At 60.5% G+C, this 112,032-nt stretch carries 104 protein-coding genes, 1 other RNA gene and 2 pseudogenes (2 of these 107 running past the window's edge); 35 read left to right on the forward strand and 72 right to left on the reverse strand.

What is annotated here, in order from left to right:
- From ACF6ZU_RS11100 to ACF6ZU_RS11135, 8 genes are all read right to left on the reverse strand, one after another.
- A protein-coding gene (locus ACF6ZU_RS11100) for a hypothetical protein (protein WP_392892321.1) crosses the window boundary here: on the reverse strand, positions 1-50 show its start. The gene continues 310 nt to the left of window position 1, outside the view; 50 of the gene's 360 nt are visible here — the first part of the coding sequence; the start codon lies at positions 48-50; the stop codon falls past the left edge of the window.
- Positions 51-356: 306 nt separating this feature from the next.
- Entirely contained in the window at positions 357-917 is a 561-nt protein-coding gene (locus ACF6ZU_RS11105; RefSeq protein WP_392892323.1) for a phosphonate degradation HD-domain oxygenase, read from the reverse strand.
- Complete coding sequence (locus tag ACF6ZU_RS11110) at positions 917-2,050, reverse strand: TIGR03364 family FAD-dependent oxidoreductase (protein WP_392892325.1); 1,134 nt, start codon at positions 2,048-2,050, stop codon at positions 917-919. The genes ACF6ZU_RS11105 and ACF6ZU_RS11110 overlap by 1 nt, the downstream gene beginning before the upstream one ends.
- 144 nt (positions 2,051-2,194) lie before the next feature.
- The gene (locus ACF6ZU_RS11115; RefSeq protein WP_392892326.1) at positions 2,195-3,220 is read right to left on the reverse strand and encodes a putative 2-aminoethylphosphonate ABC transporter substrate-binding protein; all 1,026 of its coding nucleotides are present in this window, start codon (positions 3,218-3,220) and stop codon (positions 2,195-2,197) included.
- 40 nt (positions 3,221-3,260) lie between these two features.
- Positions 3,261-4,985, reverse strand: coding sequence for a putative 2-aminoethylphosphonate ABC transporter permease subunit (locus ACF6ZU_RS11120; protein ID WP_392892327.1), 1,725 nt, complete (start codon positions 4,983-4,985; stop codon positions 3,261-3,263).
- The gene (locus ACF6ZU_RS11125; protein WP_392892328.1) at positions 4,985-6,061 is read right to left on the reverse strand and encodes a putative 2-aminoethylphosphonate ABC transporter ATP-binding protein; all 1,077 of its coding nucleotides are present in this window, start codon (positions 6,059-6,061) and stop codon (positions 4,985-4,987) included. The genes ACF6ZU_RS11120 and ACF6ZU_RS11125 overlap by 1 nt, the downstream gene beginning before the upstream one ends.
- A gap of 229 nt (positions 6,062-6,290) precedes the next feature.
- Positions 6,291-7,154 (reverse strand): LysR family transcriptional regulator, encoded by an 864-nt coding sequence (locus ACF6ZU_RS11130; protein WP_033060537.1) that lies wholly within the window; start codon positions 7,152-7,154, stop codon positions 6,291-6,293.
- Positions 7,155-7,170: 16 nt separating this feature from the next.
- Positions 7,171-9,426: a heavy metal translocating P-type ATPase gene (locus ACF6ZU_RS11135; protein WP_392892329.1), complete on the reverse strand. Its 2,256-nt coding sequence runs from the start codon at positions 9,424-9,426 to the stop codon at positions 7,171-7,173.
- 84 nt (positions 9,427-9,510) lie between these two features.
- Between ACF6ZU_RS11135 and cadR the strand changes: the two genes are divergently transcribed.
- Positions 9,511-9,960, forward strand: coding sequence for a Cd(II)/Pb(II)-responsive transcriptional regulator (gene cadR / locus ACF6ZU_RS11140; protein ID WP_008040770.1), 450 nt, complete (start codon positions 9,511-9,513; stop codon positions 9,958-9,960).
- Between the two features lie 126 nt (positions 9,961-10,086).
- Here cadR and ACF6ZU_RS11145 read toward each other — a convergent pair whose 3' ends face one another.
- The 3 genes from ACF6ZU_RS11145 to ACF6ZU_RS11155 form a co-directional block, all read right to left on the reverse strand.
- Positions 10,087-11,058, reverse strand: a complete 972-nt coding sequence (locus tag ACF6ZU_RS11145) for a thymidylate synthase (RefSeq protein WP_392892330.1) — start codon at positions 11,056-11,058, stop codon at positions 10,087-10,089.
- A 49-nt stretch (positions 11,059-11,107) separates the two neighbouring features.
- The gene (gene lgt / locus ACF6ZU_RS11150; RefSeq protein WP_392892331.1) at positions 11,108-11,920 is read right to left on the reverse strand and encodes a prolipoprotein diacylglyceryl transferase; all 813 of its coding nucleotides are present in this window, start codon (positions 11,918-11,920) and stop codon (positions 11,108-11,110) included.
- Between the two features lie 83 nt (positions 11,921-12,003).
- Positions 12,004-12,786, reverse strand: coding sequence for a sulfite exporter TauE/SafE family protein (locus tag ACF6ZU_RS11155; protein WP_392892334.1), 783 nt, complete (start codon positions 12,784-12,786; stop codon positions 12,004-12,006).
- 121 nt (positions 12,787-12,907) lie between these two features.
- Between ACF6ZU_RS11155 and ACF6ZU_RS11160 the strand changes: the two genes are divergently transcribed.
- Positions 12,908-13,654: an NRDE family protein gene (locus tag ACF6ZU_RS11160; RefSeq protein ID WP_392892336.1), complete on the forward strand. Its 747-nt coding sequence runs from the start codon at positions 12,908-12,910 to the stop codon at positions 13,652-13,654.
- A 131-nt stretch (positions 13,655-13,785) separates the two neighbouring features.
- Here the strand turns inward: ACF6ZU_RS11160 and ptsP are convergent, their stop codons facing one another.
- Positions 13,786-16,065: a phosphoenolpyruvate--protein phosphotransferase gene (gene ptsP / locus ACF6ZU_RS11165; RefSeq protein ID WP_392892338.1), complete on the reverse strand. Its 2,280-nt coding sequence runs from the start codon at positions 16,063-16,065 to the stop codon at positions 13,786-13,788.
- A 22-nt stretch (positions 16,066-16,087) separates the two neighbouring features.
- Positions 16,088-16,567: an RNA pyrophosphohydrolase gene (locus ACF6ZU_RS11170; RefSeq protein ID WP_007897732.1), complete on the reverse strand. Its 480-nt coding sequence runs from the start codon at positions 16,565-16,567 to the stop codon at positions 16,088-16,090.
- Between the two features lie 143 nt (positions 16,568-16,710).
- Between ACF6ZU_RS11170 and ACF6ZU_RS11175 the strand changes: the two genes are divergently transcribed.
- Positions 16,711-17,367, forward strand: a complete 657-nt coding sequence (locus ACF6ZU_RS11175; protein WP_392892341.1) for an HAD family hydrolase — start codon at positions 16,711-16,713, stop codon at positions 17,365-17,367.
- Positions 17,368-17,460: 93 nt separating this feature from the next.
- Here the strand turns inward: ACF6ZU_RS11175 and ACF6ZU_RS11180 are convergent, their stop codons facing one another.
- Both ACF6ZU_RS11180 and ilvA read right to left on the reverse strand, forming a co-directional pair.
- Positions 17,461-17,886 carry a DUF2269 domain-containing protein gene (locus tag ACF6ZU_RS11180; protein WP_392892344.1) on the reverse strand — a complete coding sequence of 142 codons (426 nt, stop codon included), beginning with the start codon at positions 17,884-17,886 and terminating at the stop codon, positions 17,461-17,463.
- Positions 17,887-17,925: 39 nt separating this feature from the next.
- Positions 17,926-19,440: a threonine ammonia-lyase, biosynthetic gene (gene ilvA / locus ACF6ZU_RS11185; RefSeq protein WP_392892346.1), complete on the reverse strand. Its 1,515-nt coding sequence runs from the start codon at positions 19,438-19,440 to the stop codon at positions 17,926-17,928.
- A gap of 300 nt (positions 19,441-19,740) precedes the next feature.
- On the opposite strand from ilvA, the gene rpiA reads away from it, so the two are divergent.
- Complete coding sequence (rpiA, locus tag ACF6ZU_RS11190) at positions 19,741-20,415, forward strand: ribose-5-phosphate isomerase RpiA (protein ID WP_017341330.1); 675 nt, start codon at positions 19,741-19,743, stop codon at positions 20,413-20,415.
- A 121-nt stretch (positions 20,416-20,536) separates the two neighbouring features.
- Here rpiA and ACF6ZU_RS11195 read toward each other — a convergent pair whose 3' ends face one another.
- The 4 genes from ACF6ZU_RS11195 to ACF6ZU_RS11210 all read right to left on the reverse strand — a co-directional run bounded on the left by ACF6ZU_RS11195 (position 20,537) and on the right by ACF6ZU_RS11210 (position 24,863).
- Positions 20,537-21,454 carry an SdiA-regulated domain-containing protein gene (locus tag ACF6ZU_RS11195; RefSeq protein ID WP_392892349.1) on the reverse strand — a complete coding sequence of 306 codons (918 nt, stop codon included), beginning with the start codon at positions 21,452-21,454 and terminating at the stop codon, positions 20,537-20,539.
- Between the two features lie 116 nt (positions 21,455-21,570).
- The gene (locus ACF6ZU_RS11200; RefSeq protein WP_392892351.1) at positions 21,571-22,500 is read right to left on the reverse strand and encodes an SdiA-regulated domain-containing protein; all 930 of its coding nucleotides are present in this window, start codon (positions 22,498-22,500) and stop codon (positions 21,571-21,573) included.
- 265 nt (positions 22,501-22,765) lie between these two features.
- Positions 22,766-23,431: a fumarylacetoacetate hydrolase family protein gene (locus ACF6ZU_RS11205; RefSeq protein ID WP_008026071.1), complete on the reverse strand. Its 666-nt coding sequence runs from the start codon at positions 23,429-23,431 to the stop codon at positions 22,766-22,768.
- Positions 23,432-23,468: 37 nt separating this feature from the next.
- Positions 23,469-24,863, reverse strand: a complete 1,395-nt coding sequence (locus ACF6ZU_RS11210) for an FAD-binding oxidoreductase (protein ID WP_392892353.1) — start codon at positions 24,861-24,863, stop codon at positions 23,469-23,471.
- A 206-nt stretch (positions 24,864-25,069) separates the two neighbouring features.
- On the opposite strand from ACF6ZU_RS11210, the gene serA reads away from it, so the two are divergent.
- The gene (serA, locus tag ACF6ZU_RS11215; protein ID WP_392892355.1) at positions 25,070-26,299 is read left to right on the forward strand and encodes a phosphoglycerate dehydrogenase; all 1,230 of its coding nucleotides are present in this window, start codon (positions 25,070-25,072) and stop codon (positions 26,297-26,299) included.
- Between the two features lie 254 nt (positions 26,300-26,553).
- Here the strand turns inward: serA and ACF6ZU_RS11220 are convergent, their stop codons facing one another.
- The 3 genes from ACF6ZU_RS11220 to ACF6ZU_RS11230 form a co-directional block, all read right to left on the reverse strand.
- Positions 26,554-26,826 (reverse strand): hypothetical protein, encoded by a 273-nt coding sequence (locus ACF6ZU_RS11220; protein ID WP_392892357.1) that lies wholly within the window; start codon positions 26,824-26,826, stop codon positions 26,554-26,556.
- Complete coding sequence (locus tag ACF6ZU_RS11225; RefSeq protein WP_392892359.1) at positions 26,826-28,598, reverse strand: S-type pyocin domain-containing protein; 1,773 nt, start codon at positions 28,596-28,598, stop codon at positions 26,826-26,828. Before ACF6ZU_RS11225 ends, ACF6ZU_RS11220 begins: the two co-directional genes overlap by 1 nt.
- A gap of 273 nt (positions 28,599-28,871) precedes the next feature.
- The gene (locus ACF6ZU_RS11230) at positions 28,872-29,297 is read right to left on the reverse strand and encodes a DUF4399 domain-containing protein (protein WP_392892361.1); all 426 of its coding nucleotides are present in this window, start codon (positions 29,295-29,297) and stop codon (positions 28,872-28,874) included.
- Positions 29,298-29,433: 136 nt separating this feature from the next.
- Here ACF6ZU_RS11230 and ACF6ZU_RS11235 point away from each other — a divergent pair, with 136 nt between their 5' ends.
- A complete protein-coding gene (locus ACF6ZU_RS11235; RefSeq protein ID WP_392892363.1) occupies positions 29,434-30,021 on the forward strand; it encodes a transporter substrate-binding domain-containing protein in 588 nt (195 codons plus the stop codon).
- A gap of 140 nt (positions 30,022-30,161) precedes the next feature.
- Here the strand turns inward: ACF6ZU_RS11235 and ACF6ZU_RS11240 are convergent, their stop codons facing one another.
- Together ACF6ZU_RS11240 and ACF6ZU_RS11245 are read right to left on the reverse strand one after the other, a co-directional pair.
- Positions 30,162-30,641, reverse strand: coding sequence for a DUF523 domain-containing protein (locus ACF6ZU_RS11240; RefSeq protein WP_392892365.1), 480 nt, complete (start codon positions 30,639-30,641; stop codon positions 30,162-30,164).
- A 2-nt stretch (positions 30,642-30,643) separates the two neighbouring features.
- Positions 30,644-31,276, reverse strand: coding sequence for a 2OG-Fe(II) oxygenase (locus ACF6ZU_RS11245; protein ID WP_392892367.1), 633 nt, complete (start codon positions 31,274-31,276; stop codon positions 30,644-30,646).
- A 108-nt stretch (positions 31,277-31,384) separates the two neighbouring features.
- On the opposite strand from ACF6ZU_RS11245, the gene ACF6ZU_RS11250 reads away from it, so the two are divergent.
- The gene (locus ACF6ZU_RS11250) at positions 31,385-32,137 is read left to right on the forward strand and encodes a DUF2059 domain-containing protein (RefSeq protein WP_392892369.1); all 753 of its coding nucleotides are present in this window, start codon (positions 31,385-31,387) and stop codon (positions 32,135-32,137) included.
- A 120-nt stretch (positions 32,138-32,257) separates the two neighbouring features.
- On the opposite strand, the gene ACF6ZU_RS11255 is transcribed toward ACF6ZU_RS11250, so the two are convergent.
- Positions 32,258-33,205, reverse strand: a complete 948-nt coding sequence (locus ACF6ZU_RS11255) for an alpha/beta hydrolase (protein WP_392892371.1) — start codon at positions 33,203-33,205, stop codon at positions 32,258-32,260.
- A gap of 97 nt (positions 33,206-33,302) precedes the next feature.
- Between ACF6ZU_RS11255 and ACF6ZU_RS11260 the strand changes: the two genes are divergently transcribed.
- Both ACF6ZU_RS11260 and ACF6ZU_RS11265 read left to right on the forward strand, forming a co-directional pair.
- Positions 33,303-33,884 carry a DUF6436 domain-containing protein gene (locus ACF6ZU_RS11260; protein ID WP_392892373.1) on the forward strand — a complete coding sequence of 194 codons (582 nt, stop codon included), beginning with the start codon at positions 33,303-33,305 and terminating at the stop codon, positions 33,882-33,884.
- A gap of 114 nt (positions 33,885-33,998) precedes the next feature.
- Complete coding sequence (locus tag ACF6ZU_RS11265; protein ID WP_392892375.1) at positions 33,999-36,410, forward strand: penicillin acylase family protein; 2,412 nt, start codon at positions 33,999-34,001, stop codon at positions 36,408-36,410.
- A 146-nt stretch (positions 36,411-36,556) separates the two neighbouring features.
- Here ACF6ZU_RS11265 and ACF6ZU_RS11270 read toward each other — a convergent pair whose 3' ends face one another.
- Entirely contained in the window at positions 36,557-37,522 is a 966-nt protein-coding gene (locus ACF6ZU_RS11270; RefSeq protein WP_392892377.1) for a GlxA family transcriptional regulator, read from the reverse strand.
- A gap of 313 nt (positions 37,523-37,835) precedes the next feature.
- On the opposite strand from ACF6ZU_RS11270, the gene ACF6ZU_RS11275 reads away from it, so the two are divergent.
- Positions 37,836-38,477: an HD domain-containing protein gene (locus ACF6ZU_RS11275; RefSeq protein ID WP_392892379.1), complete on the forward strand. Its 642-nt coding sequence runs from the start codon at positions 37,836-37,838 to the stop codon at positions 38,475-38,477.
- 144 nt (positions 38,478-38,621) lie between these two features.
- On the opposite strand, the gene ACF6ZU_RS11280 is transcribed toward ACF6ZU_RS11275, so the two are convergent.
- From ACF6ZU_RS11280 to ACF6ZU_RS11315, 8 genes and pseudogenes are all read right to left on the reverse strand, one after another.
- Positions 38,622-39,515, reverse strand: a complete 894-nt coding sequence (locus ACF6ZU_RS11280; RefSeq protein ID WP_010466694.1) for an ABC transporter permease subunit — start codon at positions 39,513-39,515, stop codon at positions 38,622-38,624.
- Entirely contained in the window at positions 39,512-40,393 is an 882-nt protein-coding gene (locus tag ACF6ZU_RS11285; RefSeq protein ID WP_392893779.1) for an ABC transporter permease subunit, read from the reverse strand. The genes ACF6ZU_RS11280 and ACF6ZU_RS11285 overlap by 4 nt, the downstream gene beginning before the upstream one ends.
- 35 nt (positions 40,394-40,428) lie before the next feature.
- Positions 40,429-41,571, reverse strand: coding sequence for an ABC transporter ATP-binding protein (locus tag ACF6ZU_RS11290; RefSeq protein ID WP_392892381.1), 1,143 nt, complete (start codon positions 41,569-41,571; stop codon positions 40,429-40,431).
- A gap of 73 nt (positions 41,572-41,644) precedes the next feature.
- Positions 41,645-42,742, reverse strand: coding sequence for a polyamine ABC transporter substrate-binding protein (locus ACF6ZU_RS11295; RefSeq protein ID WP_392892383.1), 1,098 nt, complete (start codon positions 42,740-42,742; stop codon positions 41,645-41,647).
- Between the two features lie 245 nt (positions 42,743-42,987).
- A complete protein-coding gene (locus tag ACF6ZU_RS11300; protein WP_392892385.1) occupies positions 42,988-44,100 on the reverse strand; it encodes a polyamine ABC transporter substrate-binding protein in 1,113 nt (370 codons plus the stop codon).
- 169 nt (positions 44,101-44,269) lie between these two features.
- The gene (locus tag ACF6ZU_RS11305; protein ID WP_392892387.1) at positions 44,270-45,634 is read right to left on the reverse strand and encodes an aspartate aminotransferase family protein; all 1,365 of its coding nucleotides are present in this window, start codon (positions 45,632-45,634) and stop codon (positions 44,270-44,272) included.
- Between the two features lie 62 nt (positions 45,635-45,696).
- Entirely contained in the window at positions 45,697-47,055 is a 1,359-nt protein-coding gene (locus ACF6ZU_RS11310; protein WP_392892389.1) for a glutamine synthetase family protein, read from the reverse strand.
- 100 nt (positions 47,056-47,155) lie between these two features.
- Positions 47,156-47,473, reverse strand: a pseudogene (locus ACF6ZU_RS11315) (gamma-glutamyl-gamma-aminobutyrate hydrolase family protein); the annotation flags it as partial.
- 278 nt (positions 47,474-47,751) lie between these two features.
- Here ACF6ZU_RS11315 and ACF6ZU_RS11320 point away from each other — a divergent pair.
- Both ACF6ZU_RS11320 and ACF6ZU_RS11325 read left to right on the forward strand, forming a co-directional pair.
- The gene (locus ACF6ZU_RS11320; RefSeq protein ID WP_077044690.1) at positions 47,752-49,128 is read left to right on the forward strand and encodes a glutamine synthetase family protein; all 1,377 of its coding nucleotides are present in this window, start codon (positions 47,752-47,754) and stop codon (positions 49,126-49,128) included.
- Between the two features lie 227 nt (positions 49,129-49,355).
- Positions 49,356-49,994, forward strand: a complete 639-nt coding sequence (locus ACF6ZU_RS11325; protein ID WP_392892392.1) for a TetR/AcrR family transcriptional regulator — start codon at positions 49,356-49,358, stop codon at positions 49,992-49,994.
- 189 nt (positions 49,995-50,183) lie between these two features.
- On the opposite strand, the gene ACF6ZU_RS11330 is transcribed toward ACF6ZU_RS11325, so the two are convergent.
- From ACF6ZU_RS11330 to ACF6ZU_RS11365, 8 genes are all read right to left on the reverse strand, one after another.
- Positions 50,184-50,399: a molybdopterin-binding protein gene (locus ACF6ZU_RS11330; protein WP_003229256.1), complete on the reverse strand. Its 216-nt coding sequence runs from the start codon at positions 50,397-50,399 to the stop codon at positions 50,184-50,186.
- Positions 50,400-50,432: 33 nt separating this feature from the next.
- On the reverse strand, positions 50,433-51,239 hold the full coding sequence (ssuB, locus tag ACF6ZU_RS11335) for an aliphatic sulfonates ABC transporter ATP-binding protein (protein ID WP_392892396.1): 807 nt from the start codon (positions 51,237-51,239) through the stop codon (positions 50,433-50,435).
- Positions 51,236-52,018: an aliphatic sulfonate ABC transporter permease SsuC gene (gene ssuC, locus ACF6ZU_RS11340; RefSeq protein WP_392892398.1), complete on the reverse strand. Its 783-nt coding sequence runs from the start codon at positions 52,016-52,018 to the stop codon at positions 51,236-51,238. Before ssuC ends, ssuB begins: the two co-directional genes overlap by 4 nt.
- An 8-nt stretch (positions 52,019-52,026) precedes the next feature.
- Positions 52,027-53,175, reverse strand: a complete 1,149-nt coding sequence (gene ssuD, locus ACF6ZU_RS11345) for an FMNH2-dependent alkanesulfonate monooxygenase (protein WP_392892400.1) — start codon at positions 53,173-53,175, stop codon at positions 52,027-52,029.
- Positions 53,176-53,200: 25 nt separating this feature from the next.
- Positions 53,201-54,166, reverse strand: a complete 966-nt coding sequence (locus ACF6ZU_RS11350; RefSeq protein ID WP_392892402.1) for a sulfonate ABC transporter substrate-binding protein — start codon at positions 54,164-54,166, stop codon at positions 53,201-53,203.
- 89 nt (positions 54,167-54,255) lie between these two features.
- Positions 54,256-54,849 (reverse strand): NADPH-dependent FMN reductase, encoded by a 594-nt coding sequence (gene ssuE, locus ACF6ZU_RS11355; protein WP_392892404.1) that lies wholly within the window; start codon positions 54,847-54,849, stop codon positions 54,256-54,258.
- A 219-nt stretch (positions 54,850-55,068) separates the two neighbouring features.
- Positions 55,069-55,707 (reverse strand): peroxiredoxin, encoded by a 639-nt coding sequence (locus ACF6ZU_RS11360; protein ID WP_392892407.1) that lies wholly within the window; start codon positions 55,705-55,707, stop codon positions 55,069-55,071.
- A 295-nt stretch (positions 55,708-56,002) separates the two neighbouring features.
- Positions 56,003-57,346 (reverse strand): OprD family porin, encoded by a 1,344-nt coding sequence (locus tag ACF6ZU_RS11365; protein WP_392892409.1) that lies wholly within the window; start codon positions 57,344-57,346, stop codon positions 56,003-56,005.
- Positions 57,347-57,860: 514 nt separating this feature from the next.
- On the opposite strand from ACF6ZU_RS11365, the pseudogene tauA reads away from it, so the two are divergent.
- Positions 57,861-58,001: pseudogene (gene tauA, locus ACF6ZU_RS11370) on the forward strand (taurine ABC transporter substrate-binding protein); the annotation flags it as partial.
- A gap of 90 nt (positions 58,002-58,091) precedes the next feature.
- On the opposite strand, the gene argA reads toward tauA, so the two are convergent.
- Both argA and argE read right to left on the reverse strand, forming a co-directional pair.
- Complete coding sequence (gene argA, locus ACF6ZU_RS11375) at positions 58,092-59,390, reverse strand: amino-acid N-acetyltransferase (RefSeq protein ID WP_392892411.1); 1,299 nt, start codon at positions 59,388-59,390, stop codon at positions 58,092-58,094.
- Between the two features lie 266 nt (positions 59,391-59,656).
- Positions 59,657-60,826: an acetylornithine deacetylase gene (gene argE / locus ACF6ZU_RS11380; protein ID WP_392892413.1), complete on the reverse strand. Its 1,170-nt coding sequence runs from the start codon at positions 60,824-60,826 to the stop codon at positions 59,657-59,659.
- 156 nt (positions 60,827-60,982) lie between these two features.
- Between argE and ACF6ZU_RS11385 the strand changes: the two genes are divergently transcribed.
- Entirely contained in the window at positions 60,983-62,350 is a 1,368-nt protein-coding gene (locus ACF6ZU_RS11385; RefSeq protein ID WP_392892415.1) for an inorganic triphosphatase, read from the forward strand.
- A 96-nt stretch (positions 62,351-62,446) separates the two neighbouring features.
- Here the strand turns inward: ACF6ZU_RS11385 and ACF6ZU_RS11390 are convergent, their stop codons facing one another.
- Positions 62,447-62,920, reverse strand: coding sequence for an Lrp/AsnC family transcriptional regulator (locus ACF6ZU_RS11390; RefSeq protein ID WP_392892417.1), 474 nt, complete (start codon positions 62,918-62,920; stop codon positions 62,447-62,449).
- A gap of 126 nt (positions 62,921-63,046) precedes the next feature.
- Here ACF6ZU_RS11390 and ACF6ZU_RS11395 point away from each other — a divergent pair, with 126 nt between their 5' ends.
- The 5 genes from ACF6ZU_RS11395 to ACF6ZU_RS11415 all read left to right on the forward strand — a co-directional run bounded on the left by ACF6ZU_RS11395 (position 63,047) and on the right by ACF6ZU_RS11415 (position 67,134).
- A complete protein-coding gene (locus tag ACF6ZU_RS11395) occupies positions 63,047-63,385 on the forward strand; it encodes a hypothetical protein (protein WP_392892419.1) in 339 nt (112 codons plus the stop codon).
- A 90-nt stretch (positions 63,386-63,475) separates the two neighbouring features.
- Entirely contained in the window at positions 63,476-65,260 is a 1,785-nt protein-coding gene (locus ACF6ZU_RS11400) for a GspE/PulE family protein (RefSeq protein WP_392892421.1), read from the forward strand.
- A 108-nt stretch (positions 65,261-65,368) separates the two neighbouring features.
- The gene (locus ACF6ZU_RS11405; RefSeq protein ID WP_392892423.1) at positions 65,369-66,289 is read left to right on the forward strand and encodes an SPFH domain-containing protein; all 921 of its coding nucleotides are present in this window, start codon (positions 65,369-65,371) and stop codon (positions 66,287-66,289) included.
- Between the two features lie 8 nt (positions 66,290-66,297).
- Positions 66,298-66,747, forward strand: a complete 450-nt coding sequence (locus ACF6ZU_RS11410; protein WP_392892425.1) for an NfeD family protein — start codon at positions 66,298-66,300, stop codon at positions 66,745-66,747.
- Between the two features lie 69 nt (positions 66,748-66,816).
- Positions 66,817-67,134, forward strand: coding sequence for a DUF2388 domain-containing protein (locus ACF6ZU_RS11415; RefSeq protein ID WP_134420813.1), 318 nt, complete (start codon positions 66,817-66,819; stop codon positions 67,132-67,134).
- Positions 67,135-67,310: 176 nt separating this feature from the next.
- On the opposite strand, the gene gcvP is transcribed toward ACF6ZU_RS11415, so the two are convergent.
- The 10 genes from gcvP to ACF6ZU_RS11465 all read right to left on the reverse strand — a co-directional run bounded on the left by gcvP (position 67,311) and on the right by ACF6ZU_RS11465 (position 79,940).
- A complete protein-coding gene (gcvP, locus tag ACF6ZU_RS11420) occupies positions 67,311-70,184 on the reverse strand; it encodes an aminomethyl-transferring glycine dehydrogenase (RefSeq protein WP_392892428.1) in 2,874 nt (957 codons plus the stop codon).
- A gap of 250 nt (positions 70,185-70,434) precedes the next feature.
- Entirely contained in the window at positions 70,435-70,818 is a 384-nt protein-coding gene (gene gcvH, locus ACF6ZU_RS11425; protein ID WP_392892430.1) for a glycine cleavage system protein GcvH, read from the reverse strand.
- Between the two features lie 49 nt (positions 70,819-70,867).
- Positions 70,868-71,950: a glycine cleavage system aminomethyltransferase GcvT gene (gene gcvT, locus ACF6ZU_RS11430; protein WP_392892432.1), complete on the reverse strand. Its 1,083-nt coding sequence runs from the start codon at positions 71,948-71,950 to the stop codon at positions 70,868-70,870.
- A gap of 156 nt (positions 71,951-72,106) precedes the next feature.
- A complete protein-coding gene (locus ACF6ZU_RS11435) occupies positions 72,107-73,723 on the reverse strand; it encodes an ABC transporter permease (RefSeq protein WP_392892434.1) in 1,617 nt (538 codons plus the stop codon).
- Positions 73,724-73,893: 170 nt separating this feature from the next.
- Positions 73,894-74,898 (reverse strand): extracellular solute-binding protein, encoded by a 1,005-nt coding sequence (locus tag ACF6ZU_RS11440; RefSeq protein WP_392892436.1) that lies wholly within the window; start codon positions 74,896-74,898, stop codon positions 73,894-73,896.
- 230 nt (positions 74,899-75,128) lie between these two features.
- Entirely contained in the window at positions 75,129-76,346 is a 1,218-nt protein-coding gene (locus ACF6ZU_RS11445) for a 2-octaprenyl-3-methyl-6-methoxy-1,4-benzoquinol hydroxylase (protein WP_392893780.1), read from the reverse strand.
- 9 nt (positions 76,347-76,355) lie between these two features.
- Positions 76,356-76,841 carry a DUF4442 domain-containing protein gene (locus ACF6ZU_RS11450; RefSeq protein ID WP_392892438.1) on the reverse strand — a complete coding sequence of 162 codons (486 nt, stop codon included), beginning with the start codon at positions 76,839-76,841 and terminating at the stop codon, positions 76,356-76,358.
- The gene (ubiH, locus tag ACF6ZU_RS11455; RefSeq protein ID WP_392892440.1) at positions 76,834-78,021 is read right to left on the reverse strand and encodes a 2-octaprenyl-6-methoxyphenyl hydroxylase; all 1,188 of its coding nucleotides are present in this window, start codon (positions 78,019-78,021) and stop codon (positions 76,834-76,836) included. Before ubiH ends, ACF6ZU_RS11450 begins: the two co-directional genes overlap by 8 nt.
- Complete coding sequence (gene pepP, locus ACF6ZU_RS11460; RefSeq protein ID WP_392892442.1) at positions 78,018-79,352, reverse strand: Xaa-Pro aminopeptidase; 1,335 nt, start codon at positions 79,350-79,352, stop codon at positions 78,018-78,020. The genes ubiH and pepP overlap by 4 nt, the downstream gene beginning before the upstream one ends.
- Positions 79,353-79,379: 27 nt before the next feature.
- Positions 79,380-79,940: a YecA family protein gene (locus tag ACF6ZU_RS11465; RefSeq protein WP_392892443.1), complete on the reverse strand. Its 561-nt coding sequence runs from the start codon at positions 79,938-79,940 to the stop codon at positions 79,380-79,382.
- A 200-nt stretch (positions 79,941-80,140) separates the two neighbouring features.
- Between ACF6ZU_RS11465 and ACF6ZU_RS11470 the strand changes: the two genes are divergently transcribed.
- From ACF6ZU_RS11470 to ACF6ZU_RS11485, 4 genes are all read left to right on the forward strand, one after another.
- Positions 80,141-80,350, forward strand: coding sequence for a TIGR02449 family protein (locus tag ACF6ZU_RS11470; RefSeq protein WP_003177365.1), 210 nt, complete (start codon positions 80,141-80,143; stop codon positions 80,348-80,350).
- On the forward strand, positions 80,347-80,664 hold the full coding sequence (locus tag ACF6ZU_RS11475) for a cell division protein ZapA (protein WP_008024266.1): 318 nt from the start codon (positions 80,347-80,349) through the stop codon (positions 80,662-80,664). The genes ACF6ZU_RS11470 and ACF6ZU_RS11475 overlap by 4 nt, the downstream gene beginning before the upstream one ends.
- Before the next feature lie 30 nt (positions 80,665-80,694).
- Positions 80,695-80,873, forward strand: a non-coding RNA gene (gene ssrS / locus ACF6ZU_RS11480) — 6S RNA.
- An 86-nt stretch (positions 80,874-80,959) separates the two neighbouring features.
- Positions 80,960-81,565 carry a 5-formyltetrahydrofolate cyclo-ligase gene (locus ACF6ZU_RS11485; RefSeq protein ID WP_392892450.1) on the forward strand — a complete coding sequence of 202 codons (606 nt, stop codon included), beginning with the start codon at positions 80,960-80,962 and terminating at the stop codon, positions 81,563-81,565.
- A gap of 36 nt (positions 81,566-81,601) precedes the next feature.
- On the opposite strand, the gene ACF6ZU_RS11490 is transcribed toward ACF6ZU_RS11485, so the two are convergent.
- The gene (locus ACF6ZU_RS11490; protein WP_007942433.1) at positions 81,602-81,754 is read right to left on the reverse strand and encodes a hypothetical protein; all 153 of its coding nucleotides are present in this window, start codon (positions 81,752-81,754) and stop codon (positions 81,602-81,604) included.
- 200 nt (positions 81,755-81,954) lie between these two features.
- On the opposite strand from ACF6ZU_RS11490, the gene ACF6ZU_RS11495 reads away from it, so the two are divergent.
- Positions 81,955-82,404: an EVE domain-containing protein gene (locus ACF6ZU_RS11495; RefSeq protein ID WP_392892453.1), complete on the forward strand. Its 450-nt coding sequence runs from the start codon at positions 81,955-81,957 to the stop codon at positions 82,402-82,404.
- A 129-nt stretch (positions 82,405-82,533) separates the two neighbouring features.
- Here ACF6ZU_RS11495 and ACF6ZU_RS11500 read toward each other — a convergent pair whose 3' ends face one another.
- The gene (locus ACF6ZU_RS11500; RefSeq protein ID WP_392892454.1) at positions 82,534-82,950 is read right to left on the reverse strand and encodes a flagellar basal body-associated protein FliL; all 417 of its coding nucleotides are present in this window, start codon (positions 82,948-82,950) and stop codon (positions 82,534-82,536) included.
- 150 nt (positions 82,951-83,100) lie between these two features.
- Between ACF6ZU_RS11500 and ACF6ZU_RS11505 the strand changes: the two genes are divergently transcribed.
- The 3 genes from ACF6ZU_RS11505 to ACF6ZU_RS11515 all read left to right on the forward strand — a co-directional run bounded on the left by ACF6ZU_RS11505 (position 83,101) and on the right by ACF6ZU_RS11515 (position 86,282).
- Positions 83,101-84,078, forward strand: coding sequence for an NADPH:quinone oxidoreductase family protein (locus ACF6ZU_RS11505; RefSeq protein ID WP_392892456.1), 978 nt, complete (start codon positions 83,101-83,103; stop codon positions 84,076-84,078).
- Between the two features lie 183 nt (positions 84,079-84,261).
- The gene (locus ACF6ZU_RS11510) at positions 84,262-86,025 is read left to right on the forward strand and encodes an S-type pyocin domain-containing protein (protein ID WP_392892458.1); all 1,764 of its coding nucleotides are present in this window, start codon (positions 84,262-84,264) and stop codon (positions 86,023-86,025) included.
- Entirely contained in the window at positions 86,022-86,282 is a 261-nt protein-coding gene (locus tag ACF6ZU_RS11515; protein ID WP_392892460.1) for a bacteriocin immunity protein, read from the forward strand. Before ACF6ZU_RS11510 ends, ACF6ZU_RS11515 begins: the two co-directional genes overlap by 4 nt.
- A gap of 53 nt (positions 86,283-86,335) precedes the next feature.
- On the opposite strand, the gene ACF6ZU_RS11520 is transcribed toward ACF6ZU_RS11515, so the two are convergent.
- Entirely contained in the window at positions 86,336-86,950 is a 615-nt protein-coding gene (locus ACF6ZU_RS11520) for an energy transducer TonB (RefSeq protein ID WP_392892462.1), read from the reverse strand.
- A 328-nt stretch (positions 86,951-87,278) separates the two neighbouring features.
- On the opposite strand from ACF6ZU_RS11520, the gene glpT reads away from it, so the two are divergent.
- A complete protein-coding gene (gene glpT, locus ACF6ZU_RS11525; protein ID WP_392892464.1) occupies positions 87,279-88,628 on the forward strand; it encodes a glycerol-3-phosphate transporter in 1,350 nt (449 codons plus the stop codon).
- Here the strand turns inward: glpT and ACF6ZU_RS11530 are convergent.
- From ACF6ZU_RS11530 to ACF6ZU_RS11560, 7 genes are all read right to left on the reverse strand, one after another.
- Positions 88,604-89,272 carry a gamma-glutamylcyclotransferase gene (locus ACF6ZU_RS11530; protein WP_392892466.1) on the reverse strand — a complete coding sequence of 223 codons (669 nt, stop codon included), beginning with the start codon at positions 89,270-89,272 and terminating at the stop codon, positions 88,604-88,606. The two genes, glpT and ACF6ZU_RS11530, sit on opposite strands and share 25 nt — an antisense overlap.
- A gap of 299 nt (positions 89,273-89,571) precedes the next feature.
- Positions 89,572-90,540 (reverse strand): CDP-6-deoxy-delta-3,4-glucoseen reductase, encoded by a 969-nt coding sequence (locus tag ACF6ZU_RS11535; RefSeq protein ID WP_392892468.1) that lies wholly within the window; start codon positions 90,538-90,540, stop codon positions 89,572-89,574.
- The gene (gene ubiD, locus ACF6ZU_RS11540; RefSeq protein ID WP_392892470.1) at positions 90,540-92,006 is read right to left on the reverse strand and encodes a 4-hydroxy-3-polyprenylbenzoate decarboxylase; all 1,467 of its coding nucleotides are present in this window, start codon (positions 92,004-92,006) and stop codon (positions 90,540-90,542) included. Before ubiD ends, ACF6ZU_RS11535 begins: the two co-directional genes overlap by 1 nt.
- A gap of 79 nt (positions 92,007-92,085) precedes the next feature.
- The gene (locus ACF6ZU_RS11545; protein ID WP_392892472.1) at positions 92,086-94,041 is read right to left on the reverse strand and encodes an acyltransferase family protein; all 1,956 of its coding nucleotides are present in this window, start codon (positions 94,039-94,041) and stop codon (positions 92,086-92,088) included.
- Between the two features lie 326 nt (positions 94,042-94,367).
- Complete coding sequence (gene rho / locus ACF6ZU_RS11550; RefSeq protein ID WP_007942421.1) at positions 94,368-95,627, reverse strand: transcription termination factor Rho; 1,260 nt, start codon at positions 95,625-95,627, stop codon at positions 94,368-94,370.
- A gap of 249 nt (positions 95,628-95,876) precedes the next feature.
- On the reverse strand, positions 95,877-96,206 hold the full coding sequence (gene trxA / locus ACF6ZU_RS11555; RefSeq protein WP_003206727.1) for a thioredoxin TrxA: 330 nt from the start codon (positions 96,204-96,206) through the stop codon (positions 95,877-95,879).
- Positions 96,207-96,326: 120 nt separating this feature from the next.
- Entirely contained in the window at positions 96,327-97,034 is a 708-nt protein-coding gene (locus tag ACF6ZU_RS11560; RefSeq protein ID WP_392892479.1) for a FadR/GntR family transcriptional regulator, read from the reverse strand.
- A 256-nt stretch (positions 97,035-97,290) separates the two neighbouring features.
- Between ACF6ZU_RS11560 and ACF6ZU_RS11565 the strand changes: the two genes are divergently transcribed.
- The 5 genes from ACF6ZU_RS11565 to ppx all read left to right on the forward strand — a co-directional run bounded on the left by ACF6ZU_RS11565 (position 97,291) and on the right by ppx (position 101,866).
- Positions 97,291-98,076 carry a transporter substrate-binding domain-containing protein gene (locus ACF6ZU_RS11565; protein WP_392892481.1) on the forward strand — a complete coding sequence of 262 codons (786 nt, stop codon included), beginning with the start codon at positions 97,291-97,293 and terminating at the stop codon, positions 98,074-98,076.
- 21 nt (positions 98,077-98,097) lie between these two features.
- A complete protein-coding gene (locus ACF6ZU_RS11570) occupies positions 98,098-98,766 on the forward strand; it encodes an amino acid ABC transporter permease (protein ID WP_392892482.1) in 669 nt (222 codons plus the stop codon).
- Entirely contained in the window at positions 98,763-99,413 is a 651-nt protein-coding gene (locus tag ACF6ZU_RS11575; RefSeq protein ID WP_392892484.1) for an amino acid ABC transporter permease, read from the forward strand. The genes ACF6ZU_RS11570 and ACF6ZU_RS11575 overlap by 4 nt, the downstream gene beginning before the upstream one ends.
- Positions 99,400-100,137, forward strand: coding sequence for an amino acid ABC transporter ATP-binding protein (locus ACF6ZU_RS11580; RefSeq protein ID WP_392892486.1), 738 nt, complete (start codon positions 99,400-99,402; stop codon positions 100,135-100,137). Before ACF6ZU_RS11575 ends, ACF6ZU_RS11580 begins: the two co-directional genes overlap by 14 nt.
- 226 nt (positions 100,138-100,363) lie before the next feature.
- On the forward strand, positions 100,364-101,866 hold the full coding sequence (ppx, locus tag ACF6ZU_RS11585; protein WP_392892488.1) for an exopolyphosphatase: 1,503 nt from the start codon (positions 100,364-100,366) through the stop codon (positions 101,864-101,866).
- A 178-nt stretch (positions 101,867-102,044) separates the two neighbouring features.
- Here the strand turns inward: ppx and ppk1 are convergent, their stop codons facing one another.
- Both ppk1 and hemB read right to left on the reverse strand, forming a co-directional pair.
- Positions 102,045-104,267, reverse strand: a complete 2,223-nt coding sequence (gene ppk1 / locus ACF6ZU_RS11590; RefSeq protein WP_392892490.1) for a polyphosphate kinase 1 — start codon at positions 104,265-104,267, stop codon at positions 102,045-102,047.
- An 18-nt stretch (positions 104,268-104,285) separates the two neighbouring features.
- The gene (gene hemB, locus ACF6ZU_RS11595) at positions 104,286-105,299 is read right to left on the reverse strand and encodes a porphobilinogen synthase (RefSeq protein ID WP_392892492.1); all 1,014 of its coding nucleotides are present in this window, start codon (positions 105,297-105,299) and stop codon (positions 104,286-104,288) included.
- Between the two features lie 208 nt (positions 105,300-105,507).
- On the opposite strand from hemB, the gene ACF6ZU_RS11600 reads away from it, so the two are divergent.
- The gene (locus tag ACF6ZU_RS11600) at positions 105,508-106,140 is read left to right on the forward strand and encodes a DedA family protein (protein WP_392892493.1); all 633 of its coding nucleotides are present in this window, start codon (positions 105,508-105,510) and stop codon (positions 106,138-106,140) included.
- On the opposite strand, the gene ACF6ZU_RS11605 is transcribed toward ACF6ZU_RS11600, so the two are convergent.
- Positions 106,121-107,356, reverse strand: a complete 1,236-nt coding sequence (locus ACF6ZU_RS11605) for a sterol desaturase family protein (protein WP_392892495.1) — start codon at positions 107,354-107,356, stop codon at positions 106,121-106,123. The two genes, ACF6ZU_RS11600 and ACF6ZU_RS11605, sit on opposite strands and share 20 nt — an antisense overlap.
- Before the next feature lie 115 nt (positions 107,357-107,471).
- On the opposite strand from ACF6ZU_RS11605, the gene elbB reads away from it, so the two are divergent.
- Positions 107,472-108,140, forward strand: a complete 669-nt coding sequence (gene elbB / locus ACF6ZU_RS11610) for an isoprenoid biosynthesis glyoxalase ElbB (RefSeq protein WP_392892496.1) — start codon at positions 107,472-107,474, stop codon at positions 108,138-108,140.
- Positions 108,141-108,257: 117 nt separating this feature from the next.
- On the opposite strand, the gene ACF6ZU_RS11615 is transcribed toward elbB, so the two are convergent.
- The 4 genes from ACF6ZU_RS11615 to ACF6ZU_RS11630 form a co-directional block, all read right to left on the reverse strand.
- On the reverse strand, positions 108,258-108,713 hold the full coding sequence (locus tag ACF6ZU_RS11615; RefSeq protein WP_392892497.1) for a YaiI/YqxD family protein: 456 nt from the start codon (positions 108,711-108,713) through the stop codon (positions 108,258-108,260).
- Between the two features lie 107 nt (positions 108,714-108,820).
- A complete protein-coding gene (locus ACF6ZU_RS11620) occupies positions 108,821-110,719 on the reverse strand; it encodes an FTR1 family protein (RefSeq protein WP_392892498.1) in 1,899 nt (632 codons plus the stop codon).
- Positions 110,720-110,915: 196 nt separating this feature from the next.
- Positions 110,916-111,548 (reverse strand): homoserine/homoserine lactone efflux protein, encoded by a 633-nt coding sequence (rhtB, locus tag ACF6ZU_RS11625; RefSeq protein ID WP_392892500.1) that lies wholly within the window; start codon positions 111,546-111,548, stop codon positions 110,916-110,918.
- Positions 111,549-111,772: 224 nt separating this feature from the next.
- Positions 111,773-112,032, reverse strand: the end of a protein-coding gene (locus ACF6ZU_RS11630; protein ID WP_392892502.1) for a mechanosensitive ion channel domain-containing protein. Its footprint extends 322 nt past the window's final position; the window shows 260 of its 582 coding nt (coding positions 323-582); its start codon lies off the right edge, out of view; its stop codon occupies positions 111,773-111,775.

Raw genomic sequence — 112,032 nt, forward strand, 5'->3', positions numbered from 1 at the left:
TTCTCCAGCAACCGCTCATCTACCGTGTTCTCTCGGACATCACCGGTCACGTCGCCTATCTTGATAGTCGACTTTGCCGTCACCGTTGATATCTAGCGCAAACGCCGTGCTCCGTAAGATTGCCGCGCTGCCAGTTTCGGGCTGTTCCAGAAAGTGCAAAACGACTGTATCCGCCTTCCCGTTACGAAGACGATCCTGGGCTGTTACTTCTAAAAAACGCATGAGCGTTCCTTGAATGAGATAAGAAGCGCAAACACTACCTCCTGGGCACCTGCTGAACCTGTCGCCGTAAGCCGCTGCGATGTGTAAGGGGTTTCGCCATCGGTTGTCCGCCTTCTGCACCTATTACGAAGGAACTAAGTGCAGGCCAGCAATGCCTCAGCCTTGCGTTTCAGGATTGCCAGGTCCATCACCGGCACTGACGTTTCCTTGGCCAGCTCATCCCACTGCCGCATGCGTAGACTGACGGCGCACAACGGATCCTGCTCGAAGGCTTCAGCCTCTTCGGCGGTCATCACGCCACCCTGAAATTCCAGGGTGCGGCGGCTGGCTTCGCTCAAACGCTCGTAGTAGCCAGGCTCCTTGAGCGTCAGGTAACGCTTGGCTTGCACGTGGTATTCCACCAGCCGCGCCACCCGCTCGCTGAAACCGGCGCGCCGCAAATAATCGGCGCCCAGCCGTTCGTGACTGACCACACCGAAACCGTCCATGTTCTCCGCGCCCTCGGCACAGATATGCCCGATGTCGTGGAAGAACGCGGCCAGCACCACTTCGTCATCGAAGCCTTCCGCCATGGCCAGTTCGGCGGCCTGGGACATGTGCTCGATCTGCGACACCGGCTCGCCGATGTAATCACTGTCACCGAAGCGTTCGTACAGCGCGAACACCTCGTCGATCACTTGCGCATTACGGTCCATCAAAGCTCTCCCAATACAGTCGCGACATTACGTTCTGCCATTGCCGGGCCAACACTCATGCCGACGCCGGTGTGCATCAGTGCCACGCTCACACCTGGCATCGGTCGCAGGAACGAAAACGGTCCTGGCCCCCGGGAACCGTAGACACCCTGCCAGCGCTCGACCACTTGCACCTTGCAGCCCAATGTCTGCTCGGCCAGTTCGATCATCCAGTCGTCCACCTGCTCGGCGTTGAAGGGCGAAGGGTCGCTGCCGTAGTGGTGGGAATCGCCGATGATCAGTTCGCCATGAGGCGTCGGGCTGATCAGCAAGTGAATGCCGTTGTCGTGCAGGTGCGGTTCGTCCCGCAGGATTTGTGCCTGCACCGCCGCCGCTTCCGGCAGATCGGCAAAGGCGCCGTAATGCACGCAGCTCAAACCGGTGAGCAGCGCGTGTTGCAGGTTGAGGTTGATCTGCGGCCGGGCGCGGAGCATTTGCAGGCGGCAGATTTGCGGGTCGAGCGCGGCGATCGGTTCGGCGAGCAAGGTCTGATAATCGTGGCCGGAGCAGACGATGATCCGTTCGGCGCTGAAGCTGCCGGCGGTGCTGTGCAAGCGCCCGGGCTCGATGTCACGCACCAGGGTGGAGAAGTGAAACTCGACGTTCAGTTCCCGGCGCAGGTAATCGATCAACGCCGGGATCGCTTCGCGGGAATACAGTTGCTGGTCGTCCATGCCGTGCAACGCGGCGCGGTGATGACTGAACTGGCCGCGATACAGATCGCGCAAGGCAGCGTCGCGCAGCAGTTCGACGCGGTAACCGTGCTCTTTGGCGCGACCGGCGCAGAAGGCTTCCAGCAAGTGTTCTTCCGCTTCGGTGCGGGCGAACAGGTACGAGCCGTTACGCTTGAGTTGCAGGCCGGCCTGTTGCGCCCACTGGCCCCAGATCTCGCGGCTGGCCTTGGCCAGTTCGAGCATCGGGCCGGGTGGCTGGCCGGTGACCAGCGCCTGGCCGAAGTTGCGCACCGAGGCGCCGAGCGGGGTTTCGCTGCGTTCGAAAACGGTGACTTTGAGGCCGCGTCTGGCGGCGGCGTAGGCGTGGGACAGGCCGAGGATGCCGGCGCCTACGATCAGCATGTCGTTGGGGTGTGTCATGAGGATTTGCCTTGAATGCGAGACCGCTATCGCGAGCAGGCTCGCTCCCACAGGGATTTGTGGTGAACACAGCTTTTGTGAACACCACGGCTCTCTGTGGGAGCGAGCCTGCTCGCGATGAGGCCCTATCAGCCGATAGAGATCTTACTTGGCAGCCACTTTCTCGGACTTGCCGTCATAGCGCTTGCGCCACTCAGTCAGGATCTCGTCGCGGTTCTTCGACGCCCAGGCAAAGTCGTTCTTGATCAGGCGCTGCTCGTAATCCGCCGGCAATTCGGTCTGCGGCTTGGCAATGCCCGGCTGGGCAAGCACCGCGAAGTTCTCTTTATACAGTTCCATCGCCGCTGGGCTCGCCGAGAAGTCCGCCAGCTTCTTCGCCGCTTCTTCGTGCGGTGTGCCCTTGATCACTGCGGTGGCTTCGATCTCCCAGCCCAGGCCTTCTTTCGGCAGGATGATGTCCAGCGGTGCACCCTGGCGCTTCAGCTGAACGGCCGGGTATTCGAAGGAAATGCCGATCGGGAACTCGCCCGCCGCCGCCAGTTTGCAAGGCTTGGAACCGGAGTGAACGTACTGGCCGATGTTCTGGTGCAGATCGTCCATGTACTGCCAGCCCTGCTTCTCGCCAAAGGTTTGCAGCCAGGCGCTGACATCGAGGAAACCGGTGCCGGACGAGGCCGGGTTCGGCATCACGATCTTGCCTTTGTATTCAGGCTTGGTCAGGTCCTGCCAGCTGACCGGCTTGGTCAGGCCCTGCTTCTCGGCTTCGACGGTGTTGAAGCAAATGGTCGCGGCCCAGACGTCCATGCCGACCCAGGCTGGCGGGTTGGCGGCGTCGCGGTAGTTGCCGCCGATCTTGCCCAGGTCCTTCGGTGCGTAGCTTTGCAGCATGCCTTGCTGATCGAGAATCGCCAGGCTCGACGCCGCCAGGCCCCAGACCGCATCAGCCTGCGGGCGGGCTTTTTCGGCCAGCAGCTTGGCGGTGATGATGCCGGTGGAATCGCGCACCCACTTGATCTCGACGTCCGGGTTGGCCTTTTCGAAGGCTTCTTTGTAGGTCTTCAATTGTTCGGCTTCGAGGGCGGTGTACACCGTCAACTCGGTCGTCGCCGCGAAGGCGTTCAGGCTGAAAGCGGTGAGGACAGCAGCGGCCAGGGCCAGGGGCTTGAACATGATCTTTTCCTGTTTTGAGTTGAGGTTGCGGGAGTGGAAATCAGTGACCGGGCGCGGTCTGCCGCCAGGCCTGGGAGCGGCGCAGCAAACCGCGCGAGGCCCAAGCCAGCAGCAGGGATACGCCCGCCGAGGTGAACAGAATCAGGGTCGACATCGCCGCTGCGCCGCCGACGTTGCCGGCGTCGTCCATGTTCAGCACCGCCACCGCCGCGAGGATGGTGTCGGGGCTGTAGAGGAAGATCGCCGCCGAGACGGTGGTCATGGCCGAGACGAACAGGTAGCGCACGATGTCCAGCAGCGCCGGCAGGCAGATCGGTACGGTGACCCGCAGGTAATGCCGGTACAGCGGCGCCTTGAGCGACAGCGCGGCGGCTTCGAACTCGGCGTCGAGCTGGCGCAGCGCCGTGGTCGCCGTCATTTGCGCGGTGGTCAAATAGTGAGCAATGGTGCAGACCACCAGCAAAGTCATGGTCCCGTAGAGCACATGCAGCGGGTTTTCGGTGAGGTTGAAGAAGAAGACGTAACCCAGGCCCAGCACCAGGCCCGGCACCGCCATCGGTACGAAACTGAGCATGCGCAAGGTCAGGTTCAGTCCGCGCTGGCCCTTGGTTTTTTCCATCAGGTAGGCACCGGTGAAAATCAGCACGCTGCCGATCAGTGCCGTGCACAACGCCATCTTCACGCTGTTGCCGTAGGCCAGCCAGCCGCCGCCCGCCGTGTCGTTGAACTGGTAATGGTTGAGCGACAGCGACAGGTTGTACGGCCAGAACTTCACCAGCGACGAGAACACCGCCATGCCGAACACCAGCAGCAACACCGCGCAGATCAGCAGCACGATGGCGAGGTAGCAGCCATCGCGCAGTTTCGACGGCGCCGGCTGGAAGACCTGCGCCCGGCCGCTCATGGAATCGCCGTGACGCCGACGCAACCAGGCGTCGACCCCGAAGCTGAACAGCGCCGGCAGCAACAGGACCATGCCGATCAACGCGCCGCGTCCGAACTGTTGCTGGCCGACCACGGCTTTGTAGGCTTCCAGTGCCAGCACCTGATAGTCGCCACCGACCACCACGGGCACGCCGAAGTCGGTGATGGTCAGGGTGAAGACGAGACAGAACGCGGCGAACACCGCCTGACGCGTCGCCGGCCAGGTGATGCTGCGAAAGGCTTTGGCCGGACTGGCGCCCATGCTGGAAGCGGCATCAAACAATCGCGCATCCGCCAGGGACAGCGCCGACAGCAGAATCATCAAGGCGTGTGGGAAGGTGTAGATGACCTCGCCCAGCACAATGCCCCAGAAACCGTAGATATTGTCCGAGAGCAAACCGCGCAACATACCCTGGTTGCCGAACAGGTAGACCAGTGCAATACCCGGCAGCATCGACGGCGCCATCAACGGCAACAAAGACAGGCCACGCCAGATGCCTTTGCCCGGAATCAATGTGCGTTGCAGCGCGTAGGCAAACAGGTAGGCCAGCGGTACGACGATCGCCGCCACGCTGACAGAAACTTTCAGGCTGTTGCCGAGCAACCAGTGGAAATTCGCACTGGTGACCAGCTCACGGGCCGCGACCAGGCCACCGCCCTGCCCGGCCTCCGAACTGAAACCCCGCCAGAAGATCGCCAGCAACGGCATCAACACCGCGAGGCCGAGCAACACCAGCAACAGCACTTTGCCACCGACCACGAACACCCGGTCGCCGATCTCGGCACGGGAGGTCTGCCGAACCTGCTTGTGCGGTATCGGCAGCGCGATGTTCGCGCTCATCAGGCAAACACCTGCAGGCTGCGCGGCGGCAGGGCGACCATAATCTGTTGCGCGCCGAGACGCGGCATGGCTTCCGGCGCCAGTTCCGCCAGCAGTGCGTGGCCCGGCAGTTGGTCGAGTTCGAAGCTCATGCGGCAGCGGTTACCGAGGAAAGTGATCTCACGCACCTTGGCCGGGAACAGGTTTTCCTCATGCACCAGCGGGTTGACGTTGATCGCCTCGGGGCGGCAGAACAATCGTCCGGAAGTAGTTTTCGCGCTGCCGTCCGCCAGGCGCACGTCCATCCCGCCGACCCGGGCGTGGCTGTCGCTGCTGCGGTGGAACGGCAACCAGTTGCCCTGGCCGACGAACTCCGCCACGAACGGCGTGGCCGGGCGGTCGTAGATTTCCTGAGGCGTGGCGTATTGCTCGACCTTGCCGTTGTTCATCACGGCAATGCGGTCGGCCATCAGCATGGCCTCGTCCTGATTGTGGGTGACCATCAGCGTGGTGATGCCGAGGTTGCGTTGCAGTTGGCGCAGTTCGGTGCACAAGTGCTCGCGGACCCGGGCGTCGAGGGCCGACATCGGTTCGTCCAGCAGCAACAGGGACGGCGCCGGCGCCAGTGCGCGCGCCAGGGCCACACGTTGCTGCTGACCGCCGGACAATTGGCCGGGGTACTTTTTCTCACTGCCGGTGAGGCCGACCAGTTCCAGCATCTGACCGACGCGCTTGCGCACTTCGTCACGACCGCTGCCGGCGAGGCCGTAGGCAATGTTCGCTTCGACGGTGAGATTGGGGAACAGCGCGTAGGACTGGAACAGAATGCCGTAGTCCCGAGCCTGGGGCGCCAAGTGGGAAACGTTGCGATCACCGAGGAACAACTCGCCGTCGTCCTGCTTCTCCAGACCGGCGATGCAACGCAGCAAGGTGGTTTTGCCGCAGCCCGACGGGCCCAGCAAACACACCAGCTCGCCAGCCGCGACGTCGAGGGACACGTTATCCAGCGCGGTAAAGGCGCCGAAGCGTTTCTGCACGCCGCGCACCTTCATCGGGGCGCCGGGGTTGGTCAGGGCAGTTGCGATCGAGTGGTTCATGGACGGGCCTCATCAAGCAGATGGAGCCATCCTAGAGTTGTAATGCGTCCGTCATATGGCAGTGAGGCCAAAACGGCTGATAGTGGTATTCAGGAATTTTGGTTGAGTGATGGGCTGGCTGTGCGGGCCTCATCGCGAGCAGGCTCGCTCCCACAATTGATCTGGTGTACACGAAACCAATGTGGGAGCGAGCCTGCTCGCGATGAGGCCCGCACAACCAATAGAGATTTCAGGCCGGGGCCATCTCTTGGGCTAACCCCAGAAACGCCGCTGGCAACCGTGCGCCTTTACGCTCCTTGAGGCAATACAGGTACTCGGGAATCTGCGGCGCATTCTCGATGGTCAGCACGCGCAATTGCGGATCGTGCGGCACTTCCTGCCGGGCAATGATGCTGATCCCGATATTGCGCAGCACCGCCTCGCGAATCGACTCGCGACTGCCAATCTCCAGCAACGGCCCGAAGCTCACCCCGGCGCTCGCCAGCAACTCTTCGGTCAACCGTCGTGTGGTCGAGCCCGATTCGCGCATCAACAGCGTATGCCCGGCCAACGCACTAAGCGGCACGTGATCGTGCACCGCCAATGGATGATTGCGATGCACCGCCAGCACCAGCGGATCGCTGCCGAGCACCCGGCGAATCAGCCGCGCATCGTCGAGCAACTGCGAGGACGCGGCGACATCCACCCGGTAATCCTCCAGCGCCTCCAGCACCTGCTGCGAGTTGCCGATCTCCACCGACACTTCCACCTGCGGCAAGCGCTCGCGAAAGGTCTTCACCAGATCGAGGATGTAATACGGCGCCGTGGCGGCAATGCGCAGCGTGCCCTGCACCTGGCCGCTGTTGCGCAGGAAAAACTCGATGTCGGCTTCCTGTTGCAGCAGCGCCTTGACCATCGGTAGCAACCGCGCGCCTTCATCGCTGACGCTGAGGCGGCGGCCGCCCCGGTAGAACAGTTCGACCGAGTACTGGCTTTCGAGGTTGCGGATTTGCGTCGTTACCGTGGGCTGGCTCAGGCCAAGCTTTTTCGCTGCCAGGGTAATGCTGCCCAGGCGGGCCACCATGTAAAACGCCTTCAGCTCGGCACTCAGCACGCCCGCTCCTCATCACTTACTTGCGCAACAGGCGCAAACCGTTGAACACCACCAACAGGCTCACGCCCATGTCGGCGAACACCGCCATCCACATGGTGGCGATCCCGGCGAAGGTTACCCCAAGAAAGATAGCCTTGATCACCAAAGCGAGGGCGATGTTCTGTTTGAGGATGCTCGAGGTCTGCCGCGACAGGCGGATGAACGCGGGGATCTTGCGCAGATCGTCGTCCATCAGGGCGACATCGGCGGTTTCGATGGCGGTATCGGTGCCCGCAGCGGCCATCGCAAAACCGATTTCGGCCCGGGCCAGCGCCGGGGCGTCATTGATGCCGTCGCCGACCATGCCGACGTGATGGCCCTGAGCATAAAGGGCTTCGATGGCTTGCAGCTTGTCGCTCGGCAGCAGATCACCGTTGGCTTCATCGATGCCGACTTGTGCGGCAATCGCCCGGGCGGTGTGGACGTTATCGCCAGTGAGCATCAGGGTCTTGATACCCAGATCGTGCAGTTGCTGAATTGCCTCGCGGCTCGATTCTTTTACCGTATCGGCCACGGCGAACAGCGCCAACGGGCCGGAGGTGTCGAGCAGCAGCACCACGGACTTGCCCTGTTTCTCCAGCGCGAACAGCTTTTCTTCCAGGGCGGGCGAGCACAGGTTCAGCTCCTCGACCAAGCGGTGGTTGCCCAAGTGGTAGACCTGACCGTTGATCTCGCCGCGCACACCGCGACCGGCCAGGGCTTCGAAGTTATCCACAATCAGTGGCGCCGAGGATTTATCCACAGCCGCGTTGGCGATGGCCAGCGACACCGGGTGATCCGAGCGCCCGGCCAATGCCGCTGCAATCATCGGGGCGTTTTTATCGGCGATGGGATCAAGCGACAGATAATCGGTCTGCACCGGCTTGCCGTGGGTGATCGTGCCGGTCTTGTCCAGCGCCAGGTAATCGAGCTTGTAACCGCTTTCCAGATAGACCCCGCCCTTGACCAGAATCCCTTTGCGCGCCGCCGCCGCGAGGCCGCTGACGATGGTCACCGGCGTCGAGATCACCAGCGCGCACGGGCACGCGACCACCAGCAACACCAGCGCCCGGTAAATCCAGTCAAACCACACCGCACCCATGAACAGCGGCGGAATCACCGCGACGGCGAGCGCCAGGGCGAACACCGCAGGGGTGTAGATTTTCGAGAACTGATCGACGAAGCGCTGGGTCGGAGCCCGCGCACCTTGAGCCTGCTCGACCGCATGGATGATCCGCGCCAGCGTCGAGTGGCTGGCCACAGCAGTCACGCTGTATTCCAGGGACCCTGCCTGATTGATGGTGCCGGCGAACACCTTGTCGCCCAGCGTCTTCTCGACCGGCAGGCTTTCACCGGTGATCGGCGCCTGATCGATGGTCGAGTTGCCGGACACCACTTCACCGTCCAGCCCGATCCGCTCGCCGGGGCGCACTCGTACCCGCGCGCCCAGGTCGATGGTTTTGACGTCCTGCGCAATCCAGTTGCCGTCGGCCTGCAACACCGTGGCCTGCTCCGGCGTCATCTGCATCAAACCGCTGATGGCATTGCGCGCGCGGTCCAGGGATTTGGCTTCGATCAACTCGGCCACGGTGAACAGGAACATCACCATCGCCGCTTCCGGCCACTGGCCGATCAGGATCGCGCCGGTCACCGCGATGCTCATCAGCGCGTTGATATTGAGGTTGAGGTTTTTCAGGGCGATCCAGCCCTTCTTGTAAGTACCGAGGCCGCCGCTGAGGATCGAAACCAGCGCAATGACGGCCACGACCCAGTTGGGCGCCGCGTCGGTGAAGTGGATCACTTCGGCCGCGAGTGCGGTCACGCCGGACAGCGCCAGTGGCCACCACGGCTTTTTGTCCGGCGCCGGGGCCGGCGCTTCGACGCCCTGCTCCAGCGGCTCGGCAACCATGCCCAGCGACTTGATCGCGTCGATGATCGGCGCGGTGCCCGGCAGGTCGTGGGTCACGCCCAGGACGCGGTTGATCAGGTTGAATTCCAATTGCTGCACGCCGGCGAGCTTGCCGAGTTTGTTCTGGATCAGCGTCTGCTCGGTCGGGCAGTCCATGGCGTCGATGCGGAAACTGCTCAACCGCGCGTTGGCGCTCGGCGCCTCCGTCAATTGGATCAACGCGGGGGCCGTCGCTTTCGACGAACAGCAGGAGTCACCCTGATGGCTGTGCGCAGGCGGTGGCACAGGCGTCAGTTTGCTGCAGCAATCGATTTCGGGTTTGTGGGTGTGCTGGGAATCGCTCATCGGGTCGCGTCCATAAGGTGCCTGTTGCCAAGTAAAGACCCTGTAGCCACTATAGGGTCAAGCACCCTTTTGGAGATTGCCGTCATGAAGATCGGAGAACTGGCCAGGCTCACCGACTGCGCCGTGGAAACCATCCGCTACTACGAGCGCGAAAACCTGCTGCCGGAGCCGGCCCGCAGCGACGGCAACTACCGCGTCTACACCCAGGCCCACGCCGAGCGCCTGACCTTCATCCGCAACTGCCGCACCCTCGACATGACGCTGGAAGAAATCCGCAGCCTGCTGGCCTTGCGCGACAGTCCGCAGGATCAGTGTGAAAGCGTGAATGCGCTGATCGACGAGCACATTCATCACGTGAAAGCGCGGATCGATGGATTGCTGGCGCTACAGGCACAACTGCTCGACCTGCGCCAACGCTGTGGCGAAGGGCCGGATATCGATCAATGCGGGATTTTGCAGCGGTTGGAAGTGAGCGGCGGGGTGGTGGCGACCGAGGTTGAGCATTCCCATGTGGGCCGCAGTCACGGCCACTAAAACCACCACCGATCCCCTGTAGGAGCGAGCCTGCTCGCGATGGCGGCATTACAGTCAACATCGATGCTGAATGTGATGGCCTCATCGCGAGCAGGCTCGCTCCTACAGGGGGGGCGGTGTTGAGGCTTACACCGCCATCGGCGCCGTCATCGGTGGGTGGTGTTCGTAGCCTTCCAGCGAGAAATCACCCGGCTCGATCAACTCCAGCCACTCCGGTTGATACACACCGGTCTTGGCAAACTCCGGCACGCGATCACTGATCACCAGTTTCGGCATCGGGAACGGCTCGCGCTTGAGCTGCTCATTCAGCATGTCCAGGTGGTTTTCGTAGACGTGCGCATCGCCGATGAAATAGGTGAACCAGCGCGGCGTGTAGCCGGTCAGGCGACCAATCAGGCTCAGCAGCGCAGCGCCTTCGGTGAGGTTGAAAGGCGTGCCCAGGCCCAAATCATTGGAACGGATGTAGAGGGTCAGGGAGATTTCCTTGGTCTCGACATTCGGGTGGAACTGGTACAGCAAATGGCATGGCGGCAGGGCCATTTCATCGAGCTGCGCGACGTTCCAGCCGTGGAACAGGATGCGGCGGCTGCCCGGGTCCTTGATGATGGTGTCGACGCACTGGCGAATCTGGTCGATCGCCTTGTACAGCACCACATAGGCCTGGCCGTCTTCTTCGCCTTCAGCGATCTGGCGGTAACCCTGCTTCAGGGTCTGCTCGATGGCGGCGGTGTTGCTGACCGGGATCTGCTTGTACGCCGGCCATTTGCGCCATTGCACGCCGTAGATTTCACCGAGGTCGTCTTCGCCCTGACGGAACGGGTTGGCCAGCCATTGCGCGTTTTCGTTGGCGTTCTGGTCCCAGACCTTGCAGCCCAGCGCGCGAAATTCGGCGGCGTTGTTCACCCCGCGCAGGAAACCGCACATTTCGCCGATGGCCGACTTGAAGGCCATCTTGCGGGTGGTGATCGCCGGGAAACCTTCCTTCAGGTCATAGCGCAACATGGCGCCCGGAAAACTGATGGTGTTCACGCCGGTGCGATTGGCCTGTTTGGTGCCGTTCTTGATGACGTGGGCGACCAGTTCGAGATATTGCTTCATGAGTTACCTGTGTCCTTGAACCCGGAGGCCATCGCCCCGGGGTTCGAATTTATACGGCCGCCGCTGGAGTCGCCGGGGCGCGGCGATATGCCAGCCAGATCAGGAACAGCCCGCCGACGATCATCGGTACGCAGAGCACCTGGCCCATGGTCAGCCAGTTCCAGGCCAGATAGCCCAGTTGTGCGTCCGGTACGCGGACAAATTCGACGATGAAACGGAAGATGCCGTAGAACAGCGCAAACATCCCGGACACCGCCATGGTCGGCCGCGGCTTGCGCGAGAACAGCCACAGGATCAGGAACAGCGCCACGCCTTCCAGCGCGAACTGATACAGCTGCGACGGGTGACGCGGCAACTGCGCCGGATCGCTGAACGGCGGGAAGACCATGGCCCACGGCACGTCGGTCGCCTTGCCCCACAACTCGGCGTTGATGAAGTTGCCGATACGCCCGGCACCCAGGCCGATCGGCACCATCGGCGCGACGAAATCCATCAGCTGGAAGAACGACTTGTTGTTCTTTTTACCGAACCACAATGCCGCCAGCATTACGCCGATGAAGCCGCCGTGGAACGACATGCCACCCTTCCACACTTCGAAGATCAACGCCGGGTTGGCCAGGTAAGCGTGCAGGTCGTAGAACAGCACGTAGCCCAGACGCCCACCGACAATGACGCCCATCGACATCCAGAAGACCATGTCGGAGAGCTTCTCCTTGGTCCAGGTCGGGTCGAAACGGTTGAGCCGGCGCGACGCCAGCAGCCACGCACCGCCGATGCCGATCAGGTACATCAAGCCGTACCAGTGGATTTTCAGCGGACCGATGGCCAGGGCCACCGGGTCGATCTGCGGGTAAGGCAGCATTGCGACTCCTCGTTAGAGTTGAAACGTTCAAAATTCCCGGGCGACGCTGCCACCTCAGGATTAAGCCAGGATTGCGCTGCGGGTCAGAACAGGAAACTCAAACCGACGCAGAACAGCAAAGCGGCAAACAGTCTTTTCAGCAACTTCGGCGACAGCCTGTGGGCCAGTCGCGCGCCGATACGGGCGAAAAACATGCTGGTCAGGGCGATCCCCAGCAGCGCCGGCAAATAAATAAAACCGAGACTATGGGCCGGCAGCAACGGATCGTGCCAGCCCAGAATCATGAAACTTAATGCACTTGCCAAGGCGATGGGCAGGCCGCATGCGGACGACGTGGCCACCGCTTGCTGCATCGGCACGCTGCGCCAGGTCAGGAACGGCACGGTCAGCGAACCGCCGCCAATCCCGAAAATCGCCGAAGCCCAGCCGATCACACTGCCGGCCACGGTCAGACCGACTTTCCCCGGCACCGTTCGACTGGCCTTGGGTTTGACGTCCAGCGCCAGCTGCGCGGCGATCACCAGGGCGAACACACCGATGATTTTCTGCAGGTTGGGCCCGGAGATCGCCTCGGCGGTCAGCGCGCCGAAACCGGCACCGATCAGGATGCCGACCGTCAGCCAGGCAAAGATCGGCCAACGCACGGCGCCGCGACGATGGTGCTCGCGCACCGCATTGACCGAGGTAAAGATGATCGTTGCCAGGGACGTGCCGACGGCCAGGTGAGTCAGGATCGACGCATCGAAACCCTGCAAGGTGAAACTGAACACCAGCACCGGCACGATAATGATCCCGCCCCCCACGCCGAACAGGCCGGCCAGCACGCCTGCGCAGGCACCAAGCGCCAGATAGAGCAGAAATTCCATGGACGACCCCCGAATAAGAGCGGCATGGTAACGGATGCATGACCTCCGGCTCCACTGGATGGCGATGGATACCCACACAATGACTGCGTAGAGTGGGCAAAAAAACACTAAGGACCGCCTTATGTGCCTGATTGTCTTTGCCTGGCGCCCGGGTCATGCCCAGCCGCTGATCGTGGCGGCCAACCGCGACGAATTCTACGCCCGGCCCAGCCTGCCGCTGGCGCAATGGCCCGAAGCGCCACACGTCTATGCCGGGCGCGACCTGGAAGCCGGTGGCACCTGGCTCGGTGTCGGCGCCAACGGGCGCTTCGCGGCGCTGACCAATATCCGCGATCCCCATCAACCGCCGGCGCGAAAATCCCGGGGCGAGCTGGTGGCGCGATTTCTCAATGGCGACATGCCGATTGACGATTACCTGGCCGACGTTGTCGGGCGTTCGCTGGAGTACGCCGGGTTTAACTTGCTGGTCGGCAACACCAACGAATTGTGGCATTACAACGCGCGGGACGCTGAAGCGGTGATGTTGCAGCCGGGGGTCTACGGGTTATCGAATGCGGGGCTGGATACGCCGTGGCCGAAATTGCTCAAGGCACGGGCGGCGCTGGAGGCGGCTCTGGAAGATCCGCAGCCCGAGGCACTGCTGGCGTTGCTGAGTGATCCGCAGACCGCGCCTTTTGCCGAGCTGCCGGACACTGGCGTGGGTCTGGCGACCGAGACGTTGTTGTCGAGTGTGTTTATTGCCAGTCCCACGTACGGGACGCGGGCGAGTACGGCGTTGATTGTTCAGGCAGATGGGACGCGGTTGATGGTCGAGCGGAGTTTCGGGCCGTATGGCGGGCATTTGGGGGAAGTGGAGATCAGGGTTTAGATCCGAGTTGCCTCGTCTGGCCCCATCGCGAGCAGGCTCACTCCCACAGGGATCGTCAGTGAACACAAAATCTGTGAACACTGGAGATCAAATGTGGGAGCGAGCCTGCTCGCGATGAGGGCGACGCAGGTTTAGACAGCCTTGACCGCAGCCGGATTGACCATTTTCGCCAACCCAAGATTTTTCAGCGCCAGTTGCAGCGAGCTGTGGATCACTTGCGGGTTGTCGATGGTCATCAGCTCCGCGAGCAATTCCTTGGCCTTGCTCAGGTTGATCTGACGCAGCATCCACTTCACCTTCGGCAGGTTGGTGGCGTTCATCGACAGGCTGTCGAAGCCCATCGCCATCAGCAGCACCGCCGCCGCCGGGTCGCCGGCCATCTCGCCGCAAATACTCACCGGCTTGCCTTCGGCATGGGCATCACGCACCACGGTCTGCAACGCTTGCAGAACCGCCGGGTGCAAGTAGTCGTACAGGTCGGCCACGCGCGGGTTGTTGCGGTCCACGGCCAGCAGGTACTGGGTCAGGTCGTTGGAACCGACCGACAGGAAGTCCACTTGCCGCGCCAGCTCTTTGGTCTGATACACCGCCGCCGGAATCTCGATCATCACGCCAATCGGCGGCATCGGCACGTCGGTGCCTTCGTCGCGGACTTCGCCCCAGGCCCGGTGAATCAGGTGCAGGGCTTCTTCGAGTTCGTGGGTGCCGGAGATCATCGGCAGCAGAATCCGCAGGTTGTTCAGGCCTTCGCTGGCCTTGAGCATCGCGCGGGTCTGCACCAGGAAGATTTCCGGGTGGTCGAGGGTAACGCGAATGCCGCGCCAGCCGAGGAACGGGTTGTCTTCCTTGATCGGGAAGTACGACAGCGACTTGTCGCCACCGATGTCCAGGCTGCGCATGGTCACCGGTTGCGGGTGGAACGCGGCGAGCTGCTCGCGATAGATCGCCAGCTGCTCTTTCTCGCTCGGGAAGCGCTGGTTGATCATGAACGGCACTTCGGTGCGGTACAGACCCACGCCCTCGGCGCCTCGCTTCTGCGCCCGCGCCACATCCGCCAACAGGCCGGTGTTGACCCACAGCGGCATGCGGTGACCATCGACGGTCACGCACGGCAGGTCGCGCAGGGTGTCGAGCCCCAGGGCCAGTTGCTTCTCTTCTTCGACGACCTCGGCGAATTGCTTGCGCAGCACTTCGCTGGGGTTGGTGTAGACCTCACCCTTGGTGCCATCGACGATCAGGTCGATACCGTCGACCTTGGCGTACGGCAGGTCGACCAGGCCCATCACCGTCGGGATGCCCATTGCCCGGGCGAGGATCGCGACGTGGGAGTTACCCGAACCGAGTACCGAGACCAGACCGACCAGCGTGCCTTCCGGCACCTCGCCGAGCATCGCCGGCGTCAGCTCTTCGCTGACCAGAATGGTTTTTTCCGGGTAGACCAGGTTCTGCTGGCGCTCTTCCTGCAAGTAGGCGAGCAGACGGCGACCGAGGTCCTTGACGTCCGATGCCCGCTCACGCAGGTAAGCATCGTCCATCAGTTCGAAACGATTGACGTGATCGGTGACCACCTGACGCAGCGCGCCCTGGGCCCACTGGCCGGTCTTGATCACGGTGGTGACTTCGCTGCCCAGCGCGGCATCGTCGAGCATCATCAGGTAGACATCGAACAGCGCGCGCTCTTCCGGGCGCAGCTGGGTCGCCAGTTTGGCCGACAACGCACGCATGTCGGCGCGCACGCCTTCGATGGCGGTCTTGAACAACGCCAGTTCGGCGTCGATGTCGGTGATGCTCTTGTCCGGCACCACGTCCAGATCGGCCGGTGGCAGCATCACCACCGCCGTCCCGACCGCCGCACCCGGCGAACCCGGCACGCCGATGAACTTGGCTTCCTGGATGCCTTTGCCCTGACGGCCCAGGCCACGGATCGAACCGGTGGCCTCGGCGTGTGCGATAACCCCGGCGAGCTGCGCGCTCATGGTCACGAGGAAGGCTTCTTCACCTTCATCGAACTGACGGCGTTCTTTCTGCTGAATGACCAACACGCCGACGACGCGGCGGTGGTGAATGATCGGTGCACCGAGGAAGGAGGCGTAGCGCTCTTCACCAGTCTCGGCGAAGTAACGGTAGCGCGGGTGATCCGCGGCGTTTTCGAGGTTCAGGGGTTCTTCACGCGTGCCGACCAGACCGACCAGACCTTCGTTGGGCGCCATGCTGACTTTGCCGATCGAGCGCTTGTTCAAGCCCTCGGTCGCCATCAGCACGAAGCGGTTGGTCTCGGGGTCAAGCAGGTAGACCGAGCAGACCTGGCTGCCCATGGCCTCTTTGACGCGCAACACAATAATCCCCAACGCCGCCTTGAGATCCTTGGCGGAGTTAACTTCCTGGACGATCTTGCGCAGCGTATTGAGCATGGCTCGGGGTCGAACTCCGTCGTCAGTCGCGCGCTAAAAGGCGCGGGGCAAGCTCTTTGAGAGCGCGTCGATACACCTCGCGCTTGAATGTCACCACCTGGCCCAACGGATACCAATAGCTGACCCAGCGCCAGCCATCGAATTCCGGTTTACCGGTCAAATCCATCCGCACCCGCTGCTCGTTAGAGATCAGGCGCAGGAGAAACCATTTCTGTTTCTGGCCGATGCACAGCGGTTGGCTGTGGGTACGGACCAGACGTTGCGGCAAACGATAGCGCAACCAGCCCCGGGTGCAGGCGAGAATTTCAACATCTTCGCGCTCCAGACCCACTTCTTCGTTCAACTCGCGGTACAAGGCGTCTTCCGGCGTCTCCTGGGGGTTGATTCCCCCCTGCGGAAACTGCCAGGCATCTTGATTGATACGGCGAGCCCATAGCACCTGTCCGGCATCATTCGTGAGAATGATCCCGACATTGGGGCGGAAACCATCGGGGTCGATCACGGCAACAACCTCGCAAACGCATGTCGCCGCATTGTTCCACAAAGGTCGTGAAGGCAGCAACGAGCCGGCCAACCTTATGTGCACTCTTGTGAAAAGTCCGTATTCTGGGCGCCTTTCTACAGACTTTTCAGCGAGTAACTGCAATGCGGCTGGCTTTATTCGACTTGGACAACACCCTTCTGGGCGGCGACAGCGACCACGCCTGGGGCGATTACCTGTGCGAGCGCGGCTTCCTCGACGCCGTCGCCTACAAGACGCGCAACGATGAGTTCTATCAGGATTACCTGGCCGGCAAGCTGGATAACGCCGCCTACCTGAACTTTTGTCTGGAAGTGCTCGGCCGCACCGAGATGGCCACGCTGGATCAATGGCACCAGGACTACATGCGCGATTGCATCGAGCCGATCGTGTTGCCAAAAGCCCTGGCCCTGCTGGCCAAGCACCGTGACGCAGGCGACAAGCTGGTGATCATCACCGCGACCAACCGCTTTGTGACCGCACCGATTGCCGTGCGCCTGGGCGTCGAAACCCTGATCGCCACTGAGTGCGAGATGGTCGATGGCCGCTACACCGGGCGCAGCACCGACGTGCCGTGCTTCCGTGAAGGCAAGGTGACGCGACTCAATCGCTGGCTGGAAGAGACCGGGCATTCGCTGGAAGACAGCTATTTCTACAGCGACTCGATGAATGATCTGCCGCTGCTGGATCAGGTGGCGAATCCGGTGGCGGTTGATCCGGACCCGAATTTGCGTGCCGAGGCCGAGAAGCGTGGTTGGCCGGTGATCAGTCTGCGCGACTGATATCGCCATCGCGAGCAGGCTCGCTCCTACATTGGAATGCGTTCCATTGTAGGAGCGAGCCTGCTCGCGATTGGGTCGACTCGGTGTCACGCGTTAAACAGGCTTGGCACCCATCAATCCGGCAATCGCGATAAAACAGACGAAGCTGAACAACGCCAAGGCAAAGGTGAATTTGCCGCTGCCTCCCGGCGCCTTGCGCAATTTGTTCAGCCGCACCAGCAACCAGAACCAGCCCAGCGCCGCCACGGTGTAAAGCACACTGGACGCCAGCAACCACGTCTGCCCCAGCGGCCAGCCCACCAAATGCACCATCCACCAGCCCGTAAACGGCATGCTCAGCAGCGCCAACCCCATCAACAACCAGATGAACACACGCGGACGTTGCAGAGTGCGGCTTGCCGCCGTCGCGTCGCCATTGCGCCTGGTGCGCCAGACCCAGATCGCGAGCCCTAGCGCACTGAGCAACAGCAGCACCGTTGCCACGACATGGGCCACTTTCAGGGCGGTTAACGTTTCCATGGTTCGAATTCCTTATGACCTGCCCATCAGCGTAGCCGCTCAGCCAAGAAACAGCTGATAGGCCGGGTTGTCGCTTTCGTCCCAGTACGGGTAGCCGATTTCTTCCAGCGCCGCCGGCACCAGGTGACGCTCCTCGTGAGGCACTTGCAGGCCCGCGACCACTCGGCCATCCGCCGCGCCGTGGTTGCGGTAGTGGAACATCGAGATGTTCCAGCGCCCGCCGAGCTTGTTGAGGAAGTTGAACAGCGCTCCTGGCCGCTCCGGGAATTCGAAACGCAGCACCACTTCGTCAACGACCTGGGCCGCACGGCCGCCGACCATGTGCCGGATGTGCAACTTGGCCAGTTCGTTGTCGGTCAGGTCCAGCACCGGGAACCCCTGTTCGGTCAGGCTGGCAAGCAGCGCGCTGCGCGGATCGTTCTCCGGGTGCGTCTGCACGCCGACGAAGATGTGCGCTTCGCTGCCGGTGTTGTAGCGGTAGTTGAATTCGGTGATCTGGCGCTTGCCGATGGCTTCGCAGAAGGCCTTGAAGCTGCCCGGTTTCTCGGGAATGGTCACAGCGATGATGGCTTCGCGGCCTTCACCCAGTTCGGCGCGCTCGGCCACATGGCGCAGGCGGTCGAAGTTGACGTTGGCGCCGGAATCGATGGCGACGAAGGTATGGCCGGTGACCGAGTGCTGCTCGACGTATTTCTTGATCCCGGCTACGCCCAGGGCGCCGGCAGGTTCAGTGATCGAGCGGGTATCGTCGTAGATATCCTTGATCGCCGCGCAGATCTCGTCGGTGCTGACGGTGATCACTTCGTCGACGTAATCCTTGCAGATATCGAAGGTGTGCTGCCCGATCTGAGCCACCGCGACGCCATCGGCGAAAATGCCCACGGTCGGCAGCACCACACGCTCGCCCGCAGCCATGGCGGCTTGCAGGCAGTTCGAATCATCCGGCTCGACGCCGATGATCTTGATGTCCGGGCGCAGGTATTTCACGTACGCCGCGATGCCGGCGATCAGCCCGCCGCCGCCCACCGGAACGAAGATCGCATCCAGGCGCCCCGGGTGCTGGCGCAGAATCTCCATCGCCACCGTGCCCTGCCCGGCAATGGTGTGGGGATCATCGTACGGGTGAATGTAGACGTAGCCTTTTTCGTCGACCAGTTTCAGCGAATAGGCCAGGGCTTCCGGGAACGAATCCCCGTGCAGCACCACTTTGCCGCCGCGCGAACGCACGCCTTCGACTTTGATTTCCGGGGTGGTCTTGGGCATGACGATGGTGGCTTTGACGCCAAGCACTTTCGCCGCCAGGGCCAGGCCTTGCGCGTGATTGCCCGCCGAGGCGGTCACGACACCGCGTGCGCGCTCTTCATCGCTCAGCTGCGTGAGCTTGTTGTAGGCACCGCGAATCTTGAACGAGAACACCGGCTGCAAGTCTTCGCGCTTGAGCCAGACACTGTTGCCCAGCCGCTCGGAGAGCTGGCGGGCAGTCTGCAATGGGGTTTCTACGGCAACGTCATAAACGCGCGAGGTGAGGATCTTTTTGACGTACTGTTCGAGCATCGGAAAGCATCACTGGGCGGGTTGGGCAGGGTCAGGGAGTCTAACCCGGCTTTCGGCCGGGCGACCACACCAAACAGATGGCTTTGCGGTAACGTCCGCCCTTGTAGGAGCGAGCCTGCTCGCGATGGACCTCAACGATAACGCGTAAAACCAGATGCCCAGCGGCGCCCTTGTGTTTTTCGCGAGCAAGCTCGCTCCTACAGGGATTGGGGGCGGTCTGCCAATCGGGCAATGACCTTGATCGCACCGGGGCCTATAATGCCGGCCTTCGTTTTCCCCTTGCCCGCTTTCGGAGCCCGCATGACCCAGGATCAACTCAAACAGGCAGTGGCCCAGGCCGCCGTCGACTTCATCCTCCCGAAACTCGATGACAAGAGCATCGTCGGGGTCGGCACCGGCTCCACCGCCAACTGCTTCATCGACGCACTGGCCCAGCACAAGGGCGCGTTCGACGGCGCCGTCGCCAGCTCCGAAGCCACTGCCGCGCGCCTCAAGGGCCATGGCATTCCGGTGTATGAGCTCAATACCGTCAGCGACCTGGAGTTCTATGTCGACGGCGCCGATGAAAGCGACGAACACCTGAACCTGATCAAGGGCGGCGGCGCAGCCCTGACCCGCGAGAAGATCGTCGCGGCCGTGGCCAAGACCTTCATCTGCATCGCCGACGCCAGCAAACTGGTACCGGTCCTCGGCGCCTTCCCACTCCCGGTGGAAGTGATCCCGATGGCCCGCAGCCACGTGGCCCGCGAGCTGGTGAAGCTGGGCGGCGACCCGGTTTACCGTGAAGGCGTGCTGACCGACAACGGCAACATCATTCTGGATGTGTTCAACATGCAGATCACCAACCCGGTGGAGCTGGAGTCGCAGATCAATGCGATCGTCGGCGTGGTGACCAACGGTTTGTTTGCCGCGCGTCCGGCGGACCTGCTGTTGCTGGGCACCAGCGAAGGCGTCAAGACACTGCGCGCCCAATAAGCCAAACGCACAATCCTGTAGGAGCCGGCTTGCCGGCGATCGCGGTGTAACAGTCAACTTAGATGTTGAATGTCACGGCCTCATCGCCGGCAAGCCGGCTCCTACAGGGATTGTGTTGGTTTCAGGGTTGGGCGGGTTTCTTGAAAACGTAGAACAGGTTCGGCTCGCTGACGAGATACAGGGTGCCGTCGTCGTCCATGGCGATCCCTTCCGCTTGCGGCACGGTCTTCTGTAATCCCTGACGCCCCTTGTTCAGCGACATTGTGCTCAACGGACGCCCGTCCACATCAAGCTCCAGAATCAGTCGCGACTCGTCAGACAGTGCCAGCAAATGGCCGCTGCGCTCATCGTATTGCAGGCTCGACAGGTCCCGCACAAACATCCCCGCATCGCGCTTGGGATTGTTGACCACGTGCACCGCGTAGGATTTTTCCGGGTTGTAATGGGGAAAACCCTGCACTTCATAGATCAGCATCGGGTCGCGTTCCTTGGCGACAAACAAGCGCTTACCCACTGAATCGTAGGCCAGGCCTTCGAAACCCTTATTGCCGCTCATGTGCACGCCGAGGGTCATCTGCTCGGCTTCCGCTGCGTCGAGGAACGTCGTGTCCTTCTCCAGGTGAATTTTGATCAGCCGCTGCTGGCGCTCGTCGGTGATGACATAGGTGTTGGCGCTGATGAACTCGACCGCTTCAGGATCGCCGAATCCGACCAGCGCGATACGCCGGATGATCCGGCCTTCCAGCGACAGCTCGATCAGCTCGGAGTTTTTATTGGTGACCGTGAACAGGCTTTTGCGTACCGGATCGAAGGTCAGCGCCGACACATCGTCGTCCAGTCCCTCGATGACCCGGCCCTCGACCGCGACCTGATAATGAGCCAGGCCGATGGACTGAGTGCTTTCCGGCTGCCAGAGCGTGTGCAGATTGAACCAGGCGCGCTCGAACAGCCGCATGTATTGGCCGACCGCAACCAGCGCGACCAGCACTATCACCGAAAGGATCAGAATCAGGGGTTTGGGGCGGGCAAGTCGGCGCATTCAGGCAAGCTCGAAATCAGAACGGGTGGATGAAATACCACGGCAGTCTGAATTGAAGCTTAAAGGCCGTTGGGCGGGTCCTACAACTGAGCGTCGCGCGTCCTACAAATCGCGCATCAGTGCTGCTTTTCGAAACGATAGAACAGGTTCGGCTCACTCACCATGTAAAGCGTGCCCGCCTCATCCATGGTCACGCCTTCGGCGCGTGGAATGGTTTTCTTCAGACCGTTGAAGCCGCCCAGCAAGGTCATGAAACTCACCTGCTCACCCTTCTCGTCCAGCTCCAGCAACAGGTGGGAATCGGCGGACAACACCAGCGTATGCCGGGTGCGCGGATCAATGGCCAGCGCCGACAGGTTGCGGATGTCCAGGGCGTCGCTGGCCAGTTTCTGCTTGTCACCCGTGAGCGTCACGCCATCGGCGCTTTTCCAGGTGAACAGCGCCGGTGGCCGCTCTTCGCCCAGCAGCATTTGCTTGTTGGCCGCGTCCCAGACGACGGCTTCAAACGCTTTGTTCTGGTCTTTCGACGGACCGAGGTCGTATTTCGGGAAGTTGGCGATGTTCAGTTCGCGGGTATCCGCATCAACCTTGACGATGGTCAGCAAATGCTCGCGCTCGTCGACGATGGCCAGCAGACCGTTACCCATGACCGTCACGGCTTCGGGATTGCTCCAGCCCACCAGTGGCATTTTGCGCAACACGTCGCCCTGCAGGTTCAGCTCGGCGAGGAACGGGTTCTTGCCCATGACCGAGAACAGGGTTTTGGTTTGAGGATCGTAGGCCAGGTCGGAGGCTTCGTCCTTTTCCATCCCCACCAGTGGCTTGGCATCGATCACTGCACGGTAATCCGGGAGCCAGATACTTTCCTGGCGCTCGGCCGGGCTTTCGAAACGCTCCAGCACCCAGAGCACACCGCGATCATCCCAATGCATGGCGAACGCGAGGCCATAGGCAGCGGCCACGGCCAGCAATAACCAGGCATACCAGCGCATGAAAAAGCGCGGGCGGCGGGCAGTTTTAAGCGTGGTCAGCGGTGGGATGGCCATCGGGGGATGCGTTCCAGAAATTCAGGCTAAGGGTAATAGCACAATTGGGACCGGCTCAGACGCCAGAAGCCCGGGAATTATCCAGACAAGATGTGAAAAAAACGGCAAATGGCGGGATTGCCCTGCTTGAGCGCCGGTTTCTTCGGGTCGGAACACAATCCCTGTAGGAGCCGGCTTGCCGGCGATGGCTATACAACATTCAACATCTCTATCGAATGTTGCACCGCTATCGCCGGCAAGCCGGCTCCTACAGAGGTGCGGTGTGTTAGCGGACGCTGCTGGTGAAGCTGCTCGCGCCTGGCAGCTCCAGGACGATCTCGTCACCCACATTCAGCGGACCGACACCCACCGGCGTGCCCGTGAGGATCACGTCACCGGCCTGCAGCGAAAAGCAGCCGGCCATGTGCTGGATCATCGGCACGATCGGGTTGAGCATCGCGCTGCTGTTGCCGTCCTGGCGCACTTCACCATTGATGGTCAGACGGATGCCGATGTCGGTCAGGTCGGCAAAGGTGCTGCCGGACACGAACGGAGCGATCACCGCCGCGCCGTCGAAGGACTTGGCGATTTCCCAGGGCAAACCCTTGGATTTCAGCTCGGCCTGCTTGTCGCGCAAGGTCAGGTCGAGGGCCGGGGCGAAACCGGAGATCGCATCGAGCACTTCTTCACGGCTGGGCTTGGTCGACAAAGGCTTGCCGATCAACACCGCGATTTCCGCTTCGTAATGCACCGAGCCGCGCTCGGTCGGAATGCTGAAACCGCCTTCCAGAGGCACGACGCAGCTGCCCGGCTTGATGAACAGCAGGGGTTCCGTTGGGACCGGGTTGTCCAGTTCCTTGGCGTGTTCGGCGTAGTTACGGCCGATGCAGACCACTTTCCCCAGCGGGAAGTGGATACGCGTACCGTCGACATACTGGTGCTGATAGCTCATTGACCGACTCCTGGTTCGTAGCTTTTAAGTTCGAAAGTCAAACAGCGAAAATCTTGCCCGGGTTCATGATGCCATTCGGGTCGAACACCGCTTTCACGGCTTTCATGTACTCGATCTCAACCGGGGAACGGCTGTAGGTCAGGTAATCACGCTTGGTCATGCCTACGCCGTGTTCGGCGGAAATCGAACCGTTGTACTTCTCGACGGTTTCGAACACCCACTTGTTCACGGTCGCGCACTTGGCGAAGAACTCGTCCTTGCTCAGGTTATCCGGCTTGAGGATGTTCAAGTGCAGATTGCCGTCGCCGATGTGGCCGAACCAGACGATTTCGAAATCCGGGTAGTGCTCGCCGACGATGGCGTCGATTTCTTTCAGGAAGGCCGGGACTTTCGACACGGTGACCGAAATGTCGTTCTTGTACGGCGTCCAGTGGGAGATGGTTTCGGAAATGTATTCGCGCAGCTTCCACAGGTTCTGCAACTGGGTTTCGCTCTGGCTCATCACGCCATCCAGCACCCAGCCCTGTTCGACGCAGTGCTCGAAGGTTTCCAGAGCATGGTTGGCCACGTCTTCGGTGGTCGCTTCGAATTCCAGCAGCGCATAGATCGGGCAGTCGGTTTCGAACGGTGCCGGCACGTCGCCGCGCCCCATGACCTTGGCCAGGGCCTTGTCGGAGAAGAATTCGAAGGCGGTCAGGTCGAGCTTGCTCTGGAAGGCGTGCAGCACCGGCATGATCGAATCGAAATCGGTGGTGCCGAGGACCATGGCAGTGAGGTTTTTCGGGGCACGGTCCAGGCGCATGGTCGCTTCGACCACAAACCCGAGGGTGCCCTCGGCGCCGATGAACAGCTGACGCATGTCGTAACCGGTGGCGTTCTTGATCAGGTCGCGGTTCAGTTCCAGCACATCGCCCTTGCCGGTGACCACTTTCATGCCGGCGACCCAGTTACGGGTCATGCCGTAGCGAATGACCTTGATCCCGCCGGCATTGGTGCCGATGTTGCCGCCAATCTGGCTCGAACCTGCAGAGGCGAAGTCCACCGGGTAGTACAGGCCCTTTTCCTCGGCAACGTTCTGCAAATGTTCGGTCACGACGCCTGGCTGACAAACGGCAGTGCGGTCGGTGAGGTTCACGTCGAGGATCTGGTTCATGTAGTCGAAGGACACGACCACTTCGCCATTCGCCGCCACGGCTGCCGCGGAAAGCCCGGTGCGTCCGCCGGACGGCACCAGCGCCACTTTGTGCTGATTGGCCCAGAGGACGATGGCCTGGACCTGCTCGGTGGTCTTCGGAAACACGATGGCAGTCGGGGCCGGGGCGAAATGTTTGGTCCAATCCTTGCCGTAAGCGTTCAGGGAGTCGGCATCGGTCAGCACCTTGCCAGGCTCGACCAGGGTCTTCAGTTCATCAATCAGGGCAGGATTGGTCATCGACAGAACTCTCGAACAATTCATGGTCATCCTGAGAACGCTTCACGTCGCAGGAATGAGTGTTTAGCGGGGCGCCTATGCTAGCATACGGACCCCGCAGGGTAGTGCCGAAAGGCTGTTCTGCGGCGACGGCCCACTTGCCGTCCGGGTCAGCTCCAGGCTGCTCCATTTCCTGCCATTTTTCTCCGGGATACAGGTTTACGCAGATGAGCAAGACTTCTCTCGATAAGAGCAAGATCAAGTTCCTTCTTCTCGAAGGCGTCCACCAATCGGCTGTCGACGTTCTCAAGTCGGCGGGCTACACCAGCATCGAGTACCTCACCGGTTCTCTGCCGGAAGCCCAGCTGAAGGAAAAGATCGCTGATGCACACTTCATCGGCATTCGCTCCCGCACTCAACTGACCGAAGAGATCTTCGATCACGCGAAGAAGCTCGTGGCTGTCGGGTGTTTCTGCATCGGCACCAACCAGGTTGACCTGAGCGCAGCGCGCGAACGCGGCATCGCAGTGTTCAACGCTCCGTACTCCAACACCCGCTCCGTGGCCGAGCTGGTGCTGGCCGAAGCGATCCTGTTGCTGCGCGGCATCCCTGAGAAGAACGCTTCCTGCCACCGTGGCGGCTGGATCAAGAGCGCGGCCAACTCCTTCGAGATCCGCGGCAAGAAGCTGGGCATCGTCGGTTACGGCTCGATCGGTACGCAATTGTCGGTCCTGGCTGAAGGCCTGGGCATGCAGGTGTACTTCTACGACACCGTGACCAAGCTGCCACTGGGTAACGCCACCCAGGTCGGCAACCTGCACGAGCTGCTGGGCATGTCCGACATCGTGACCCTGCACGTTCCGGAAACCGCAGCCACCCAGTGGATGATCGGCGAGAAGGAAATCCGCGCCATCAAGAAGGGCGGCATCCTGATCAACGCCGCACGCGGCACCGTGGTCGAACTGCAAGCCCTGGCGGACGCGATCAAGGACAAGCACCTGATCGGCGCGGCCATCGACGTCTTCCCGGTGGAGCCACGCTCCAACGACGAAGAGTTCGAAAGCCCGCTGCGTGGCCTGGACAACGTGATCCTGACCCCGCACATCGGTGGTTCCACCGCTGAAGCACAGGCCAACATCGGTCTGGAAGTGGCGGAAAAACTGGTCAAGTACAGCGACAACGGTACTTCGGTATCGTCGGTGAACTTCCCGGAAGTGGCCCTGCCGGCTCACCCTGGCAAGCACCGCCTGCTGCACATCCACGAGAACATTCCGGGTGTGATGAGCGAGATCAACAAGGTCTTCGCCGAAAACAGCATCAACATCTCCGGTCAGTTCCTGCAGACCAACGAGAAAGTCGGCTACGTGGTGATCGACGTCGATGCCGAGTACTCGGACCTGGCGCAAGAGAAGCTGCAGCACATCAACGGCACTATCCGTAGCCGCGTGTTGTTCTGATCGCAACTGTAGGAGCGAGCTCTGCTCGCGAAAAACGTGCGGACGCCGTGGGTCCCATTGGCGTCCAGCGTTTAAAAATGGGGAGCCCCTCGGCGTGATGCCGAAGGGCTCCCTTTTTGTTAACTGTCTAACGCTGAAACAATCGTAAACCTATCTCCAGACCGGAAAGAGTCCAATCACCAACATCAGGAAGCCGGACGCCCACAAACAATAGTTTCTAATCACGCCCTAAAATTGACAGGCGTTTAGCAATATCAATCAAAGGTATATTTACCCTCTACCATGAATATGGGTTCTCTCCAGTTAGGCCCCCTCACAATTCCGCCCCCACTAAATTCTACAAAACCAGCATCACGCATACTTCTCACGAGATTTAACAGCCCCATGTTATCCCCCACATGCGCCCACCCAGTCACATTGTAGAGTCTGTCCAGTTGAGGAAAGGATATTCCTAACTCATTTTTTGTGAAAAATAGAATCACCTCTTCAGGTTTTTCGTTACGCATAATTTCGTCTATGACACCCATTATTTCATCCCTCCCAGTTGCCTGTACTCTCTTTCCCTTTGTTTTTTATCCGCTTCTACTGCATCAGGTGTGTAGAGTAATTCAGAAGCATCCTTGAGTTTGTAGTCTTCCAAGGTCGCCGCGTGGGTATTATTCCAAGTAGCACCTTCATCATCTGGATTTACACCGTCAGCCACCCCTAATGCCCTGAAGCGCTCAAACTCTCTTAACTCATGAGTATAGAAACGTTTGTCGATGGCCGCGACTATTAGTTTACCTTGGAGAATTTTTTCCAAACGTTCAATCATGATTGCATTAGCATCCGAAGGTCCGAAGCGCCCCGTATGCAGTTTGACAAGGTCAATACCCGCTTGAGTCACGGCAGCACTCGTCCAATCCAGATCCAGGATTGGACCTCCAGCTTTGGCAGGATTGAACAATCGACCGCTGTACTTTCCTCGCGTGGTAGCCCCTTCATAGGGACTGTTAAAAACAACGTAAATCGGCGGCAAGCCACTGTTGATCGGAAAGCAATAAATACAATCCCTGAAATCCGGCAACTGGAATGCAGGATATGTTTCGGGCTGCACAAGTAGTGGCAACAGCTCAACACCTGTGTAACGCGGTACTTCCACGGGCCTGGCAGGTGAAGTTGTCGAACTGTTGTCCCAGTGGACAATGGGAAACCCGAGGGTGATGGGCGGTGTGGCGGCGGAGGTAAAACTATAGCTATTGGTCTTCTGGTCGAACTCCAACGCCCTGACTGGCACCGCCGGCGAAATGCGCCCTCCCGCCGGTGTCGCAACGAGGGTGTATTGGCCAAGGTCACCATAAATCCGATAAGGAAGATCGATGGTTCCTTCGCTAGCGGCGATTTCATTAAGGTTGGTCGGTGCATCTGGCAAGACTGCACGACCCGATAGCTTGAGAACCGTTTGAGGATAACGCTCACCATTCCCCAGAGCGGGCGAATAGATCAAGGTGCCAATCCCTATCCCCATCGCTCGACTGAGCAGTGTTTCTCCCAAACTTGCCAACAACAGAGTGGCTTTACGGATTGCTGCCTCGAAGGTCCAACCGTCCGCACTTTGGAGCGTAGCGGCACCCGCCACAGTTACCACCTGTGCGGATTGACCAAGGGTTAAATTGAAGCTGTAGGCAGTTTCGCCTCTAGCCAAGGCAGAATGGATCGCGTTATCTATAGATGGAGAAGCGTCCTCTAGAATGGAAACAGCCTCGACAAGGATTCGTTTAACGTAGGCGGCTGTCAGAGATATCAGAAAGTTTTCATAATAGTCTCGGCGTTCTTCTTCGTGCTCCACTGTATCCACATAAGCCGCGAATAGCTCGGCACTTTCCATACTGTCCAACGACAATGCATCTACGCCAAAGAACATATCCGCGTCATGCCAGCTCCTGTTCCCCCTGATTTGCTGCAGAAGCTCGACAACAACGAATTTCTTTTTTAGAACACCTTCCAGCTCATTGAACAGATGAGCATCATCGGATGAACTTATCCGCCCCTCTATTTCGTTTCGCACACCTGCCATGCCACTCGAAAAAGCACTGCCTATCTGATCCTGAACCGAAAGTGCTATCACTACCAACTTTGAATATGCGTCGTGCTCTTTATCAATAGCTTCAATACGGTAAGCCACAGTAACCGCCGGAACAGCGCCATCCCATTTCAGAGCACTGTTGAAGCTTGACAGATCTCCTGGATATTTCTGGGATGGGTTAGGCAGAGTATTCGACGACTCCAATGACGGAGGAAAAGAGATTGGTTTTTGCATGCAACAATCCTTGTAATAATTTTAATTCCATTTGGTAAAACACCTAAGTTATGCCGCAACGACGACACCCTATCAACAGCAAAAAAATTGCTGCATATATCGTAATTAAAGATGTGGTAAGTCCCTCAAGAATTGGCCCTGCCGGCTCACCCTGGCAAGCACCGTCGGCAGCACATCAACGGCACTATCCGTAGCCGCGTGTTGTTCTGATCGCGATTTAAGCGACAAAAAAAGGAGACCTTCGGGTCTCCTTTTTCTTGGGCGCTACTATGGTTACTTGACGTTGACCGTGATTTTCTTCGACACGATCGGCGGATCGAACGGCATGTGGCCGCTGTCGCCCAGTTCCAGCTGCAGCGTGTGCTTGCCCGGGGCCAGCTTGATATCGGCCTGGGTCTGCGCCTTGCCGAAATGCATGTGGTTGGCGTCCACCGGAATCGGCGCACCGGCGGCAGGCAGTTTGTCGACGTCGATCAGCAAGTGGTGATGACCGGTGTTTTTGGTGACATCACCCGCGGGCGCCAACGCGATGTTTTCGACAGCGAACTTGACGGTGAAGGTTTCAGGGACCGTGGCACCGTCCGCGGGAGAAACGATGGACACTTCTGCACCCTTGGGTGCTGGCGTAGCGGCACTGGCCAGCACGGAAACGCCCATCAACAGGCCAGCCAATGCTGCTCGTGACATAAAGGTTTTCATTCTCTTCTCCAGTTTTTTCGTAAAATCCGCGCGGCCATGACAACTTCACGGCCATTCGTTGTCGAAGGCTCTCGACAACCATAGCAAAGCGAGCCTGAACCAGCGCATCGCGATAAATGTATTCAAAGGAGTGACCATGCGCTTTTTGCCTGGCCTGATCTGCCTGCTACCCCTTCTGAGCCCTTTGGCTCATGCCGAACTGATTGACGATGTAAACGACCGCGGCGAATTGCGCATTGCCCTTGAGGCTAATACACCGCCCTTCAATTTCAAGGACGACGGCCAACTCACCGGCTTCGAAGTCGAGTTGGGCCAACTGCTGGCCAACGAACTGGATGTGCGGGCCGACTTCGTCGTCACCGATTCCAGCGATCTCCTGACCGGCGTTGAAACCGGCAAGTACGACATCGCCATCAACCACATTACAGAGACCCCGGCGCTCAAGGATCGTTTCGACTTCAGCGAACCTTACATTCAGGCCGATGCGCAATTGATCGCGCAGAAAGAAGAGGAACCGCGCTCCATCCTGCTGGTGCAGTCGCTGACGGCAGAAAAACCGAAAGCCACCGGGAATGTGAACCTGGCGATTCCGTTTCAGAAGGGTAACCCGGCGTTTCACGCCAGCCTGGAGAACGCGTTGCAGCGGATCAAGGCGGATGGGCGGATGGCGGCGCTGGAGAAAAAGTGGTTTGACGCGGATGCAAGCACGCAGCCGAAACCCTGAGCCCACCGACAATCCTATTGACCACCATGATCCCCTGTAGGAGCCGGCTTGCCGGCGATGAGGCCGTCACATTCAAAGGAGATGTTGGTGCGAAGGCCGCTATCGCCGGCAAGCCGGCTCCTACAGGGTTGTGTGAGGCGTCAGATTTGCAGTGCAGCGGCGGCCTCAGCCAGTTCTAGCTCGCTGAATACCTGCACGCCATGGCGCTTGAGCAACGCGGCGGTGACGCCTTCCCCGCTGACCTTCACGCCGCTGAACGTCCCGTCATAGGTCAGCAAGTTACCGCACGACGGGCTATTGGCCTTGAGCACGGCGATGCGGATGTCGTGTTTGCGCACCAGCTCCAGCGCCTGATAGGCCCCTGAAAGAAACTCCGCACTGACATCCTCGCCCTCGGTGGTGATCACCGCCGCCTGCCCGTCCAGCACCTCACCGCCCTGCCCGCCCGGAATCTCCGCCGCTGCCCGTGGCGTCGGCAAACCTCCGGCGACTTCCGGGCACAGTGGCACCACGCGACCTTCGTCGATCCATTGTTGGAGCTGATCGAACGGCCCGCTGGCCCCACCGTCATAACGCACGCGGTGGCCGAGCAGGCAGCGACTTACCAGAATCTTTTGCATGATCAGAACGGCTCGTTGCCACGGCGCCGGAACCAGCCGGTCAACGACAGGCGATCACGGGTCGCGGGCAGGACTTCGTGAGGCACCTCGCCCGAGAGAAACACTACCAGGCATCCGCCGGTCGGTGTCACATCGTATTCAACACCGTCCTTGAGGTACATGCGCAACTGCCCGCCGTGTTCCGGCAGCCACGCATCGTTGAGGTAGACCACCGCCGAAACCATGCGCCGGTCATCATCACGAAAGCGATCCACATGCTTGAGGTAGAACGCACCGGGCGGGTACATCGCGAAGTGGCTTTCGAAATCTTCGAGCCCCAGGAACAGGCTGCGATTCATTGCCTCGCGCAGGCTGTCCATCAACTCCAGGTAGCTGTCGCAGGCCAGCGCCTGGCCCGGCTCGATCCACTGGATATGGTCACCGCGAATGCCCTCGCGAACCTCCGATGACGGTCCACGGCCGACAGCGGCCGGGGCCAGCTCACCCTCTGCGGCACGTTTACGGCACTCAGCCGCCAGTTCCCGGGTCAGACCCAGAGGCAGGAAAATATTCTGCTGCGACCAGCCGCGTTCAGCCAGGTCGTCGACGATACGTAACAGCAGCGGGTGATCAGAGGATATAGGCATGGCGCGCATAGTATTCCTGTGCCCGAAAATCCGACAGAGCCGCGCAGCGGCTTGATACGAATTCTCGACAAGTCGGTATGCCGCACGGAGAATAGTCGCCTGCTGACAGGAGTCCCTATGCGCCGTTTGCTTTTTTCACTGCTGATGTTCTGCGTTTTGCCCGCCTGGGCAGACGGCCACGACCAGTTGTACAAGGTCGCCGGCTGGCCAGAACAACGCGCGCATTTCAATGACGCCCTTTCAGCCGCCCAGCAGCGTTACCAGAACAGCCTGCCGCCGGCGGTGTTTCAGGCACTGGTGAACAACAGCAATCAGCGCTTTGCCCCGCAGGCCGTCGACCAGCGCGCCGAAGCGCAATTGCGCAAGACCCTCGCCGATCCGAAACCGGCCCTGACGTTCTTCCAGTCGCCGCTGGGCAAGAAGATCGTCGCCGCCGAGTTGCTAGCGACCCGTCGCGATCAACTGGCGAAAAACGCCAAAGGCCTGCCCAAGATGGAAGCCAGCGACAGCCGCATGCTGATCATCGGCCACCTGGCCCAGGCCCTGCCCGCGCGCGAGGCCGGCGCCGAAGTCAGCCTGGCGATCGCCGGTGTGGCGGCCGACAGCTTGAGTTCGATGATTCCCGGTTTGCTCGGCGGCGGTCAGGCTCAGGGGCTGTTGAATGGTCAGCGGCAACGCTTGATGGAACAGATCGGTAGCGACCTGAATAACACGCTGCTGTATGTCTATCGCGACCTGTCGGACAACGAGCTTGAGGAGTTTGCTACGTTTGCCGAGTCGGCGGAGGGCAAGGCGTATTACCAGGCGGCGTTGGCGGCGATTCGGGCGGGGTTGGCGGTGGGGCAAAGCCCTTCGAACCTTAGCCAGTAATCTGCGGCGTCGGTTAGATCGCCATCGCCGGCAAGCCGGCTCCTACAGTGGATCGAGTTGTCCGGAAGCACACAGTCAACTGTAGGAGCCAGCTTGCCGGCGATGGGGGCTTAACTGTCGCTACAAATTCCGCCCCTTGATCCGCTTGCTCAAGAACCCGAAATACTCCCCGCGCAACGCCACCGTCTCATTCGCCAGATGATGCCGCGCCTGCGGCAGCATCAACACCTGCGGCCGATCGAACTTGGCCTTCAACACTTCAAGGTTGTGTTGCCAATCCACCGTCATGTCCGCCTGACCCTGCACGATCAACGGACGTCGCGGGCTGCCCGGCGCGGCTTCGATGCGCTTGATCCAGCGCGCCAGCGCCCCGACCCAGGCCGTCGGCAAGCGTAACGGCTGCAACGGATCGGCTTGCAGGAATGGCAGAAAATCCGGGTCGTTGGAGTTTTCGCTGAAACGCCGGGCGATGGCTTTGACGAAAGGCTTGAGCAGGTAATAACTGAGCTGCGACCAGCCCCAGGCTCGCGGCCGCACCAGTGGCGACAGCAGGATCACCTGGCCCTGGGCCGGACTGTTCGCGCCTTCATTGAGTACATGATCGATCACGATGGCGCCGCCGGTACTCTGCCCGCACAGGTGCCAGGGTTGCGGCAGGTCGAGGGATTGCGCCTCGACAAACAGCCCTTGCAGCGTGTGCTGATACTCGGCGAAATCCCGGATGCTCGCCCGCTCGCCGCTGGACAAACCGTGCCCCGGCAAATCACAGGCGATCACCGCGAAGCCTTGATCCAGCGCCCATTCGATCACGTGTCGGTAAAGCCCGGTGTGATCGTAGAAGCCGTGGAACACAAACAACGTCGCCTTCGCCCGCTCCGGCCACCAGAGCTGGCTGACCAGCTCATAACCGTCCACCTCGAAACGCCCCAGGCTTTTGCGCAGTTGCCGTCCCGGAAAGTCCAGGCCGTAGAAGCGCTGGTAGGCCAGCGCTTGCTCAGACAACGGCTGCCACTCGGCCAGAGGCCGCAGGCCGGCACGCAGATGATCGGGGTCGAAAGTGGCGGACATGAATGATTCCAGAGCACGAAGCGGACTTTATAAGCCTGCGATATTCATCTGTCGCGGCAAGCATGGCAAGCTGAGCGACCTTCGAGGATCGACACCCATGCGTTCGCCCTACCGCACCCCACTGCTCGCCTGCCTGCTCGTCCTCGTGTGTGCCGGAGTTTTGTGGGCCGCGTACGACTGGTTCCAGGGACGCTACCTGCGAGCGTTCAGCGAACACACCGCCGTGTTCTCCGGCGACCCGCTGCGCCTGCCCGACGACCACGCCGGCCCCGGCGCCATCCGCCTTGTGCACTTCTGGGACCCGGCCTGCCCGTGCAACGTCGGCAATCAACAACACCTGAGCGAACTGGTCGAGCACTACGTGCCGCAAGGCGTCGAGTTCTATGCCGTACAAAAACCCGGCAGCCACGGCCAGTTGCCCAGCACCTTGAGCAGCCTGAAAACCATCACCGTTCTTCCCGGCTCGGAACAGATTCCTGCCAGCCCCGCCGTGGCGATCTGGGACCGCAGCGGCAAACTGGCCTACTTCGGTCCGTACAGCGAAGGCCTGACCTGCAACTCGAACAACAGCTTTATCGAGCCGATCCTGCAAGCGTTAAACGAAGGCCGCACGGTCAACGCCACGCACACCCTGGCGGTGGGGTGTTACTGCCCGTGGCCCGTCGATACAACGAAGTAGGGACAAACACGGCAACAAGAATCCCTCCTACGGGTGATGGGCCGATGTGGCGGCTCGTGTTAAACAGTGTCGCCAGGGAACTGCTGCCACTCATAACAAGAACAAGGAATCACCATGAAACGTCTCCTGATTGCGCTCGTCCTGCTGATTGTCGTGCTCGCCGCCGGCGCCGGCTGGTACGGTTACAGCAAGCAGCCGACACGCCAGGGCATGGTTGAACTGCAACACCTGCAAGGCTCGGTCACGGTGCGTTACGACGAACGTGGCGTCCCGCACATCCACGCCGAAAACGAAACCGACCTGTACCGCGCCCTCGGCTATGTGCACGCCCAGGACCGGCTGTTCCAGATGGAAGTCCTGCGTCGCCTCGCTCGCGGCGAACTGGCCGAAGTGCTGGGCCCGAAACTGCTCGACACCGACAAGCTGATGCGCAGCCTGCGCATTCGTGAACGCGCTGAAACCTACCTGGCCAACCTCGACAAGCAATCACCCTCGTTCATCGCCATGCAGGCCTATCTCGATGGCATCAACCAGTATCAGGACACCCACGCAAAGCCCGTGGAGTTCGACGTCCTGGGTATCCAGAAGCGCCCGTTCACCGCGCAGGACACCATCAGCATCGCCGGCTACATGGCCTACAGTTTTGCCGCGGCGTTTCGTACCGAACCGCTGCTGACCTACGTGCGTGATCAGTTGGGCGCTGACTACCTGAACGTCTTCGAGCTCGACTGGCAATCCAAAGGCGTGCTGGCGAACAAGCCCAATACTGCCGCGCCATCCCTCGCCAGTGGCGACTGGAAAGACCTCAATGCCCTCGCCCGCCTGAGTGAGCAGGCGCTGGCGGACAACGGCCTGCCGCAGTTTGAGGGCAGTAACGCCTGGGTGGTCTCGGGCAGCCACACCAAAAGCGGCAAGCCGTTGCTGGCGGGCGATCCGCATATCCGCTTCTCCGCGCCGTCGGTGTGGTACGAAGCGCAACTTTCGGCGCCGGGCTTCGAACTCTACGGCCACTATCAGGCCTTGATGCCGTTCGCTTCGCTGGGGATGAACCGTGACTTCGGCTGGAGCATCACCATGTTCCAGAACGACGACCTCGACCTGATCGCCGAAAAGGTCAACCCGGACAATGCCAATCAGGTCTGGTATCGCGGCAAGTGGGTGGACCTGGTGACCAGCGAGCAGCAGATCGCGGTCAAGGGCCAGGCGCCGGTGACATTGACCCTGCGCCAGTCGCCGCACGGGCCGATCGTCAACGATGCGCTGGGCACCGCCGCCGGCAAGACCCCGATCGCCATGTGGTGGGGTTTTCTCGAAAGCCAGAACCCGATCCTCGAAGGTTTCTACCAGCTCAACCGCGCCGACACCCTGGCCAAGGCCCGCAGTGCGGCGGCCAAGGTCCAGGCGCCGGGGCTGAACATTGTCTGGGCGAATGCCAAGGGCGACATCGGCTGGTGGGCGGCGGCGCAATTGCCGAAACGGCCTGCCGGCGTACGACCGTGGTTCATCCTGGACGGCAGCAGCGCCGAAGCGGAAAAGGACGGTTTCTACCCGTTCAGCGCCAACCCACAGGAAGAGAACCCGGCGCGCGGTTACATCGTCTCGGCCAACTTCCAGCCTGTGTCGCCGACCGGCATGGAGATTCCCGGTTACTACAACCTCGCGGATCGTGGCCAGCAGCTCAATCGCCAGCTCGGCGATAAATCCATCAAATGGGACCTGGAGGCTAGTCAAAAACTGCAACTGGGCACCACCACCGCCTACGGCCCTCGACTGCTCGCGCCGTTGTTACCCGTGCTGCGAGAAGTCGTGAGCGATCCGGCCGAACGCCAAATGGTCGAGCAACTAGCCCAGTGGAAAGGCGACTACCCGCTGGATTCCACCAGTGCCACGCTGTTCAACCAGTTCCTGTTCAACCTCGCTGACGCGGCGATGCACGATGAGCTGGGCAACGACTTTTTCGAAACGCTGCTCTCGACCCGGGTGATCGACGCCGCACTGCCGCGCCTGGCGGCGAACGCCGATTCGCCGTGGTGGGACAACCGCAATACGCCTGGCAAGGAAAGCCGCGCCGACACGGTGAAAGCGGCGTGGCAAGCGAGCATCGCGCACCTCAAGACCACGCTGGGCGCGGATTTCGCGCAATGGCAGTGGGGCAAGGCGCACACGCTGACCCACGGTCATCCGTTGGGGCAGCAGAAGCCGCTGGACCGGATCTTCAATGTCGGCCCGTTCGCTGCACCCGGCACCCATGAAGTGCCGAACAACCTGTCGGCCAAGATCGGGCCGGCGCCATGGCCGGTAACTTACGGGCCGTCGACCCGCCGCCTGATCGACTTCGCCGACCCGGCCCACAGCCTGACGGTTAACCCGGTAGGGCAAAGTGGCGTGCCGTTTGACCGGCATTACGAGGATCAGGCGGAGGCGTATGTTGAGGGCGTGTATTTCCAGGCGCACCTCAATGACGAGGAAGTCACGGCGAATACGCGGAGTACGTTGAAGCTGTTGCCGGCGCGGGCTGCGCCCTAGGTTTTTGTCGCTCTTGCGGGTCTCATCCCGAGCAGGCTCGCTCCCACAAGGTTCGGCGGTGTTGCATAGATCGCATTCACAATGGAAATCCCTGTGGGAGCGAGCCTGCTCGCGATGAGGCCCGCAAAGGCAGCACAACTATTGGCTCAAACCATCGCCGCAAAATTCAACCTGAACTGCTGCGGCGTCACCCCGAGCCGGCGATTGAACACACTGCGCATGTGCTGCGCATCGCGAAACCCGCACTGGTACGCCACGGTCTTCAGCGGCGCACTGGTGCTTTCCAGCATCACCCGCGCCGCGTCCACCCTCGCCCGCTCGACAAATTCTGCCGGGGTGATTTTCGCTTCCTTGGCAAACACCCTGGAAAAATTGCGCGCGCTCATGTTGGCCGCGTTGGCCAGGTCGGCGATGGTCAGGTCACCGGTCAGGTTGGCCAGCACATAGTGCTGAACCAGCGCCACCGCCGACGTCGGTTCGGCGTGGGGCACAAGGAACGGGCTGAACTGCGATTGCCCGCCGGAGCGCTGCGTGAACACCACCAATCGCTTGGCCACACTCAGCGCGACTTCCGGCCCGTGATCCCGAGCCAGCAGGTACAGCGACAGATCAATCCCCGCCGTCACCCCCGCCGACGTGAACAGCTCGCCGTCCTGCACGTACAGGCGATCCGCTTCGACCCGAGTCGACGGGCACAGCGCCGCCAACGCCGGTGCGTCGCCCCAGTGTGTGGTCACCGTGCGCCCCTCCAGCAGGCCGGCGCGGGCGAGCATGAATGCGCCGTTGCAGATCGAGCCAAAGCGTTGCGCCAGCGCGCTGGCATCGCGCAGCCAGGCATCGAAGGCCGGGCCGAAATTCATGAATGGCAACTGCGGCCCGCCGGCCACCAGCAACAAGTCGTAGGCCTCCAGCGCTTCGCTGAAGTGCCGGTGAGCATTGAGCGACAAACCGTTGGAGCACGGCATCACCCCGCGCTCGACGCCGATCACTTCCAGCCGATAGTGATCCTGCGGCGCGAGGAAACGATTGGCCTCGGAAAACACATCCATGGGGCCGGTGACGTCCAGGGACTGAACGCCGGCGAACACCACGATGGCAACGGTTTTACTCATGACGTGAATTGCCCTCATTGGCTCTGGATACACCGTCCTCTGTAGGAGCGAGCTTGCTCGCGATGAACGTGAGAGCGCCGCGTTCATCCAGGCAACCCGCGTCATCGTTAACGACCATCGCGAGCAAGCTCGCTCCTACAGGGTGCGCGGTGTACCGATCAAACTTAGCCAATCCGCGCGCAACAAGCGAGGTTGGCGCGATATGCATGCTCATTGGCAAGGATCGCAGCCATGGATCGATTGTCCGGTTTTGGGGGCGGGAACAGACTTGTCCCATCAGCGCCGCCACGGCGTTCCCCACGAGGACAGCACCATGAGCAGCACCATCGCCGGCATCAAAATCCCCGACAGCGCATTGGCCAAGGCCACCACGGAATACATCCGCGACGTCGAATCCGACCTGCTTTACCACCACTCGCGCCGGGTGTTCCTGTTCGGTGCGTTGAGCGGTGAACGCAAGCAACTGACCTACAACCCGGAGCTGTTGTATGTCGGCGCGATGTTCCATGACCTCGGCCTGGTGGAAGGTCATCGCAGCGATAACGAGCGTTTCGAAGTCGACAGCGCCAACGCCGCCAAGGCGTTCCTCAAGCCGTATGGCTTCAGTGACGACGACATCGAGCAGGTGTGGTTGTCGATTGCCCTGCACACCACGCCGAACGTGGTGCATCACTTGCGCCCCAACGTGGCATTGGTGACGGCGGGCGTGGAAATGGATGTGCTGGGGATCGACTACGCGGCTTTTCCCACCGCGCAGCGTGAGGCGGTGGTGCATGCGCATCCACGGGGCGAAGGGTTCAAGGAGTGCATCCTGTGTGCGTTCGCCAATGGCTTCAAGCACAAGCCTGATACCACTTTCGGCACGGTGAATGCGGATGTGCTGGTGGACAGCGAGCCAGGGTTCAAGCCGATGAACTTCGTCGAGATCATCCGCAAGTCCCCCTGGATTGCATAAAACCTTGTAGGAGCCAGCTTGCTGGCGATGGTAGATCAGCCACATTGATGTCGACTGACACACCATCGTCGGAACGCCGCCCGCAGCAAGCTGGCTCCTACAGGGGATTTGGGTTGATCACAGAAATGCGATCAACCCAAAGGCTCAGGCCGCTTCCGGCGCCTGCTGTGCGCGACGCACGTCCGGTTGCTTCCACGAGTCGGCTGCGCTTTCCTCGATGGCTTGCTGGATCGCACGCTTGCGCGCTTCTTCGGCGCGACGGCTGAAGAACCAGACCAGGAACGTCATCAGCGACACCGCCAGGAGGATCAGGCTGGCCACGGCGTTGATCTCAGGCTTCACGCCCAGGCGTACCGCCGAGAACACTTCCATCGGCAAGGTCGTCGACCCCGGGCCCGACACGAAGCTCGCCAGCACCAGGTCGTCCAGCGACAGGGCGAACGACATCATGCCGCCCGCACCCAGCGATGGCGCGATCATCGGGATGGTGATCAGGAAGAACACCTTCCACGGCCGCGCGCCCAGGTCCATGGCCGCCTCTTCGATGGACAGGTCCAGCTCACGCAAGCGCGCCGACACCACCACCGCCACATACGCCGCACAGAACGTCGTGTGGGCGATCCAGATGGTGACGATGCCGCGTTCCTGTGGCCAGCCGATCATCTGCGCCATGGCCACGAACAGCAGCAACAGCGACAGACCGGTGATCACTTCCGGCATCACCAACGGCGCGGTGACCAGGCCACCGAACAGCGTGCGGCCCTTGAAGTGGGTGATGCGGGTCAGGACGAACGCCGCCAATGTCCCCAGCGCCACCGCTGCCACCGCCGTGTAGCAGGCGATTTCCAGCGAACGCACCACCGAGCCCATCAGTTGCGTGTTGTCCATCAAGCCGACGTACCACTTGATCGACCAGCCGCCCCACACCGTCACCAGTTTCGAGGCGTTGAACGAGTAGATCACCAGGATCAGCATTGGCGCGTAGATGAACAGCAGGCCCGCGATCAGCATGAAACTCGAGAAACGGAAGCGCTTCATTCTTTACCCTCCATTTCCTTGGCCTGACTGCGGTTGAACAGAATGATCGGCACAATCAGGATCGCCAGCATCACCACCGCCAGGGCAGACGCCACCGGCCAGTCACGGTTGTTGAAGAACTCTTGCCAGAGCACTTTACCGATCATCAGGGTTTCCGGACCGCCCAGCAGTTCCGGGATCACGAACTCGCCCACCACCGGAATGAACACCAGCATGCAGCCGGCGATGATGCCGTTCTTGGACAGCGGAATGGTGATCTTCCAGAAGCTGTTGAAGGTGCTCGAACCGAGGTCGGACGCGGCCTCCAGCAAGCTGTGGTCGTGCTTCACCAGGTTGGCGTAGAGCGGCAGGATCATGAACGGCAGGTACGAATAAACCACGCCGATGTAAACCGCCAGATTAGTGTTGAGGATCTGCAGCGGCTCGTTGATCCAGCCCATGCTCATCAGGAAACCGTTGAGCAGACCGTTGTTGCTGAGGATGCCCATCCACGCGTAAACGCGGATCAGGATCGCGGTCCAGGTCGGCATCATGATCAGCAGCACCAGCACCGTTTGCAGCTCTTTGCGGGCGCTGGCGATGGCGTAGGCCATCGGGTAGCCGATCACGAGACAGAGGATGGTGCTGATCAGCGCCATCTTCAGCGAGCCTAGGTAGGCGGCGATGTACAACTCGTCGTCACCCAGCATCGCGTAGTTGCCGAGGTTGAGCAGCACCTGCAGCTTCTGATCAACGAAGTTGTAGATCTCGGTGTACGGCGGAATGGCCACGTCGGCTTCGGCGAAGCTGATCTTCAAAACGATGAAGAACGGCAGCATGAAGAACAGGAACAGCCAGATGAACGGAACCCCGATGACCAGTTGGCGGCCACCGGGAATTATTCGATTGAGGCGGCGTTTTAATTTGCGCATGTTCATGAGCGAAGTACCACGCCGCTGTCGTCTTCCCACCACACGTAAACCTGGTCACCCCAGGTCGGACGCGCGCCACGGCGCTCGGCGTTGGCAACGAACGACTGGACGATCTTGCCGCTCGGCAACTCGACGTAGAACACCGAGTGACCGCCAAGGTAGGCGATATCGTGCACCTTGCCGCTGGACCAGTTGTATTCGCACGTTGGCTGGGTCGGTGTCACCAGCAGTTTTTCCGGACGGATCGCGTAAGTCACGGACTTGTCCTGCACCGAGGTGCTGATGCCGTGGCCGACGTAGATCTGGCGATCCAGATCCTTGCAGGTAATGGTCGCGTGACCTTCGGCGTCGTCGATCACTTCACCGTCGAAGATGTTGACGTTGCCGATGAATTCGCAGACCAGGCGGCTGGTCGGGGTTTCGTAGATGTCGATCGGGCTGCCGATCTGGGCGATCCAGCCCAGGTGCATGATCGCGATGCGCTCGGCCATGGTCATGGCCTCTTCCTGGTCGTGGGTCACCATGACGCAGGTTACGCCGACGCGTTCGATGATCTCGACCAGCTCCAGCTGCATTTGCGAACGCAGCTTCTTGTCCAGCGCACCCATCGGTTCGTCGAGCAGCAGCAACTTAGGTCGCTTGGCCAGGGAACGCGCCAGCGCCACACGCTGACGCTGACCGCCGGACAACTGATGCGGCTTGCGCTTGGCGTACTGCGTCATCTGCACCAGCTTGAGCATGTCGGCCACGCGGGCATCGACTTCCGCCGCAGGCAGCTTGTCCTGCTTGAGGCCGAAAGCGATGTTCTGCGCCACGGTCATGTGCGGGAACAGGGCGTACGACTGGAACATCATGTTGATCGGCCGCTCGTACGGCGGCATGTCGGTGATGTCTACGCCGTCGAGGAAAATCCGCCCCTCCGTGGGCCGTTCGAAACCTGCGAGCATGCGCAGCAAAGTGGATTTGCCCGATCCCGAACCGCCGAGCAAGGCGAAGATTTCGCCTTTCTTGATTTCCAGGGACACGTCGTCCACGGCAATCGTCTCGTCGAACTTCTTCGTGACCCGGTCGATTTTGACCAGCACCTGTTTAGGTGACTGGTCGCCCTCGAGGGCTTTCTTATAGGCGCCGGAGGCAACTGCCATTTACGAAACTCCCAAAAAAAAAGAGTGCAGTTCGCTCAAGGTGAGCCAACCTTGGATAGTTTGAGCCTTGAAGCTATTTGCCCGACTTGACCTTGGTCCAGCTGCGGGTCATCAAACGCTGAATGTTGGGTGGCAACTCGACCGACACGTAGGTCTTGTCGAGGACTTCTTGCGGTGGGTAAACCGCTTCGTCGGTGCGAATGGACTGTTCCATCAGTTTGTCCGACCCGGGATTAGGGTTGGCGTAGCCGACGTAATCACTGACCTGGGCGATTACCTCAGGTTTCAGCAAATAGTTGATGAACGCGTGCGCCTCTTTGACGTTGGCCGAATCCTTCGGAATCGCCAGCATGTCGAACCACAGCGCGCCGCCTTCCTTGGGAATCGAATATTCGATGTTCACGCCTTTCTTCGCTTCAGCCGCGCGGTTGCGGGCCTGGAACATGTCGCCGGAGAAGCCGATCGCGATGCAGATGTCGCCGTTGGCCAGATCCGCGATGTACTTGGAGGAATGGAAGTAAGTCACGTAAGGCCGCACCGCGAGCAACTTGGCCTCGGCCTTCTTGTAGTCTTCAGGGTTGGTGCTGTTGGCGTTCAGGCCCATGTAGTTGAGGACCGTCGGCATCATTTCATCAGCGGAGTCGAGGAACGCTACACCGCAACTGTGCAGCTTCTTGATGTTCTCCGGCTCGAATACCGCGGCCCAGGAATCGATCTTGTCGACACCCAGCACGGCCTTGATCTTGTCGACGTTGTAACCGATGCCGTTGGTGCCCCACAGGTACGGCACGGCATACAGGTTACCCGGATCGTTCTGCTCCAGACGTTTGAGCAGTACCGGGTCGAGGTTCTTGTAGTTCGGCAACTGTGACTTGTCGAGCTTCTGGAACGCGCCCGCCTTGATCTGCTTGCCAAGGAAGTGGTTCGACGGTACGACCACGTCGTAGCCGGTACGCCCGGCCAGCAACTTGCCTTCCAGGGTTTCGTTGGAGTCGAACACGTCATAGACCGGCTTGATGCCCGTCGCTTTCTGGAAGTCGGCCAGGGTGGTCTCGCCGATGTAGTCCGACCAGTTATAAATATGCACGGTGCCGGCAGCCTGGACACTGGCGGCTAGCGTCAGTCCAGCGCCGAACAGCATGGCATTGCGCAACAAAGAAGAAATAGGCAAGTGGAGGTCCTCTAAAATTAGTTGGGCCCAAGTTGCCCCGCGTTACATGACAGTCATGGCTGCCCGGCAACAAAACCGGCGCGCAACTTACCCTCGAAAAACCGTTCCAGCAAAACTTTTATACAGATACCTGTAGGAGCGAGCCTGCTCGCGATGGTCGTCAACGATGACGTTGGGGGCCTGACACCCAGCGGTGCTCTCAGGTTCATCGCGAGCAGGCTCGCTCCTACAGGGGTTGTTGCTACTTACTTACCGGATTTGATCTTGGTCCAGCTGCGAGTCAGGATCCGCTGGGTCGCGGCCGGCAAGTCGGCAATCGCGTACAGCTTGGCCAGCACGTCCGCCGGCGGGTAGATGCCCGGGTCTGCAGTGATGTCCTTATCCACCAGCGGCGTGGCAGCCGCGTTACCGTTCGGGAAACGTACGGCGTTGGTGATTTCAGCCATGATTTCCGGCTTCTGCAGGAAGGTCATGAACTTGTAGGCGCCTTCGACGTTTTCGGCATCTTTAGGGATGGCGACCATGTCGTAGAAGCTGCCGGCACCTTCTTTCGGAATGTTGTAGCTGACTTTGACCTTGTCACCGGCTTCAGCCGCGCGGGACTTGGCCTGGTAAATGTCACCCGAGTAACCCACGGCCACGCAGATGTTGCCGTTGGCCAGGTCGGAGATGTACTTGGACGAGTGGAAGTAAGCGATCGAAGGACGGACCTTCATGATCAGCGCTTCGGCCTTGTCGATGTCTTCTTTCTTCTGGCTGTCGGTTGGCAGGCCCAGGTAGTGCAGCGCCACCGGAATCATCTCGGTTGGCGAATCGAGCAGGCTGATACCGCAAGACTTCAACTTGGCGGCGTTTTCAGGCTTGAAGATCAGGTCCCAGGAATCGACTGGAGCATCGGCACCCAGTGCAGCCTTGACCTTCTCGGCGTTGTAGCCGATGCCGATCGAACCCCACATGTACGGGAAGGCGTGTTCGTTGCCCGGGTCGCTGACCGATACCGCCTTGAGCAGGTCGGTGTTCAGGTTTTTCCAGTTAGGCAGTTTGGACTTGTCCAGCTTCTGGTAAACGCCCGCCTTGATCTGCTTGGCCAGGAAGTTGTTCGACGGTACGACGATGTCGTAACCGGACTTGCCTGCCAGCAACTTGGCTTCGAGGGTTTCGTTACTGTCGAAGACGTCGTACACGACTTTGATGCCGGACTCGTCTTCAAACTTCTTGATGGTGTCCGGAGCGATGTAGTCGGACCAGTTATAGACGTGCAACACCTTGTCGTCCGCCTGAACCGCACTCGCCATAATGCCCATCAGGGACATGGCGAGGAGTGTCTTGCCAGCAAGCTTTTTTCCTAATGCCTTCATGCGTAATGCTCCAAATTTTTCTTTTTTGAACCACTTTGTTCAGCGGCCGAACCCGGACAACTGGAACCGCGGCTAGTCTGGCAAGATCCGAGGCGGTCTTTCAAGGAAAGGCCGCCGTTTACGACCGCCCTGAGCGAAAGTTTCATGTCTCCCGCTCAGAGCCTAGCACTTAGCCCTGCAATGCACTGAGGGTGAGGTCCAGGCACTTGCGGGCCTTGGTCACCAGCTCATCGATTTCGGCCTTGGTAATCACCAGCGGCGGCGAAATGATCATGGTGTCGCCCACGGCACGCATGATCAGGCCGTTGTCGAAGCAGAAAGTGCGGCAGATCATGCCGACGCCCTTGCCTTCGTAACGTTTGCGAGTGGCCTTGTCCTGCACCAGTTCGATCGCCCCCAGCAGACCGACCCCGCGCACTTCACCCACCAACGGGTGATCGCTCAGTTCCCGTAGACGCTTTTGCAAATAGGGTGCCGTTTCCGCATGAACGCGCTCGATAATTTTTTCTTCGCGCAGGATGCGGATGTTTTCCAGCGCCACCGCCGCCGCCACCGGGTGACCGGAGTAGGTGAAGCCGTGGTTGAAATCGCCGCCTTCGTTGAGCACTGCGACCACTTCGTCACGCACGATCAGGCCACCCATCGGGATGTAGCCGGACGTCAGGCCTTTGGCGATGGTCATCATGTCGGGCTTGAGGTCGAAATGATCGGTACCGAACCACTCGCCGGTGCGGCCGAAACCACAGATCACTTCGTCCGCCACGAACAGGATGTCGTACTTGGCGAGGATTTCCTTGATGCGCGGCCAGTAGGTGTCTGGCGGAATGATCACGCCGCCGGCACCCTGGATCGGCTCGGCAATGAAGGCGCCGACGTTGTCCACGCCGATTTCCAGAATCTTCTCTTCCAACTGATTGGCTGCCCACACACCGAACTCTTCCGGTGTCATGTCGCCGCCTTCACTGAACCAGTACGGCTGCGCGATGTGGACGATGCCCGGGATCGGCAAGTCGCCCTGTTCGTGCATGTAAGTCATGCCACCCAGGCTCGCGCCGGCCACGGTGGAGCCGTGATAGCCGTTCTTGCGGCTGATGATGACTTTCTTGTTCGGCTGGCCCTTGATCGCCCAATAGTGGCGGACCATACGCAGCATGGTGTCGTTGCCTTCGGAGCCGGAACCGGTGAAGAACACGTGGTTCATGCCTTCCGGCGCGATGTCGGCGATGGCTTTTGCCAGTTCCAGCACCGGCGGGTGAGCGGTCTGGAAGAACAGGTTGTAGTACGGCAGTTCGCGCATCTGTTTGCTGGCGGCATCGGCCAGTTCATCGCGACCGTAGCCGATCGCCACGCACCACAGGCCGGCCATGCCGTCGAGGATCTTGTTGCCTTCGCTGTCCCAGAGGTAAACACCCTTGGCGTTGGTGATGATCCGCGGGCCTTTCTCTTTCAGCTGCTTGAAATCGCTGAACGGGGCCAAGTGGTGATCATTGCTCAGGGCTTGCCATTCACGGGTTTGCGGGTTGTTGCTGGTCATGCGAATTCTCCTAAGATTTCAGTGAAAGGCGCGACAATTTCCAGCGTGTCGCGCCCGGCGCATCAGACGGCGAAAAGCAGGAATTCCCGCTCCCAGGAGCTGATGACGCGCTTGAAGTTTTCATGCTCGGCCCGCTTGACCGCGACGTAGCCAGTGATGAAATTCTTGCCCAGGTACTTCTCGATGGTTGCACTGTTTTCCATGCGTTCCAGCGCATCTTCGATGGTCAGCGGCAGGCGCAGGTTGCGGCGTTCATAGCCACGGCCCACCACCGGAGCACTCGGGTTCAGGCCTTCGACCATGCCGATGTAACCGCAGAGCAGGCTCGCGGCAATCGCCAGGTACGGGTTGGCATCGGCGCCCGGCAGGCGGTTTTCCACCCGACGGTTTTGCGGCCCGGCATCCGGAACCCGCAGGCCCACGGTGCGGTTCTCTTCGCCCCACTCCACGTTCACCGGTGCCGAGGTGTCCGGCAGGAAGCGGCGGAACGAGTTCACGTTCGGCGCGAACAGCGGCAGCAATTCCGGGATGAGCTTCTGCAAGCCACCGATGTGGTGCAGGAACAGCTGGCTCATGGTCCCGTCTTCATTGGAGAAGATGTTCTTGCCGGTCTCGATGTCGACGATGCTCTGGTGCAAGTGCATCGCGCTGCCCGGCTCGCCGGTCATGGGCTTGGCCATGAAGGTCGCCGCCACGTCGTGCTTCAGCGCGGCTTCGCGCATGGTGCGCTTGAACACCAGGATCTGGTCGGCCAGGGACAAGGCATCGCCGTGACGGAAGTTGATTTCCATCTGCGCCGTGCCGTCCTCGTGGATCAGCGTGTCGAGGTCCAGTTCCTGCAGTTCGCACCAGTCATAGACGTCTTCGAACAGCGGATCGAACTCGTTCGCCGCCTCGATGGAGAACGACTGGCGACCGATTTCCGGGCGTCCGGAACGACCGATCGGCGGCTGCAACGGGTAGTCCGGGTCGTCGCTGCGCTTGGTCAGGTAGAACTCCATTTCCGGCGCCACGATCGGCTGCCAGCCCTTGTCGGCATAGAGTTTCAGGACCTTCTTGAGCACGTTGCGCGGCGACAGCTCGATCGGGTTGCCCTGCTTGTCATAGGTGTCGTGGATCACCTGGGCGGTCGGCTCGATGGCCCACGGCACCAGGTACACCGCGTTCTGGTCGGGGCGGCAGATCATGTCGATGTCCGCCGGGTCGAGCAGTTCGTAATAGATGTCGTCTTCGACATAGTCGCCGGTCACGGTCTGCAACAGAACGCTCTCGGGCAGGCGCATGCCTTTTTCGGCGATGAACTTGTTGGTCGGCGAAATCTTGCCCCGGGTAATCCCGGTCAAGTCGGCGATCATGCATTCGACTTCTGTGATCTTGTGGTCTTTCAACCAATCGGTGAGCTGGTCGAGGTTGTGACTCATAAATGCCTCTTAGGCTGAGTTTCCGGACTCTTGAAAGTCAGGCGTTGTTTGACGCGTGGGCGTCGCTTGGTACAGATTGCCACTGCAATTGCCGCGCACAAACACCCACACGGGTAATGGCGTGAGAGAGCATTAGCTTAGGGGCGCGTGCAGAATCATGAGCAATGGCCGACACGTTGGTCGGGCCAGCCAGTTGAAACGGATCTATATTGGAAGGACAGCTCGTAAAAAGAATGTCGTGCAGACCGTCCAGAATATCGGACGGAGCCAGCAGATCAGCCGGGGAAGGAAGAGTCGACGGCACGCCTTTGGCAATGCAGGCCTTGGCGTGAGCGTAACGATCGCCACTGATGTGATAAGCATGCAGACCGAGCTGCGCTGAGCAGACGGTGACGCCGATTAACGGCAGGCGAGACATGAAGCACCCCGGTATTATTGCTGTTATGGGTTTGAATCGAGCTTAGCCTTGTTCATTTTTTTACACAACACCCCCGTAAAAAATACAACACGGCCCGCTCAAGCCCGCGGACGGCAAAGCATTCAAAGGCATAAAAACGCCCCAAAGTGCCTCAAAAAAGCCTCACGAGCGCTTTTTTAGGGCAAAAAAGGCCTCGCTTGACTTCGGCATGCCGTTCGGGTTGACTGGAATCCGAAGAGATCAATGATTGATATTTTTAACAACAAAGGTGTTGCATCATGTCGGTACCCCCGCGTGCCGTTCAGCTTAACGAAGCGAACGCGTTCCTTAAGGAACATCCTGAGGTTCTGTACGTTGACCTTCTGATTGCGGATATGAATGGTGTGGTGCGCGGCAAGCGCATCGAACGCACCAGCCTCCACAAGGTTTACGAGAAAGGCATCAACCTGCCGGCCTCTCTATTTGCTCTGGATATCAATGGTTCGACGGTGGAAAGCACCGGCCTGGGCCTGGACATCGGCGATGCTGACCGAATCTGCTATCCAATCCCCGACACCCTGTGCAATGAGCCCTGGCAGAAGCGCCCGACCGCGCAATTGCTGATGACCATGCACGAACTCGAAGGTGACCCTTTCTTCGCCGATCCTCGCGAAGTCCTGCGCCAGGTCGTGACCAAGTTCGACGAACTGGGCCTGACCATCTGCGCGGCATTCGAGCTTGAGTTCTACCTGATCGACCAGGAGAACGTGAACGGCCGCCCTCAGCCTCCGCGCTCGCCGATCTCTGGCAAACGCCCGCACTCGACACAGGTCTACCTGATCGACGACCTCGACGAATACGTCGACTGCCTCCAGGACATTCTGGAAGGTGCGAAAGAGCAAGGCATCCCTGCCGACGCGATCGTCAAGGAAAGTGCCCCGGCGCAGTTCGAAGTGAACCTGCACCACGTGGCCGACCCGATCAAGGCCTGCGACTATGCGGTCCTGCTCAAGCGCCTGATCAAGAACATCGCCTACGACCATGAGATGGACACCACCTTCATGGCCAAGCCTTACCCGGGCCAGGCGGGCAACGGTCTGCACGTACACATTTCGATTCTTGATAAAGATGGCAAAAACATTTTTGCCAGCGAGGATCCCGAGCAGAACGCCGCGCTGCGTCACGCGATCGGCGGTGTGCTCGAGACCCTGCCGGCGCAGATGGCTTTCCTCTGCCCGAACGTCAACTCCTACCGTCGTTTCGGCGCACAGTTCTACGTGCCGAACTCGCCGTGCTGGGGCCTGGACAACCGCACCGTAGCGATCCGCGTGCCGACCGGTTCCTCCGATGCCGTGCGCATCGAGCACCGTGTGGCCGGCGCCGACGCCAACCCGTACCTGCTGATGGCTTCGGTCCTGGCGGGCGTGCATCACGGCCTGACCAACAAGATCGAGCCGGGCGCACCCGTGGAAGGCAACTCCTACGAGCAGAACGAGCAAAGCCTGCCGAACAACCTGCGTGATGCACTGCGCGAGCTGGACGACAGCGAAGTCATGGCCAAGTACATCGATCCGAAATACATCGATATCTTCGTGGCCTGCAAGGAAAGCGAGCTGGAGGAGTTCGAACACTCCATCTCCGACCTTGAGTACAACTGGTACCTGCATACCGTTTAAGCGGTTGCAGTAAAAAGGAACGCCGCCGGCTGCACAGCTTGCGGCGTTTTTTTATGGCCGCCTGCGGCGGATCGCGAGCAGGCTCGCTCCCACAGGGGATGTGCGGCGCACACAGAATTTATGTCCACTGGAGATCAACTGTGGGAGCGAGCCTGCTCGCGATGGCGTCCGGGCAGACAACACCAGAGCCTGCTCGTACAATGCCCGCTGCCCCGCAGGAGACTCCAATGACGCGCACCGCCACCGTTCGCAAACCCCGCGCCCGCAGCCAGGCCCGGATCGATTCGATACTCGATGCCGCCCGCACGCTGCTGGCCGCCGAGGGCGTGGCCAGTCTGTCAATCTACAGCGTCGCCGAGCGCGCGGAAATCCCGCCCTCCTCCGTCTACCACTTTTTCGCCAGCGTCCCGGCGCTGCTCGAAGCGCTGACCGCCGACGTCCACGCCGCTTTCCGCGCGTGCCTGCAAGCGCCCATCGACCACGGGGCCCTCAGCGGCTGGCGTGACCTGTCGCGGCTGGTGGAACAACGCATGCTCGACATCTACGACGAAGATGCCGCCGCCCGCCAACTGATCCTCGCCCAGCACGGTCTGACCGAAGTCACCCAGGCCGACCGCCAGCACGACATCGAGCTGGGCGACCTGATGCACAAGCTGTTCGATCATCATTTCGAACTACCAAGGTTGCCGACCGACGTTGATGTGTTTGCGTTGGCGATGGAATTGGGTGATCGGGTGTATGCGCGCTCGGTGCAGCAGCACGGGCAGATCACGCCGCGCATGGCGGAGGAAGGGATGCGGGTGTTTGATGCATATCTGGGGCTGTATTTACCGCCGTATTTGCCGAAGCGTGCTATTCCTGCCTGATTATTTTTCAGCTGCACTTGCGTCATCGCGAGCAGGCTCGCTCCCACATTTGGAATGCATTCCCCTGTGGGAGCGAGCCGGCTCCGGGCGGCGTTCCGACGATGGCCGCACCACCAACCTCACTGACTCAAATCCATAAAAAAACCCCGAAGGGCTTACGCCCTCCGGGGTTCTGTGTACTCCACGTGATCACAACTTGGCGATCGACACCTCGGTGGATTTCACAAACGCGATCACTTCGCTGCCCACCACCAGCTCCAGCTCTTTCACCGAGCGAGTGGTGATCACCGAAGTGACGATGCCGGAAGCGGTCTGTACATCGATTTCCGACAGCACGTCACCCAGGACGATTTCCTTGATCGAGCCTTTGAACTGGTTACGAACGTTGATGGCCTTGATAGTCATGATATTGATTCCTGTCGTGGGATGAGGCTTGAGTTATTGCGCCCAACGCAATTGCGTAGGCAAGGGTGAAACAGGTTCCGGTTCCGGCGGTGCGCCGGGCAGCGCGAGGACGCGGTTGAGCACTTCGGTTTCCAGCGCCGCCAGCCGATGGGAGCCGCGCACGCGAGGACGCGGCAGTTCCACCTGCAGGTCGAGGCCGACTTCGCCGTCTTCGATCAGGATCACCCGATCGGCAATCGCCACCGCTTCACTGACGTCGTGGGTCACCAGCAGCACGGTGAAACCATGCTGTTGCCAGAGCCGCTCGATCAGTTGCTGCATTTCAATTCGGGTCAGGGCATCCAGCGCGCCCAGGGGTTCGTCGAGCAACAGCAGGCGCGGTTGATGGATCAGCGCGCGGGCCAGGGCCACACGTTGCTTCTGCCCACCGGACAACGCCGCCGGCCATTCATTGGCACGATCCGCCAGGCCCACCGATTCCAGCGCTTCCAGCGCTTGCGGACGCCAGTTGCCCTTGAGCCCGAGGCCGACGTTGTCGATGACCTTTTTCCACGGCAACAGCCGGGCTTCCTGAAACATCAACCGCGTGTCTTCCCGGGCATCGCTGAGCGGCGCGGAGCCGGCCAGCAATTCACCGTCCGTGGGTTTATCGAGACCGGCGAGCAAGCGCAGCAAGGTGCTTTTGCCGCAACCGCTGCGCCCCACCACGGCGACGAACTGGCCGGCCGGGATGTGCAGATCGATTTCACGCAGCACTTGCCGCGCACCAAAGGTTTTTTGCAGTTTGCGCACCGCCAGCGGAATCCCGCGCAGCAGGCGTGGAGGTTGTTGAGCGGTCATGCGGCACCTCCTTTGGCAACCTGATACGCCGGATGCCAGCGCAGCCACACTCGTTCAAGTCCACGGGCCGCGAGGTCGGCGAGCTTGCCGAGCACCGCGTACATCAGGATCGCCAGCACCACCACGTCGGTCTGCAAAAACTCCCGGGCGTTCATCGCCAGGTAGCCAATGCCGGAGCTCGCGGAAATGGTTTCCGCCACGATCAGCGTCAACCACATGAAGCCCAGCGCGAAACGCACACCGACCAGAATCGAAGGCAATGCACCCGGCAGGATCACCTGGCGAAACAGACTGAAACCGGACAGGCCATAACTGCGCGCCATCTCCACCAGTGCCGGATCGACGTTGCGGATGCCGTGATAGGTGTTGAGGTAAATCGGGAACAGCGTGCCCAATGCCACCAGGAAAATCTTCGCCGACTCGTCGATGCCGAACCACAGGATCACCAGCGGAATCAGCGCCAGGTGCGGCACGTTACGGATCATCTGCACCGAACTGTCGAGCAGGCGTTCGCCCCATTTCGACAGGCCGGTAATGAAGCCCAGCGCCAGGCCGATGCCACCACCGATGGTGAAGCCCAGCGCCGCGCGCCAGCCGCTGATCGCCAGGTGCGTCCAGATTTCACCGCTGCGCACCAGGCTCACGCCGGCCTCGATCACGGCGATGGGCGCCGGCAGGATTCGCGTCGACAACCAGCCCGCCGACACCGACAACTGCCACACCGCCACCAGCAAGATCGGCAACGCCCAGGGGGCGAGGTTGTGGATGATTTTTTTCATGGCGCGCCTCAGCTCTGGGACGCGGCTTTGGGAAGGATATCGTTGGCGACCATCTCGCCGAACGGGCTGACGTAGTTGGCACCTTGAGGCAACTGCGGACGCTCGATGTCGAGGTGCGGGAACAGCAACTCGGCAACGCGATACGACTCTTCGAGGTGTGGGTAACCGGAGAAGATGAAGGTGTCGATGCCCAGGTCCGCGTATTCCTTCACGCGAGCGGCCACGGTCGGACCGTCACCCACCAAAGCGGTGCCGGCACCGCCACGCACCAGACCGACGCCGGCCCACAGGTTAGGGCTGACTTCGAGGTTGTCGCGGCTGCCGCCATGCAATGCCGCCATGCGTTGCTGGCCGACGGAGTCGAAGCGCGACAGGGACGCCTGGGCACGGGCGATGGTGTCGTCGTCCAGGTGCGAGATCAGACGGTCTGCCGCCGCCCAGGCTTCAGCGTTGGATTCACGAACGATCACGTGCAGACGAATGCCGAAGCGAACCGTGCGCCCGAGCTTGGCGGCTTTCGCCCGCACCTGTTCAATCTTCTCGGCCACGGCGGCCGGTGGCTCGCCCCAGGTCAGGACCATTTCCACTTGCTCTGCCGCGAGGTCTTGCGCCGCTTCCGACGAGCCGCCGAAGTACAGCGGCGGACGCGGTTGCTGGATCGGCGGATAGAGCAGCTTGGCGCCTTTGACGCTGATGTGCTGGCCGTCGTAATCGACGGTTTCGCCTTCCAGCACACGACGCCAGATGCGGGTGAATTCCACCGAGGCCTGATAGCGTTCTTCGTGGGTCAGGAACAAACCATCGCCAGCCAATTCTTCCGGATCACCGCCGGTTACCAGGTTGAACAGCGCACGACCGCCGGACAGACGATCCAGGGTCGCGGCCTGACGCGCGGCCACCGTCGGGGAAATGATCCCGGGGCGCAGGGCGACAAGGAATTTCAAACGCTGGGTCACCGGAATCAGCGACGCTGCCACCAGCCACGAGTCTTCGCACGAGCGGCCAGTCGGAATCAGCACCCCGCCGAAGCCCAGACGATCCGCCGCTTGCGCGACTTGTTGCAGGTAACCGTGGTCAACGGCGCGAGCGCCTTCGGCGGTGCCAAGGTAATGGCCGTCGCCGTGGGTAGGCAGGAACCAGAAGATATTGAGGCTCATGGAGTGGTCTCCTTAGGAAATCGAATTACGGTGCTTTGGCAACGGCTGCCGGTGGCGTCCAGATCACGTCTTTGATGCTGAGCGACTTCGGAATCAGCTTGAGCTGGTAGAAGCTGTCGGCGATTTTCTGTTGCGCGGCGACCACTTCCGGGGTCAGGAACAACGCGCCGTAGCCCTGGCGTTTTACCGAGGTCAGGGTGATGTCTGCCGGCAGGCCGAGCAGTGGCGAGACCTGTTGGGTCACGTCTTCAGGATTGGCCTTGGACCACTCGCCGACAGCGCGCACTTCTTCCACGAGGGTCTTGATCACCTCAGGATTTTTCTGTGCGTACGGCTTGGTCGCCAGGTAGAACTGATGGTTGTCGACGATGCCCTGGCCATCGCGCAGGGTGTGCGCTTGCAGCTGCTTCTCGGCGGCGGCCTGGTACGGGTCCCAGATCACCCAGGCATCGACGCTGCCACGTTCGAACGCGGCGCGGGCATCGGCTGGCGGCAGGAAGACGGTCTGGATGTCGGTGTATTTGAGGCCGGCATCTTCAAGCGCGCGGACCAGCAGGTAGTGAACGTTGGAGCCTTTGTTCAGGACGACTTTCTTGCCTTTGAGGTCCTTCACCGATTTGATCGGCGAGTCCTTCGGCACCAGGATCGCTTCGCTGTGCGGCGCTGGCGGTTCGTAGGCGACGTAGAGCAGATCGGCACCGGCGGCCTGGGCGAACACCGGCGGCGTTTCGCCGGTGACACCGAAGTCGATCGAACCTACGTTCAGGCCTTCAAGCAGTTGCGGGCCACCGGGGAATTCAGTCCATTGCACGTCCACGCCTTGGGCGGCGAGGCGTTTTTCCAGAGTGCCCTTGGCTTTGAGCAGCACCAGGGTGCCGTATTTCTGATAGCCGATCCGCAAGGTTTCGGCTTGAGCTTGAGTGATGGCGCCGAGGGACACAGCCGCTACAAACAGAGCGACCAGACCGCGACGCAAAATGACAGGGCGCATGGCGCTCTCCTATTTGCAGTTGGGTTTTGGTTGCACCTGCTTGGCCGTTGGCGGCTGAGTAAGGTGAGTACTTCAAATTCGGGTGTTGCTTAAATGCTCCAGCGAGCACTCAAAAGACGTTCGTTCAACAGGTTCGGATCGAGCGGCTTCGGCCGTCGCGCCATGGCGCTGAAAAACAGCTCCAGAGATTCGTTAAGCCGGTCTTCCAGTTCGGGGGCCAGTTGCGCTTGCGCACTGCCTTCGCCGTAAGCGATCTGGCTGTCCACGGCGAAAATCCCGTGAAGCATTTCCTGGGCTTTCAAAGCCGACAGCACCGGCTTGAGCGCGTAATCCACCGCCAGCATGTGGGCGATGCTGCCGCCGGTTGCCATGGGCAACACCACTTTGTGCGCCAGTGCGCGTTCGGGCAGCAGGTCCAGCACGGTCTTCAGCGCACCGGAAAACGACGCCTTGTACACCGGAGTGGCGATCAGCAGGCCGTCGGCGTTTTCAATCTGTTGCAGCAGGTCGACTACTTTCGGGCTGTCGAAACGTGCGTGCAGCAAGTCTTCGGCCGGGAAGTCCCGTACCTGGTAACTCACCACTTCCACACCTTGTTCCTGCAACCAGCGTTGCGACCGATCCAGCAGCACCCCGGAACGGGAGCGTTGGCTGGGACTGCCACCGAGTGAGACGACCAGCATTCAGACGATTCCTTGAGCGGTGTTGGCGATTCGCAGTGCGCGGTCTCGCTTTGATGGAGAGACCATAACAGGTGATTTATATATCTTTAAATCATATTTATTCATTTGGTTATGCGTTATAGCGATATGCGAAAACCTTTCTCGCGGGCAAAAAAACAGGCCGTCGAAACGGCCCGAAATTCCCCTGCTTTATGGATGCTGTTGAATCTGGAATCGGTGTTACTTGTTCGGTTGCGGCGTCAGGCGCAGGTACGGCTTCACCGCGCGATAGCCCTTGGGAAAGCGCCTGTTGATCTCGTCTTCATCCTTGAGTGACGGCACGATCACCACCTCATCACCGTCCTTCCAGTTGGCCGGGGTGGCCACCTTGTAGTTGTCGGTGAGTTGCAGCGAGTCGATCACCCGCAGGATTTCATTGAAGTTGCGACCGGTGCTCGCCGGGTAGGTGATGGTCAGTCGTACCTTTTTGTTCGGGTCGATCACGAACAGCGAACGCACGGTCAGGGTGTCGTTGGCGTTGGGGTGGATCAGGTCGTACAGGTCTGAGATCCTGCGATCGGCGTCGGCCAGGATCGGGAAATTGACGAGGGTGTTCTGGGTTTCGTTGATGTCCTCGATCCACTTGTGGTGCGAGTCCACCGGGTCCACAGACAACGCGATGGCCTTGACTCCGCGCTGGGTAAATTCGTCCTTGAGCTTGGCGGTGAAGCCCAGTTCGGTGGTGCACACCGGGGTGAAATCCGCCGGGTGGGAGAACAGCACGCCCCAGCTGTCGCCCAGCCATTCATGGAACCGGATAGTGCCGGCGCTGGAATCCTGCTCGAAATCGGGGGCGATGTCGCCGAGTCTGATGCTCATGGTGGGCTCCTGATGGTGTGTTGTAGGGCCCAACTGTAGCTCGGGTGACAGTCGCATTAAAAAGAATAAATAACGACATTGTTAGATCTTAAATGAATATTAAAGATCTGTTCACTGGACCTGCACTCCCATCGCGCCGACTATCGCTTCCAAGGTTCGAGAAGGCCTTGAGTAGCTGCAAAAGAGGGGAATTTTCAAGGCGGGATTACGGGGGTGACTCCGCTTTGAAAACGCAAAAGCCCCGCCCGGCGAGATGCCGGGCGGGGCTTTTTTTTCAGCGGTTACGCGAGCGCTATTACAACAGCGGGATCGAGTAGCTGAGGATCAGGCGGTTTTCGTCCTGGGAGCGAACGCCCGGGAGGTCGGTGCGCCAGGTAGCGTTTTTCCACATGAAGCCAACGTTTTTCAACGGGCCTTCAGGTACTACGTATGCCAGGGTGAAGTCGCGTTCCCACTCGGAACGACCCGAAGTGCTCTCACGGCCGTTGGCGCCCACGAGGTCGATATCATCGCCTTTCAGGTACACAGCGCCGGCGGTCAGGCCTGGGACGCCAACTTTGGCGAAGTCATACGAGTAGCGTGCTTGCCAGGTTTTTTCGCCGGCACGGCCGAACTTCTGGATTTGCATGTCAGTGATGGTGTAGTTCGACGAACCGTCGCCCTGGTTCAACCAAGGGAAGTCGCTGCTACCGTTGCTGACTTGATAACCGCCACCGAAGGTGTGACCAGCAACGGTGTACAGGAACAGGCCGCTGTACAGGTTGTTGGACACTTCACCGCGACCGTTACGGAAGCCGGTGTAGTTGCCGGTGCTGTAGTAAGTCGGATCGGTGCCGTTTTTACCGTCATCGGAGCTGTTGAAGTAACGCAGGTCGGACTTCAACACGCCCGGGCCGATGGACCAGTTGTGAACCAGACCCAGGAAGTGTTGCTTATAGAAATCTTCCAGGTTGCCGTAGTAGTACTGGGCAGTCAGGTCTTTGGTGATCTTGTAGTCGCCACCGGCGTAGATGAACTTGTTGCTGTCGCGCCAGGCGGTACCACGGGTGTTGGCGCCGGAGATGCTCAGCTGTTCATTGTTGCTGGAGTTACGACCTTTAGCAGCTTCGATCTGACCACCAACCAGTGTCAGGTCTTTGATGTCGCCGGAAGTGATCTGGCCACCCTGCCAGGTTTGTGGCAGCAGACGACCATCGTTGGTCACGATAACCGGGTTCTTTGGCTGCAAGGTGCCCAGCTTCAGTTCGGTCTGGGAGATCTTGGCTTTGGCAGTCAGGCCCAGGCTGGAGAAGTTATCAACCGCTTCGCCGTTGGACTTGCTTGGGAAAACAGTGCCACCGTAAGAGGTAGCAGTAGCGCCGTTAGTGCCGCCACCCGAATCCAGTTTGACGCCCAGCAGGCCGATAGCATCGATACCGAAGCCGACGGTGCCTTGGGTGTAGCCGGAGATGAAACGCAGATCGAAGCCTTGGCCCCACTCTTCGTTCTTGTTCGGGCCGGTGCCATCACGGTTATCGGTGTTGATGTAGAAGTTGCGCAGCCCCAATGTAGCCTTGCTGTCTTCGATGAAACCGGCGGCGCCTGCCTGCTGCGCCAAAACCCCTACGGCCACAGCCAGGGCCAAGGTGGACTTGTTCATTGTTTCGCTCCTCTCGTTTCTAATTCTTGTGTTCCTGGTCCTGGGTCGTTCGCCCGGGATCCTAAGATGCGCGATTAGCGCCAGACCGTGACTGACAAGTCAATCGTAACCATGTGTGTCTACGACCAAGGTCTAACCGCAGTGTTTTTTGGTCCGTGCAGGGTAATGACTTATTCATAAACCCAAAAAGAATTATTTCATCCTTTTTCATACCATTCGGGAATATACATTTGCGCAATGCATCTGAACCGGACACAGCGTATCGGCACATAAGCTAATTACTAAATGGTATTTGTTAGCATTTTTTTAGATCGATTAGCTTTGACGCATCCCCGAAACGTCAATCCCTATCGAAAAGGCGACGGCATCATGGCGAAACGCGCACTATCTAGTCAATTTGTTACAGTTTGTGTGTCGCTAGCATTTTCTTTTTCAGCCCATGCCGCGAACCCCACCGTCGGTTTCCAGACCGGCACCGACCTGGCAGCGGCATCGATAAACCGGTAGATCTGATCGGCAAGGTACCGCGCTGCTGGACGGTGGCACGGCGAAGGCGATTGGCGAGACGGCGAAGTTCTTGAAGGAACAAGGGAAGGTCGAGGCAGTGCTGCCGGATTACTTGCCGTTTGTGAGTGCGAAATTCGTCGCCGAGTAATCTGGGCGGTTGCTTTGCAACCGATCGCCGGCAAGCCGGCTCCTACAGGGTTACGTAGGAGCCGGCTTGCCGGCGATGGCAACGATACGGTTACAAGGTTTTTTCGAAGATCTTCGAATTGCGCTGATAGTTGTACAGCGACGCCCGCGCCGATGGCAGGCGGTCGACGCTGCTCGGCACAAAACCGCGCTCACGGAACCAGTGCGCCGTGCGGGTGGTGAGGACAAACAGCGTCTTCAAACCCTGAGCCCGAGCGCGGGTTTCAATGCGCTCCAGCAGCTCATCGCCACGACCGCCATGACGATACTCCGGGTTCACCGCGAGGCAAGCCAGTTCCCCCGCATCCGAATCGGCAATCTGATACAGCGCCGCGCACGCGATGATCATGCCTTCGCGCTCGACCACGCTGAACTGTTCGATCTCGCGCTCCAGCACCTCGCGGGAACGGCGCACCAGAATCCCCTGCTCTTCCAGAGGGCTGATGAGGTCCAGCAAACCGCCGACGTCTTCAATCGCCGCCTCGCGCACCACTTCGAATTGCTCTTGCGCCACCAGCGTACCGCCGCCGTCGCGGGTGAACAGTTCGGTCAGCAGCGCACCGTCTTCGGCGTAGCTGACGATATGACTGCGCGCCACGCCGCCACGGCAGGCTTCGGCCGCCGCATCCAGCAGCTCGGCCTGATAGTTGCTGCCGAGTCGCTGCAAATGTGCCGGCACTTGTTGTGGGCGCAGTTCACGAACCAGACGGCCGTTTTCGTCGATCAAGCCCAGGTCGGCGCCGAACAACAGCAGCTTGTCGGCACCCAGATCGATGGCCGCGCGGGTGGCGACGTCTTCACAAGCGAGGTTGAAGATTTCGCCGGTCGGCGAGTAGCCCAGCGGCGACAACAGCACGATGGAGCGCTCGTCCAGCAGGCGATTGATGCCCTTGCGATCAACCCGGCGCACTTCGCCGGTGTGGTGATAGTCGACGCCTTCGAGCACGCCGATCGGCCGTGCGGTAACCAGGTTGCCGCTGGCCACCCGCAGGCGCGAACCCTGCATCGGCGACGACGCCATGTCCATCGACAACCGTGCTTCGATGGCGATACGCAACTGGCCGACCGCATCGATCACACACTCAAGGGTCGCCGCATCGGTGATGCGCATCCCGTGGTGATAATGCGGGGTCAGTCCGCGCGCGGCGAGACGGGTTTCAATTTGCGGGCGGGAACCGTGGACCAGCACCAGTCGCACGCCGAGGCTGTGCAGCAGCACCAGGTCGTGGACGATATTGCCGAAGTTCGGATGCTCCACGCCGTCGCCGGGCAGCATGACGACGAAGGTGCAATCGCGGTGGGCGTTGATGTAAGGCGAAGCGTGACGAAGCCAATTAACGTATTCGGGCATGAACCTGGGCCTGTAATAAATAGCAGCCAAAAAATGGGCGAAACAGAAAACGCACAGCGGGCTGATGGTTATCGTCGGAACAGGCTTGGCGACACGCGCGCTCTCCTCATGAATACGGGTTAAAACACCGGCAATTTATACACTTTGTCGGTCATGACACAGACCCTGTGGGAGCGAGCCTGCTCGCGATGAGGCCAGACCAGTCAACATGGATGTTGAATGAAAGATCGCCATCGCGAGCAGGCTCGCTCCCACATGGATGGTGCTCAACCAACCGACATCGGGGATTGGGCCGGCGTCAGGCAGTAATGTTCAATCAGTTGACGTAATAGATGCACGGTAGGCTGCAAACGTGACATTTCGAGGTATTCCCCCGGTTGATGCGCGCAGGCGATGTCGCCCGGGCCCAGTACCACGGTTTCGCAGCCAAGACGCTGAAGATAAGGCGCTTCGGTGCCGAATGCCACTGCTTCGGCGCGATGACCGGTGAGCTTTTCCGCGACCTGGACCAATTCGGCGTCTTCGGCCTGCTCGAAGGGTGGCACTTCAGGGAACAGCGGCGCGTAGTCGATCTTCACCTGATGGCGCTCGGCTACCGGTTTGAGCCGTTGCAGAATCTCCGCGCGGAGGAACTTGGGGTCCATGCCCGGCAGCGGACGCAGGTCGAATTCCAGTGAACACTGGCCGCAGATCCGGTTGGGATTATCGCCGCCATGGATGCAGCCGAAATTCATGGTTGGCGTCGGCACGCCGAACTGCGGATTGCGGAATTCGCGCTGCCACAGCAGGCGCAGCCCACGCAGTTCGCCGATGGCGTCGTGCATGGCCTCAAGCGCGCTGTGGCCAAGGCTCGGATCGGAGGAATGGCCGCTCTGACCGAGAATGTCGATGCGCTCCATCATGATGCCCTTGTGCATGCGGATCGGTTTGAGCCCGGTCGGCTCGCCGATCACCGCTGCGCGGCCCAAGGGTCGCCCGGCTTCGGCCAGGGCCCGTGCGCCGGACATCGAGCTTTCCTCATCGCAGGTGGCGAGGATCAGCAATGGCTGCTTGAACGGCTGGTCGAGCAGCGGAATCACGGCTTCGATGGCGAGGGCGAAAAAGCCCTTCATGTCGCAGCTGCCCAGGCCTACCCAGCGGCCATCGACTTCGGTGAGTTTCAGCGGATCGGTTTGCCACAACGCGCCGTCGAACGGCACGGTATCGCTATGCCCGGCCAACACCAGGCCACCGGGGCCTGAACCGAAACTGGCGAGCAGGTTGAATTTTCCGGGGCTGACCTGCTGGATATCGCAGGCAAAGCCCAGGTCGCCGAGCCATGTCGCCAGCAAGTCGATCACCGGGCGGTTGGTTTGATCGAGGCTCGCCTGGGTGCAACTGACCGACGGTGCGGCAATCAGCGCAGCGAACTGATCTTTCATGGACGGCAAAGGCATCGCTGACTCCAACTCCCGAATTGAAGACCATCATAGAACCATCCGGTGACAGGAATAAACCGTCGCGGGGCGCAGTGTCGGTCAGTCCTGTACACTGCACGACCTTGGCAGCCACACATTCCCCCGGCTGCGCTCCCGATCCTGGATTTTCCGGCCATGCAGAAAGAAACTGAAATCAAACTCCGCGTCAGCCGCGAAACCCTCGCCGCCCTGCGCGAGCACCCGCTCCTGAAAAAACGCAACAAAAGTGGCTGGGAACGCCGTGAACTGATGAACCAGTACTTCGACACGCCTGAGCGCGACCTGGCCCGCGCCAAGGTTGCCCTGCGTCTGCGCAAGGACGGCGAAGAAGTCATTCAGACCCTCAAGACCCGCGGCCAGAGCGTCGCCGGTTTGTCCGAGCGTAACGAGTACGACTGGAACCTGCCCAAAGCCAAGCTCGACGTGAAGAAACTCGACGGCGAATGCTGGCCTGAAGAACTGGCCGAGCTGGACAAGAAAACCCTGAAGCCGATCTTCACCACCGATTTCGTCCGCGAACGCGCGGAAATCGCCTGGGGCCGTGGCAAGACCAAAGTGGTCATCGAAGCCGCGCTGGACCTGGGCCACGTGGTCGTCGGCAAGCAGAAAGAAGAAATCTGCGAGCTCGAACTGGAATTGCGCGAAGGCGAACCGGCCGCATTGCTGGAACTGGCCGCCGAGCTGGCCGAAACCCTGGCTTTGATGCCGTGTGACATCAGCAAGGCTGAGCGCGGGTATCGCCTCTACGACGCCAACAGCTACTCGCTGAGCCTGGCCGCACCGCAGATCACCGCCGAAACGCCGCTGGACGACGCGTTCGCTGCCCTGAGCTGGCACTTGCTGGGCAGCAGCCAGCGTCTGGCCGAGCAGTATCGCTTCAATGGCCACTGGCGCCTGTTGCAGGACTGGGTGGAAAACCTCGCCGAATTGCGCGCGTTGTTGAGCAGCCTGGGCCAGGCCGCCCCGCGTCAGTCGACGCATGATCTGCGCCTGGCGCTGGATGCCTTGCTCGAAGACTGGCGCCCACTGGTGCAAGCCGGCCTGGACGACGAAGACGTGCGCAAAGCCGCGCCGGAGCAGTTCCTCGAAGAGCTCGAAGACCCGCGCTGGGGCCAGTTCTCGCTGAGCACTTCACGTTGGTTGCTGGCCCGCACCTGGGCTGCCGATCGCAACGTGCGTGGCAATCGCCAGGGCGCTGCGCAGTTGGGCAGCTGGTTGCCGCGTCTTCTGGGCGAAGAAGCGACCTCGTTGCAATTGCAGCGTTACCAGCAACAGCCGGAAGACCTGGCCGAGCAACTGCCGCGTATCGAACGCATCCAGGCCTGGCTGCACCACGCCCGTCACGTACTGGACATCCCGGAAATGGATCGCCTGTACGGCGAGCTGAAGCAACTGGCGTTGCTGGCTAACGAGCCGATCACCGATGAATTGCTGGATGCGCGCAAGCAGCAGGCGATTGCGGTTTATCAGAATCGTGCCTGGAAAATGCTGCTGCGCCTGTAAGACTGCTATCGCCGGCAAGCCGGCTCCTACGGTGGAATACATGCCGTGTAGGAGCTGGCTTGCCGGCGATGACGCCCGAACAAACGCTACAAATCTCTACCCCCGCAACACCGGCAAACTCGTCGTCGACTTGATCTCCGACAACGCCACAATCGAGTTCACCTCCTGAATCCCCGGCACCATCGACAGCTTCTCGAAGAAAAACCGCTCATACGCCTCGATGTCCGCCGTGACGATCCGCAGCAAGAAATCCACCGACCCCATCAGCACATAACACTCCAGCACTTCCGGAAAACCGCGAATCGCCTCGGTGAACTCGGTGAAGTTCGAACGCCCGTGGGCGTTGAGTTTGATCTCGGCAAAGATCTGCGTGTTAAGCCCGATTTTCTTGCGGTCGAGCAACGTCACCTGTCCGCGAATGATCCCCTCTTCTTTCATCCGCTGGATCCGCCGCCAGCACGGTGACTGCGACAGCCCCACCTGTTCGGCGATCTGCGCGCTGGAAAGCGAAGCGTCTTCTTGCAGCAACGCCAGAATCTTGCGGTCGTAGCCATCCAGCTCGCTCTGCATAAAAAAACCTTCTATCGATGCCTTGTTGAATCATACGATTCGATAAATCGCCAATCAGGCCCATCATAGACAAGAAGTGCCCGGCATCGAATGTAAAAATTCCTCCAATGATTTTGGAGACCGATCATGCCGCATCTCGAAGCCGTAACCACCCCGCCCACCCGCGCCGATGTCTGGAACGTCAGCAACGCCCACTGTCGCGTTCACTATCAACTGCTGGCCGAGGCCGAGCCGGATCTGCTGTGCCGTGCGCTCAACCTGTTCGCCTTGCAGTTCCTGACGCCGCAACAGGTCAACGTGCAGCGCATGGACGATCTGCTGGCGATCGACATCGTCATCGACGGACTGAGCTGGCACCGTGCCGAAGTGATCGCGGAAAAACTGCGTAACCTGATCAGCGTCTGCTCGGTGGAGCTGCAAGCGGCTGATTCCGCGTGGGGTGAGGCCGCTCAGGCGACGGCCTGAAAAAACTCGATACGGCTTCGTCGGGTAGTGGCCCAACGGTCGACCGCTCCGCGACTATCCTTGGCGGACTGTTGTTCACGAGGAGCCCGCATGTCCGTTCAACTTGCCCTTCAGGACCGCTGGCTGGATCTCAATGATTTGCTGCGCGAACTGGTCGACCAGGGTTTTATCAGCCAGGACTCGGCCGAACACGCGCTGAATGCCCGTCGCCGTCACGCCGCCAATGGCCAGATGCACCCACTGGAATTCATCGCAGGCCAACAGCTGGACGACCTCAGTCGGCCCGGCAAGCATCTGGACCTGGAAAGCCTGACCTTGTGGTTGTCGCAGCAGGCCGGCCAGCCGTACTTGCGCATCGATCCACTGAAAATCAACGTCGCGGCCATTACCCCGCTGATGTCCTACGCCTTTGCCCAGCGCCACAAGATTCTCGCGGTGTCGATCGATCGCGACGCCGTGACCGTGGCCAGCGCCCAGCCTTACGTCAAAGGCTGGGAAGCCGACCTGACCCACGTGTTGAAGCTGCCGATCAAACGGGTAGTGGCCAACCCCGTGGACATCCAGCGCTTCAGCGTGGAGTTTTTCCGCCTGGCCAAATCGGTCAGCGGCGCGACCAGCACCGATCAGCAAGCCAGCACCCTCGGCAACTTCGAACAGTTGCTCAACCTCGGCGCCAGCGACCAGGAGCCGGACGCCAACGACGCGCACATCGTCAATATCGTCGACTGGCTGTTCCAGTACGCCTTCCAGCAACGCGCCAGCGATATCCACATCGAACCCCGACGTGAACAGGGCACGGTGCGTTTTCGCATCGACGGCGTGCTGCACAACGTCTATCAATTCCCGCCGCAGGTGACCATGGCGATCGTCAGCCGCCTGAAGAGCCTGGGCCGAATGAACGTCGCAGAAAAGCGCAAACCCCAGGACGGCCGGGTGAAAACCAAGACCCCGGACGGCGGTGAAGTCGAGCTGCGGCTGTCGACACTGCCGACGGCGTTCGGCGAAAAAATGGTCATGCGGATCTTCGACCCGGAAGTGCTGCTCAAGGATTTCGACCAGTTGGGATTTTCCGCCGAAGACCTGCGCCGCTGGCAGGAGATGACCACCCAACCCAACGGCATCATTCTGGTCACCGGCCCCACCGGTTCGGGCAAGACCACCACGCTCTACACCACGCTGAAGAAACTGGCGACGCCGGAGGTCAACCTCTGCACCATCGAAGACCCGATCGAAATGGTCGAGCCGGCGTTCAACCAGATGCAGGTCCAGCACAACATCGACCTGACCTTCGCCGCTGGCGTGCGCGCGCTGATGCGGCAAGACCCGGACATCATCATGATCGGCGAGATCCGCGACCTCGAAACCGCGGAAATGGCGATCCAGGCCGCCCTCACCGGCCACCTGGTGCTGTCGACGCTGCACACCAACGACGCGCCCAGCGCCATCAGCCGCCTGCTGGAACTCGGCGTGCCGCATTACCTGATCAAGGCCACGGTGCTCGGCGTCATGGCCCAGCGCCTGGTGCGCACCTTGTGCCCGCACTGCAAGGCGCCGCTGACACTGGGCGAAGAAGACTGGCAAACCCTGACCAAACCCTGGCAAGCACCTCTGCCGGGCAATGCCCAGCGCGCCATCGGTTGCGTGGAATGTCGCGACACCGGCTATCGCGGCCGCGCCGGCGTCTACGAAATCATGCAGCTGACGGATGGGGTGAAAGCACTGATCAACGCGGACACCGACTTGCTGGCGATCCGGCGCCAGGCTTTCAAGGAAGGCATGCGCAGCCTGCGACTGTCGGGTGCGCAGAAAGTCGCCGCGGGGCTGACGACGATCGAGGAGGTGTTGCGGGTGACGCCACAGAGTGAGCAGAGATGAAACCTTTTATGTCTCCTGATGATGCGAGGGCCGACTAACGGTTCTTATCCCCGGCCCGCACCGCTACAATCCGCCGATCGCAACTTCATTGATCAACAGGGAATCGTTATGCAGATCGGTAGCGTGCTTTTGCTTTTTGTCGGCCTCGTGGTCGCCATTCTGTTCATGGGCTTCAAGGTTGTGCCGCAGGGTTATCAATGGACGGTCGAACGATTCGGCCGTTACACCAACACCCTCAAGCCGGGCCTGAACATCATCATCCCCGTGATGGACCGTATCGGGCGCAAGATCAATGTCATGGAAAGCGTGCTGGATATTCCGCCGCAGGAAGTGATCACCGCCGATAACGCCACGGTGCAGATCGATGCGGTGTGCTTCTTCCAGGTGGTCAACACCGCTCAGGCGGCCTACGAGGTGAATAACCTCGAGCACGCCATCCGCAACCTGTTGCAGACCAACATCCGCACCGTGCTCGGCTCCATGGAGCTGGACGCGATGCTCAGCCAGCGAGACGGCATCAACGAAAAACTGCTGCGCACCGTCGATGAAGCCACGGCGCCGTGGGGCATCAAGATCACCCGGATCGAGATCAAGGACATCAGCCCGCCTGCGGACCTGATGGCGGCGATGTCGGGACAGATGAAAGCCGAACGGATCAAGCGTGCGCAAATCCTCGAAGCCGAAGGCCTGCGCGCCGCCGCCATCCTGACTGCCGAAGGCAAGAAGCAGGCGCAGATTCTGGAGGCTGAAGGGGGTCGTCAGGCGGCATTCCTCGAAGCCGAGGCCCGCGAGCGTCAAGCCGAGGCGGAAGCCCAGGCCACCAAGGTGGTGTCCGAAGCCATCGCTGGCGGCAACGTGCAGGCGGTCAACTATTTCGTCGCGCAAAAGTACATCGATGCGCTGGGCCAGTTGGCCTCGGCCAACAACAGCAAAGTCATCCTGATGCCGCTTGAGGCCAGTTCGATGATCGGCGCGGTAGGCGGCATCGGCGAGATCGTCAAAGCCACCTTCGACAACAAGAAAGCCTGAGGCACGTTATGTGGGCATTCCTGCAGCATTTATCGTTCTGGGACTGGCTGGCGCTGGGCACCGTGCTGCTGATTCTCGAAGTGTTCGGCGCCGGCGGTTATCTGCTGTGGATCGGCATGGCGGCTGCCGCGGTCGGCGTGCTGACGTTCGTGCTGCCGCAGATGTCCTGGGAACTGCAGTTCCTGCTGTTCGGCCTGCTGTCGATCGCCACCGCCCTGTACTGGTGGCGACGCCAGCGCAGCGCGGTGCGCCCAAGTGACGAGCCGAACCTCAACCTGCGTGGCCAGGAACTGATCGGCAAGACCTTCGTGGTGCATGAAGCGATCGTCGACGGTCGCGGCAAGATCAAAGTGGCCGACGGCGTGTGGATGGCCCGAGGGCCGGACGCGGCCACCGGCAGCCGTGTTCGGGTGACCGGGCAGCAAGGGGCCATTCTGCTGGTGGAACCTGCTGACTGAACGGTGGATGGAACTCGATTGGGGGATTGGCAATCAAAGCCCGTAGTTAACCCAGTGGAGTCACCCATCATGCGTCTCAAACTTGCTGTCGCTACCATCGCCCTGTTGTCCCTTCCAGTCGGTTCGGCGATGGCCGATAGCTTTTGGCGTAACGTCATTTCGTCCGGTGCTACCACCGGCTCGACTTACCTCACGTTCAAGGATCACAAACTGATCATTGCCGCCCAGGACGATGCCGGCAGCTTCGTCGCCAGCGACGGCGGCATTCGCGGCCCGTACCTGGAAGCGGCGATGCAGAAAGTCCGCGCCGATAACCCGGGCCTGCAGGCCACGGATATGGAACTGGCGAATGCGATCCTGGCGAAGAACGCCGTCGCGTCGGAATAAGAGTTACGGCTGAATAAAAATGCCGCTCACATGAGCGGCATTTTTTTGCCCGCTACAAAACACCTGTGGGAGCGAGCCTGCTCGCGATAGCGGTGTACCCGTCGCTGATGATGTCGACTCATCCACCGCTATCGCGAGCAGGCTCGCTCCCACATTAGAACTTGCGTTAAGCCAGATCAGCGATAGTCGTCCACCGGCACGCAGGCACAGAAGAGGTTGCGATCGCCGTAGACGTTATCGACACGGTTCACCACCGGCCAATACTTGTGCGCCTTGGTGTGCGCATCCGGCGTCACGGCTTGCTCGATGCTGTAGGGCCGCTCCCAGACACCGGTGATGTCCGCCAAGGTGTGCGGCGCACGCTTGAGCGGATTGTCCTCGGCAGGCCAGTCACCGTTCTGCACCGCAGTGATTTCTGCGCGAATGCTCAGCATCGCCCCGATAAAGCGGTCCAGCTCTGCTTTCGATTCACTTTCCGTGGGCTCGACCATCAAGGTCCCCGGCACCGGGAACGACATGGTCGGCGCATGGAAGCCGTAATCCATCAGGCGTTTGGCCACGTCCTCCTCGCTGATCCCGGTCAACGCCTTGAGCGGCCGCAGATCGAGGATACATTCGTGGGCCACCCGTTCATTGCGCCCGGTGTAGAGCACCGGGAAGGCGCCAGACAGATGCTGCGCCAGGTAATTTGCGGCGAGGATCGCCACTTCGCTGGCGTCCGCCAGTTGCGGCCCCATCATGGCGATGTACATCCAGCTGATCGGCAGGATGCTCGCACTGCCCCAGGGCGCCGCGCTGACCGCGCCGTTCTGCGGCAGCGGGCCGTCAATCGCCACCACCGGGTGATTGGCCACGAACGGCGCCAGGTGCGCCCGCACACCAATCGGTCCCATGCCGGGCCCGCCTCCACCGTGGGGAATGCAGAAGGTCTTGTGCAGGTTCATGTGCGAGACGTCGGCACCGATGTCCGCCGGCCGCGCCAACCCGACTTGCGCATTGAGGTTGGCGCCATCCATGTACACCTGGCCGCCATGGCTGTGGATAACTTCACAGATTTCGCTGATGCCTTCCTCATAAACACCATGGGTCGATGGATACGTCGCCATCAGGCAGGCGAGTTTGTCGCCCGCCTCGGATGCCTTGCCTTTCAAATCATCCAGATCAACGTTGCCCGCTTCGTCGCATTCGACGATTACCACGCGCATGCCGGCCATTTGTGCAGAAGCCGGATTGGTGCCGTGGGCCGAGGACGGGATCAGGCAGATATCCCGCGCGCCTTGATGCCGACTCTCGTGATACTTGCGGATCGCCAGCAACCCGGCGTACTCGCCCTGGGCGCCGGAGTTGGGTTGCATGCAGATCGCATCGAAACCGGTGATCGCGCAGAGCCAGCGCTCTAGCTCTTCGATCATCAACGCATAACCGGTGGCCTGCTCTTTCGGCACAAACGGGTGCAAGTTGGCGAACTGCGGCCAGGTGATCGGGATCATCTCGCTGGTGGCATTGAGCTTCATGGTGCAGGAGCCCAGCGGGATCATGGACTGGTTGAGGGCCAGGTCCTTGTTCTCCAGTTGCTTGAGGTAGCGCAGCATCTCGGTTTCGCTGTGATGCGCGCTGAACACCGGGTGACGCAAATAAGGCGAGGAGCGCAGCAGCCCGGCGGGAATCCCGGAAGGCACGGCTTCGGCATCCAGCGCCTCGACGTCGAGCCCATGATCGGCACCGAGGAACACATCGAACAGTTTCGCCACGGTGGTTTCGTCAGAGGTTTCGTCGAGGCTGAGGCCCAACAGCCCGCGTCCGAGAATGCGCAAGTTGATCTGCGCGGCCTGGGCGCTTTCGATGATTGCCGTTTGAGTGCCGCCCACTTCCAGCGTCAGCGTGTCGAAAAAGTGCGTGTTGAGACGTGCGATGCCATGACGTTCGAGGCCCGCCGCAAGGATGCAGGTCAAGCGGTGCACACGCTGGGCAATGCGTTTCAATCCTTCCGGGCCGTGATACACCGCGTAAAAACTGGCGATGTTGGCCAGCAACACCTGGGCGGTGCAGATGTTCGAGTTGGCCTTCTCCCGGCGAATATGTTGCTCACGGGTTTGCAGAGCCATGCGCAACGCCGTGTTGCCGCGAGCATCTTTCGAGACGCCGATGATCCGCCCGGGAATCGCCCGTTTGTACTCGTCACGACTGGCAAAGAACGCCGCATGCGGGCCACCGTAACCCATGGGAACACCGAATCGCTGGGACGAGCCGAACACCACGTCGGCGCCCAATTCTCCCGGCGGTGTGAGCAACAGCAGGCTCAGCAGATCGGTGGCGACACAGGCCAGCGCTTGCTGGGCATGCAGATGATCGATGAGCGGACGCAGGTCGCGGATCTCGCCGTGGGTGTCGGGGTATTGCAGCAGCGCGCCGAACACCTGGTGTTGTTTCAAGTTATCCACAGCGTCGACGATCAGCTCGAAACCGAAACCTTCAGCACGGGTCTGCACCACGGAAATCGTCTGCGGGTGGCAGTTCTCATCGACGAAAAACAGATTGCTCCTGGATTTGGCGACACGCTTGGCCAGGGCCATGGCTTCCGCCGCGGCCGTGGCTTCATCGAGCAACGAGGCGTTGGCCAGTTCCAGACCGGTCAGGTCGATGGTCAATTGCTGAAAGTTCAGCAGCGCTTCCAGCCGGCCTTGGGCGATCTCCGGTTGATAGGGCGTGTAGGCGGTGTACCAACCGGGATTTTCCAGCACGTTGCGCAAGATGACGGCAGGCGTGAGGGTGCCGTGGTAGCCCATGCCGATCAGGCTGGTCCAGACCTGGTTCTGCTCGGCGTAACCGCGCAGCTTGGCCAGCGCGGCTTGTTCGTCGAGGGCGGGTGGCAGGTCCAGCGCGCGGTTGAGGCGGATTCCCGGCGGCACCGTTTGCTCGATCAACTCGACCCGGCTCCCGAGACCGAGGCTGTCGAGCATCGCCTGCTGCTCGGCGGCATCGGGCCCGAGGTGGCGGCGAAGGAAGGCATTGGGGTCGCGTAACTGGCTCAGGGACGGCAACTGGGACATGACGGGCTCTCTCTTGACTGGCGCTCAGCGTCGATGCAACACGGTCAAACCAGCATAGCAGTCGCTGCCAAAGCGGCCCCTTGGACGACGCAGATCCCATGTGGGAGCGAGCCTGCTCGCGATAGCGGTCTGACAGTCGCTGCATTGGCGCCTGGTCTGCCGTCATCGCGAGCAGGCTCGCTCCCACACGAGACTTTCATCGCCCACAAAAAAGCCCCGACAGGTCGGGGCTTTGGGTGACGCTGAAGGCTTACTCGCCGATGGCGGCCTTGTAGCCAGCCGCATCGAGCAGCTTGTCCAGATCGCCGGTGTTGCTTGGCTTCAGTTTGAAGATCCAGGCACCGTACGGGTCGGAGTTGAGCAGTTCCGGGTTTGCGCTCAGTTCTTCGTTCACCGCAATCACTTCGCCGGCAACCGGGGAGTAGATGTCGGAAGCGGCTTTAACCGACTCGACGACACCGGATTGATCGCCGGCAGCGAAAGTGGTGCCCACTTCAGTCAGCTCAACGAACACCACGTCGCCCAAGGCTTCCTGAGCGTGATCGCTGATACCCACGGTGACGGTGCCGTCGGCTTCCAGACGGGCCCATTCGTGACTTTCGGCAAAACGCAGGTCGGCAGGGATATCGCTCATGTTCTGTGTCCTCAAGGAAATTGTCAGCGGTCGTGCCCGCCGGAAAAGGTTAGATCAAGGTTTTGCCATGGCGTACGAAGGTCGGTTTGACCACTCGGACCGGGTACCATTTGCCACGGATTTCCACTTCCGCGCGGTCGGCTGTCGCCATCGGCACGCGCGCCAGTGCAATCGACTTGCTAAGCGTAGGAGAGAAACTACCACTGGTGATCTCTCCTTCGCCAACATTGGCGATGCGGACTACCTGATGAGCGCGCAAAACCCCACGCTCCTCAAGGACCAGACCGACCAGTTTGTGTTGCACGCCCCCTGCCCGTTCAGCTTCCAGAGCATCACGGCCAATGAACTGGCGAGAGGCCGGCTCCCAGGCAATGCTCCAGGCCATGTTCGAGGCCAGGGGCGAAACGTCCTGATTGATGTCCTGTCCGTAGAGGTTCATGCCCGCCTCGACACGCAGGGTATCCCGCGCTCCGAGCCCGATCGGCGAGATGCCCGCGCCAACCAGATCGTTGAAGAAGCCGGGGGCCTGATTGGCCGGCAGGATGATTTCCAGCCCGTCTTCGCCGGTGTAGCCAGTGCGCGCGATGAACCAGTCACCGTCGGGCTGGCCTTCGAACGGCTTGAGCAGCTGGATCAGGTTGCCGCGAGACTGGGTGACCAGTTCGGAGATTTTGTGCCGGGCATGAGGGCCTTGAATGGCGAGCATCGCCATTTCCGAGCGCTCGGTGATGTGCACGTCGAAGCCATCGAGGTGCGCCTGCATCCACGCCAGGTCCTGGTCGCGGGTGGAGGCATTGACCACCAGGCGATAACCGTCGTCGAGGCGGTAGACGATCATGTCGTCGACGATGCCGCCGCGCTCGTTGAGCATGGTGCTGTAGAGCGCACGGCCGGAGCTGTGCAGGCGCTCGACGTCATTGGCCAGCAAATGCTGAAGCCAGGCCTTGGCCTGACTGCCGCTGACATCGATCACGGTCATGTGGGATACATCGAAAACCCCGCAATCGCGACGCACCTGATGGTGCTCCTCGACCTGCGAGCCGTAATGCAGAGGCATATCCCAACCGCCAAAATCGACCATCTTCGCGCCGAGGGCGAGATGAAGGTCATACAGAGGCGTACGCTGTCCCATGGGTTTCTCCTTCCGGGCGTGGCGAAGGTGCGGGCCGATGCTGCACGGGGTAAAAGCCCTGAAATAGAAGGCTTCCAGCCGATTTCAGCGACCGGGTCTGTAAGACGGACCGCACCGAATGCCGCGCATTGTAGCCTCAAGGTGTAGGACTGGCACCTAGGCGTTTCGATGCGCCGAACGTCGAATCAATCCGATGACCGGTAACAACCCGACCAGAACCAGGGTCAGTGCCGGTAAAGATGCCCTCGCCCACTCACCTTCGCTGGTCATTTCAAAGATGCGCACCGCCAGCGTGTCCCAGCCAAACGGGCGCATCAGCAGGGTCGCGGGCATTTCCTTGAGCACATCGACGAACACCAGCAGCGCCGCACTCAGTGTGCCGGGCAGCAGCAACGGCAGATACACCTTGAAAAACAGTCGTGGCCCACTGACCCCAAGACTACGTGCCGCTTCGGGCAAAGAGGGCCGTATTCGCGCCAGACTGCTTTCGAGCGGCCCGTGAGCCACGGCGATGAAACGCACCAAATAGGCCAACAGCAACGCCGACAGACTGCCGAGCAGCAACGGCTTGCCGGCGCCACCGAGCCAACCCGACACAGGGATCACCAGTTCACGATCCAGATAACTGAAGGCCAGCATGATCGATACCGCCAGAACCGAACCCGGCAGCGCATAGCCGAGGTTGGCCAGGCTGATGCCGGAGCGGATCGCCCGGGTGGGCGCGAGGCGTCCGGCGAACGCCAGCACCAGCGCGACACTGACGGTGATCAGCGCCGCCATACCGCCCAGATACAGCGTATGGACGATCAGCCCGGTGTAACGCTCATCCAGATCGAAACGCCCGCGCTGCCAGAACCACACCACCAGTTGCAGCATCGGAATGACGAAGGCACAGGCAAACACCAGGCCGCACCAGCTCATCGCCGCGAACGCCTTGAGCCCGCGAAGGTGATACAGCGCCTTGACCCGCGGTCGTTCGTTGCTCGCCCGATTGGCTCCGCGCGCGCGACGCTCGCCGTAGAGCACCACCATCACCACCAACAGCAACAGGCTGGCCAGTTGCGCGGCGGTGGAGAGGCTAAAGAATCCGTACCAGGTTTTGTAGATAGCCGTGGTGAACGTATCGAAGTTGAACACCGACACGGCGCCGAAATCCGCCAGCGTCTCCATCAACGCCAGCGCCACACCCGCGCCGATGGCTGGCCGCGCCATGGGCAAGGCGACGCGCCAGAACGCCTGCCACGGGGATTGCCCAAGGACACGGGCGGCTTCCATCAGGCCTTTGCCCTGGGCCAGGAACGCCGTGCGCGCCAGCAGGTAAACGTAGGGATAAAAAACCAGCACCAGAACCAGGATGACACCGCCGGTGGAACGCACGCGCGGCAGCCGCAGGCCGGTGCCGAACCATTCGCGCATCAGGCTCTGCACGGGCCCGGCGAAATCCAGCAGACCGACGAAGACGAATGCCAGCACATAGGCGGGAATGGCAAACGGCAGCATCAGCGCCCAGTCCAGCCATTTCCTGCCGGGAAACTCACAGAGGCTGGTGAGCCAGGCAAGGCTGACACCCAGCAGCGTGACGCCAATACCGACGCCGAGCACCAGGGTCAGCGTGTTGCCCAGAAGGCGTGGCATCTGCGTGTCCCAGAGGTGGGACCAGATTTGATGATCGAGGGTTTGCCAGGACAACAGCAGAACGCTGAGGGGCAGCAGGACCAGCGCAGCAATGGCGAAGACCAGGGGATACCAGCGGCGTTGGGCAGGGTGGGCCAAGGACAAACTCTCAAGCAGAAGGGATATACACAGAGCCCATTGTAGGAGCGAGCCTGCTCGCGATGAACGTAAGGACGCCGCGGGCCGTCAGACACCCAGCGTTATCGTTGACGTTCATCGCGAGCAGGCTCGCTCCTACAGTGGGTAGTGCTTGTCGCACAAAAGCGGGATCAGTTCCAGCCAGCCCGATCCATCATGCGAATCGCTTCAGCCTGGCGCTTGCCCGCCACTTCCACCGGCAAGGTATCCGCCACAAACTTGCCCCAACCCGCCACTTCGGCGGACGGCGGAACCGCCGGGTTGGCCGGGAACTCCTGGTTCACGTCGGCAAAGATCTTCTGTGCTTCCGGCGTCGTCATCCACTCCACCAACGCCTTGGCTGCTTCCGGGTGCGGCGCATGCTTGGTCAGGCCGATGCCCGAGAGATTGACGTGGACGCCACGATCACCCTGGTTCGGCCAGAACAGCTTCACCGCCAGGTCAGGCTTCTGCTTGTGCAGGCGACCGTAGTAGTAGGTGTTGACGATGCCGACATCGCACTGGCCGGCGTTGATCGCTTCCAGCACCGCAATATCGTCGGAGAACACGTCGGTGGACAGGTTGCTCACCCAGCCCTTGAGGATTTGCTCGGTTTTGTCCGCGCCGTGGACTTCGATCATGGTGGCGGTCAGGGACTGGTTGTAGACCTTCTTCGCCGTGCGCAGGCACAAGCGGCCTTCCCAGTTCTTGTCGGCCAGACCTTCATAGGTGGTCAACTCGCCCGGCTTCACTCGATCGGTGGAATAGGCGATGGTCCGCGCGCGCAGGCTCAAGCCGGTCCAGGCATGGCTGGAGGCGCGGTATTGCAGCGGGATGTTGGCGTCGATGGTCTTCGAGGTGAAGGGTTGCAGGATGCCCATCTGCTCGGCTTGCCAGAGGTTGCCGGCATCGACGGTCAGCAGCAGGTCGGCGGTGGCGTTCTCACCCTCGGCCTTGATGCGCTGCATCAGCGGCGCTTCCTTGTCGGTGATGAACTTCACCTGTACACCGGTTTTCGCGGTGTAGGCATCGAACACCGGCTTGATCAGCTCGTCGATACGCGAGGAGTAAACCACCACCTCGTCAGCGGCCTGGGCAGTGGTGCTGCCGATCAGGGTCAGGGCGAGTGCGGTCAGTAGACGCTTCGGTGCCAACATGGGAGCGATCTCTCGATTTGAAAAAGTGAGGCCAAATGATAAGGACTCACATTTACCTTCTCAATCGAACAGTTCGCGGAGGAGTTACCAGATGTTGCACAGGATATTTCCTGTGGGAGCGAGCCCGCTCGCGACGGGGTTGAAGGATACCGCTGGCGGCCTGACACCCCACGTCGCTCTCAAGTCCATCGCGAGCAGGCTCGCTCCCGCAATGGACATCACTGCAGATGTCAGGCCTTGGCGAGAGCCGGCAAATCCCCGGTCAACCCCAACGCCTCGCGCACAAACAACGCCTTGGCCTCCGGCATCTGCTCGACGATCTTCAGCCCTGTATTGCGCAACCAGCGCACCGGCAGCGGATCCGCCTGGAACAGTCGCTCGAAGCCTTCCATCGCCGCCATCAACGCGAGGTTATGCGGCATGCGTCGGCGCTCGTAACGGCTCAGCACTTTCACATCCGCCAGGCGCTCGCCCCGCTCCGAAGCTTGCAGCAACACTTCGGCAAGCACCGCGGCATCGAGAAAACCGAGGTTCACGCCCTGCCCGGCCAGCGGGTGAATGGTGTGCGCCGCATCGCCGATCAGCGCCAGGCCCTCCGCCACATAGCGTTTGGCATGGCGCTGACGCAGCGGCACGCACAGGCGCGGGTCGGCGCTGTCCACCGTGCCGAGCCGGCCTTCGAAGGCGCGCTCCAGCTCACGGCAGAATCCTTCGTCATCCAGCGCCATCAAGCGTTCGGCTTCGTTCGGCGTGGTCGACCAGACGATCGAACACCAATCCTGCCGGCCATCACGCTCCAGCGGCAGAAACGCCAACGGGCCGTTGTCGGTAAAACGCTGCCACGCGGTCATTTGATGCGGCCGGCTACTGCGCACACTGGTGACGATCGCGTGATGCAGATAATCCCACTCGCGCGTCGCCACGCCGGTCAGGCGCCGCACCGCCGAATTGGCGCCGTCCGCCGCGATCACCAACGGCGCACGCAGGGTGCGGCCATCGGCGAGGGTCAGCAGCCAGTCGTCACCGGAGCGGCGCATCTGCTCCAGGCGCGCGTTGGCCAGCATCCCCAGATCGCAGTCGTGCAAGCGGTCGAGCAAGGCGTCCTGGACCACGCGGTTCTCGACGATATGCCCGAGCACCTCGGCATGCACGCTGGCGGCTGAGAAGTGAATCTGCCCGGTGCCGCTGCCGTCCCAGACATGCATGTCGGTGTACGGGCTGCTGCGCCGGTTGGCGATGCCGTCCCAGACGCCCAGGCGTTCGAGAATCCGCTGGCTGGCCGCCGACAGGGCGCTCACCCGCGGTTCGAACGGTGCCTGAGCGTCGAAAGGCTTGACGCTCATCGGGCTGCCGTCCAGCAACAGCACGTCCAGCCCGCTGTCCTGCAACGCCAGCGCCAGGGCGCTACCGACCATTCCGGCCCCGACAATCAGCACATCTGCGCGCATGTCCATGCTTTAAGCCTGCCTCGCTCGCGGTTTGAGCCGCACGTAAAGGGTTTTCCGGACCCGCGCCACCAAGGTGCCGGCGCCGTCGTGAATATCGACCTGCAACTGCGGCAGGTATTTTTCGCCGCTTGCCGTCTCGCGGCGGATCTCGTCGAGCAGCGTCTCGTCGATCCTGAACCGGGCGAACACCGGGCCTTTGCCCGGCGAGATGAAATCGATGTCGGCGGCTTTGTCCCAGACGATGTAGTGACCGCCCAGGTTTTCCATCAGCATCAACATGTAGAACGGGTCGACCATCGAATACAGGCTGCCGCCGAACTGCGTGCCGACGTAATTGCGGTTGTACCAGCCCAGCCCCATGGACACCTGGATATCGCGAAAGTCATCGCTGATATGCCGAACCCTCACCCCGGCGCCGAGATAGGGCGGGTAAAAAGTCATGAACCAACGCATCAACCGCGCTTTGCCGAACGTGCCGGTCAGCCACTTAAGCATCGGGACGCGTACCCAGGCCCATGGCTTGTCGGGCGAACCAGCGCTTGGCCGGTGGCAACAGATCGAGGCCAAGCAGGCCGATGTTGCGGCCCAGCGAAACCAGCGGTTGAGTGCTGCCGAACAACCGCGTGACCTGATCGGAGAAACCCACGGTCAGGTTCTGATCCAGACGCTGGCGCTCGCGATAGGCCTGCAACGTCGCGAAGTCGCCGGGCGCTTTCTCGCTGGCTAAAAGCGCATCGGCCAACGCCTGGGCATCGCGCAGCGACAGGTTGAAACCCTGGCCGGCAATCGGGTGCAGGCTGTGGGCGGCATTGCCGAGAATCACCAGGTGCGGGCGTACCTGTTCCTCGGCTTCAATCAAGGTCAGCGGATAAAGATGCCGCGCGCCGACTTGCTTCAATGTGCCGAGGCGGTAGCCGAACACGCCCTGCAACTCGCTGAGGAAACTGCGCTCATCGAGGGACGCGAGCCGTTGCGCGTCCATGCCCAGTCGGGTCCAGACCAGGGCGCAGCGGTTTTCCGGCAGCGGCAGCAACGCCATCGGGCCGTCGTCGGTAAAACGCTCGAACGCCATGCCGTTGTGGGCTTCGCTCGGAGTGATGTTGGCGATCAGCGCGCTCTGGTTGTACGGGCGCTTCTTGATGCCGATGCCCAGTTGCTCGCGCAGGCCGGAGCGGCCGCCATCGGCGAGTACCGCGAGGTCGCATTCCAGGGTTGTTTCGTCATTGAGGGTCAGGCGATAGCCATCGGTCAGCGGTTCCATGCGCGTGACTTCCGCCGGGCAGCGCCAGGTGACCACGTCGTTGTCCAGGCCTTTCCAGAGGCACTGGCCAAGCCAGGCGTTTTCCACCACGTAACCCAGCGCCGGCACGCCCTCTTCCATCGCCGACAGCCGCGCGGTAGAGAAGCGGCCCCGGTCGGACACATGAATCTGCTTGATCGGTTCGGCGCGGCGAGATATTTCCTGCCACACGCCCAACCGTTGATAAATTTGCTTGGCACCGTAGGACAGCGCCGAAGAGCGAGCATCGTAACTCGGCTGGTAGGTGTCGCCGGGCGCAAACGGCTCTATCAATACGATCTTCCAGCCACGTGCCTTCGCGCCGGCCTGCAACGCCAACGCCAGGCTGGCGCCGACCAGGCCGCCACCGATGATTGCCAGATTGACCCGACTCATGCCGCTTTCGTCCGTGCTTCAGCCATCAGCGCTTCGATCTCGGCGACCGTTTTCGGTACGCCATTGGTCAGGATTTCACAGCCGGTTTTAGTGACCACGACGTCGTCCTCGATGCGCACGCCAATGCCGCGCCATTTTTTCGCTACGTTCTGGTTATCCGGGGCGATGTAGATCCCCGGCTCCACGGTCAGCGCCATGCCGACTTCCAGCACGCGCCATTCGCCGCCGACCTTGTACTCGCCGACGTCATGCACATCCATGCCCAGCCAGTGGCCGGCGCGGTGCATGTAAAACGCTTTATAGGCTTCGCTGGCGATCAACTCGTCGACGTCCCCCAGCAGCAAACCCAGTTTCACCAGACCGGCAGTAATTACCCGAACCGTGGCTTCGTGCGCCTGGTTCCAGTGCTTGTTCGGGGCGATTTCGGCGAAGGCCGCTTCCTGCGAAGCCAGCACCAACTCGTAGATCGCCTTCTGTTCCGCGGAATACTTGCCGTTGACCGGCCAGGTGCGGGTGATGTCGCTGGCGTAGCAATCGATCTCGCAGCCAGCGTCGATCAGCACCAGGTCACCGTCCTTGAGCACGGCGTCATTCTGCTGGTAATGCAGGATGCAGCTATTGCGCCCGGCGGCGACGATCGAACCGTAGGCCGGCATTTTCGCCCCGCCCTTCCGGAATTCGTAATCGAGCTCGGCTTCAAGGCTGAACTCGTGCAGACCGGCGCGGCTGGCCTGCATCGCGCGGATATGCGCCTGGGCGGAAATCCGCGCGGCTTCGCGCATCACCTTCACTTCTGCCGCCGATTTATACAGGCGCATGTCGTGCAGCAGATGATCCAGCGCAACGAATTCGTTGGGCGGCTGCGCACCGAGGTGCGCCTTGGAGCGAATCACGTTGATCCAGTCCATCAGGTGCCGATCGAATTCCGGGTTGCTGCCCATGGCCGAATACACCCGGTCGCGCCCTTCGATCAGGCCCGGCAGGATGTCGTCGATATCGGTAATGGGGAAGGCGTCGTCGGCGCCGAAGTCGCGGATCGCGCCTTCCTGGCCGGCGCGCAGGCCGTCCCAGAGTTCGCGCTCGGCGTTGCGCTCGCGGCAGAACAACAGGTATTCGCCGTGCTCACGACCGGGCATCAAGACGATGACGGCCTGTGGCTCGGGAAAGCCGCTGAGGTACTGGAAGTCGCTGTCCTGACGGTAAACGTGCTCGACGTCGCGGTTGCGGATGGCCACCGCGGCGGCGGGCAGGATGGCGATGCTGTTGGGTTCCATCTGCGCCATCAAGGCCTTGCGGCGACGGCTGTATTCCGATTTCGGGATATGAATCATGGGCAGATGGCTTTTCCTGGCTCGCGATTAATGCAACGACGGTTTGGCGGCGGCCGGCGCGTCCGGCTTTTTGGTTTCGGAGAACAACAGCAGCGGCGCGACGCGCAGGTATTCCATCACTTCCATGTAGTCGCTTTCGCCGTCGTCGGACTCTTCCAGCGCGTCTTGCACCTGGGAGATCGCCGCAAGATCCTGCAACACTTCGGTGGCCTCGGTGCTCAGCATGCTGCTGTCACGGCAGTTCAGGCCGAAACCGCTGAGGAAACCCTGGCACCATTGGCCCAGTGCGGCGGCACGATCAGCCAGCGGCTCGTCATCCGTCGGCAGCAGCAGGACGACGGTCACGTCATCACCGGTCAGCTCGCCCTTGACCATTTCTTGCAGGCCGATCAAGGCATTGCGGACGTTGTCTTGCGGCTCGCCTTCGAGCAGCTCGGCGGCATCGACCAGCCAGCCTTCGGCATCGAAGCCGGCACCGGCGCAACTGCGGCCGAGAAGCAGGCCATGCAGCTCCGCAGGCGAGACGTTATGGCCGCTGGAGGTCAGCAGGGTGGCGAAAGCTTGGTACGGGGAATTCTGAATGGGCATGGGCAGCTAGGCGCCAGACGGCGCTATGTCTAGAATGAAGGCCTTGTATCCTACATCGACTACCCCTGTAGGAGCGAGCTTGCTCGCGATGGTCGCCAACGATGATGCTGGGTATCTGACACCCCGCGGCGTTCTCAGGCTCATCGCGAGCAAGCTCGCTCCTACAAGTCCAACACCCATCAGACATTTCAGTGGACACAATGGAAGACACCGACCTGCAAGCGCTGATGGCCAGACTCGAACTGCTAATTGATCGGGTCGAGCAACTTAAGAGTCAAAACGGACTCCTACTAGCTCAGGAAAAGACCTGGCGCGAGGAACGCGCTCACCTCATTGAAAAAAATGAAATCGCCCGGCGTAAGGTCGAATCGATGATTTCGCGCCTCAAGGCCCTGGAGCAAGACTCATGAGTTCAAGCAATAGCGTAACCGTGCAGATCCTCGACAAAGAGTATTCGATCATCTGCCCCCAGGAAGAGCGCAGCAACCTGGTGAGCGCTGCCCGTTACCTGGACGGCAAGATGCGTGAAATCCGCAGCAGCGGCAAAGTCATTGGCGCCGATCGCATCGCCGTGATGGCTGCGTTGAACATCACGCATGACCTGCTGCACAAGGAAGAACGCCCGGATGTGCAGGTCAGCGGTTCGACCCGCGAGCAGGTTCGCGACCTGCTCGATCGCGTCGATCTGGTGCTCGCGACCGATCCGGACGTCACCAAGGGCTGATTCGCCGGACCGCTTGGGTTATACTCGCATCACTCCCTGGGGTGCTTGCCAGTTGACCACGTCCCTGAGCCGATTCGCACTACCCTGGAGGCTGCACGTTGGGCTGGTGTGCATGTCCGCTAGACGGAAAGCCTTAAAGCCTACTGCATCTTCCACCTTGAACTTTCGGGTTCAAGGGCTAAGTCAGCAGCGGTTCATCCGGGGAGCCTGATTCCAGTCCGATGCCGGTTCAAACACCGGCATCGGCTTTTTTACGGGTACGCTTTGTGTACCCGCACTGCCGAAGCCCGAATCCATGACCGAACCTGCGCTGCTGCCCCGCCCGCAACTTCGACGCATGCTGCGCAAGGCCCGCCGCGCACTGACACCCAGTCAGCAACGCCAGGCCGCTCGCGGGCTGTACAAGCAATTGGCCCAGCAGCCGTTGTTTCGCCGCGCCAAACACATCTCCCTGTACCTGCCCACCGACGGTGAAATCGACCCGCGCCTGTTGCTGCGTGCCGCACAACGCCGGGGCAAGGCGACGTACCTGCCGGTGCTCAGCGCCTGGCCGCGAACCAAGATGGTGTTCCAGCGGATTCGCCCCGGCGAAAAGCTCAAGCCCAACCGTTTTCGCATCCTCGAACCACGGGCGAACCTCGCCCGCCAGCGCAAGATCTGGGCACTCGATCTGGTGCTGTTGCCGCTGGTCGGTTTTGACGATGTGGGCGGACGACTGGGCATGGGCGGCGGTTTCTACGATCGCAGCCTTTCGTACCTGGCGAGGCGCAAAGACTGGCGCAAGCCGACGTTACTGGGACTGGCCCATGAATGTCAGAAGGTCGAGCGATTGGCTCAAGCGAGCTGGGATGTGCCGTTGCAGGGAACGGTTACAGACAAGGCCTGGTATTTCGCAGGCTAGACGCCACTGAGAACTAGCGGCGTCGAAAAGACCGGTTCAGCGCTTGAAGGCTGACGGCTGTTGTTGCTGCGCGATTTCAATCGGCGCATCGGTCTTGTTGTTCCAAAGGCTTTGGGCATAGCCGGTGGTCACGACGCCGAGGCCAAACAAAATAACCAAAATCCATAGTAAATCCGGTTTGCGTTTCATCGATTGCCCCCCAAAGGCACATCAACACGATGACAGCAGCGGTTTCCGTTGTAGGTGTAGGCCGTGCAGCAGCGTCAAGCTTAGAAGGCCGGCATTTTGCGACAACGTGAACTGACACGCAAACGCTGGCGTCAACCGACTGTCGGTTTGTCATAAAATTGCCCGACAACTTGCCCACCTGACTCGCAAGGAGCAAAACCATGGCCTATTGGCTGATGAAATCCGAGCCCGACGAGCTCTCGATCAAAGGCCTGGAGAAGCTTGGAAAAGCGCGCTGGGACGGCGTTCGCAACTACCAGGCACGGAATTTCCTGAGGGCGATGGCGGTCGGTGATGAGTTCTTCTTTTATCACTCCAGCTGCCCGGAGCCCGGGATTGCCGGCATTGGGAAGATTGTCGAAGCGGCGTATCCGGACCCGACGGCGCTGGAGCCGGAAAGTCATTACTACGATCCGAAGGCCACCGCCGAAAAAAACGCCTGGAGCGCGATAGATGTCGCGCATGTCGAGACGTTTTCCAAAGTATTGAAGCTGGATTATTTGAAACAGCAGACCGCGCTTGCGGAGATGCCGCTGGTGCAGAAGGGTTCGCGCTTGTCGGTGATGCCGGTTACGGCCGAGCAATGGGCGGCGGTCATGGCACTGCGCTGAAATGCTTTTGTAGGAGCCGGCTTGCTGGCGATGGCGGTCTCAGGTTTCGCACTTTGTAGGAGCCGGCTTGCCGGCGATGGCGATTTTGAGGGCGCCATCGCCAGCAAGCTGGCTCCTACAGATCCAGCATTACTGGATGATCAGGTTGTTGAACAACAAATCCTCAACCACCGGCTTGCCGGTTTCGTCATTCATGACTTGCTGGGTCTGCTTCAACGCTTCCTGACGCAGCTTTTCCTTGGCTTCGACGTTGTTCATCGTCTCGGTCGACTGCTGGGCAAACAGCGCCACCAACTGATTACGAATCAAAGGTTCGTTGGCCTTCACCAGCCTGGTCGCGTCTTCACCGGTCACCCGCAACGCCACGTCGGCCTTGTAGACCTTCAGCTTCGGCGTGCCATCCAGCCCATAGTTGCCCACGAACGGCGGGCTCAGGGTGATGTAATTGACCTTCGGCGCTTCGCCTTCTTTGGCCTCTTTAGCTTCTTCGGCAGCTGCCACCACAGGCAGAGACAGGGCCAGCAACAACATGATCCACGCTTTCACAATTCGCTCCTTATCCGGTTTGTGGCCTAGCATAACGACCCGCCGCGCAAGCACAAGCTTATGGCTGACTATCAGGGCGGGGCATGCTCGTTGACCCGTTGACTCACACACCTACACTTATCGGCCATCACTCCCAAAGGAATAGCCCTGATGAAAGCCGTGCTGTGCAAAGCCTTCGGCCCTGCCGAATCGCTGGTGCTGGAAGACGTCGCCAGCCCTGTCGCGAAGAAGAACGAAATCCTGCTGGACGTGCACGCCGCCGGGGTGAATTTCCCGGACACGCTGATCATCGAGGGTAAATACCAGTTCAAGCCGCCCTTCCCGTTTTCACCGGGCGGCGAAGCGGCAGGCGTGGTCAGTGCAGTGGGCGAGAAAGTCAGCCACCTCAAGGTCGGCGACCGGGTCATGGCCCTGACCGGCTGGGGCAGTTTCGCCGAGCAGGTCGCGGTTCCAGGCTACAACGTGCTGCCAATCCCGCCGTCCATGGACTTCAACACCGCCGCAGCTTTCAGCATGACCTACGGCACCTCGATGCACGCCCTCAAGCAACGGGCCAACCTGCAACCGGGTGAAACCCTGCTGGTGCTCGGTGCCTCTGGCGGTGTCGGCCTGGCCGCCGTGGAAATCGGCAAAGCCATGGGCGCCCGGGTGATCGCCGCCGCCAGCAGCGCGGAAAAACTCGCCGTGGCCAAAGCCGCCGGTGCCGATGAGCTGATCAACTACAGCGAAACCAACCTCAAGGACGAAATCAAACGCCTGACCGATGGCCAGGGCGCCGACGTCATCTACGACCCGGTCGGCGGCGACCTGTTCGACCAGGCCATCCGCGCCATCGCCTGGAACGGCCGCTTGCTGGTGGTGGGTTTCGCCAGCGGACGCATTCCGGAATTCCCGGTCAACCTCGCGCTACTTAAAGGTGCCGCAGTGGTGGGCGTGTTCTGGGGCTCGTTCGCCCAGCGTCAACCGCAGGACAATGCAGCGAACTTCCAGCAGCTGTTTGGCTGGTTCGCCGAAGGCAAGTTGAAGCCACTGGTGTCGCAGGTCTATCCGCTGAGCAATGCGGCGCAGGCAATCAATGACCTTGGCCAGCGCAAGGCGGTTGGGAAAGTGGTCGTGCAGGTTCGCTGAATCAGCGCCAGACACAAAAAAGGCCAGGACAACTGATGAGGTTGTTCTGGCCTTTTCATTTTCGGGGTTCACACAATTCATTTGTCGATCATCAATCTTGATCGATGTGGCGGTAATTATGTACCGCCTTCGCCGCAAGGGTTTTCATTAATTTGATGCCATACAGACACAAGGAGCGACTGTATGAGTGATCAAGACTGGAAACCCGGCGACACTTTGAATATAGCTGTAACTGAAATCAATCCTTACAAAGAAACACGCTACTCACAGGCCTTTGAAGGTGGTGGATACGGGGTAGATCCACGGAAAAATTTTCAAATGACACCTAATGTTGCAGCACACAGCTTAAGTGTTCGCATCAACATGGAAAAAGATCATCAAGAAAACATCAAAAACCTTCCAGAACAAACGCTATCCGAACTTTCGACCAATGGCGTGCAAAGCGCAGAGACGGCAACACAAAGTGATTCGAACAGCATAAAACGCGACCTGCTTATCATTGATAAATTAATACAACTTAAAAACGAATACTTGCAAGACAGCTTACAAAAGGCAAACTCTTTTTATGGCAGCGATCCGCACAACAAAACAGAAAAAGAATATATAAATAGATTCAACCGATACACACGACAACTTCATGGTCCCGGAGAAACAAACAAGCTCTGGATTCGATCCTACTTAGCGGGGTATTCCGTCAAGTACCACAATGAATCAATACGTCTTCTTATGCAGCACTCAAATCAACTCACTGCGGCTTATACGGATGCGCTGACCCGTGAAGAGACCGCTCGGCAAGCGGAGGCGCTAGCCAGAGAGATTGCCGAGAGAAATGCCGAAAACGTAAACCTGGCAACCGTCAGCGGTGCAGCAGCAAACGCAAAGCCGTTAGTAATAACTTCCGACGGTCTGATCGAAGGGTACGACGCCCTGCCAACCTCCTTGAGAGGCGCAGTCGAATCCCTGGAAAAAGCCACCGCAGCGCTAGGCCGAGGCCGTTTGGCAGCACTGTTCGCATCGGTCTTCTACTCGCCTACTCTCGGAAACGGCGACCTGCAGCGTAATCCTGTCGTGCTGACCATGCCGCTGTCGCAGCTTGCCGGCAGTGGCGCCGACTACACGGGTTTGCACACATCCGACTCCGTCAGCGTGCCCTTCCGTGTCACATCAACGACGCGTGGAGAACACACCCAGCTTTATCTCTCCCCGACCGGCGAAGCCCTGTCCGATAAGGTCAGGGTAAGAGAAGCCAAGCTTGATCCACTCACTCACCTCTACACGTTCAGAACCGAAGGCTTCAACCCTAGGACACTGACCTGGACACCAGACAGCGCGCCAGGCAAAGAAGTTTTGGGCTCTACCGAACTACCCGCAGAACAAACTGACATCAAGATTTATCCGGGGGCCAGGGTTACACCTGTCGAGGGTCGAACAGACGAATATCCGGCGGAAGATGAGGCCGACTCCGACGATTACATTCTGTGGTTTCCAAAAGAGTCCGGAATCGACCCCGTTTATGTCATGGCGAGCCGAAGCGGGCCGCGCTATGAGCCGGGGACCGCTACGGGGATAGGGCAAGCGGCTGGAGAAAACTGGCTAGGAAGTGAATCGGGCCAATCGGGCGTTCCGGTTCCTGCGCATATTGCGGATGAATTGCGTGGTCAGGACTTCAGGGATTTTGATAAATTTAGAGAGAGGCTTTGGAATACTGTGGCAAATGACTCAACGCTAAGCGAGCAATTCAATCCACTTAATTTAGTGTTGATGAAAAAAGGGTATTCACCATTTGCCCCCCAAAGTGAACAAGTGGGTGGCCGGCAGAAATTTGAAATTCATCATCGGCATCCGATCAGCGAAGGGGGCGAAGTCTACAATATGGACAACATGGTAATAATGACTCCTAAAGCGCACATCGCTAAACACTCAAAAAACGATGGTGAGTCTCAATGAATACCAAAAAAACGTTCGACCAATACGCCGAATCTGAGTTTTTGGAACTCATCCATAAATTATTTCTAGGGCAATACTCATCTGAAGAAGAACTTGACTCCATTGTTCACAAGATAGTAGACGCTTCCGAACACCCGAACGGAACCGACATTCTTTTCTACCCTGAACAAGGAGTTGAAAACACTCCCGAAGGCATACTAAACAGTATAAAGAAATGGCGCGAAGCAAACGGTAAACCCGGCTTCAAACCAGAGTAATTCGCTCAACGTAAAAAAGCGCGACCGTAATCGGTCGCGCTCCATGCTCTCAATCAAAGCAACTCGCGAATTTCCTTCGGCAGAAAACGCACATACCGCGATGCCTGATGCGTATTACAACGCCGAACAATCGAAGGCACGCTCTTGTTGAGCTTGGCAATCAGCTCCAACCGCCTTGCATCTGGCAATTGTGTAGGCGACAGCGAGTGGGTCAGATAGCTGCGGGTCCAGCTGAACACCGGCATGTCGACCCAGGAGAACTCCGCCAGCTGCAACGCGCTCCGGGCGACGTCGCCACAACTCAACTTCTTCAACTCCTCGTTGGCGTGAATAGGGAGATTGTCGTCCAGCCTGAAAACCATTGGCGCAACCACCTGGATTTGCGCAGGTCGCTCTACGGAAATCTCCCAGGGCCTGTATCGCCATTGACTCACTGCCGTTCGGGAGGCTTCGACCAACTCAGGATGCGCGTCTTTCGACGCCTCTACCTTGCTGACAGAGCCATCGGCGTGGGCGATAAAACTGACACGCAACGTGCCGGTTATACCCTCTCGATAAAGTGCCACAGGGTAAACCGGCTTGGGATTGTTCTCCGGAATCAGGAACACCTCTCCAGCCCTGACATCGATAGACAACACCAGCAATAGCGCACACACAAAGCACCGCATAAACCCCACTCCTTAGCGACTGAAAGCCAGACCTGGCAACCGCACAAAGGTTAAGGCGCGACGCGTTTTTACATAACGCCATGGCGTCCTGTTCAGGTGCAGGATATTTCCCAAAGGCCTGCCCTACTTCGGGTACAACCACGTCATAAAGGGTCGCAAGGTAACCATTCCTACAACGCCTCCCACTTACACCTGAGCGACATGTTCGTAAAAGAACATGCGATCTCCAGAATTTCCGTTGTTTTGCCGATGAGAACCCGTGCTATTTTCGGTAACGAAACTGTAACATTCGCATCCGCAGTCAAAACAAGAAAACTGGAGCTCTTGAATGTTTGCTTTCTTTCGTCCTGCCGCACATCAGGCTCCATTGCCTGAAGAAAAAATAGACAGCGCCTACCGACGCCATCGCTGGCAGATCTTCGCCGGCATCTTCATCGGTTACGCGGGTTACTACCTGCTGCGCAAAAACTTCTCCCTGGCCATGCCCTATCTGATCGAAGAGGGCTACACCCGCGGTGAGCTGGGCCTGGCCCTGTCGGCGATTGCCATCGCTTACGGCCTGTCCAAATTCCTGATGGGCATCGTTTCCGACCGTTCCAACCCGCGCTACTTCCTGCCGTTCGGCCTGCTGGTCTCGGCGGGTGTGATGTTCATTTTCGGCTTTGCGCCCTGGGCAACCTCCAGTGTGACCATCATGTTCATCCTGCTGTTTATCAATGGCTGGGCTCAGGGCATGGGCTGGCCACCGAGTGGGCGCACCATGGTGCACTGGTGGTCGCAGAAGGAACGCGGTGGCGTAGTGTCGCTGTGGAACGTGGCGCATAACGTCGGCGGCGGCCTGATCGGTCCGTTGTTCCTGCTCGGCATGGGCCTCTTCAATGACTGGCACGCGGCATTCTATGTGCCTGCCGCAGTGGCCATGGCCGTGGCGGTGTTTGCCTTCGCCACCATGCGCGACACACCGCAATCGGTCGGCCTGCCACCGATCGAGAAGTACAAGAACGATTACCCGGAAGGCTACGACGCCAGTCACGAAGAAGAATTCAGCGCCAAGGAAATCTTCGTCAAATACGTACTGCGCAACAAAATGCTCTGGTACATCGCGATGGCTAACGTCTTTGTTTACCTGCTGCGTTACGGCGTACTGGACTGGGCACCGACCTACCTCAAGGAAGCCAAAGGCTTCAGCGTGGATAAAACCTCGTGGGCCTATTTCCTTTACGAGTGGGCAGGTATTCCGGGGACGCTGCTGTGCGGCTGGATGTCGGACAAGATCTTCCGTGGCAATCGCGGCCTGACGGGCATGGTGTTCATGGCGCTGGTGACCGTGGCGACGCTGGTGTATTGGCTCAACCCGGCCGGCAACCCGACGGTCGACATGATCGCGCTGATCTCGATCGGCTTCCTGATCTACGGCCCGGTCATGCTGATTGGCCTGCAAGCGCTGGAACTGGCACCTAAAAAGGCAGCCGGTACGGCGGCGGGCTTCACAGGCCTGTTCGGTTACCTGGGTGGTTCGGTCGCGGCCAGTGCAGCCATGGGCTACACCGTGGACCATTTCGGCTGGAACGGCGGCTTCGTCTTGCTGATCGGCGCATGCCTGCTGGCAATGGCCTTCCTTGCGCCAACCCTGTGGCACAAACAGGTTGCCAGTCAGACCCGCGAAGCGATCGCCTGATCGGTCTTTGATTTGCAGCGCTTGAGCCGCGCCTCCAGATTCCGGTCTGGCATGGCGTGGCTACGCAGGGCGTTGGCGGTCTGCTCGACATAATCGCGAGTAGTGCCGTAACGCCCGCAAGCGTTTTCGAACACGTGGCTCAGCACGTGATCCGGCAGGTTGCCGGCGTAGCTGGGCAGATGTCGCTCCAACACGAATCCCAATGCCTGAACCTGGCTTCCGTCTTCGAGACGGCAGTTCAACCAGTGCGGGCGATAAGAAGGGAATGGCATTTCGCGCTGCCACAGTGCGTAGAGCGATGCTTCGAGCTGTTCTTCCGGCAAACGATAAGCGAAGCCGCTGCAAGAGCCACCGCGATCCAGGCCAAACACCAGGCCCGGCACTTCCGGCGTGCCGCGATGTTCGTGGGACCACAGGTACAAACCGCGATGGTAGCCATGCACCCGGCCGCGAACGCGTTCAACCGCCGCGCACTCGGGACGCCAGATCAGCGAGCCATACGCAAACAGCCAGACCGGCCCGCCCTTGTGGCGTGCCATGGTCGATTGCATCGAGCTGAGCAATTGTTCGTGCGTAAGCTGCGGCCCGAAGTCGAGCCGCGGAGGGTAAGCCAGATTCAAGAAAGACGATTCAATGGCGCTCATGGCGAATAGCGTTCAGCTCCCCGCGGGTAATGAATTACTTAATAGAACGCACCGCTGTAACAATAAGGCACATATGTTTCAAGGCAATTTAAGTGCCATGGCACAGTTCTTAATTAATTGTCTGATTGAGTTATAACCTACCGGCATTTATTTAATTTTATAAATACCGATCGGCTATATGCCGAGTTATATGTAGGAGCGAGCCTGCTCGCGATGGAGGTCAACGATAACGCGTGCAGCAGGATGAACGCGTTGTTCATGCGTCCATCGCGAGCAGGCTCGCTCCTACAGGGACAGCGTCATCCTCTTGGTGCGTAGGCAAACACATCGGCGCGCATCTGGTGCGCATCCATCCCGGCGTCGACCAACGCATCCAGCGTGCCGTAGACCATCGCCGGCGAACCGCTGGCATAAACGTGCAGCGCTTTCAGATCGGGGAAATCCTCGCACACCGCTTCATGCAGCATGCCGCAGCGCCCCCGCCAGCCGCACTGATCGCTGACAACCTTATGCAGGAACAGGTTGGGCAGTTTCGCCCATTCATCCCAATGTTCGATTTCATAGAAGTCTTCAGGACGACGCACGCCCCAATACAGATGCACCGGATGCTTGAAGCCCGAGGCGCGGCAATGTTCGATCAGGCTGTGGATCTGACCCATGCCGGTACCCGCGGCGATCAGCACCAGCGGCCCTTCCGGCAATTCCGCCAGGTGAGTGTCGCCGAACGGCATTTCGATCCGCACCATCGGATTGCGCTGAAGTTGTTCGATCAGGCTCTGCGCACTGCTTTCGCGCGCCAGCACATGAATTTGCAGATCACGCCCGGCATGGGGTGCCGAAGCCAGGGAGAAGGCCGATTTCTCTCCGTTCTCACGCTCGATCATCAGGTACTGACCAGCGTGGTAGCGCGGCGGTTTGCCGGCCGGCGCCCGCAGGCTCACCCGCCAGGTATCGCCGCCGACGTCCCTGCACTCAATGACCTGACACGACAAGCTGCGCACCGGCAATTCTCCCAGCGCAAGCACGCCATCCCACAGCACGATGCAGTCTTCCAGCGGCTCTGCTATGCAAGTGTAGAACTCGCCATGGTCACGCACATGACCGGCCTGCTCGACCCGCCCTTCCACCAGCAACGCGGCACATACGTGGCAATTGCCGTTGCGGCAGCTTTGCGGGCATTCATAGCCCAGGCGCCGCGCGCCATCAAGGATCCGCTCGCCGGGCAGAATCTCAAGCACTGCTCCGGAGGGCTGCAAGGTTACACGCATCAATCTATTCCTAACTGGTTCCAGATGGCATCGATCCGCTGGGTCACGGCATCATCCTTGACGATGACCCGGCCCCACTCGCGCGTGGTTTCGCCCGGCCATTTATGCGTGGCATCGAGGCCCATTTTCGAACCCAGGCCAGATACCGGCGAAGCGAAGTCCAGGTAGTCGATCGGCGTGTTGTCGATCATCACCGTGTCGCGCTTGGGGTCCATGCGCGTGGTGATGGCCCAGATCACGTCGTTCCAGTCCCGGGCGTTGATATCGTCGTCAGTGACAATAACGAACTTGGTGTACATGAACTGTCGCAAAAACGACCAGACACCGAGCATTACCCGCTTGGCGTGGCCGGGATACGACTTCTTCATGGTCACGATGGCCATCCGGTACGAGCAGCCTTCGGGCGGCAGGTAGAAGTCGGTGATCTCGGGGAACTGCTTCTGCAGGATCGGCACGAACACTTCGTTCAGCGCCACGCCGAGAATCGCCGGCTCATCCGGTGGACGACCGGTGTAGGTGCTGTGGTAGATCGGCTTGATCCGGTGGGTGATGCGTTCGACGGTGAACACCGGGAAGCTGTCGACTTCGTTGTAATAGCCAGTGTGGTCGCCGTACGGACCTTCATCGGCCATTTCGCCGGGATGGATCACGCCTTCGAGGATGATCTCGGCGGTGGCCGGGACTTGCAGGTCGTTGCCGCGGCACTTCACCAGTTCAGTGCGGTTACCGCGCAGCAGGCCGGCGAACGCGTATTCGGAAAGGCTGTCCGGCACCGGCGTCACGGCGCCGAGGATGGTCGCCGGATCAGCGCCCAGCGCCACGGAGACCGGGAACGGCTGGCCGGGATGCTTCTCGCACCACTCGCGGTAATCCAGCGCGCCGCCACGGTGGCTGAGCCAGCGCATGATGACCTTGTTGCGGCCAATCACTTGCTGGCGGTAGATGCCGAGGTTCTGGCGATCCTTGTTCGGGCCTTTGGTGACCGTCAGGCCCCAGGTGATCAGCGGGCCGACGTCGCCGGGCCAGCAGGTCTGCACCGGCAGCATCGCGAGGTCGACGTCATCGCCTTCGATGACCACTTCCTGGCACACGGCGTCTTTAACGACCTTGGGTGCCATCGAGATGATCTTGCGGAAGATCGGCAGCTTGGACCAGGCATCCTTCAAGCCCTTCGGTGGCTCGGGCTCCTTGAGGAACGCCAGCAGCTTGCCGATTTCGCGCAGCTCGCTGACCGATTCGGCGCCCATGCCCATGGCGACCCGTTCCGGGGTGCCGAACAGGTTGCCCAGCACCGGAATGTCGTAGCCGGTAGGGTTCTCGAACAACAGCGCCGGGCCTTTGGCCCGTAGCGTGCGGTCGCAGACTTCCGTCATCTCCAGCACTGGAGAGACGGGAATCTGGATGCGTTTCAACTCTCCGCGCTGCTCAAGTTGCTGCACGAAATCCCGAAGGTCCTTGAATTTCATTGAAGATGCCACCCCGAAAATAGGCGTACATCCTACCTGCTCTGACGGGCAAACAGCAGCCCGTCAGCGCGCGCCGCCATCAATTGTGGGCGCTACCCAGCAGCACCGGAGCAAACAATGGGCTCAGCCGGGCGCTGCCGACGTCCGAGAGATGGTCCTCGTCCTTGTATTGGGAATAGCCATTGACCTCGATGCTGCAGACCTTGTCCGCACACATCAGCGGCGTAGGATCGATGACATGCACGCCCGGGTCAGCGGCACTCATCTCGCTGAACAAGCCACTGAGAAAATGCTGGCGAGCCAGGTGCTCTTCGAGCGGACGCCCCAGCCCCTCGGCCGAACGCCCGACCCGCGCCAGGCTCGTCAGCCGGCTGATCGAACCCTTGCGCTGCAAAGGCACCTCCTTGAACAGCCAGACTTGTGCTCCCGCCGCCCTGATCGCAGCCACCCGGGCCTTGAGGGCTGCAGCCATGCGCGCTTCGGCCTGGGCCGTATTGTCGTGGGAGTCGAGCAGCACCTTTTTATCGCCGTCCTCACGGCCGTATACGTACAGGCTCCAGTTTGAGGCCAACACCACATCCTTGATCTGCAGGCGCCTCACCTGCTCCATGGTTTGCTCGTTGAAATCCTTGCAACGCTGGCGCGGATCCTCGCTCAGGACGGGTGGGCAGGCGCTCATGCTGTACAGCCAGACCGGTCGGCCCTCGCGCTTCGCACTGCTTTCGATCGCCGGCATCAGCGCTGCGGCGTGGCTGTCACCCCAGACCAGACGGGTCGCCGGAGTGTCCGGGTTGTCACCGAGCAGGCATGCCTTGTCGAGATTCTTATCCTTGGTGACCAGCATGCATTTCATCTGCCCGGCCCGCCAATCCCGCGCCTGCGCGTATTCCAGCGCCTTGCCGGTCAGGCGCTGGGGAAAGCCATCCGCCGAGCGCACAACGGAACCCGTCACCGCCAGGGCAGCCATGGTCAGCAAGCCTGCCGCCAACACTGGTTTGCGTCCGCCCAGCAGGCGTTTTTCCCGGAACGGCAGCTCGACGAAACGCCAGCTCAACCAGGCCAGACCCAGCGCCAACAGCATCCAGCCCGCTGCCTCCCAGGGCTGGATGCCGTCGATCGAAATGGCGTTGGCGTAGACGTAGACAGGCCAGTGCCACAGGTACAGGGAGTACGAGAGCAGGCCGACCCACACAAATACCCGAGCACTCAGCAGTTGGCCGACCCAGGTCGAACCTTGCCCACCCGACCAGATCAGCGCGGTGGCACCGAGCACCGGCAGCAACGCGGTCCAGCCCGGGAACAGCGTAGCCCGGTCAAACGTGAAAACCGCGACAAGCACGGCCATCAACCCGGCGAGGCCAACCGCCTGATAAAGCCACGGCCGCACTGGTTGTTTCGACGCGGGCAACACCGCAAGCATCGCACCGCACAGCAATTCCCAGGCACGTGTCGGCAGCGAGAAGAACGCCACGTCGGGTTTGCGCTCGATGTAGGCGATGTTCAGCCCGAAAGACACCAACAGCACGGCAAACAGCATCCAGCGCCAATGACGAACATGGCGCATCAACAACACCATCAACAGCGGAAAGAAGATGTAGTACTGCTCTTCAACAGCCAGGGACCAGGTGTGCAGCAACGGCTTCAAATCCGATGCGGGCTGGAAATAGCCGTCTTCACGCATGAACAGGATGTTTGAAATGAACAGCGACTGATAACGCACCGTCCTGCCGAGTTCGGAGAAGTCCTTGGCCGTCAGCAGCAACCAGCCCAGCGCCAAGGTGACCAACAGCACCACGCTCAAGGCCGGAATGATGCGTCGCGCACGCCGTGCCCAGAAATCGACGAAGCTGAAACGCTGCGCACTGATCTCGCGAAACAGGATGCTGGTGATCAGGAATCCGGAGATGACAAAGAAAACATCCACACCGACGAAGCCGCCGCTGAATGTACTGAAGCCGAAGTGAAAGAGTACAACCGGGATAACGGCCAGGGCTCGAAGACCGTCGATATCACGGCGATTACCAAATGTGTGCATGACGCCCCTTGTAGTTTCAGATACAAAACCGATTGAACAGGGACATCCCTGAGGCGCGAAAGTTATCACCCCCGATACAAATGCGGTGCAAAAAAGAGCTCTCCACGGAATCCCGGCAAACCCAAAACCTGTAGGAGCCAGCTTGCTGGCGATGGACTTGAGTACGCCGCGTTGATTCAGACAGCACACGTCATCGTTAACGACCATCGCCAGCAAGCTGGCTCCTACAAGGGGCGGTGTTGTTATTGAGTGAAGTCGTGTTCAAATCAGACAGGCAAAAAAAAGGCGCCCCGATTGGGGCGCCTTTTTTTGCAGCGAACTGCGTGTTACTTGCGTTTCATCGACAGGAAGAACTCGTCGTTGGTCTTGGTCGTTTTCAGCTTGTCGACCAGGAACTCGATGGCGGCGATTTCGTCCATCGGGTGCAGCAGCTTGCGCAGGATCCACATGCGCTGCAACTCGTCGTCGGCGGTCAGCAACTCTTCGCGGCGGGTGCCGGAGCGGTTGATGTTGATGGCCGGGAAGACGCGTTTTTCAGCGATACGACGGTCCAGAGGCAGTTCCATGTTGCCGGTGCCTTTGAATTCTTCGTAGATCACTTCGTCCATCTTCGAGCCGGTTTCAACCAGCGCGGTGGCGATGATGGTCAGCGAGCCGCCTTCTTCGATGTTCCGCGCGGCGCCGAAGAAACGTTTCGGTTTCTCCAGGGCGTGGGCATCGACACCACCGGTGAGCACTTTGCCGGAGCTCGGGATCACGGTGTTGTAGGCGCGCGCCAGACGGGTGATGGAGTCGAGCAGGATCACCACGTCTTTCTTGTGTTCAACCAGGCGCTTGGCCTTCTCGATCACCATCTCGGCAACCTGCACGTGGCGGGTTGGCGGCTCGTCGAACGTCGAGGCAACCACTTCGCCGCGCACGGTGCGCTGCATTTCGGTTACTTCTTCCGGACGCTCGTCGATCAGCAGCACGATCAGATGAACTTCAGGGTTGTTACGCGCGATGTTCGCCGCGATGTTCTGCAGCATGATCGTTTTGCCGGCTTTCGGCGGTGCAACGATCAGACCGCGCTGGCCTTTACCGATCGGGGCGCACAGGTCGATCACACGACCGGTCAAGTCTTCGGTGGAACCGTTGCCGGCTTCCATCTTCATGCGCACGGTCGGGAACAGCGGGGTCAGGTTCTCGAACAGAATCTTGTTTTTCGCGTTTTCGGGACGATCGTAGTTGATCGTGTCGACCTTGAGCAGCGCGAAATAACGCTCGCCTTCCTTTGGAGGGCGGATCTTGCCAACGATGGTGTCACCGGTGCGCAAGTTGAAACGGCGGATCTGGCTCGGCGAGACGTAGATATCGTCCGGGCCGGCGAGATAGGAAGCATCAGCGGAGCGCAGGAAGCCGAAGCCGTCCTGGAGAATCTCCAGCACGCCATCACCGGAGATTTCCTCGCCGCTTTTAGCGTGCTTCTTGAGCAGGGAGAAAATCACGTCCTGCTTGCGCGAACGGGCCATATTTTCTATGCCCATCTGTTCGGCCAATTCGAGCAGTTCGGTAATCGGCTTTTGCTTGAGTTCAGTCAGATTCATATAGGAATGACGTAATCATTTATGGAGGGGGGGAAATTAAGCTTTTGGCTTAATGAGGCCGCGCCGCAGAGAAGGCGACAGGATCGCGTACTTATTCGAAAAGGAGTGCGTCGGCGACGGCTAGCAGGGGGCAGTGGAGAAACCAGTGCGGGGCCGAATGTATCACCTGAGTTTCGGAGCGTCTAGCCCTCAATAACGAAAAAGCCCCGCAATATGCGGGGCCTTTTTTCGGACACTTTACAGCGACGCTTAGATGTTGGCGTCGAGGAAAGCAGCCAGTTGCGACTTCGACAGTGCGCCGACCTTGGTCGCTTCAACGTTGCCGTTCTTGAACAGCATCAGGGTCGGAATACCACGTACGCCATGCTTGGCCGGGGTTTCCTGGTTTTCGTCGATGTTCAGTTTGGCAACGGTCAGCTTGCCTTTGTAAGTCTCGGCAATCTCGTCCAGAACAGGAGCGATCATTTTACAAGGGCCGCACCATTCAGCCCAGTAGTCGACCAGTACAGCGCCTTCGGCCTTGAGTACGTCGGCCTCGAAGCTAGCGTCGCTAACGTGTTTGATAAGATCGCTGCTCATGGAAGTCTCCAGGTTGTAAGCAAAAAAACGTGGCCCATCATAGCCGCCCTTCCTTCGTTCAGGAAGGTGCAGATGATTGAGTCTCGCTATGGTGCTGCATGAGTTTGGATATAGCTCAAGTCACGATGAGGCGGGAGCGACGAAGGCAATCCCGGTGCGCAATGCCGCGTTACGCACATGTTCGTGCATGGCTTTCTGCGCCGCCGCGGAGGAGCGCCGCGCCAGTGCGCGAAGGATCTTGCGGTGTTCCTGCCAGGTTTCCATGGCCCGCTCTGCCCGGATGAACGGTAGCTTCTGGCTCTCCAGAAACAGCTCGGCGCTGGCGCTGAGGATGCTCAGCATCGCCTGATTGCCGCTGGCCAGCAGGATTCGCCGATGGAATTCGAAGTCCAGTCGCGCCGCCGCCTCGAAGTCGCCGGACTTCAATTCGTTGCGCATCGCGGCCACGTTGTCTTCCAGCGCATCCAGTTCATCGAGGCTCAACGTCACGGCTGCCAGCCCGGTGGCAAAACCTTCGAGCGCATAGCGCAACTGGAAGATATCCAGCGGCGACGCCTGAGCCGCGAACGGCCAGCCCGGTGTCGCCTCGGAGTGCGGCATGTCCACCGGGGCCTGAACGAAAACGCCCTTGCCCGGCTGAATGCTGATCACGCCCAGCGCACTCAGTGACGACAAGGCTTCGCGCAACGACGCGCGGCTCACGCCCAGTTGCAGCGCGAGGTCGCGTTGCGAGGGCAAGGCATCACCCGGTCCGAAACCTTGCTCGGTGATCAATTTGCGGATGGCTTGCAGCGCCACTTCCGGTACGGCTCGGGAGATCGAATTCATGGTTTTTCAGACGAACCAGGCGAATGTGCGGCTAGTTTTAAAGCTATTCGCGGCGTCCGGCAAGTCGTGCCCCACCGGGGTTCGGTCATCGCCGACGATGCGCTATCGGGGTGCGAAACCAGACCTGACTGTTCAGACCAGTAAGACCGAACAATCCCAGTAAAACCGTGGCCTCGCACGGTAAAACCCCGATGTTGGCATGGCCCGTGCTCTGTCGATCCGCAGAATTGTTTACTCGCCGATCCGGAGATTTGCCATGACCCAGCGTTACAGCGCCCTCCTCGCCGCCCTGTTTGCCAGCCTCATGCTGAGCCAGGCGCCCGCCCATGCCGACGGTCTGGAGGATGTGGTCAAACGCGGCGTCCTCAAGGTTGCCGTGCCGCAGGATTTCCCGCCGTTCGGCTCGGTCGGCCCGGACATGAAGCCCCGCGGCCTCGATATCGACACCGCGAAACTGCTGGCTGACCAGCTCAAGGTCAAACTCGAACTGACGCCGGTCAACAGCACCAACCGCATCCCGTTCCTGACCACCGGCAAGGTCGACCTGGTGATCTCCAGCCTTGGCAAGAACCCCGAGCGCGAAAAGGTCATCGACTTCTCCAGCGCCTACGCGCCGTTCTATCTCGCCGTGTTCGGCCCGCCGGATGCCGCCATCAAGGGCCTGGACGACCTCAAGGGCAAGACCATCAGCGTCACTCGTGGCGCCATCGAAGACATCGAGTTGACCAAGGTTGCCCCCGAAGGCGTGACCATCAAGCGCTTCGAAGACAACAACTCGACCATCGCCGCCTACCTCGCCGGCCAGGTTGACCTGATCGCCAGCGGCAACGTGGTGATGGTGACCATCAGTGAGCGCAACCCAAAACGCATCCCCGCGCTGAAAGTGAAACTCAAGGATTCGCCGGTCTACGTCGGCGTGAACAAGAACGAGCCGGCGTTGCTGGGCAAGGTCAACCAGATCCTCGCCACCGCGAAAACCGATGGCGCACTGGAAAAGAACTCCCAGACCTGGCTGAAAGAGCCGCTGCCGGCTGATCTCTGATCGTCACTCGGGAGATTGAATATGGCCTATCAGTTCGACTTTCTGCCGGTGGTGCAAAACACCGACCTGCTGTTGCGCGGTGCGCTGTTCACCCTGGAACTGACGGCCATCGGCGCGGTGCTCGGCGTCGGCCTGGGCATCGTCGGGGCGCTGGTGCGGGCGTGGAACATCCGTCCGTTCTCGGCGATCTTCGGCGTCTACGTCGAGTTGATCCGCAACACGCCGTTCCTGGTGCAGCTGTTTTTCATCTTCTTCGGCTTGCCCTCGCTGGGCCTGCAGATTTCCGAATGGCAGGCGGCGGTGCTGGCGATGGTGATCAATCTCGGCGCGTATTCCACCGAGATTATCCGCGCAGGCATTCAGGCGATTCCCCGTGGACAGCTGGAAGCCGCCGCTGCATTGGCGATGACCCGGTTCGAAGCCTTCCGCCATGTGATTCTGTTGCCAGCGCTGGGCAAGGTCTGGCCGGCGCTGAGCAGCCAGATCATCATCGTCATGCTCGGCTCGGCGGTCTGTTCGCAAATCGCCACCGAGGAGCTGAGCTTCGCCGCCAACTTCATTCAATCGCGCAACTTCCGCGCCTTTGAAACCTACGCCCTGACCACGCTGCTCTATCTGTGCATGGCGTTGTTGATCCGTCAGTTGCTGAACTGGATCGGTCGTCGATACATAGCCAGGAGCGGCCAATGAGCGATTTCACGTTCTGGGACATCGTGCGCAACCTGCTTACCGGCCTGCAATGGACGCTGGCGCTGTCGCTGGTGGCGTTCATCGGTGGCGGTTTGATCGGCTTGCTGATCATGGTCATGCGTATTTCGAAAAAAGCCTTTCCCCGCAGCTTCGCCCGCACCTACATCGAACTGTTCCAGGGCACGCCGCTGTTGATGCAGCTGTTCCTGGTGTTTTTCGGCGTGGCTCTGGCCGGCGTGGAAATCTCACCGTGGATGGCGGCGGCGATTGCCCTGACCCTGTTCACCAGCGCCTACCTGGCGGAGATCTGGCGCGGTTGCGTCGAATCGATCCCCAACGGCCAGTGGGAGGCTTCATCGAGCCTGGCGCTCAACCCGCTGGAACAACTGCGCTACGTGATCCTGCCACAAGCGCTGCGCATCGCCGTGGCGCCGACCGTGGGTTTCTCGGTGCAAGTGGTGAAAGGCACCGCCGTTACCTCGATCATCGGTTTTACCGAACTGACCAAGACCGGCGGCATGCTCGCCAACGCGACGTTCGAGCCGTTCATGGTTTACGGCCTCGTCGCCCTCGGTTACTTCCTGCTCTGCTACCCCTTGTCCCTCAGTGCGCGCTACCTGGAAAGGAGACTGCATGCCTCTGCTTAGAATTTCCGCCCTGCATAAATATTACGGCGATCACCATGTGCTCAAAGGTATCGACCTGAGCGTCGAGGAAGGCCAGGTGGTGGCGATCATTGGCCGCAGCGGCTCCGGCAAATCGACCTTGCTGCGCACGCTGAACGGTCTGGAATCGATCAACGACGGGGTAATCGAGGTCGATGGCGAGTACCTCGACGCCGCCCGCGCCGATTTGCGCAGCCTGCGACAGAAGGTCGGCATGGTGTTCCAGCAGTTCAACCTGTTTCCACACCTGACCGTGGGCGAGAACGTGATGCTCGCGCCACAGGTGGTTCAGAAAGTCCCCAAGGCCAGGGCCGTGGAACTGGCGCGGGAGATGCTGGAACGGGTCGGGTTGGGCGAAAAGTTCGATGCGTTCCCGGATCGGCTGTCCGGTGGCCAGCAACAACGCGTGGCGATTGCCCGGGCGTTGGCGATGTCGCCCAAGGTATTGCTGTGCGACGAAATCACCTCGGCGCTGGACCCGGAGTTGGTCAATGAAGTGCTGAGCGTGGTCCGGCAACTGGCCCGGGAAGGCATGACGCTGATCATGGTCACCCATGAAATGCGTTTTGCCCGGGAGGTTGGGGATAAGTTGGTGTTCATGCATCAGGGGCTGGTGCATGAGGTGGGGGATCCGAAGGTGCTGTTCGCGAATCCGCAGACGGCGGAGCTGGCGAATTTCATCGGGACCGTTGAAGCGACAGCCTGAAAAATCTTCGGCGGCTGCAAGGCAGCCATCGCGAGCAGGCTCGCGCCCACATTGGTCCGGTGTTCACAGATCAAATGTGGGAGCGAGCCTGCTCGCGATGAGGCCAGCCGCCGCACCGCAAATCCCTTCCGCGCCAAAAGATCGCAGGTTCCAATAACTCCTACGCGTTGGCGTCAGCGTTTGATCGTGGCACGATGTCGAGGTTATCGACCGAGACCCCCTGACCATGCCGCAATCCCAAGCCAAGAATCTGTCCCTGATCGCCGCAATCGACCTGGGCTCCAACAGCTTTCACATGGTCGTGGCCAAGGCCCAGAACGGCGAAATCCGTATTCTCGAACGTCTCGGGGAGAAGGTTCAGCTCGCCGCCGGCATCGACGACGAGCGTCGCCTCAGCGAAGAATCCATGCAGCGCGGGCTCGATTGCCTCAAGCGTTTTGCCCAACTGATCAACGGTATGCCGCCCGGCACCGTGCGGATCGTCGGCACCAACGCCCTGCGCGAAGCCCGCAACCGCGCCGAATTCATTCACCGCGCCGAAGAAATCCTCGGTCACCCGGTGGAAGTCATCTCCGGCCGTGAAGAAGCGCGCCTGATCTACCTTGGCGTCTCGCACACCCTCGCCGACACCCCGGGCAAGCGCCTGGTGGCCGACATTGGCGGCGGCAGTACCGAATTCATCATCGGCCAGCGCTTCGAACCGCTGCTGCGCGAAAGCCTGCAAATGGGTTGTGTGAGCTTCACCCAGCGCTATTTCAAGGACGGCAAGATCACCCCGGCCCGCTACGCCCAGGCGTACACGGCGGCGCGGCTGGAGATCATGAGCATCGAACACGCCCTGCACCGCCTGACCTGGGATGAAGCCATCGGCTCCTCGGGCACCATCCGTGCCATTGGCCTGGCACTGAAGGCCGGCGGTCACGGCACCGGCGAGGTCAACGCCGAAGGCCTGGCCTGGCTCAAGCGCAAGCTGATCAAACTCGGCGATGTCGAGAAAATCGACTTCGAAGGGATCAAGCCTGACCGCCGGGCGATTTTCCCCGCAGGCCTGGCGATTCTCGAAGCGATCTTCGACGCCCTCGAACTGCAACGCATGGACCACTGCGAAGGCGCCCTGCGTGAGGGCGTGCTTTACGACCTTCTTGGCCGTCATCATCACGAAGACGTCCGTGAACGCACCCTCAGCTCGCTGATGGAGCGTTATCACGTTGATCTGGAACAAGCGGCGCGCGTCGAGCGCAAAGCGCTGCACGCGTTCGACCAGGTGGCTGCGGATTGGGATCTGGACGAAGGCGTCTGGCGCGAACTGCTCGGCTGGGCCGCCAAGGTCCACGAAGTGGGCCTGGACATCGCTCACTATCAGTATCACAAGCACGGCTCGTACCTGATCGAGCACTCGGACCTTGCCGGGTTCTCCCGCGAAGACCAACTGATGCTCGCGCTACTGGTGCGTGGTCACCGCCGCAATATTCCCCGGGACCGGTTTGCCGATTTTGGCGACGAAGGCATCAAGCTGATTCGCCTGTGCGTGCTGCTGCGTTTTGCGATCCTGTTCCATCACATCCGCGGCACCCAGGAAATGCCTCAAGTCGTGCTGCACGCCAACGGCGACAGCCTGGATGTGTTGTTCCCGGCAAACTGGCTGGACGACAACCAGCTGACCCAGGCCGATTTCGCGCTGGAAGCGGAATGGCTGACGCGGGTGGGATTCACCCTCAACGTCCGATAACCCACCGACAAACAACCGCCGAACACCACCCCTGTAGGAGCCGGCTTGCCGGCGATGGCGATTTCGAGGACGCCATCGTCGGAACGCCGCCCGCAGCAAGCTGGCTCCTACAAGGGGGGGGTGGTGGAAACAAAAATGGCGATCCGCAGGGATCGCCATTTTTTATGCCGTGTGAAGCTTAACGCACCGCCAGGATCGGGCTGCCCAAACGCTCCAGCAATGTCGCCTGCGCACTGCGCGGGTTCTGGTTGCCGGTCGGCGTGTTGCGCACGTAACGGCCATCCGCCTGCAGGCTCCAGCTGTGGGTGTTGTCGGTCAGGTAAAGCTCCAGCTCTTTCTTGACCCGCATGATCAGCTTCTTGCCTTCCACCGGGAAGCAAGTCTCGACGCGCTTGTCGAGGTTGCGCTCCATCCAGTCGGCACTGGACAGGAACATCTGCTCTTCACCGCCATTGAGGAAGTAGAAGACCCGGGTGTGCTCCAGGAAACGACCGATGATCGAGCGCACGTGGATGTTGTGCGAAACCCCGGCGATGCCCGGACGCAGGCAGCACATGCCGCGCACCACCAGATCGATGCGCACACCGGACTGGCTGGCCTTGTACAGCGCGCGGATGATCTTCGGATCGGTCAGCGAGTTGAACTTGGCGATGATGTGCGCCGGTTTGCCGTCGAGGGCGAACTGGGTCTCGCGGGCAATCATGTCGAGCATGCCCTTCTTCAGGGTGAACGGCGCATGCAACAGCTTCTTCATGCGCAGCGTTTTACCCATGCCGATCAACTGGCTGAACAGCTTGCCGACGTCTTCGCACAAGGCGTCGTCGGAGGTCAGCAGGCTGTAGTCGGTGTACAGGCGGGCGTTGGCCGCGTGGTAGTTGCCCGTGCCCAAATGCGCGTAACGCACGATCTCGCCGGCTTCGCGACGCAGGATCAGCATCATCTTGGCGTGGGTCTTGAAGCCGACCACGCCGTAGATCACTACCGCACCCGCCGCTTGCAGGCGGCTGGCCAGTTGCAGGTTGGACTCTTCGTCGAACCGCGCACGCAATTCGATCACCGCCGTGACTTCCTTGCCGTTCCGCGCGGCATCCACCAGCGCATCGACGATTTCCGAGTTGGCGCCGGAGCGGTACAGCGTCTGACGCACCGCCAACACGTGTGGATCCTTCGCCGCCTGGCGCAGCAGATCGACCACCGGGGTGAACGACTCGAACGGGTGCAGCAGCAGAATGTCCTGCTTGCTGATCACGCTGAAAATGTTTTCGCTGTTCTGCAGCAGTTTCGGGATCTGCGGCGTGAACGGCAGGTATTGCAGGTCGCGCTGACTGTCCAGGCCCGTGATGCTGAACAGACGCGTCAGGTTGACCGGGCCGTTGACCTGGTACAACTCGGTCTCTTGCAGGTTGAACTGCTTGAGCAGGTAGTCGGACAGGTGTTTCGGGCAGGTGTCGGCCACTTCCAGACGCACCGCGTCCCCGTAGCGACGGGAGAACAGTTCGCCACGCAGGGCGCGGGCCAGGTCTTCCACGTCTTCGGTGTCGACCGCGAGGTCGGCGTTCCGGGTCAGGCGGAACTGGTAGCAGCCCTTGACCTTCATGCCCTGGAACAGGTCATCGGCGTGCGCGTGGATCATCGACGACAGGAACACATAGTTGTCGCCAGGGCCGCCGACTTCTTCCGGCACCTTGATCACTCGCGGCAGCAGACGCGGGGCCGGGATGATCGCCAGGCCGGAATCGCGACCGAAGGCGTCGATGCCTTCGAGCTCGACGATGAAGTTCAGGCTCTTGTTCACCAGCAACGGGAACGGGTGCGTCGGGTCGAGGCCGATCGGGGTGATGATCGGCGCAATTTCGTCGCGGAAATAGCGGCGGACCCAGGTCTTGAGCTTGGTGGTCCAGTAACGGCGACGGATGAAGCGGACCTGATGCTTCTCCAGTTCCGGCAACAGAATGTCGTTGAGGATGGCGTACTGGCGGTCGACGTAACCATGCACCAGCTCGCTGATCCGGGCCAGCGCCTGGTGCGGTTGCAGACCGTCGGCACCGGCCTGTTCACGGGCGAAGGTGATCTGCTTCTTGAGGCCGGCGACGCGAATCTCGAAGAACTCGTCCAGGTTGCTGGAGAAAATCAGCAGGAACTTCAGCCGCTCCAGCAACGGATAGGACTCGTCCAGCGCCTGTTCCAGCACGCGGATGTTGAACTGCAGTTGCGAAAGCTCGCGATGGATGTACAGGCTGCTGTCATCCAGGCCCGGAACGACAATCGCTGGCGCCGCCGGCGCGGCTTCGGCGACTACCGCGGGCGGGGCAGGCTCCAGCTCCGGCGGGGTTTCGGCGATTGGCTCCACCACAGGTTGAGCCTCTTGTACGGCAACTTCAGTGAGTCCTTCGGTATTCATGGAATGTTCCTGGGAGGGCTATTGTTGCTCTCGTAACAATTGAGCAGCACGAACGGCAAAGTAAGTGAGGATGCCATCAGCGCCTGCACGTTTAAAAGCGGTCAGGGATTCAAGGATAACCCCTTCGCTCAACCAGCCATTCTGGATCGCCGCCATGTGCATGGCGTATTCACCGCTGACCTGATAAACAAAAGTCGGCACTTTGAATTCTTCTTTGACCCGGTAAAGGATGTCCAGGTACGGCATGCCAGGCTTGACCATGACCATGTCCGCACCTTCCGCCAGGTCCGCCGCCACTTCGTGCAGGGCTTCGTTGCTGTTGGCCGGGTCCATCTGATAGGAAGCCTTGTTGGCCTTGCCCAGGTTCAGCGCCGAACCCACCGCATCGCGGAACGGGCCGTAATAGGCGCTGGCGTACTTCGCCGAGTAGGCCATGATCCGCACGTTGACGTGATCGGCCAGTTCGAGGGCTTCGCGAATCGCCTGGATGCGACCGTCCATCATGTCCGACGGGGCCACGACCTGCGCGCCGGCTTCGGCGTGGGACAGGGCCTGCTTGACCAGTGCGTCGACAGTGATGTCGTTCTGCACATAGCCTTCTTCGTCAAGGATGCCGTCCTGGCCGTGGGTGGTGAACGGGTCCAGCGCAACGTCGGTGATCACCCCCAGCTCCGGGAATTGCGCACGCAATGCGCGGGTGGCGCGCTGGGCAATGCCGTTCGGGTTCCAGGCTTCGGCCGCGTCCAGCGACTTGAGCTCGGCGGGCGTGACCGGGAACAGCGCCACGGCCGGAATCCCCAGCTCGACCCACTTGGCCGCTTCTTCCAGCAACAGGTCGATGGTCAGGCGTTCAACCCCCGGCATCGACGCCACCGCTTCACGACGGTTTTCACCGTCCAGCACAAACACCGGCAGGATCAGGTCATCGACGGTCAGGACGTTTTCACGGACCAGTCGACGCGAGAAATCATCACGGCGGTTGCGACGCAGGCGGGTGGCTGGAAACAAGCGATTGGCGGGGGTAAAACTCACGGCAGACTCCTGAGCCCGCGCTGGCAGGCGAGCGTGACAGTTATAAGCAACCATTATGACGGTGGTATTACAGTTATGTGCACCCCTGTGACAGGTAGCCGCATTCCATTGTCGTTGTAGGAAATGTTCACGTCGAGACACATTTGGACACTTTCATGAATGTGCACGAAGGGTTAGGCTGCGCGTTCATTTCGCCAGCACCCAGACAATGCTCCAACAATTTCTGCATGACTTCGGCTACTTTGCCCTTTTTCTCGGCACGTTCTTCGAAGGCGAAACCATCCTGGTGCTCGCAGGCTTCCTCGCGTTCCGTGGATACATGGACATCAACCTGGTGGTGGTCGTGGCGTTCTTCGGCAGTTATGCCGGTGACCAGCTGTGGTACTTCCTGGGACGCAAGCACGGCCGCAAGCTGCTGGCGCGCAAGCCACGCTGGCAGATGATGGGCGACCGGGCGCTGGAACACATTCGCAAGCACCCGGACATCTGGGTGCTGAGCTTCCGCTTTGTCTACGGCTTGCGCACGGTGATGCCGGTGGCGATCGGCCTGTCAGGCTACCCGCCAGGCCGCTACTTGCTGCTCAACGGGATTGGTGCGGCGATCTGGGCGACCGCCCTCGCCGCCGCGGCTTACCACTTCGGCGCGGTGCTCGAAGGCATGCTCGGCAGCGTGAAGAAATACGAGCTGTGGGTGCTCGGCGCCCTGCTGGTGCTGGGCGTCGGCCTGTGGCTGCGTCGGCGGTTCAAGAATGCGCGGCTGGCGAAGCAGGTCTATGCCGACGAGCAGGCCCTGAAAGCCGAACAGGCCAAGGCCGCCGAGGTCAAGACGCCAAGCGAGTGAAGCGGTTTCTGCAACAGTAGAGACCGATCCCGCTGAGCAGGCTGTAACTCAGCAGGCCGACCCAGCCCACCGCGCTGGCCGGCCACAGCCCGAGCAGCGGCGCCAGCCACACCAACGGCAGATTCGAGGCCAGCCGCAGCAACTCCAGCTTCAACGCCCACGGGCGATTCTCCAGGGCCACGCCCAACGTAAACAATCCCAGCGCCACCGCACTCCACCCGAGCACCAACGCGGCGGTCGGCAGATGCGGCTCGAAGTTCATCAGATAGCTGCCCAGCGCGATGTAGACGCAGAACTGCAGCAGGACGTAAATCTGCTGACGCCCGTCCAGCGGCACTTCGAATTTGCGGAACTGGCTCAGGTCCGGCTTGCCCATCGGGTACTTCGCCGCCACATCCGCCGGCCGCCAACCGGTGCGCATGAACCAGATCCGCAGCTTGTCCCAGGTGCTTTCAGCCCGCCGCGCGTCCTCCCACAGCTGCGCGTAAAACTGCACGTTCGCCCACAACGGGTTCCAGCTCGCCAGCGGCGTGGTCACACCGAAAATCACCGGTTCATTGTCGTCCTCTTCCTGGAACGAGCCGAATAGACGGTCCCAAATAATGAACACCCCGCCGTAGTTGCGATCCATGTAGAGAGCGTTCTGTGCATGGTGGGCCCGATGATTGGATGGCGTGACGAAGAACCACTCGAACCATCCCAGCTTGGGAATGTGCCGCGTGTGCACCCAGAACTGATACAGCAGGTTAAGCGCCGCAACGCTGACGAACACCAGCAGCGGCACGCCGAGCACCGCCATCGGCAGGTAGAAAATCCAGCTCAGGAGGAAACCGGTACTGGTCTGGCGCAGCGCCGTGGAGAGGTTGTAGTCCTCGCTCTGGTGATGCACCGAGTGCGCCGCCCAGAGGATGTTGCGCTCGTGGCCCATGCGATGCAGCCAGTAGTAGCAGAAGTCGTAGAGGACGAAGGCAAACACCCAGACCCAAACGCTGTCGGCGGAGAGTTCGAACAACGCCAGATGCTTGAGCGCAAAGGCATAGGTCACCAGCCCCACGCCCTTGGTCAACAGGCCCGTGGTGGTCGACAGCACACCGGTGCTGATGCTGTTGATCGCGTCGGCCACCCGATAGTTGCTGACCCCGCGCCAACGGTCCGCCAGCAGTTCGACGGCAATCAACACAAAGAAGAACGGCACCGCATACAGAATGAAGTCCATGACGCGCCCTGATCGGAATCTTGAGGACAGATGCTAGGTGTAGCCGCGAATTGAACCTATGGCAACGAGTGACAAATTAGTGGACATTTAACGCCATGAATCTGGAGAAAAGCCCATGAGCAAAAAAATTGCAGTGATCCTTTCCGGCTGTGGCGTCTACGACGGCGCCGAGATCCACGAAAGCGTGATCACCCTGCTGCGACTGGACCAGCGTGGCGCTCAGGTGCAGTGCTTCGCACCGAACGTCGCGCAATTGCATGTGATCAACCACCTGACCAGCGAAGAGATGCCAGAGTCGCGCAACGTGCTGGTGGAGTCGGCGCGGATTGCCCGGGGCAACATCAAGGACATTCGCGAAGCGGACGTCGATGACTTCGATGCGCTGATCGTTCCCGGCGGTTTCGGCGCAGCGAAGAACCTGTCGAACTTCGCCATCGAAGGCGCTGGCTGCACCGTGCAACCGGATGTCCTGGCCTTGACCGAAGCGTTCGCCGAAGCGGGCAAACCGGTCGGGCTGATCTGCATTTCACCGGCGCTGGCTGCGAAGATCTACGGCCCGGGCGTGATCTGCACCATCGGCAACGACGCCGACACCGCCGCCGCGATGAACAAGATGGGCGCGACCCACGCCGACTGCGCGGTGACCGACATCGTCGAAGACAAGGCGCGCAAACTGGTGAGCACCCCGGCGTACATGCTGGCCCAGAGCATCAGCGAAGCGGCGGCGGGGATCAACAAACTGGTCGACCGCGTGCTCGAACTGACCCACGAAAACGACGCCTGACACCGTCCAATTGTAGGAGTGAGCCCGCTCGCGATTGCGGTGTAACCATCAATGCAAATGTTGAATGTGCTGGCCCTATCGCGAGCAGGCTCGCTCCTACAGGGTTCAGCGTGAAGTTCAGGATTTGCGTGTAAGCCGCGTGAGTATCCGGTCCAGCGCGTTGGCAAACGCCTGCTTCTCGCGTTCGCCAAACGGCGCCGGTCCGCCGCTCATCTGTCCCTGCTCACGCAGATCGGTGAACAGATTACGCACCGCCAGCCGATCGCCCATGTTCTGCGCATCGAACTCCTTGCCTCGCGGGTCCAGCGCTGCCACGCCCTTCTTCACCAGCCGGTCGGCCAGCGGCACGTCGCTGCAGATCACCAGCTCGCCCGGCACTGCGTGCTCCACCAGGTAGTCATCCGCGGCATCCGGCCCACTCGGCACCACGATCAGCTTCACCAGCGCCAGCGCGGGTTTGATCTGTGGCTGCCCCGCCACCAGCACCACTTCGAACTGACGCTTGAGGGCGAACTTCACCACCAGGTCCTTCGCGGCCCGGGGGCAGGCGTCGGCATCGATCCACACACGCATTACGTTTTACCTCTCCAAAAAAAATCGCGAGCAGGCTCGCTCCCACAGGTTATACGCAATCTCTGTGGGAGCGAGCCTGCTTGCGATAGTGAGCGCAGCGAATGCTTTTAAGAAACCTGCACCCGCCGCTTCTCAGCCAATCGGCTGCGACCATACAGCACGATGATCGCAAGGATCGCCACCGCCTGGGCACTCAGCGAATACGCATCCGCATGAATGCCCAGCCAGTCGAAGTCAAAGAACGGCACCGGCCGCGTGCCGAAGATCCCGGCTTCCTGCAATGCCTTGACGCCATGCCCGGCAAACACCACCGACAGCGCGCACAACAACCCGGCGTTGATGCTGAAGAACAGCGACAGCGGCAGTTTCGCCGAGCCGCGCAGGATCACCCACGCCAGACCGACCAGCAACACCAGCGCCGTCGCCCCGCCCGCCAACACCGCGTTATGCCCCGCAGGCCCGGCCTGCAACCAGAGGGTCTCGTAGAACAGAATCACTTCGAACAGTTCGCGATACACCGAGAAAAACGCCAGCGTCGCAAACCCGAAACGCCCACCACCGCCCACCAGGCTGCTCTTGATGTAATCCTGCCAGGCCGCCGCGTGGCGACGATCGTGCATCCACACGCCGAGCCACAGCACCATGACCGCGGCAAACAACGCCGTCGCACCTTCCAGCAGCTCACGCTGGGAACCGCTGACATCGATCACATACGCCGCCAGCGCCCAGGTCGCCAGACCGGCCAGCAGCGCCAGCCCCCAACCGACGTTGACGCTGCGCACTGCCGATTGCTGCCCGGTGTTGCGCAGGAACGCGAGGATCGCCGCCAGCACCAGAATCGCTTCCAGGCCTTCGCGCAACAGGATCAACAGGCCAGAGATGTAGCTCAGTGACCAGCTCAGTCCATCGCTGCCAAGCAGGCCGGCCGACTCCTTCAACTTGCCTTTGGCGGCGTCCAGACGCTGCTGGACCTCGGCCACCGGCAAACCGTCCTGCAACGACTGACGGTAAGCCATCAGGGACTTTTCAGTGTCCTTGCGCACGTTGGCGTCGACGTTGTCCAGAGAGCTTTCGACCAGTTCGAAGCCTTCCAGGTACGCCGCCACCGACAGGTCATAGGCCTGATCGTGCTCGCCGGCGCGGTAGGCCGCGACGCTCTTGTCCAGGGTTGCCGCGGTGTAGTCGAGCAGTTGCGCCGGGCCTCGCTTGACCTGCGGCGGTTGCGCGCGCTGGGCACGGAAGGTCGCTGCGGCTTGCGGGCCTTCGGCGGCCTGCACTTCGGCCGGCGTCTGACGGGCCAGGTCGGCGATGTTGTAGGTTTTCTCGGCTTTGGCCGCCGCCGGATCGGCGCTGAAGCTGGCGATGTAAGTGGCCAGGTCCCAGCGCTGACGGTCATCCAGCTGGTCGGCGAAAGCCGGCATGTCGGTGCCTTCGACACCCAGGCCCAGAGTGCTGTAGAGCGCGTACAGGCTCAGATGATCAAGGCGAGCCGTATCTCGCAGGTTGGACGGCGGCGGTGTCAGACCGACACCCGCCGGACCATCACCGGCGCCGGCATCGCCATGGCAGACCGAGCAATGCTGGGCATACAGCGGCGCACCACGCGTCGGGTCCGGCGTAATGATCGGCGCCTGGCTGACTTCATACGCCACGGCCAGCTTCGCGCCCAATTGCCGGGCCTGACGGGCGACTTCAGCGCTGTCCTGATGCGCGGCGACGGCACTGCGCAACGTACTGACGCCCTGCTCCAGAGCGGCCTTTTCCGGTTTGTCCGGCATGCCGGCGATCAAGCCTTGCAGCGCTTTGATCGAATCCAGCTGCTGACGGTATTCGGACTCATTGATGACGTTGCCCGCTTGCACCGTTTCCGCGTATTCCGCGCCAATGTAATCGAGCAAATGCAGCGCTTGCGGTGCGCCTTCGACGGTGTCGGCCAGCAGATTGGAACTGCACAAGGCAAACAGCGGCAACACCAGCCAGGCCAGGAAACGGGACGGGGCAGTCATGAATGAATCTCAATTGGAAATACGAAGTAACACATTGTTCACTTCGAATGAGTTTCGCTCAAGCTTTGTTGTGTGACGCCGCTGATTTCCGTGCTCTTCGTAGGAGCCGCCCGCAGCAAGCCGACGCCTACAGTTCGATGGCGCGGAACGAAAAAAGGCGACCTGTAAAAGGTCGCCTTTTTTATGCCTGATCGTTTTAGACCGCGGCTTTACGCAACGTCGCCATAAACGCTGCCGCGCCAATGAACAGGCCAGCAAAAGTCCGGTTCATGCGTTTTTGCTGCTTCGGCGTGCGCAGCAGGCGCAACACCTTGGACGCCAGCCCGGTGTAACCCGCCATGACGATCAGGTCAACGCAGACCATGGTCACGCCGATGATCAGGTATTGGGCCAGCAATGGCGCATGGGGGTCGATGAACTGCGGCAGCACCGCGAGCATGAACACCAGGGCCTTGGGGTTACTGATGTTGACCAGAAAACCGCGGAACACCAGAGCCATCGGCTTGCCGATCTGACGCACAGCCGCGTCGTCACTCATGTCGCTGGGCAGCGCGCGCCATTGCTTGATCGCGAGATAAACCAGATAGGCCACGCCGAACCATTTGATCGCGTAAAAAGCGCTGGCCGACGCCGTGAGGATCGCGCCGACACCGGCGCCGACAATCGCGATCTGCACCGCCAGGCCCAATTGCAGGCCCAGGGCGTTCCAGTAGCCGCGCCAGAAACCGTATTGCAGACCGCTGGACATCGACGCAATGGCGCCGGCACCGGGAGACAGGCTGATCACCCAGCAGGCGGCAAAGAACGCCAGCCATGTTTGAAGCTCCATTGCACACCTCGACTCAGACTCGTAAACAGACGTCTAAGCTAATGCGGCTTTGGGCGGATGACTACCGATTTTTTTGCGGGATGTTACAACTTGAAGTCCCCATCGCGAGCAGGCTCGCTCCCACAGTTTGATCTTCAGCGAACACAAAATATGTGAGCGCCATAGATCCACTGTGGGAGCGAGACCGGCTTGCCGGCGATAGCGGTGTGTCAGCAGCAGAAGACTTACTTTTCGAACCCGCTCGAAGGGAACATATCCGTACCGCGCCAGCGCCGAACCGAGCGCTGGAAGAACAGGCTGTTGGGTACTTGCACCATCGCACTGCCGGTTCCGAGCTCTTCCGCTTCGATCAGCGTGGTGTAAAGCAGATTGATCGCAACTACCCGGCCTTTGACGCCGGGCTTGTCGGTGGTGTCCACCAACTCGACCACGTCGCCGATACGAAACGGGCCGACGGTGAAGATCAGGATCGCGCAGAGCAGAT

The organism is Pseudomonas migulae (genome assembly GCF_043225285.1).
Lineage (GTDB): Bacteria > Pseudomonadota > Gammaproteobacteria > Pseudomonadales > Pseudomonadaceae > Aquipseudomonas > Aquipseudomonas migulae_C.

What these genes read in the sequence shown, in the direction of transcription:
- ACF6ZU_RS11220 (WP_392892357.1), bottom strand. Translation starts at nt 26,826, where the DNA reads ATGGGTGTCATAGACGAAATTATGCGTAACGAAAAACCTGAAGAGGTG.
- ACF6ZU_RS11145 (WP_392892330.1), bottom strand. Translation starts at nt 11,058, where the DNA reads ATGAAGCAATATCTCGAACTGGTCGCCCACGTCATCAAGAACGGCACC.
- ACF6ZU_RS11115 (WP_392892326.1), bottom strand. Translation starts at nt 3,220, where the DNA reads ATGTTCAAGCCCCTGGCCCTGGCCGCTGCTGTCCTCACCGCTTTCAGC.
- ssuB (WP_392892396.1), bottom strand. Translation starts at nt 51,239, where the DNA reads ATGACCGCTCAACAACCTCCACGCCTGCTGCGCGGGATTCCGCTGGCG.
- ACF6ZU_RS11465 (WP_392892443.1), bottom strand. Translation starts at nt 79,940, where the DNA reads ATGCCCATTCAGAATTCCCCGTACCAAGCTTTCGCCACCCTGCTGACC.
- ACF6ZU_RS11545 (WP_392892472.1), bottom strand. Translation starts at nt 94,041, where the DNA reads ATGCACACATTTGGTAATCGCCGTGATATCGACGGTCTTCGAGCCCTG.
- ACF6ZU_RS11275 (WP_392892379.1), top strand. Translation starts at nt 37,836, where the DNA reads ATGAGCAGCACCATCGCCGGCATCAAAATCCCCGACAGCGCATTGGCC.
- ACF6ZU_RS11310 (WP_392892389.1), bottom strand. Translation starts at nt 47,055, where the DNA reads ATGAGTCACAACCTCGACCAGCTCACCGATTGGTTGAAAGACCACAAG.
- ACF6ZU_RS11245 (WP_392892367.1), bottom strand. Translation starts at nt 31,276, where the DNA reads ATGCGCGCCATGCCTATATCCTCTGATCACCCGCTGCTGTTACGTATC.
- rhtB (WP_392892500.1), bottom strand. Translation starts at nt 111,548, where the DNA reads ATGGAGCTTCAAACATGGCTGGCGTTCTTTGCCGCCTGCTGGGTGATC.
- ACF6ZU_RS11155 (WP_392892334.1), bottom strand. Translation starts at nt 12,786, where the DNA reads ATGGAATTTCTGCTCTATCTGGCGCTTGGTGCCTGCGCAGGCGTGCTG.
- ACF6ZU_RS11105 (WP_392892323.1), bottom strand. Translation starts at nt 917, where the DNA reads ATGGACCGTAATGCGCAAGTGATCGACGAGGTGTTCGCGCTGTACGAA.
- ACF6ZU_RS11620 (WP_392892498.1), bottom strand. Translation starts at nt 110,719, where the DNA reads ATGACTGCCCCGTCCCGTTTCCTGGCCTGGCTGGTGTTGCCGCTGTTT.
- ACF6ZU_RS11175 (WP_392892341.1), top strand. Translation starts at nt 16,711, where the DNA reads ATGCGGCTGGCTTTATTCGACTTGGACAACACCCTTCTGGGCGGCGAC.
- ubiH (WP_392892440.1), bottom strand. Translation starts at nt 78,021, where the DNA reads ATGAGTCGGGTCAATCTGGCAATCATCGGTGGCGGCCTGGTCGGCGCC.
- ACF6ZU_RS11415 (WP_134420813.1), top strand. Translation starts at nt 66,817, where the DNA reads ATGCGTCTCAAACTTGCTGTCGCTACCATCGCCCTGTTGTCCCTTCCA.
- ACF6ZU_RS11365 (WP_392892409.1), bottom strand. Translation starts at nt 57,346, where the DNA reads ATGAACAAGTCCACCTTGGCCCTGGCTGTGGCCGTAGGGGTTTTGGCG.
- ACF6ZU_RS11440 (WP_392892436.1), bottom strand. Translation starts at nt 74,898, where the DNA reads ATGTTGGCACCGAAGCGTCTACTGACCGCACTCGCCCTGACCCTGATC.
- ACF6ZU_RS11450 (WP_392892438.1), bottom strand. Translation starts at nt 76,841, where the DNA reads ATGCTTAAGTGGCTGACCGGCACGTTCGGCAAAGCGCGGTTGATGCGT.
- ACF6ZU_RS11200 (WP_392892351.1), bottom strand. Translation starts at nt 22,500, where the DNA reads ATGGCCATCCCACCGCTGACCACGCTTAAAACTGCCCGCCGCCCGCGC.
- ptsP (WP_392892338.1), bottom strand. Translation starts at nt 16,065, where the DNA reads ATGCTCAATACGCTGCGCAAGATCGTCCAGGAAGTTAACTCCGCCAAG.
- ACF6ZU_RS11260 (WP_392892373.1), top strand. Translation starts at nt 33,303, where the DNA reads ATGCGTTCGCCCTACCGCACCCCACTGCTCGCCTGCCTGCTCGTCCTC.
- ACF6ZU_RS11515 (WP_392892460.1), top strand. Translation starts at nt 86,022, where the DNA reads ATGAATACCAAAAAAACGTTCGACCAATACGCCGAATCTGAGTTTTTG.
- cadR (WP_008040770.1), top strand. Translation starts at nt 9,511, where the DNA reads ATGAAGATCGGAGAACTGGCCAGGCTCACCGACTGCGCCGTGGAAACC.
- pepP (WP_392892442.1), bottom strand. Translation starts at nt 79,352, where the DNA reads ATGATTCATATCCCGAAATCGGAATACAGCCGTCGCCGCAAGGCCTTG.
- ACF6ZU_RS11560 (WP_392892479.1), bottom strand. Translation starts at nt 97,034, where the DNA reads ATGAATTCGATCTCCCGAGCCGTACCGGAAGTGGCGCTGCAAGCCATC.
- ACF6ZU_RS11160 (WP_392892336.1), top strand. Translation starts at nt 12,908, where the DNA reads ATGTGCCTGATTGTCTTTGCCTGGCGCCCGGGTCATGCCCAGCCGCTG.
- ACF6ZU_RS11225 (WP_392892359.1), bottom strand. Translation starts at nt 28,598, where the DNA reads ATGCAAAAACCAATCTCTTTTCCTCCGTCATTGGAGTCGTCGAATACT.
- ACF6ZU_RS11270 (WP_392892377.1), bottom strand. Translation starts at nt 37,522, where the DNA reads ATGAGTAAAACCGTTGCCATCGTGGTGTTCGCCGGCGTTCAGTCCCTG.
- ACF6ZU_RS11485 (WP_392892450.1), top strand. Translation starts at nt 80,960, where the DNA reads ATGACCGAACCTGCGCTGCTGCCCCGCCCGCAACTTCGACGCATGCTG.
- glpT (WP_392892464.1), top strand. Translation starts at nt 87,279, where the DNA reads ATGTTTGCTTTCTTTCGTCCTGCCGCACATCAGGCTCCATTGCCTGAA.
- ACF6ZU_RS11510 (WP_392892458.1), top strand. Translation starts at nt 84,262, where the DNA reads ATGAGTGATCAAGACTGGAAACCCGGCGACACTTTGAATATAGCTGTA.
- ACF6ZU_RS11360 (WP_392892407.1), bottom strand. Translation starts at nt 55,707, where the DNA reads ATGAGCATCAGACTCGGCGACATCGCCCCCGATTTCGAGCAGGATTCC.
- ACF6ZU_RS11605 (WP_392892495.1), bottom strand. Translation starts at nt 107,356, where the DNA reads ATGGACTTCATTCTGTATGCGGTGCCGTTCTTCTTTGTGTTGATTGCC.
- ACF6ZU_RS11400 (WP_392892421.1), top strand. Translation starts at nt 63,476, where the DNA reads ATGTCCGTTCAACTTGCCCTTCAGGACCGCTGGCTGGATCTCAATGAT.
- ACF6ZU_RS11520 (WP_392892462.1), bottom strand. Translation starts at nt 86,950, where the DNA reads ATGCGGTGCTTTGTGTGTGCGCTATTGCTGGTGTTGTCTATCGATGTC.
- ACF6ZU_RS11290 (WP_392892381.1), bottom strand. Translation starts at nt 41,571, where the DNA reads ATGGCAGTTGCCTCCGGCGCCTATAAGAAAGCCCTCGAGGGCGACCAG.
- ACF6ZU_RS11575 (WP_392892484.1), top strand. Translation starts at nt 98,763, where the DNA reads ATGAGCGATTTCACGTTCTGGGACATCGTGCGCAACCTGCTTACCGGC.
- ACF6ZU_RS11350 (WP_392892402.1), bottom strand. Translation starts at nt 54,166, where the DNA reads ATGCGCCCTGTCATTTTGCGTCGCGGTCTGGTCGCTCTGTTTGTAGCG.
- ACF6ZU_RS11385 (WP_392892415.1), top strand. Translation starts at nt 60,983, where the DNA reads ATGCAGAAAGAAACTGAAATCAAACTCCGCGTCAGCCGCGAAACCCTC.
- ACF6ZU_RS11120 (WP_392892327.1), bottom strand. Translation starts at nt 4,985, where the DNA reads ATGAGCGCGAACATCGCGCTGCCGATACCGCACAAGCAGGTTCGGCAG.
- ACF6ZU_RS11325 (WP_392892392.1), top strand. Translation starts at nt 49,356, where the DNA reads ATGACGCGCACCGCCACCGTTCGCAAACCCCGCGCCCGCAGCCAGGCC.
- ACF6ZU_RS11280 (WP_010466694.1), bottom strand. Translation starts at nt 39,515, where the DNA reads ATGAAGCGCTTCCGTTTCTCGAGTTTCATGCTGATCGCGGGCCTGCTG.
- ACF6ZU_RS11615 (WP_392892497.1), bottom strand. Translation starts at nt 108,713, where the DNA reads ATGCGTGTGTGGATCGATGCCGACGCCTGCCCCCGGGCCGCGAAGGAC.
- ACF6ZU_RS11600 (WP_392892493.1), top strand. Translation starts at nt 105,508, where the DNA reads ATGCTCCAACAATTTCTGCATGACTTCGGCTACTTTGCCCTTTTTCTC.
- ACF6ZU_RS11330 (WP_003229256.1), bottom strand. Translation starts at nt 50,399, where the DNA reads ATGACTATCAAGGCCATCAACGTTCGTAACCAGTTCAAAGGCTCGATC.
- ACF6ZU_RS11470 (WP_003177365.1), top strand. Translation starts at nt 80,141, where the DNA reads ATGGAAGACACCGACCTGCAAGCGCTGATGGCCAGACTCGAACTGCTA.
- ubiD (WP_392892470.1), bottom strand. Translation starts at nt 92,006, where the DNA reads ATGAAATTCAAGGACCTTCGGGATTTCGTGCAGCAACTTGAGCAGCGC.
- ACF6ZU_RS11235 (WP_392892363.1), top strand. Translation starts at nt 29,434, where the DNA reads ATGCGCTTTTTGCCTGGCCTGATCTGCCTGCTACCCCTTCTGAGCCCT.
- ACF6ZU_RS11210 (WP_392892353.1), bottom strand. Translation starts at nt 24,863, where the DNA reads ATGACCAATCCTGCCCTGATTGATGAACTGAAGACCCTGGTCGAGCCT.
- ACF6ZU_RS11405 (WP_392892423.1), top strand. Translation starts at nt 65,369, where the DNA reads ATGCAGATCGGTAGCGTGCTTTTGCTTTTTGTCGGCCTCGTGGTCGCC.
- lgt (WP_392892331.1), bottom strand. Translation starts at nt 11,920, where the DNA reads ATGCTGCCTTACCCGCAGATCGACCCGGTGGCCCTGGCCATCGGTCCG.
- ssuE (WP_392892404.1), bottom strand. Translation starts at nt 54,849, where the DNA reads ATGCTGGTCGTCTCACTCGGTGGCAGTCCCAGCCAACGCTCCCGTTCC.
- ACF6ZU_RS11530 (WP_392892466.1), bottom strand. Translation starts at nt 89,272, where the DNA reads ATGAGCGCCATTGAATCGTCTTTCTTGAATCTGGCTTACCCTCCGCGG.
- ACF6ZU_RS11125 (WP_392892328.1), bottom strand. Translation starts at nt 6,061, where the DNA reads ATGAACCACTCGATCGCAACTGCCCTGACCAACCCCGGCGCCCCGATG.
- ACF6ZU_RS11265 (WP_392892375.1), top strand. Translation starts at nt 33,999, where the DNA reads ATGAAACGTCTCCTGATTGCGCTCGTCCTGCTGATTGTCGTGCTCGCC.
- argE (WP_392892413.1), bottom strand. Translation starts at nt 60,826, where the DNA reads ATGCCTTTGCCGTCCATGAAAGATCAGTTCGCTGCGCTGATTGCCGCA.
- ACF6ZU_RS11570 (WP_392892482.1), top strand. Translation starts at nt 98,098, where the DNA reads ATGGCCTATCAGTTCGACTTTCTGCCGGTGGTGCAAAACACCGACCTG.
- ppx (WP_392892488.1), top strand. Translation starts at nt 100,364, where the DNA reads ATGCCGCAATCCCAAGCCAAGAATCTGTCCCTGATCGCCGCAATCGAC.
- rho (WP_007942421.1), bottom strand. Translation starts at nt 95,627, where the DNA reads ATGAATCTGACTGAACTCAAGCAAAAGCCGATTACCGAACTGCTCGAA.
- ACF6ZU_RS11240 (WP_392892365.1), bottom strand. Translation starts at nt 30,641, where the DNA reads ATGCAAAAGATTCTGGTAAGTCGCTGCCTGCTCGGCCACCGCGTGCGT.
- ACF6ZU_RS11395 (WP_392892419.1), top strand. Translation starts at nt 63,047, where the DNA reads ATGCCGCATCTCGAAGCCGTAACCACCCCGCCCACCCGCGCCGATGTC.
- ssuC (WP_392892398.1), bottom strand. Translation starts at nt 52,018, where the DNA reads ATGAAAAAAATCATCCACAACCTCGCCCCCTGGGCGTTGCCGATCTTG.
- ACF6ZU_RS11250 (WP_392892369.1), top strand. Translation starts at nt 31,385, where the DNA reads ATGCGCCGTTTGCTTTTTTCACTGCTGATGTTCTGCGTTTTGCCCGCC.
- gcvH (WP_392892430.1), bottom strand. Translation starts at nt 70,818, where the DNA reads ATGAGCGATATCCCTGCCGACCTGCGTTTTGCCGAAAGTCACGAATGG.
- argA (WP_392892411.1), bottom strand. Translation starts at nt 59,390, where the DNA reads ATGCCCGAATACGTTAATTGGCTTCGTCACGCTTCGCCTTACATCAAC.
- ACF6ZU_RS11490 (WP_007942433.1), bottom strand. Translation starts at nt 81,754, where the DNA reads ATGAAACGCAAACCGGATTTACTATGGATTTTGGTTATTTTGTTTGGC.
- ACF6ZU_RS11505 (WP_392892456.1), top strand. Translation starts at nt 83,101, where the DNA reads ATGAAAGCCGTGCTGTGCAAAGCCTTCGGCCCTGCCGAATCGCTGGTG.
- ACF6ZU_RS11195 (WP_392892349.1), bottom strand. Translation starts at nt 21,454, where the DNA reads ATGCGCCGACTTGCCCGCCCCAAACCCCTGATTCTGATCCTTTCGGTG.
- ACF6ZU_RS11110 (WP_392892325.1), bottom strand. Translation starts at nt 2,050, where the DNA reads ATGACACACCCCAACGACATGCTGATCGTAGGCGCCGGCATCCTCGGC.
- ACF6ZU_RS11180 (WP_392892344.1), bottom strand. Translation starts at nt 17,886, where the DNA reads ATGGAAACGTTAACCGCCCTGAAAGTGGCCCATGTCGTGGCAACGGTG.
- ilvA (WP_392892346.1), bottom strand. Translation starts at nt 19,440, where the DNA reads ATGCTCGAACAGTACGTCAAAAAGATCCTCACCTCGCGCGTTTATGAC.
- ACF6ZU_RS11535 (WP_392892468.1), bottom strand. Translation starts at nt 90,540, where the DNA reads ATGCGTGTAACCTTGCAGCCCTCCGGAGCAGTGCTTGAGATTCTGCCC.
- ACF6ZU_RS11410 (WP_392892425.1), top strand. Translation starts at nt 66,298, where the DNA reads ATGTGGGCATTCCTGCAGCATTTATCGTTCTGGGACTGGCTGGCGCTG.
- ACF6ZU_RS11255 (WP_392892371.1), bottom strand. Translation starts at nt 33,205, where the DNA reads ATGTCCGCCACTTTCGACCCCGATCATCTGCGTGCCGGCCTGCGGCCT.
- serA (WP_392892355.1), top strand. Translation starts at nt 25,070, where the DNA reads ATGAGCAAGACTTCTCTCGATAAGAGCAAGATCAAGTTCCTTCTTCTC.
- ACF6ZU_RS11300 (WP_392892385.1), bottom strand. Translation starts at nt 44,100, where the DNA reads ATGAAGGCATTAGGAAAAAAGCTTGCTGGCAAGACACTCCTCGCCATG.
- trxA (WP_003206727.1), bottom strand. Translation starts at nt 96,206, where the DNA reads ATGAGCAGCGATCTTATCAAACACGTTAGCGACGCTAGCTTCGAGGCC.
- ACF6ZU_RS11135 (WP_392892329.1), bottom strand. Translation starts at nt 9,426, where the DNA reads ATGAGCGATTCCCAGCACACCCACAAACCCGAAATCGATTGCTGCAGC.
- ACF6ZU_RS11495 (WP_392892453.1), top strand. Translation starts at nt 81,955, where the DNA reads ATGGCCTATTGGCTGATGAAATCCGAGCCCGACGAGCTCTCGATCAAA.
- rpiA (WP_017341330.1), top strand. Translation starts at nt 19,741, where the DNA reads ATGACCCAGGATCAACTCAAACAGGCAGTGGCCCAGGCCGCCGTCGAC.
- ppk1 (WP_392892490.1), bottom strand. Translation starts at nt 104,267, where the DNA reads ATGAATACCGAAGGACTCACTGAAGTTGCCGTACAAGAGGCTCAACCT.
- ACF6ZU_RS11320 (WP_077044690.1), top strand. Translation starts at nt 47,752, where the DNA reads ATGTCGGTACCCCCGCGTGCCGTTCAGCTTAACGAAGCGAACGCGTTC.
- elbB (WP_392892496.1), top strand. Translation starts at nt 107,472, where the DNA reads ATGAGCAAAAAAATTGCAGTGATCCTTTCCGGCTGTGGCGTCTACGAC.
- ACF6ZU_RS11565 (WP_392892481.1), top strand. Translation starts at nt 97,291, where the DNA reads ATGACCCAGCGTTACAGCGCCCTCCTCGCCGCCCTGTTTGCCAGCCTC.
- ACF6ZU_RS11475 (WP_008024266.1), top strand. Translation starts at nt 80,347, where the DNA reads ATGAGTTCAAGCAATAGCGTAACCGTGCAGATCCTCGACAAAGAGTAT.
- gcvP (WP_392892428.1), bottom strand. Translation starts at nt 70,184, where the DNA reads ATGTCCCAGTTGCCGTCCCTGAGCCAGTTACGCGACCCCAATGCCTTC.
- ACF6ZU_RS11390 (WP_392892417.1), bottom strand. Translation starts at nt 62,920, where the DNA reads ATGCAGAGCGAGCTGGATGGCTACGACCGCAAGATTCTGGCGTTGCTG.
- ACF6ZU_RS11445 (WP_392893780.1), bottom strand. Translation starts at nt 76,346, where the DNA reads ATGCGCGCAGATGTGCTGATTGTCGGGGCCGGAATGGTCGGTAGCGCC.
- ssuD (WP_392892400.1), bottom strand. Translation starts at nt 53,175, where the DNA reads ATGAGCCTCAATATCTTCTGGTTCCTGCCTACCCACGGCGACGGCCAT.
- gcvT (WP_392892432.1), bottom strand. Translation starts at nt 71,950, where the DNA reads ATGGGACAGCGTACGCCTCTGTATGACCTTCATCTCGCCCTCGGCGCG.
- ACF6ZU_RS11305 (WP_392892387.1), bottom strand. Translation starts at nt 45,634, where the DNA reads ATGACCAGCAACAACCCGCAAACCCGTGAATGGCAAGCCCTGAGCAAT.
- ACF6ZU_RS11230 (WP_392892361.1), bottom strand. Translation starts at nt 29,297, where the DNA reads ATGAAAACCTTTATGTCACGAGCAGCATTGGCTGGCCTGTTGATGGGC.
- ACF6ZU_RS11205 (WP_008026071.1), bottom strand. Translation starts at nt 23,431, where the DNA reads ATGAGCTATCAGCACCAGTATGTCGACGGTACGCGTATCCACTTCCCG.
- ACF6ZU_RS11580 (WP_392892486.1), top strand. Translation starts at nt 99,400, where the DNA reads ATGCCTCTGCTTAGAATTTCCGCCCTGCATAAATATTACGGCGATCAC.